The 115343-nt window shown below is 70.0% G+C and carries 83 protein-coding genes, 1 tRNA gene and 10 pseudogenes (2 of these 94 cut by a window edge); 55 read left to right on the top strand and 39 right to left on the bottom strand.

The genetic code is table 11. The features are described 5' to 3' along the window. A protein-coding gene (locus AB0J86_RS05665) for a hypothetical protein (RefSeq protein WP_363853057.1) crosses the window boundary here: on the top strand, nt 1–426 show its 3' portion. The gene continues 756 nt to the left of window position 1, outside the view; only the last 426 of its 1182 coding nucleotides appear in the window; its start codon lies beyond the left edge, outside the window; the stop codon is at nt 424–426. Then, nucleotides 423–1460: an HAD-IIA family hydrolase gene (locus AB0J86_RS05660; RefSeq protein ID WP_363853012.1), complete on the top strand. Its 1038-nt coding sequence runs from the start codon at nt 423–425 to the stop codon at nt 1458–1460. Before AB0J86_RS05665 ends, AB0J86_RS05660 begins: the two co-directional genes overlap by 4 nt. Before the next feature lie 36 nt (nt 1461–1496). On the opposite strand, the gene AB0J86_RS05655 is transcribed toward AB0J86_RS05660, so the two are convergent. Beyond that, a complete protein-coding gene (locus AB0J86_RS05655; protein WP_363853009.1) occupies nt 1497–1835 on the bottom strand; it encodes an SCP2 sterol-binding domain-containing protein in 339 nt (112 codons plus the stop codon). A gap of 115 nt (nt 1836–1950) precedes the next feature. Between AB0J86_RS05655 and AB0J86_RS05650 the strand changes: the two genes are divergently transcribed. The 13 genes and pseudogenes from AB0J86_RS05650 (at nt 1951) to AB0J86_RS05590 (ending at nt 17764) form a co-directional block, all read left to right on the top strand. Then, nucleotides 1951–2541 carry a hypothetical protein gene (locus AB0J86_RS05650; protein WP_363853006.1) on the top strand — a complete coding sequence of 197 codons (591 nt, stop codon included), beginning with the start codon at nt 1951–1953 and terminating at the stop codon, nt 2539–2541. A gap of 19 nt (nt 2542–2560) precedes the next feature. Further along, nucleotides 2561–2827: a hypothetical protein gene (locus AB0J86_RS05645; RefSeq protein ID WP_363853003.1), complete on the top strand. Its 267-nt coding sequence runs from the start codon at nt 2561–2563 to the stop codon at nt 2825–2827. Between the two features lie 22 nt (nt 2828–2849). Beyond that, complete coding sequence (locus tag AB0J86_RS05640) at nt 2850–3704, top strand: TlyA family RNA methyltransferase (RefSeq protein ID WP_363853000.1); 855 nt, start codon at nt 2850–2852, stop codon at nt 3702–3704. Further along, the gene (locus AB0J86_RS05635) at nt 3701–4585 is read left to right on the top strand and encodes an NAD kinase (protein WP_363852997.1); all 885 of its coding nucleotides are present in this window, start codon (nt 3701–3703) and stop codon (nt 4583–4585) included. Before AB0J86_RS05640 ends, AB0J86_RS05635 begins: the two co-directional genes overlap by 4 nt. 157 nt (nt 4586–4742) lie before the next feature. Beyond that, complete coding sequence (recN, locus tag AB0J86_RS05630; RefSeq protein WP_363853055.1) at nt 4743–6500, top strand: DNA repair protein RecN; 1758 nt, start codon at nt 4743–4745, stop codon at nt 6498–6500. A gap of 216 nt (nt 6501–6716) precedes the next feature. Continuing rightward, a complete protein-coding gene (steA, locus tag AB0J86_RS05625) occupies nt 6717–7895 on the top strand; it encodes a putative cytokinetic ring protein SteA (RefSeq protein WP_363852995.1) in 1179 nt (392 codons plus the stop codon). Nucleotides 7896–7922: 27 nt separating this feature from the next. Continuing rightward, on the top strand, nt 7923–8858 hold the full coding sequence (locus AB0J86_RS05620) for a copper transporter (RefSeq protein WP_363852992.1): 936 nt from the start codon (nt 7923–7925) through the stop codon (nt 8856–8858). Nucleotides 8859–9025: 167 nt separating this feature from the next. Next, nucleotides 9026–9928: a hypothetical protein gene (locus AB0J86_RS05615; protein WP_363853052.1), complete on the top strand. Its 903-nt coding sequence runs from the start codon at nt 9026–9028 to the stop codon at nt 9926–9928. Beyond that, on the top strand, nt 9925–11589 hold the full coding sequence (locus tag AB0J86_RS05610; RefSeq protein WP_363852989.1) for a lipid II flippase MurJ: 1665 nt from the start codon (nt 9925–9927) through the stop codon (nt 11587–11589). The genes AB0J86_RS05615 and AB0J86_RS05610 overlap by 4 nt, the downstream gene beginning before the upstream one ends. A 97-nt stretch (nt 11590–11686) precedes the next feature. After that, a pseudogene (locus tag AB0J86_RS05605) lies at nt 11687–12745 on the top strand (glycosyltransferase family 4 protein); the annotation flags it as partial. Nucleotides 12746–12867: 122 nt separating this feature from the next. Continuing rightward, nucleotides 12868–14976: pseudogene (locus AB0J86_RS05600) on the top strand (hypothetical protein); the annotation flags it as partial. A 290-nt stretch (nt 14977–15266) separates the two neighbouring features. Beyond that, nucleotides 15267–16964: pseudogene (locus AB0J86_RS05595) on the top strand (CTP synthase); the annotation flags it as partial. 224 nt (nt 16965–17188) lie between these two features. Continuing rightward, nucleotides 17189–17764, top strand: a complete 576-nt coding sequence (locus AB0J86_RS05590) for an NUDIX hydrolase (RefSeq protein ID WP_363853049.1) — start codon at nt 17189–17191, stop codon at nt 17762–17764. Nucleotides 17765–18000: 236 nt separating this feature from the next. Here AB0J86_RS05590 and AB0J86_RS05585 read toward each other — a convergent pair whose 3' ends face one another. Next, complete coding sequence (locus AB0J86_RS05585; RefSeq protein ID WP_363852986.1) at nt 18001–18252, bottom strand: TM2 domain-containing protein; 252 nt, start codon at nt 18250–18252, stop codon at nt 18001–18003. Between the two features lie 289 nt (nt 18253–18541). Here AB0J86_RS05585 and ald point away from each other — a divergent pair, with 289 nt between their 5' ends. From ald to AB0J86_RS05540, 9 genes are all read left to right on the top strand, one after another. Further along, complete coding sequence (ald, locus tag AB0J86_RS05580) at nt 18542–19657, top strand: alanine dehydrogenase (RefSeq protein ID WP_363852983.1); 1116 nt, start codon at nt 18542–18544, stop codon at nt 19655–19657. A gap of 86 nt (nt 19658–19743) precedes the next feature. Next, complete coding sequence (locus tag AB0J86_RS05575; protein WP_363852980.1) at nt 19744–20727, top strand: site-specific tyrosine recombinase XerD; 984 nt, start codon at nt 19744–19746, stop codon at nt 20725–20727. A 242-nt stretch (nt 20728–20969) separates the two neighbouring features. Further along, the gene (locus tag AB0J86_RS05570) at nt 20970–21899 is read left to right on the top strand and encodes a ParA family protein (protein ID WP_363852977.1); all 930 of its coding nucleotides are present in this window, start codon (nt 20970–20972) and stop codon (nt 21897–21899) included. Between the two features lie 248 nt (nt 21900–22147). Further along, nucleotides 22148–23206 (top strand): ScpA family protein, encoded by a 1059-nt coding sequence (locus AB0J86_RS05565; protein WP_363853046.1) that lies wholly within the window; start codon nt 22148–22150, stop codon nt 23204–23206. After that, a complete protein-coding gene (gene scpB, locus AB0J86_RS05560) occupies nt 23203–24243 on the top strand; it encodes an SMC-Scp complex subunit ScpB (protein ID WP_363852974.1) in 1041 nt (346 codons plus the stop codon). Before AB0J86_RS05565 ends, scpB begins: the two co-directional genes overlap by 4 nt. Further along, nucleotides 24230–25015, top strand: a complete 786-nt coding sequence (locus tag AB0J86_RS05555) for a pseudouridine synthase (RefSeq protein ID WP_363852972.1) — start codon at nt 24230–24232, stop codon at nt 25013–25015. The genes scpB and AB0J86_RS05555 overlap by 14 nt, the downstream gene beginning before the upstream one ends. A gap of 212 nt (nt 25016–25227) precedes the next feature. Beyond that, a complete protein-coding gene (gene cmk / locus AB0J86_RS05550) occupies nt 25228–25908 on the top strand; it encodes a (d)CMP kinase (RefSeq protein WP_363852969.1) in 681 nt (226 codons plus the stop codon). A 14-nt stretch (nt 25909–25922) separates the two neighbouring features. Continuing rightward, the gene (gene der, locus AB0J86_RS05545; RefSeq protein WP_363853043.1) at nt 25923–27320 is read left to right on the top strand and encodes a ribosome biogenesis GTPase Der; all 1398 of its coding nucleotides are present in this window, start codon (nt 25923–25925) and stop codon (nt 27318–27320) included. A gap of 246 nt (nt 27321–27566) precedes the next feature. Next, nucleotides 27567–27640 (top strand) — tRNA-Pro (locus AB0J86_RS05540). A gap of 170 nt (nt 27641–27810) precedes the next feature. Here the strand turns inward: AB0J86_RS05540 and AB0J86_RS05535 are convergent. Together AB0J86_RS05535 and AB0J86_RS05530 are read right to left on the bottom strand one after the other, a co-directional pair. Further along, nucleotides 27811–28158: a hypothetical protein gene (locus tag AB0J86_RS05535; protein ID WP_363852966.1), complete on the bottom strand. Its 348-nt coding sequence runs from the start codon at nt 28156–28158 to the stop codon at nt 27811–27813. Between the two features lie 113 nt (nt 28159–28271). Next, a complete protein-coding gene (locus AB0J86_RS05530) occupies nt 28272–28892 on the bottom strand; it encodes an integrase core domain-containing protein (RefSeq protein WP_363852964.1) in 621 nt (206 codons plus the stop codon). Between AB0J86_RS05530 and AB0J86_RS05525 the strand changes: the two are divergent. Then, nucleotides 28881–29327: pseudogene (locus AB0J86_RS05525) on the top strand (maleylpyruvate isomerase N-terminal domain-containing protein); the annotation flags it as partial. The gene AB0J86_RS05530 and the pseudogene AB0J86_RS05525 sit on opposite strands and share 12 nt — an antisense overlap. An 82-nt stretch (nt 29328–29409) precedes the next feature. On the opposite strand, the pseudogene AB0J86_RS05520 reads toward AB0J86_RS05525, so the two are convergent. Further along, nucleotides 29410–29541: pseudogene (locus tag AB0J86_RS05520) on the bottom strand (MOSC domain-containing protein); the annotation flags it as partial. A gap of 119 nt (nt 29542–29660) precedes the next feature. Between AB0J86_RS05520 and AB0J86_RS05515 the strand changes: the two are divergent. From AB0J86_RS05515 to AB0J86_RS05505, 3 genes are read left to right on the top strand one after another with little or no spacing between them, the layout of a single operon-like run. Next, nucleotides 29661–32198 (top strand): tetratricopeptide repeat protein, encoded by a 2538-nt coding sequence (locus tag AB0J86_RS05515; protein WP_363852961.1) that lies wholly within the window; start codon nt 29661–29663, stop codon nt 32196–32198. Between the two features lie 59 nt (nt 32199–32257). After that, entirely contained in the window at nt 32258–33577 is a 1320-nt protein-coding gene (locus tag AB0J86_RS05510) for a hypothetical protein (protein WP_363852958.1), read from the top strand. A 14-nt stretch (nt 33578–33591) separates the two neighbouring features. After that, on the top strand, nt 33592–35001 hold the full coding sequence (locus AB0J86_RS05505; RefSeq protein ID WP_363852955.1) for a DUF1906 domain-containing protein: 1410 nt from the start codon (nt 33592–33594) through the stop codon (nt 34999–35001). Nucleotides 35002–35049: 48 nt separating this feature from the next. On the opposite strand, the gene AB0J86_RS05500 is transcribed toward AB0J86_RS05505, so the two are convergent. The 4 genes from AB0J86_RS05500 to AB0J86_RS05485 form a co-directional block, all read right to left on the bottom strand. Beyond that, on the bottom strand, nt 35050–36231 hold the full coding sequence (locus AB0J86_RS05500) for a hypothetical protein (RefSeq protein WP_363852953.1): 1182 nt from the start codon (nt 36229–36231) through the stop codon (nt 35050–35052). 589 nt (nt 36232–36820) lie between these two features. Then, nucleotides 36821–37093, bottom strand: coding sequence for a hypothetical protein (locus tag AB0J86_RS05495; protein ID WP_363852950.1), 273 nt, complete (start codon nt 37091–37093; stop codon nt 36821–36823). A gap of 44 nt (nt 37094–37137) precedes the next feature. After that, nucleotides 37138–37557 carry a hypothetical protein gene (locus tag AB0J86_RS05490; RefSeq protein WP_363852947.1) on the bottom strand — a complete coding sequence of 140 codons (420 nt, stop codon included), beginning with the start codon at nt 37555–37557 and terminating at the stop codon, nt 37138–37140. Between the two features lie 68 nt (nt 37558–37625). Beyond that, nucleotides 37626–39146, bottom strand: a complete 1521-nt coding sequence (locus AB0J86_RS05485; protein ID WP_363852944.1) for a carboxylesterase family protein — start codon at nt 39144–39146, stop codon at nt 37626–37628. A gap of 160 nt (nt 39147–39306) precedes the next feature. Between AB0J86_RS05485 and AB0J86_RS05480 the strand changes: the two genes are divergently transcribed. The 3 genes from AB0J86_RS05480 to AB0J86_RS05470 all read left to right on the top strand — a co-directional run bounded on the left by AB0J86_RS05480 (nt 39307) and on the right by AB0J86_RS05470 (nt 42744). After that, a complete protein-coding gene (locus AB0J86_RS05480) occupies nt 39307–39912 on the top strand; it encodes a TetR/AcrR family transcriptional regulator (protein WP_363852941.1) in 606 nt (201 codons plus the stop codon). 121 nt (nt 39913–40033) lie between these two features. Continuing rightward, nucleotides 40034–40687: a hypothetical protein gene (locus AB0J86_RS05475; RefSeq protein WP_363852938.1), complete on the top strand. Its 654-nt coding sequence runs from the start codon at nt 40034–40036 to the stop codon at nt 40685–40687. Nucleotides 40688–41502: 815 nt separating this feature from the next. After that, nucleotides 41503–42744, top strand: a complete 1242-nt coding sequence (locus AB0J86_RS05470) for an ATP-grasp domain-containing protein (protein ID WP_363852935.1) — start codon at nt 41503–41505, stop codon at nt 42742–42744. Here AB0J86_RS05470 and AB0J86_RS05465 read toward each other — a convergent pair. Further along, nucleotides 42713–44140, bottom strand: coding sequence for a PLP-dependent aminotransferase family protein (locus tag AB0J86_RS05465; RefSeq protein ID WP_363852932.1), 1428 nt, complete (start codon nt 44138–44140; stop codon nt 42713–42715). The genes AB0J86_RS05470 and AB0J86_RS05465 overlap by 32 nt on opposite strands. A gap of 83 nt (nt 44141–44223) precedes the next feature. On the opposite strand from AB0J86_RS05465, the gene AB0J86_RS05460 reads away from it, so the two are divergent. Further along, the gene (locus AB0J86_RS05460) at nt 44224–45480 is read left to right on the top strand and encodes an MFS transporter (RefSeq protein WP_363852929.1); all 1257 of its coding nucleotides are present in this window, start codon (nt 44224–44226) and stop codon (nt 45478–45480) included. A gap of 521 nt (nt 45481–46001) precedes the next feature. After that, the gene (locus AB0J86_RS05455; protein ID WP_363852927.1) at nt 46002–46391 is read left to right on the top strand and encodes a hypothetical protein; all 390 of its coding nucleotides are present in this window, start codon (nt 46002–46004) and stop codon (nt 46389–46391) included. 9 nt (nt 46392–46400) lie between these two features. Here the strand turns inward: AB0J86_RS05455 and AB0J86_RS05450 are convergent, their stop codons facing one another. Beyond that, entirely contained in the window at nt 46401–47009 is a 609-nt protein-coding gene (locus AB0J86_RS05450; RefSeq protein WP_363852925.1) for a hypothetical protein, read from the bottom strand. Between the two features lie 31 nt (nt 47010–47040). Beyond that, on the bottom strand, nt 47041–47790 hold the full coding sequence (locus tag AB0J86_RS05445; protein ID WP_363852922.1) for an SDR family oxidoreductase: 750 nt from the start codon (nt 47788–47790) through the stop codon (nt 47041–47043). Between the two features lie 98 nt (nt 47791–47888). Between AB0J86_RS05445 and AB0J86_RS05440 the strand changes: the two are divergent. Then, nucleotides 47889–48563, top strand: a pseudogene (locus AB0J86_RS05440) (IclR family transcriptional regulator); the annotation flags it as partial. A 58-nt stretch (nt 48564–48621) separates the two neighbouring features. Here the strand turns inward: AB0J86_RS05440 and AB0J86_RS05435 are convergent. Then, nucleotides 48622–48765 (bottom strand): annotated as a pseudogene (locus tag AB0J86_RS05435) (IS630 family transposase); the annotation flags it as partial. A gap of 103 nt (nt 48766–48868) precedes the next feature. Here AB0J86_RS05435 and AB0J86_RS05430 point away from each other — a divergent pair. After that, nucleotides 48869–49027: pseudogene (locus AB0J86_RS05430) on the top strand (3-oxoacyl-[acyl-carrier-protein] synthase III C-terminal domain-containing protein); the annotation flags it as partial. Between the two features lie 175 nt (nt 49028–49202). Here the strand turns inward: AB0J86_RS05430 and AB0J86_RS05425 are convergent. Beyond that, nucleotides 49203–49652: an NUDIX domain-containing protein gene (locus tag AB0J86_RS05425; protein ID WP_363852919.1), complete on the bottom strand. Its 450-nt coding sequence runs from the start codon at nt 49650–49652 to the stop codon at nt 49203–49205. Nucleotides 49653–50278: 626 nt separating this feature from the next. Between AB0J86_RS05425 and AB0J86_RS05420 the strand changes: the two genes are divergently transcribed. From AB0J86_RS05420 to AB0J86_RS05410, 3 genes are all read left to right on the top strand, one after another. Further along, complete coding sequence (locus tag AB0J86_RS05420) at nt 50279–54382, top strand: LamG-like jellyroll fold domain-containing protein (protein WP_363852916.1); 4104 nt, start codon at nt 50279–50281, stop codon at nt 54380–54382. 11 nt (nt 54383–54393) lie between these two features. Then, nucleotides 54394–60459: an RHS repeat-associated core domain-containing protein gene (locus tag AB0J86_RS05415; RefSeq protein WP_363852913.1), complete on the top strand. Its 6066-nt coding sequence runs from the start codon at nt 54394–54396 to the stop codon at nt 60457–60459. Between the two features lie 732 nt (nt 60460–61191). Beyond that, a complete protein-coding gene (locus tag AB0J86_RS05410; RefSeq protein ID WP_363852910.1) occupies nt 61192–61791 on the top strand; it encodes an RICIN domain-containing protein in 600 nt (199 codons plus the stop codon). A gap of 144 nt (nt 61792–61935) precedes the next feature. On the opposite strand, the gene AB0J86_RS05405 is transcribed toward AB0J86_RS05410, so the two are convergent. From AB0J86_RS05405 to AB0J86_RS05355, 11 genes are all read right to left on the bottom strand, one after another. Then, nucleotides 61936–65241 carry a BTAD domain-containing putative transcriptional regulator gene (locus AB0J86_RS05405; RefSeq protein ID WP_363852908.1) on the bottom strand — a complete coding sequence of 1102 codons (3306 nt, stop codon included), beginning with the start codon at nt 65239–65241 and terminating at the stop codon, nt 61936–61938. A gap of 17 nt (nt 65242–65258) precedes the next feature. Continuing rightward, nucleotides 65259–65819, bottom strand: a complete 561-nt coding sequence (locus AB0J86_RS05400; RefSeq protein WP_363852905.1) for a hypothetical protein — start codon at nt 65817–65819, stop codon at nt 65259–65261. Nucleotides 65820–65825: 6 nt separating this feature from the next. Beyond that, entirely contained in the window at nt 65826–66014 is a 189-nt protein-coding gene (locus AB0J86_RS05395) for a hypothetical protein (RefSeq protein WP_363852902.1), read from the bottom strand. 13 nt (nt 66015–66027) lie between these two features. After that, nucleotides 66028–66531: a hypothetical protein gene (locus AB0J86_RS05390; RefSeq protein ID WP_363852899.1), complete on the bottom strand. Its 504-nt coding sequence runs from the start codon at nt 66529–66531 to the stop codon at nt 66028–66030. Nucleotides 66532–66626: 95 nt separating this feature from the next. Next, nucleotides 66627–67847, bottom strand: a complete 1221-nt coding sequence (locus AB0J86_RS05385; protein WP_363852896.1) for a low specificity L-threonine aldolase — start codon at nt 67845–67847, stop codon at nt 66627–66629. 13 nt (nt 67848–67860) lie between these two features. Then, nucleotides 67861–68436: an XRE family transcriptional regulator gene (locus AB0J86_RS05380; RefSeq protein WP_363852894.1), complete on the bottom strand. Its 576-nt coding sequence runs from the start codon at nt 68434–68436 to the stop codon at nt 67861–67863. Then, the gene (locus AB0J86_RS05375; protein WP_363852891.1) at nt 68433–69158 is read right to left on the bottom strand and encodes a hypothetical protein; all 726 of its coding nucleotides are present in this window, start codon (nt 69156–69158) and stop codon (nt 68433–68435) included. The genes AB0J86_RS05380 and AB0J86_RS05375 overlap by 4 nt, the downstream gene beginning before the upstream one ends. Nucleotides 69159–69573: 415 nt before the next feature. Next, nucleotides 69574–70095, bottom strand: a complete 522-nt coding sequence (locus tag AB0J86_RS05370; RefSeq protein ID WP_363852888.1) for a hypothetical protein — start codon at nt 70093–70095, stop codon at nt 69574–69576. A gap of 74 nt (nt 70096–70169) precedes the next feature. Then, nucleotides 70170–71450, bottom strand: a complete 1281-nt coding sequence (locus AB0J86_RS05365) for a DUF6596 domain-containing protein (RefSeq protein WP_363852885.1) — start codon at nt 71448–71450, stop codon at nt 70170–70172. Continuing rightward, nucleotides 71447–71836: a YciI family protein gene (locus tag AB0J86_RS05360; protein WP_363852882.1), complete on the bottom strand. Its 390-nt coding sequence runs from the start codon at nt 71834–71836 to the stop codon at nt 71447–71449. Before AB0J86_RS05360 ends, AB0J86_RS05365 begins: the two co-directional genes overlap by 4 nt. A gap of 789 nt (nt 71837–72625) precedes the next feature. Continuing rightward, a complete protein-coding gene (locus tag AB0J86_RS05355; protein WP_363852879.1) occupies nt 72626–74095 on the bottom strand; it encodes an MFS transporter in 1470 nt (489 codons plus the stop codon). An 860-nt stretch (nt 74096–74955) separates the two neighbouring features. Between AB0J86_RS05355 and AB0J86_RS05350 the strand changes: the two genes are divergently transcribed. The 5 genes from AB0J86_RS05350 to AB0J86_RS05330 all read left to right on the top strand — a co-directional run bounded on the left by AB0J86_RS05350 (nt 74956) and on the right by AB0J86_RS05330 (nt 83048). Continuing rightward, nucleotides 74956–75891: a beta-ketoacyl-ACP synthase 3 gene (locus AB0J86_RS05350; protein ID WP_363852876.1), complete on the top strand. Its 936-nt coding sequence runs from the start codon at nt 74956–74958 to the stop codon at nt 75889–75891. Nucleotides 75892–76180: 289 nt separating this feature from the next. Then, complete coding sequence (locus AB0J86_RS05345) at nt 76181–77044, top strand: alpha/beta hydrolase (RefSeq protein ID WP_363852873.1); 864 nt, start codon at nt 76181–76183, stop codon at nt 77042–77044. A gap of 668 nt (nt 77045–77712) precedes the next feature. Next, nucleotides 77713–78468, top strand: a complete 756-nt coding sequence (locus tag AB0J86_RS05340; protein WP_363852871.1) for an SDR family oxidoreductase — start codon at nt 77713–77715, stop codon at nt 78466–78468. 209 nt (nt 78469–78677) lie between these two features. Continuing rightward, nucleotides 78678–79370: a hemerythrin domain-containing protein gene (locus tag AB0J86_RS05335; RefSeq protein WP_363852868.1), complete on the top strand. Its 693-nt coding sequence runs from the start codon at nt 78678–78680 to the stop codon at nt 79368–79370. Between the two features lie 1560 nt (nt 79371–80930). Further along, nucleotides 80931–83048 carry a BTAD domain-containing putative transcriptional regulator gene (locus tag AB0J86_RS05330; RefSeq protein ID WP_363852865.1) on the top strand — a complete coding sequence of 706 codons (2118 nt, stop codon included), beginning with the start codon at nt 80931–80933 and terminating at the stop codon, nt 83046–83048. Between the two features lie 83 nt (nt 83049–83131). On the opposite strand, the gene AB0J86_RS05325 is transcribed toward AB0J86_RS05330, so the two are convergent. Next, nucleotides 83132–83296, bottom strand: a complete 165-nt coding sequence (locus AB0J86_RS05325) for a hypothetical protein (RefSeq protein WP_363852863.1) — start codon at nt 83294–83296, stop codon at nt 83132–83134. 476 nt (nt 83297–83772) lie between these two features. On the opposite strand from AB0J86_RS05325, the gene AB0J86_RS05320 reads away from it, so the two are divergent. The 3 genes from AB0J86_RS05320 to AB0J86_RS05310 all read left to right on the top strand — a co-directional run bounded on the left by AB0J86_RS05320 (nt 83773) and on the right by AB0J86_RS05310 (nt 87335). Beyond that, nucleotides 83773–85032 (top strand): ATP-grasp domain-containing protein, encoded by a 1260-nt coding sequence (locus tag AB0J86_RS05320; protein ID WP_363852861.1) that lies wholly within the window; start codon nt 83773–83775, stop codon nt 85030–85032. Between the two features lie 41 nt (nt 85033–85073). Next, the gene (locus AB0J86_RS05315; RefSeq protein ID WP_363853040.1) at nt 85074–86366 is read left to right on the top strand and encodes an MFS transporter; all 1293 of its coding nucleotides are present in this window, start codon (nt 85074–85076) and stop codon (nt 86364–86366) included. A 210-nt stretch (nt 86367–86576) separates the two neighbouring features. Next, nucleotides 86577–87335 carry an SDR family oxidoreductase gene (locus AB0J86_RS05310; protein WP_363852859.1) on the top strand — a complete coding sequence of 253 codons (759 nt, stop codon included), beginning with the start codon at nt 86577–86579 and terminating at the stop codon, nt 87333–87335. Here the strand turns inward: AB0J86_RS05310 and AB0J86_RS05305 are convergent, their stop codons facing one another. The 6 genes and pseudogenes from AB0J86_RS05305 to AB0J86_RS05280 all read right to left on the bottom strand — a co-directional run bounded on the left by AB0J86_RS05305 (nt 87336) and on the right by AB0J86_RS05280 (nt 93059). Continuing rightward, nucleotides 87336–87761 (bottom strand): helix-turn-helix domain-containing protein, encoded by a 426-nt coding sequence (locus tag AB0J86_RS05305; RefSeq protein WP_363852856.1) that lies wholly within the window; start codon nt 87759–87761, stop codon nt 87336–87338. 391 nt (nt 87762–88152) lie between these two features. Continuing rightward, a pseudogene (locus AB0J86_RS05300) lies at nt 88153–88773 on the bottom strand (response regulator transcription factor); the annotation flags it as partial. 606 nt (nt 88774–89379) lie between these two features. After that, nucleotides 89380–89634, bottom strand: a complete 255-nt coding sequence (locus AB0J86_RS05295) for a hypothetical protein (protein ID WP_363852853.1) — start codon at nt 89632–89634, stop codon at nt 89380–89382. Between the two features lie 83 nt (nt 89635–89717). Then, complete coding sequence (locus AB0J86_RS05290; RefSeq protein WP_363852850.1) at nt 89718–91232, bottom strand: GMC family oxidoreductase N-terminal domain-containing protein; 1515 nt, start codon at nt 91230–91232, stop codon at nt 89718–89720. Between the two features lie 159 nt (nt 91233–91391). After that, a pseudogene (locus AB0J86_RS05285) lies at nt 91392–91601 on the bottom strand (IS630 family transposase); the annotation flags it as partial. A 291-nt stretch (nt 91602–91892) separates the two neighbouring features. Continuing rightward, a complete protein-coding gene (locus AB0J86_RS05280) occupies nt 91893–93059 on the bottom strand; it encodes a low temperature requirement protein A (RefSeq protein ID WP_363852847.1) in 1167 nt (388 codons plus the stop codon). A 293-nt stretch (nt 93060–93352) separates the two neighbouring features. Here AB0J86_RS05280 and AB0J86_RS05275 point away from each other — a divergent pair, with 293 nt between their 5' ends. Beyond that, entirely contained in the window at nt 93353–94528 is a 1176-nt protein-coding gene (locus AB0J86_RS05275) for a low temperature requirement protein A (RefSeq protein WP_363852844.1), read from the top strand. 428 nt (nt 94529–94956) lie between these two features. Here AB0J86_RS05275 and AB0J86_RS05270 read toward each other — a convergent pair whose 3' ends face one another. The 4 genes from AB0J86_RS05270 to AB0J86_RS05255 all read right to left on the bottom strand — a co-directional run bounded on the left by AB0J86_RS05270 (nt 94957) and on the right by AB0J86_RS05255 (nt 101662). Further along, a complete protein-coding gene (locus AB0J86_RS05270) occupies nt 94957–96606 on the bottom strand; it encodes a thiamine pyrophosphate-dependent enzyme (protein ID WP_363852841.1) in 1650 nt (549 codons plus the stop codon). Nucleotides 96607–96887: 281 nt separating this feature from the next. Then, nucleotides 96888–99983 carry an AAA family ATPase gene (locus AB0J86_RS05265; RefSeq protein ID WP_363852838.1) on the bottom strand — a complete coding sequence of 1032 codons (3096 nt, stop codon included), beginning with the start codon at nt 99981–99983 and terminating at the stop codon, nt 96888–96890. Between the two features lie 110 nt (nt 99984–100093). After that, the gene (locus tag AB0J86_RS05260; RefSeq protein ID WP_363852835.1) at nt 100094–100675 is read right to left on the bottom strand and encodes a sigma-70 family RNA polymerase sigma factor; all 582 of its coding nucleotides are present in this window, start codon (nt 100673–100675) and stop codon (nt 100094–100096) included. Between the two features lie 405 nt (nt 100676–101080). Further along, nucleotides 101081–101662, bottom strand: a complete 582-nt coding sequence (locus AB0J86_RS05255) for a helix-turn-helix domain-containing protein (RefSeq protein ID WP_363852832.1) — start codon at nt 101660–101662, stop codon at nt 101081–101083. A 398-nt stretch (nt 101663–102060) separates the two neighbouring features. Here AB0J86_RS05255 and AB0J86_RS05250 point away from each other — a divergent pair, with 398 nt between their 5' ends. Next, nucleotides 102061–103152 carry a Gfo/Idh/MocA family oxidoreductase gene (locus tag AB0J86_RS05250; RefSeq protein WP_363852829.1) on the top strand — a complete coding sequence of 364 codons (1092 nt, stop codon included), beginning with the start codon at nt 102061–102063 and terminating at the stop codon, nt 103150–103152. Between the two features lie 42 nt (nt 103153–103194). After that, the gene (locus AB0J86_RS05245; RefSeq protein WP_363852826.1) at nt 103195–104193 is read left to right on the top strand and encodes an NADP-dependent oxidoreductase; all 999 of its coding nucleotides are present in this window, start codon (nt 103195–103197) and stop codon (nt 104191–104193) included. 527 nt (nt 104194–104720) lie between these two features. Here AB0J86_RS05245 and AB0J86_RS05240 read toward each other — a convergent pair. Further along, nucleotides 104721–104894 (bottom strand): CGNR zinc finger domain-containing protein, encoded by a 174-nt coding sequence (locus AB0J86_RS05240; RefSeq protein WP_363853037.1) that lies wholly within the window; start codon nt 104892–104894, stop codon nt 104721–104723. Between AB0J86_RS05240 and AB0J86_RS05235 the strand changes: the two genes are divergently transcribed. The 3 genes from AB0J86_RS05235 (at nt 104826) to AB0J86_RS05225 (ending at nt 108155) form a co-directional block, all read left to right on the top strand. Continuing rightward, nucleotides 104826–105722, top strand: a complete 897-nt coding sequence (locus AB0J86_RS05235; protein WP_363853034.1) for a zinc-dependent alcohol dehydrogenase family protein — start codon at nt 104826–104828, stop codon at nt 105720–105722. The genes AB0J86_RS05240 and AB0J86_RS05235 overlap by 69 nt on opposite strands. Before the next feature lie 227 nt (nt 105723–105949). Continuing rightward, on the top strand, nt 105950–106804 hold the full coding sequence (locus AB0J86_RS05230; RefSeq protein WP_363852824.1) for an SDR family NAD(P)-dependent oxidoreductase: 855 nt from the start codon (nt 105950–105952) through the stop codon (nt 106802–106804). Nucleotides 106805–107342: 538 nt separating this feature from the next. Continuing rightward, nucleotides 107343–108155 (top strand): LLM class flavin-dependent oxidoreductase, encoded by an 813-nt coding sequence (locus AB0J86_RS05225; RefSeq protein WP_363853031.1) that lies wholly within the window; start codon nt 107343–107345, stop codon nt 108153–108155. 311 nt (nt 108156–108466) lie between these two features. Here the strand turns inward: AB0J86_RS05225 and AB0J86_RS05220 are convergent, their stop codons facing one another. Then, nucleotides 108467–109492 carry an NAD-dependent epimerase/dehydratase family protein gene (locus AB0J86_RS05220; RefSeq protein WP_363852822.1) on the bottom strand — a complete coding sequence of 342 codons (1026 nt, stop codon included), beginning with the start codon at nt 109490–109492 and terminating at the stop codon, nt 108467–108469. 597 nt (nt 109493–110089) lie between these two features. Between AB0J86_RS05220 and AB0J86_RS05215 the strand changes: the two genes are divergently transcribed. Genes AB0J86_RS05215 through AB0J86_RS05205 form a run of 3 tightly spaced genes read left to right on the top strand, consistent with a single transcriptional unit; the run spans nt 110090 to nt 114710 of the window. Then, nucleotides 110090–111247 carry a UDP-galactopyranose mutase gene (locus AB0J86_RS05215; protein WP_363852819.1) on the top strand — a complete coding sequence of 386 codons (1158 nt, stop codon included), beginning with the start codon at nt 110090–110092 and terminating at the stop codon, nt 111245–111247. Then, on the top strand, nt 111247–112962 hold the full coding sequence (locus AB0J86_RS05210) for an ABC transporter ATP-binding protein (protein WP_363852817.1): 1716 nt from the start codon (nt 111247–111249) through the stop codon (nt 112960–112962). The genes AB0J86_RS05215 and AB0J86_RS05210 overlap by 1 nt, the downstream gene beginning before the upstream one ends. Beyond that, nucleotides 112959–114710, top strand: coding sequence for an ABC transporter ATP-binding protein (locus tag AB0J86_RS05205; protein ID WP_363852814.1), 1752 nt, complete (start codon nt 112959–112961; stop codon nt 114708–114710). Before AB0J86_RS05210 ends, AB0J86_RS05205 begins: the two co-directional genes overlap by 4 nt. Nucleotides 114711–114780: 70 nt before the next feature. On the opposite strand, the gene AB0J86_RS05200 is transcribed toward AB0J86_RS05205, so the two are convergent. Beyond that, nucleotides 114781–115343: the 3' portion of a DUF3431 domain-containing protein gene (locus AB0J86_RS05200; protein WP_363852811.1), read on the bottom strand. The gene runs 139 nt beyond the window's last position; 563 of the gene's 702 nt are visible here — the last part of the coding sequence; the start codon falls outside the window, past its right edge; its stop codon occupies nt 114781–114783.

The following is a 115343-nucleotide window of genomic DNA, read 5'->3' as shown; positions in this document are numbered from 1 at the left end:
GACGAGGACGACGACGTCGCCGACGAGGACGCCACCGGTACCGACGAGCACGTCGGCGTGGTGGAGATCGCGACCGGTGCGGCGGCGCGCGAGGCGGAGGGCTTCGCCGGGACGGACGAGGCCGCCGGCCACACCGATGGCGCGGTGAACGCCGCCGGCCGGGAGGACGACGTCGCCGATGAGGACGCGACGGCCGCCGAGGAACAGGCCGGCACCGTCGAGGAGCAGGCCGGCACCGTCGAGCGGGAGACCGTCGCCGACCAGGACGCCGCTGTCCCCGGCTCCGGTGGCGAGGGCACCCGGGCCACCGGGGTGGCCGTACCGGCACCGGTGCTGCCGCCGGACGAGGACGACGGTACGGGCAGCCCGACCACCCGTACCGACGACGCGGCCGAGCCGTCGCGGCCGGAGGCGGACCGGCGGTGACCGACGCCTCGCCCGGCCGGCTGGCCGACGGGTACGACCTCGTCATCTTCGACCTGGACGGCGTGGTCTACCTGATCGACCAGCCGATCGCCGGGGCGCCGGAGACGGTCGGCCGGCTGCACGCCGAGGGCAAGGCGCTGGCGTACGCGACGAACAACGCCTCCCGGCGCTCGTCGGAGGTGGCCGACCTGCTCAACGGTATGGGCGTCGCGGCCCGGCCGGAGGAGGTGTTGACCTCTGCGGCCGCGTCGGCGGAACTGCTCGCCGAGCGGCTGCCGGCCGGGGCGCCGGTGCTGGTCGTCGGCGCGGAGGCGCTGCGGGCCGAGGTACGCGCGGCGGGCCTGCGGCCGGTGGGCCGGGCCGACGAGGCGCCGCTGGCGGTCGTGCAGGGCTACGGCCCGCAGGTCGGCTGGGCCGATCTGGCGGAGGCGTCGGTCGCGATCCGGGCCGGCGCGCTCTGGGTGGCGACCAACACCGACCGGACCCTGCCCAGCGGGCGCGGCCCCCTGCCCGGCAACGGCTCGCTGGTGGCGGTGCTGCGGACCGCGCTGGAGCGCGACCCGGACACCGTCGTCGGCAAGCCCGAACCCGCGCTCTTCGCCACCGCGGCGCACCGCGTCGGGGCACGCCGGCCGCTGGTCGTCGGGGACCGGCTGGACACCGACATCGAGGGCGCCGCTCGGGCCGGCATGGACAGTCTGCTCGTGCTGACCGGGGTCAGCACGGCGGCCGACCTGCTGACGGCCGGCCCGGACCGCCGGCCCACGTACGTGGCGTCGGACCTGACCGGTCTCTTCGCGCCCGGCGCCGCGGTACGCGTACCCGCTCGGGACGCGGCGCCGGCGACCGGCGCGACCGGCGGGTGGCGGGTGACCGACGCCGGCGCCGGCCCGGCCCTGACCGGCACCGGCGGCCCGCTGGACGCGCTCGCCGTCCTCTGCGCCGCCGCCTGGTCGGGCCGGTCGCTGACGGGCCTGCGGCCGGGCTCGGACGAGGCCGGCGCGGCCCTGCGGGCGCTCGGCCTGGCCGGCTGACCCCGCCACGACCGGCGGGGCCGCCGCGAGTCCGGGTCACATCATCTTGCGCAGCTTCATCAGGTCCAGCGGGTTGGCGCTGATCGAGACCCGGCGGGCCGCGAGCGCCCGCGGGAAGTCCAGCTCGCCGCGGACCAGGGCGAGCAGGTCGTCGCTCGCGATGCTGATCGCGATCTTCGCCTTCGGGTCGTCGCCGTCGGCGAGGTCGACCAGCTGCCCGTCGACGAGCCGGCCGTGGAACGCGGTGTCCAGATCCTTGATCCGGCAGGCGAGCGTGCGCTCCAGGTCGACCCGGCTGCGCACCTCGGCGGCGTTCTCCGCCATGCGCGCCGCGAGATCGTTCAACGCCTGCCGGCACTCGTCGACGCTGGCCACTTCCTGCCCCCTCGCAACCCGCCACACCCCGTCCCCGGCACCGTACCGCACGGGAGGCCGACGGGCGCCCGGTAGCGTGACAGCCGAACTGTCGGCACCGCGAGAGGATCGGGGCATGCAGGACGCGTGGCGGGCCTACCTGGAGCTGGCCCTTGGGTTCACGGAGGCGTCGAGGAAGCGGGCGCAGTCGGTGGCCCGCCGGGTGGTGGAGTCCGGCGGCGCGACCGCGGTCCAGCTGCAGGCGCTGGCCGAGGAGCTGCGCTCGACCAGCCTGGCGAACCGGGAAGCGCTGACCAAGATCGTACGTTTCGAGGTGGACCGGGCGCTCGGCGCCGTGGGTCTGGCGACCGCGGACGAGGTCGCCGACCTGACGGCCCGGGTCCGCCAGCTCGAACAGGAGCTGCGGGAGTCCCGCTGGTCCGCACCGGCGGCCGAGGCGGCCGCGGGCGGTACCGCGGCCGGCCCGAGCGAGGCGGGCGTGGCCCGGGGGTTGGGCCCCGACGAGGCGGTGGCGAAGAAGGCGGCGGCCAAGAAGGCCGTCGCCAAGAAGACGGCCGCGAAGAAGGCGCTTGCCCGCGTCGAGCCGGCCAAGAAGGCCGTGGCCAAGCGGACCGAGCCCGCGAAGAAGACGGCGCCCGCCAAGAAGATGGCGAAGAAGACCGCCGCGAGGAAGCCGCCGCCGGCGGCGGGCACGGAGTCGGCGTGAGCGGGCGGGAGAACCGGGCATGAGCAGCGCACCCGTACCGGGCCCGCCGCGCCCCGTACCCGGGCCGCCCCGGCCGGGCGTGCCCGCGCCGTACCCGCCGGCCGCGCGGCCGGCCACCGCGCCCGCCGACCCGGACGCCGAGGGCGGCACCGGACACCCGGCCGTGGACGCCGCGCTGCGGGCCATCGAGAACGCGGCGGGGCTGTCGCCCGCCGACCAGATCGCCCAGTACGAGGCGGCGCACCGCACGCTGCAGGAGACCCTCGCCACCATCGACCAGGCCTGACCGGCCGCCGGAGAGAAGCAGGATGGCACGTCGTACCCGGCTCGACGCCGAACTCGTCCGCCGCGGGCTGGCCCGCTCGCGGGAACAGGCCGCCGCGCTCGTCGAGGCCGGCCGGGTCCAGGTCCGTGGGGTGCCGGCCCGCAAGGTGGCGGCCATGGTCGACCCGGCGGACGCGGTACGGGTGCTCGGCGGCGACCCGGCCGAGGAGTACGTCTCCCGGGGCGGGCACAAGCTCGCCGGCGCGCTGTCCGCGTTCGGCGCGGACGGGCTCGCGGTGACCGGCCGGCGCTGCCTGGACGCCGGGGCCTCCACCGGCGGCTTCACGGACGTGCTGCTGCGCGCCGGGGCCGCCGAGGTGGTGGCCGTCGACGTCGGCTACGGCCAGCTGGCCTGGTCGCTCCGCGGCGACGAGCGGGTACGGGTCTTCGAGCGGACCAACGTGCGCACGCTGACACCCGAGCTGATCGGCGGTACGGTGTCGCTCACCGTCGCGGACCTGTCGTTCATCTCGCTGCGGCTGGTGCTCCCGGCGCTGGCCGGCTGCACCGAGCCCGACGGCGACCTGGCGCTGATGGTCAAGCCGCAGTTCGAGGTCGGCAAGGAGCGGGTCGGCGCGGGCGGGGTGGTCCGCGACCCGGCGCTGCGCGCCGAGGCGGTGCTGGACGTCGCGGCCTCCGCCGCCGGGCTCGGCCTCGGGCTGGCCGGCGTCGCGGCGAGTCCGCTGCCGGGACCCAGCGGGAACGTGGAGTTCTTCGTATGGTTGCGCCGCGGCGCGCCGCCCGCCGATCCGGACCGGGTCCGGGCCGTCGTGGCGGCCGGACCGGCCGCGGTACCGGCACCGGACGGGCCGGCGTCAGGCGAGGAGGAGACGCGATGAGTCGGACGGCCCTGCTGGTGACCCACACCGGCCGGCGGCGCAGCACGGAACACGCCCGTACCGTGGCCGCGGACCTCATCGCCGCCGGCTTCGAGGTACGGGTGGTGGCCGAGGAGGCGGAGGACCTGGACCTGCCCGGGGCGACCCCGGTGGCCGGCCCGGCCGCCGCCGAGGGCGCGGAGATCGTCTTCGCGCTGGGCGGCGACGGTACCTTCCTGCGCGCGGCCGAGCTGGCGCGGCCGGCCAAGGCGCCGCTGCTCGGCATCAACCTCGGCAAGGTCGGCTTCCTCGCCGAGGCCGAGATCGACGATCTGGACCTGGCGGTCCGCGACGTGGTCAGCCGGAACTACACAGTGGACGAGCGGCTGACGCTGGACGTGACGGCGGAGTTCGAGGGCGGCCCGACCATCCGCAGCTGGGCGCTGAACGAGATCAGCGTGGAGAAGGGCGAGCGGGCGCAGATGCTGGAACTGCTCGTCGACGTCGACGGGCGGCCGCTGTCGCGGTACGGCTGCGACGGGGTGGTCTGCGCCACGCCCACCGGCTCGACCGCGTACGCCTTCTCCGGCGGCGGTCCGGTGGTCTGGCCGGAGGTGGAGGCGCTGCTGCTGGTGCCGATCAGCGCGCACGCGCTGTTCAGCCGGCCGTTGGTGACCGCGCCGACCTCCGTCTTCGCCATCACGGTGGATCCGTTCACGACCCTCGCGGTGCTCTCCTGCGACGGCCGGCGGGTCTACGACCTGCCGCCCGGCGCCCGGGTGACGGTCCAGCGCGGCAGCCTGCCGGTGCGCGTGGTACGGCTGCGCGCCCGGCCGTTCACCGACCGGCTGGTGGCCAAGTTCGGCCTGCCGGTGCACGGCTGGCGGGGCAGCCGCCGCTGACGCGCCGCCCGCACGCCGCCGACGCACCGCCGGCCTTCCGCCGCCCGCCGTCGGCGCGCTGCCGGGTCCCGGCGGCGCTCGCGGCCGGGTGGGTTGCCGGATCGGGTGCCCCCGCCGGGTGGTCAAGTGTCGGGCCCCACTACTACTGTCGGTGGCTGTGCTGGAAGAGCTGCGCATCACCGGGCTGGGCGTCATCGAGGACACGACGTTGCCGCTGACCGGCGGCATGAACGTCATCACGGGCGAGACCGGCGCGGGCAAGACGATGGTCGTGACCGGCCTGGGGCTGCTCTTCGGCGGCCGGGCCGACGCGGGCCGGGTCCGCGCGGACCCGGGCCGGGCGGTGGTGGAGGGCCGGCTGCGGCTGACCGAGCCGACGGCGACCGCGGTGCACACCCGGATCGCCGACGCCGGCGGTGAGACCGACGACGACGGCGCCGTGCTGCTCAGCCGGACGGTGACGGTGGAGGGTCGGTCCCGGGCGCACGTGGGCGGCCGGAGCATGCCGGTCGCCATGTTGAGCGAGATCGGCGACCAGGTGCTGGCCGTGCACGGCCAGTCCGACCAGCTGCGGCTGCTGCGCCCCGCGGAGCAGCGGGCGGCGCTGGACCGGTTCGGCGGGCCGGAGCACGAGAAGCTGCTGGAGAGCCTGCGCGAGGCGTACTCGCAGTGGCGGCGGGTCTCCGACGACCTGGCCGACCGGCGCCGCAACGCCCGGGAGCGCAACCAGGAGGCCGACCTGCTGCGGTTGGGCCTCGACGAGATCACCCGGGTCGACCCGCAGCCCGGCGAGGACGACGAGCTGAAGGCCGAGGCGCAGCGGCTGGAGCACGCCGAGGGGCTGCGGGTCGCGGCGCAGACCGCGCAGCAGTGCGTGGCGGGCGGCGCCGAGGCGGCCGACGAGACCCCCGACGCCGCCTCGCTGCTCGGTACCGCCCGGCGGACGCTGGAGGCGCAGGCCGGGGTGGACCGGGTCCTCGGCGACCTGGCCGCCCGCCTGGAGGAGGCGGCCACCCTGGTCACCGACGTGGCCGCCGAGCTGTCGGCGTACCTGGCGAGCCTGGACGCCGACCCGGCCCGGCTGCAGACGGTCTACGAGCGCCGGGCCGCGCTGCGCGGGCTGACCCGCAAGTACGCCGACGACGTCGACGGGGTGATCGCCTGGGCGGAGCGGGCCCGCACCCGGCTGTCCGAGTTGGACACCTCCGACGAGCTGCTCGACGAGCTGGACCGGGAGCGGCAGCGGCTGGCCGGGGAGGTGGCGGAGCTGGCCGGCCGGCTCTCGGCGGCCCGGCGCGAGGCCGCGACCCGCTTCGCCGAGCAGGTCAGCGTCGAGCTGGCCGGGCTGGCCATGCCGCACGCGCGGATCGAGGTGGCGGTGCTGCCGCGCCCGGCGGGCCGGGCCGAGCCGACCCTCACGGTCGGCGGGGTCGAGGTGGGCGTCGGCCCGGACGGGGCCGACGAGGTGGAGCTGCGGCTGCTGGCCCACCCGGGCGCGCCGGCGCTGCCCCTGCAACGGGGCGCCTCGGGCGGCGAGCTCTCCCGGGTGATGCTCGCCATCGAGGTGGTCTTCGCCGGCTCGGGCGGCCCGCCCACGCTGGTCTTCGACGAGGTCGACGCCGGTGTCGGCGGCCAGGCGGCGGTGGAGATCGGCCGGCGGCTCGCCCGGCTGGCCCGTACCCACCAGGTGCTGGTGGTCACCCACCTGCCGCAGGTCGCGGCCTTCGCCGACCGGCACCTGGTGGTGGCCAAGGACACCGGCGGCGCGGTGACCACGAGCGGCGTACGGGTGGTCGAGGACACCGAACGGGCGCGGGAACTCGCCCGGATGCTGGCCGGGCTGCCCGATTCCGACCTGGGGATCGCCCATGCCGAGGAGCTGCTGGCGGTGGCGGCCCGGGAGCGCCGGGGCTGACCGCCGGGAGGGCACCGTCCGCCGCCGGCGGACCTGTCGGGCGCCCACCCGTCCGCACACCGGGTGCGCGATTGCCGGCCCGTCCACAGGGCGGGGGCCCAATAGTGACGGGCGCCACACCTGCGGGGTGGGGCGGTGTGCTTCCCTGGGGTGGCAGGACACGGCCTAAGGCATGTCGTGACGGTAAACGCTGCCCAGCATGCCAGGATGGTGACGATGCGTCTACCCATGTTGCGCCGGACCCGGAGCGCCGAACCGGGCACTGTCGTCGGCGTCGCGCGCCTCGACCGCCGGACCAAGCGTCTGGTCGGTCGGCTGCGCCCGGGCGAGATCGCCGTGATCGACCACGTCGACCTGGACCGGGTCGCCGCCGACTCGCTGGTGGCGGTCGGTGTGGCCGCGGTGCTCAACGCCAAGCCGTCCGTATCCGGCCGGTACCCGAACCTCGGCCCCGAGGTGCTGGTCAACGCCGGCATCCCGCTGCTGGACGACCTCGGTGAGAGCATCTTCCAGCAGATCCACGAGGGCGACATCATCCGGATAGACGGAAACACGGTGCTGCTCGGGGACGAGCCCGTGGCGCACGGCAGCCTGCAGGACCCGGAGAGCGTGGCCAAGTCGATGGCCGACGCCCGCGAGGGGCTGTCGGTGCAGCTGGAGGCGTTCGCCGCGAACACCATGGAGTACCTCAAACAGGAGCGGGACCTGCTGCTCGACGGCGTCGGCGTACCGGAGATCGAGACGCAGATCCAGGGCCGGCACTGCCTGATCGTGGTCCGGGGCTACGACTACAAGGCCGACCTGGACGTGCTGCGCCCGTACATCCAGGAGTTCAAGCCGGTGCTGATCGGCGTGGACGGGGGCGCCGACGCGCTGGTCGAGGCGGGCTACACGCCGGACATGATCATCGGTGACATGGACTCGGTCACCGACGACGTGCTGCGCTGCGGTGCCGAGGTGATCGTGCACGCGTACCCGGACGGTCGGGCGCCCGGGCTGGAGCGGGTCCAGCAGCTCGGGGTGCCGGCCCTGACCTTCCCGGCGGCGGCGACCAGCGAGGACCTGGCGATGCTGCTCGCCGACGGCAAGGGCGCGTCCCTGCTGGTCGCGGTCGGTACGCACGCGACCCTGGTGGAGTTCCTGGACAAGGGGCGCGGCGGCATGGCCTCGACGTTCCTCACCCGGCTGAAGGTCGGTGGGAAGCTGGTGGACGCCAAGGGGGTGAGCCGGCTCTACCGGCAGAGCATCTCCGGCTCGTCCCTGCTGCTGCTCGTCCTGTCGGCGGTGGCGGCCATGGCGTCGGCCATCGCGGTCTCCACGATCGGAAAGGCCTACCTCGGGGTGGTCTCCGAGTGGTGGGACAATCTCGTCTTCCAGCTCGGGCAGCTCTTCTAGACCCCGACCGACCAAGAGGCGCTAGGTGTGATCAATTTCCGGTACCACGTGGTGTCGCTCACCGCGGTCTTTCTCGCCCTGGCGATCGGGCTGGTCGTCGGTACGGCGGCCCTCAACGGCCCGGCGGTGGACAGCCTGGCCGACCGGGTCACCGCCATGAGCAAGAGCAACGACCAACTCCGGGAGACGGTCAACAACCTGGAGGCCGAGGCCAAGCGCGAGGAGGACTTCGCCGCCGAGGCCGCTCCCCGACTGCTGGCCGACACGCTGACCAACCACCGGGTGCTGATGTTGGTCCTGCCGAGCGGGCGCGACCAGGCCGACGGGGTCGCCGAGATGCTGCGAACGACCGGCGCCACGATCACCGGCCGGATCGACGTACAGGACAAGTTCGTCTCGCCGGAGAACAACGACAACCTGCTGGAGCTGGCGGTACGGGCCGCGCAGCCGAGCGTGCCGACCAGCGGGCTGCCCGGCAACAGCGACGGCGTGGAGACCTCCAGCGCCCTGCTGGCCAGCGCCCTGGTCGACCGCCCGGCGGTGGCGCCGGTGACCGACCAGGATCGCACGGCCGTGCTGCGCGCGTACGGCAGCGACGGGTACCTCACGGTCGCCGACAACAAGATCAGCGGCCCGGCGGAGGCGGTGGTGGTGGTCAGCGGCCAGCCCTACGTCGACCGCAACTCCTCGGAGAAGGACGAGTCCGTGGTCAAGCTGGTGGTGCAGTTCGACAAGAACGCCGCCGTGGTGGTGGCGGGGATCGGCTCGACCGGCGGGAACCTGGTCGCCCAGGTCCGTGCCGACCCGACCCTCGCGCAGACCATCTCGACGGTCGACAACTCCAACACCACCATGGGCCAGCTGGTCACGGCGATGGCCACGGTCGAGCAGGTCACGCTCAAGAAGGCCGGCCCGTACGGGGTCGGCGCGGGTGCCTCGCTGATGCCGAAGCGCCCCGAGTAGCCGCCGGCCGCCGGGGCGGGGACAGCCGCGGCGGCGCGCAGTCAGTAGGCTCGGGGGCCGGACGGAGACCGACGGTGCCGGAAGCTCAGGCGGTGGCGCCGACGAAGCGGAGCGGCCCGGCGGGCGCGAGCAAGGCTGCCGGTGGGCGCAGCGAGACGGGCGGTGGCATGAAGCGGGCAGGTCTGGCCGGACGGTTGCTGGTGGCCGGCGCCGGGGCGCTGGCGGCGCGGGCCGCCCTGCGGGCCGTCACGGCCTCGCCGCGCGCGGCGGAGCTGGAGCGGACCAACTTCCGGGGCCGCAACGTCACCCTCGCCGCCGGGCCGGCGCTCGCGGTCGGGGCCGCCACGGCCGCCGCCCTCGGCGCGCCGAGCGTGGCCGCGGCCGGCGCCGCCCTGGTCGCCGGGATCGGCTCCGGCGCCGTCGGCCTCTACGATGACGTCGTCGGCGCCCGCCCGGAGCAGAAGTCCGCCAAGGGCTTCGCCGGACACCTGGCCGCGCTGCGCGAGGGCCGGGTCACCAGCGGACTCGTCAAGATCGCCGGAGTGGGCGCGGCCGGTCTGGTCGCGGCCACGCTGCTCGCCGCCGACCCGGACGTACGGGCCCGCCGGGGCCGGCGCGGTCGCGGATCGGGGCGCGCGGTGGACGTACTGCTCGGCGCCGGCGTCGTCGCGGGCACCGCGAACCTGGTGAACCTGCTCGACCTGCGCCCCGGGCGGGCGCTCAAGGCCGGGCTGCTGCTCGGCGCGCCGCTGTCCGCCGGCCGCTCCGGCGGGCTCGCCGCCGGCCCGGTCGGCGCCGCCGCCGCGCTGCTCCCCGCCGACCTCGGCGAACGGGCGATGCTCGGCGACAGCGGCGCCAACGCGCTCGGCGCGGTGCTCGGCGTGGCGCTCGCCGCCCGTACCGGGCCGGTGGGGCGCGCCGGCATCCTCGCCGGGCTCGCCGCGCTCACCGCCGCCAGCGAGAAGGTCAGCTTCACCCAGGTGATCCAGAAGACGCCGGTCCTGCGCGAGCTGGACGAGCTGGGCCGGCGTCCGGGCGGGCCCGCGGGGACGGCGACCAGCGCGTCGTGAAGACCGCGGCACCCCTCGCCGGCGCCGGGCGGCTCGCCGGAGCCGCCGCGCTCATCGCCGTACTCACCGTGGCCAGCCGGCTCGCGGGCTTCGGCCGTACCGCCGTCTTCCTCTGGGTGATGGGGGACCGCAACGACCTCGGCGACCTGTACCTGCTCGCCAACACCGTTCCCAACGTCGTCTTCGAGATCGTCGCCGGCGGGGCGCTGGCCAGTCTCGTGGTGCCGCTACTGGCCGGCGCCGTGGCGGCCGGCGACCGGGAGGCGGTCTCGGCGACCACCGGCGCGCTGCTGAGCTGGACGCTGGCGCTGCTGGTACCGCTCGCGGCGGCCGTCGCCCTGCTCGCCGGGCCGATCATGTCCCTGATCGCCCACGATCCCACCGCCGCGCAGCTCGCCGCGGGCAGCCGGATGCTGCGGATCTTCGCACCGCAGCTGCCGCTGTACGGGGTCGGCATCGTGCTGACCGGGGTGCTCCAGGCCCACCGGCGGTTCGCCTGGCCGGTGATCGCGCCGCTGCTCTCCAGCGTGACCGTGATCGGGGTCTACCTCACCTTCGCCGCGGTCGACGGGCTGCGCGTCGACCTGGCCCGGGTCAGCCTCGCCGGCCAGTTCATCCTGGCCGGCGGCACCACGCTCGGGGTGGTGGTGCTGACGCTGTCGCTGCTGATCCCGCTGCGCCGGCTGGGGCTGCGCCCCCGCCCCGGCTTCGCCTTCACCGGCGAGGCGAGGAGCCTGATCGGCAGGCTCGCCGGTGCCGGCGCGGCCACCGTCGTCGGCCAGCAGGTCGCGCTGGTGCTGCTGCTGAACCAGGCGGACGGCGGTCCGGCCGGCAGCGTGATCGTTTTCAACTTCGCCCAGACGGTCTACCTGCTGCCCTGGGCGGTGCTCGCGGTGCCGCTGGCGGTCGCCGCCTATCCGGCGCTCGCCGCCGCGCACGCCACCGGCGACCGGGACGGCTACCGCGCCACGCTCGCGCCGACCGTACGGGGCGTGCTGCTGCTGAGCTGCCTCGGCGCGGCGGCCCTGGTCGCCACCGCCGGACCCGTGGCGGCCTTCCTGCCCGGCGTGACCGACCCGGACCCGGTCGCCGCCGGCATCGCCGGCTTCGCCCCGGGCCTGCTCGGCTACGGGCTGTTCGCGGTCCTCTCCCGGGCGCTCTACGCCCGCGCCGACACCCGGGTCGCCGGGGCCGCCACCGCCGCCGGCTGGCTGGTCGTGCCGGTCGCCGCGGTACCGCTCGCCGCCGCCTTCCCGGTCGCCGACCGGGTGCTCGCCGTCACCCTCGCCAACTCGCTCGGCATGCTGGTGCTCGGCGCGCTGCTGCTGGCGGTCGTGGCCCGCCGCGCCGGGCGGCCCGCGCTCGCCGGGCTGAGCCGTACCGGCCTGGTCGGGGTGCTCGCCGGTGCCGTGGCCGCCGCCGTCGGGATGGCCGTCAGCGCGGGCCTGGCCGGGGTCTGGCCGGGCACCCCGACGCGGGCCGGCACGCTGGTGCAGGGCATGCTGTCCGGAGTCGCCGTGGCCGCGGTCTTTGTCGCGGTGGCCTACCCGTTGGACCCGCACGACGTACGACCCCTGGTCGCCGGGGTCCGGACCCGGGTGCGGCGGCTGGCGGGCCGGGGCCGCCCCGACCCCGCCGTAACCCGGGCGGAGCGGCGATGATAGGCAGGACACGGGGCTCCGCGGTCGCGAACGGGAGGCTGGCGCGGTGAACGCGTTCGAGTCCGCTGCGGCGGGCTGGCACGGCCACGTCGTGCTGATGCTCGCCTCCAGCACCGGTGGCGTCGGGCAGCACGTCGCCTCGCTCGCGCGCGGGCTGGCGGCGGGCGGCGCGACGGTCACCGTCTGCGGACCGGCGGCCACCGAGGAGCAGTTCGACTTCACCGGCGCCGGGGCGCGCTTCGTACCGGTCGAGATCCCGGCCAGCCCCACCCCGGCCGACGGGCGGGCCGTACTCGCCGCGCGCCGGGTGTTCGCCGGACCGGTGGACCTGGTGCACGCCCACGGGCTGCGGGCCGGCCTGGTCGCGGCGCTGGCCCGGCCCCGGCAGCCGCTCGTGGTCACCTGGCACAACGCGGTCCTCGCCACCGGGGTGCGCGGCCGGGTCTCCCGGCTGGCCGAGCGGGTCGTCGCGCGCCGCGCCCGGGTGGCCCTCGGCGCCTCCGCCGACCTGGTTGAGCGGGCTGCGCGGGCCGGCGCCGCGGACGCCCGCCCCGGGGCCGTGGCCGCGCCGGAACTGCCCCCGCCGCGCCGCGGCCGGGCGGCGGTACGCGCCGAGTTCGGCGTCGCGCCGCAGCAGCCGCTGGTCCTCTCCGTCGGCCGGCTGCACCCGCAGAAGCGGTACGACGTGCTGGTCGACGCCGCCGCCCGGTGGCGCGACCGGCGCCCGGCGCCCGCCGTGCTGATCGCCGGCAGCGGGCCGAGCTACCTGCAACTGGCCGCCCGGGTCTCGGCGGCCCGTGCCCCGGTCACCCTGCTCGGCCACCGCACCGACGTGGCCGACCTGCTCGCCGCCGCCGACCTCGCCGTGGTCACCAGCGACTGGGAGGCCCGCCAGCTCTTCGCCCAGGAGGCGCTGCGGGCCGGCGTACCGCTGGTGGCGACCGCCGTCGGCGGCCTGCCCGACCTGGTCGGCGACGCGGCGGTGCTGGTGCCGCCCGACGACGTCGACGCGGTCGACCGGGCGGTACGCGAACTGCTCGACGACGACGGGCGCCGCGCCGACCTCGCCGTTCGGGCCCGCGCCCAGGCCGCGACCTGGCCCACCGAGGCGGACACGCTCGCGGCGGTTACCGCCCTCTACACCGAGCTGGCGCCCCCACCGTGGGCCATGCCGCCGAACACCCCGGCGGCGGCGCGGCGGACCGACCCCGCGGGCGCGCCGGGCCCGACGCCGCCGGCACCGGGGCGGGGGAGCGGGTCCTCGGCGGGGCGCGGCTGATGCTGCGTCGGCTCGTGCCCCTCCTGCTGACCGCGCTCGTGGTCGCGGTCGGCGTGGCCGCGCTGGTGGTCCGCCCGGCCACCGGTGCCCCGCCCCGTACCGCCGACTACGTGGTGATCGTCGGGGTGGCGGGGCTGCGCTGGGAGGATGTCGACCCGAAGACCACCCCGACGCTGTGGCGGATGGCCGAGGAGGGCTCGATCGGCTCCCTCTCGGTGCGCTCGGCGCGCCAGCCCACCTGCCCGGTCGACGGCTGGCTGACCCTGGGCGCCGGCAACTACGCGGCCTGGGACGGCGAGCGGATCTCCGGCGGCTGCCCGCGGCGCAACGTACCGGTCGAGGAGCCCGACGACTACGGCGCCAACCTGCCCGACCAGCAGTCCGCGGTGCGGTACAACAAGGAGAAGCTGCCCTGGGGCGCGGTTCCCGGCGCGCTGGCCGAGTCGGTGCGCTGCACCGTCGCGGTCGGTCCGGGCGCGGCCGTGGCCGCCGCCCGCCCGTTCGGCCGGGTCGACCGGTACGAGCCGACGCTGCCGGCGGATCCGGCGGCGCTGCTCTCCTCGTGCGTACTCAGCATCGTCGACCTCGGCACGATCTCCGGGGAGGACCCGGCCCGGCGCGCCGCCGCCGCCCGCCGCGCCGACGCCGGGCTGGCCCGGGTGCTGGCGGCCCGGCCGCAGCGTTCGCTGGTGCTGGTCGCCGGCCTCTCCGACACCGACCAGACCTCCCGGCTGCACGTGGCGGTCGCCGACGGGCCGGGCTGGGAGGGCGGCTGGCTCACCTCGGCCAGCACCGGCCGCGACGGTTACCTCCAGCTCGTCGACCTGGCCCCGACCGCGCTGGCGGCGCTCGGCCGGCCGGAACCCGAGCGCCGGCTCTTCATCGGCAAGGCCGCCTCGGCGGTGCCGGGCCGGCCCGCGGACCTGCCGACCGCGGTGGACGAGCCGGCCGACGCGGACCGCGAGGCCGGCGCCCAGCGGCGCATCGCCGGCTGGTTCTTCACCCTGCTCGCCGTCGTCGAACTCCTGCTGGCGGTGGCCGTGGTGCCGCTGCTGCGCCGGGCCCGCCGCCACGCCGGCCCGGTCGGGCCGACGCCGGTGCCGCGCCGCGTCGTCGAGGTGGTGGAGGTGCTGCTCATCGCCGCCGCCCTGGCCATCCCGGCGGCGCTGGTCGCCGACGCCGTACCGTGGTGGCGCGGCGACCACCCCGGGCTCTACTTCGCCGGGGTGGCGCTGCTGCTGCTCGCGGTCGCGACCGTCGGCGTGCGGCTGGCCCGCGGGTACGGCGGCACGCTGGCCCCGCTGGGCCTGGTCTCCGGGCTGGCGGCGCTGGTGGTGGCGGCCGACGTGGTGACCGGTGCGCGGCTGCAGCTCAACGGGGTGGCCGGCTACTCGGCGCTGGAGGGCGGCCGGTACGCGGGCCTCGGCATCGTCGGCCTCGGCGTCTTCGTGGCGGGCTCGCTGCTGCTGGCGGGCTGGCTGGCGCAGCGGGTCCGGCGCAGCTGGCGGCCGGCCGTGATGGTGCTGGTCGGCGGGCTCGCGGTGATCGTCGTGGGCAGCCCGTACTTCGGCGCCGACGCGGTCGGGGCGATCGCGCTGACCGCCGGGGTCAGCGTGGCGGCCGCGATCAGCACGGGCGGCTGGCTGACCTTCGGGCGGTTCTCCTGGGCCACCATCGCGGGCCTGACCGTGACCGTCTGCTTCGCCCTGCTGGACCTGCGCCGTCCGGCCGGCGAGCAGGGGAGCCTGGGCCGCTTCCTCAGCGCCCTCGGCGACGGTACGAGCGGACCCATGATCCACCGTTCGGCCGCGTCGAACCTCCAGGCGCTGGCGGGCAGCCCGCTGACGGTACTGGCGCTGGTCGGGGCGGTGCTGGTCTGGTTCGCCCTGCTCCAGCCCTGGGGCGGGCTGAAGCGGCTCTTCGGGATCTATCCCGCGATCCGGGCCGCGATGGCCGGCATCGCCGTGGCGTCCCTGCTCGGCGGTCTGCTCGGCGGCTCCGCGCTGAACGTGGCCGGCGCGGCGGCGGCGCTGGCCGTCCCGATCGCCGCGCTGGCCTCGCTGCGGGTGCTGGACCACTCCACCGACCGCACCCGCCCGCTGCCGGTCGAGGGGTTCCCCACCGCCGCGCCCGCGCCGCGCGACGCCCCGGACGAGGGGTCCGAGACGCCCGCCGCGCCGCGCGACACCCCGGACGCGCCGCCGGTCCCGCTCTCCGCGCCGCCCGCGTCCGCCGAGGTCACGGCCCCGTAGCACGCCGCCTCAGGTCCGTGGCCAGCAGGTGCGGCCGGTGGGCGCCCCGGCCGAGGTGTTACCGTGGAATCCCGTGGATCGCGTGATCACTTTTCTGATCGGCAACCGGTCTACACGACCGCAACGGACGACCACGGGAGCAGGCGTTGGCCCTTACAGCACGGACGACCAAGCACATCTTCGTCACCGGGGGCGTGGCCTCCTCGCTCGGTAAGGGCCTGACCGCCTCCAGCCTCGGGAACCTGCTGACCGCGCGTGGCCTGCGGGTGGTGATGCAGAAGCTGGATCCGTACCTCAACGTCGATCCGGGCACGATGAACCCGTTCCAGCACGGCGAGGTATTCGTCACCGACGACGGCGCCGAGACCGACCTGGACGTGGGGCACTACGAGCGCTTCCTCGACCGCGCCCTGTCGGGCAAGGCCAACGTCACCACCGGCCAGATCTACTCGGATGTCATCGCCAAGGAGCGGCGCGGCGAGTACCTGGGCGACACGGTGCAGGTGATCCCGCACATCACCAACGAGATCAAGGCGCGGATCCGGGCGATGGGTGAGATCGACCCGGCCGACCCCGCCGCCGGCCCGCCGGACGTGGTGATCACCGAGGTGGGCGGCACGGTCGGCGACATCGAGTCGCTGCCGTTCCTGGAGGCGATCCGGCAGGTACGCCACGACATCGGTCGGGACAACTGTTTCTACCTGCACGTCTCGCTGGTGCCGTACCTGGCCCCCTCCGGGGAGCTGAAGACCAAGCCGACCCAGCACTCGGTGGCGGCGCTGCGCAACATCGGCATCCAGCCGGACGCGATCGTGTGCCGGTCCGACCGGGAGATCCCGGACAAGCTCAAGCACAAGCTGTCGCTCTACTGCGACGTCGACGCCGAGGCGGTCATCGCCGCCCCGGACGCGCCGAGCATCTACGACATCCCGAAGGTGCTGCACCGCGAGGGGCTCGACGCGTACGTGGTGCGCCGGCTCGGGCTCTCCTTCCGGGACGTGGACTGGGCCAGCTGGGACGACCTGCTCGACCGGGTACACCACCCGCACCACACCGTCCGGGTCGCGCTCGTCGGCAAGTACGTCGACCTGCCCGACGCGTACCTGTCGGTGAGCGAGGCGATCCGCGCCGCCGGCTTCGGCCACCGGGCCCGGGTCGAGCTGCACTGGGTGCCCAGCGACGAGTGCACCACCCCGGCCGGGGCGGCCGCCGCGCTCGCCGGCGTGGACGGCATCGTGATCCCCGGCGGGTTCGGCGTACGCGGGATCGAGGGCAAGATCGGCGCCTCCCGGTACGCCCGGGAGAACGGCATCCCGATCCTCGGGCTCTGCCTCGGCCTGCAGTGCATGACCATCGAGGTGGCCCGTCACCTGGCCCACCTCGACGGGGCCAACTCGCTGGAGTTCGACGAGGCCGCCAGCCACCCGGTCATCGCCACCATGGCCGACCAGGAGGAGATCGTCGCGGGCAAGGGCGACATGGGCGGCACGATGCGGCTGGGCGCCTACCCGGCCCGGCTGGCCGAGGGGTCGCTGGTCGCCGAGGCGTACGGCGAGCTGGAGGTCAGCGAGCGGCACCGGCACCGGTACGAGGTGAACAACGCGTACCGCGACGCGCTGGCCAAGGCGGGTCTGCGCATCTCCGGTACCTCGCCGGACGGGCGGCTGGTCGAGTTCGTCGAGCTGGACCGGGAACTGCACCCGTTCTTCGTGGCCACCCAGGCCCACCCGGAGCTGAAGAGCCGCCCCACCCGCCCGCACCCGCTCTTCGCGGCCTTCGTCGGCGCGGTGGTGGCGTACTCGGCGGCGGACCAGCTGCCGGTCGGGCTCGGCGCCGCGGCGACGGTACGGGACCAGGCGGGCCCCGGTACGCCGGCCGGTACCCCGGCGGGGGCCGACCCGGACCGGCCCGCCGACGGCGGCTCCGGCGACGTCGCCCGCAGCGGCGCGGGCCGCCCGACGCCGGCGAATTCGCCCTCGTGAGCGGCGCGGCGGACCGGCACGACGGGACCGGCGGGCAGAGCACGACGGACGGGCGCGGCGGGGCGGCGCGGCACGTCTACCGGACCGTGTCGCGGGCCGAGCGCTACCGCGGCCGGGTCTTCTCGGTCGTCACCCACGAGGTGACCATGCCGGGCGGCGGGACCGCCGCCCGGGACGTCGTCGAGCACATCGGCGCGGTGGGGGTGGCCGCGGTCGACGAGCGCGACCGGATCGTGCTGATCCGGCAGTACCGCCACCCGCTCGGCCGGGCGATCTGGGAGCTGCCGGCGGGGCTGGTCGACGTGGCCGGCGAGGATCTCGCGGCCACCGCGCTGCGCGAGCTGGCCGAGGAGGTCGACCTCGTCGCGGGCCGGCTGGAGGTGCTCGTCGACATGCACACCTCGCCCGGCTGGACCAACGAGCGGATCCGGCTGTTCCTGGCCCGCGAGCTCGGCGAGGTGCCACCGGAACATCGGCACGAGCGGCGGGACGAGGAGGCCGACCTGGAGGTGGCGTGGTTCGACCTCGACCGGGCCGTCTCGATGGCGCTGGCCGGGGAGATCACCAACGGCCCCTGCGTCGCCGGCGTGCTCGCGGCGGCGCGGGCCCGCGACCAGGGCTGGGCCGGGCTGCGCCCGAGCGACGCGCCCCGGCCCGGGTGACCGGCGCGGACGCCGCTCGCGTCCGGCCGATCTGATCGGCGCGACCTCGCGTCCGTTCGGCGTGGACGCGGACGCGCCCCGCTGAGCGGCGGGGAGAGACGGTACGGGCCCGGCGGTGACGCACCGCCGGGCCCGTCTTCTCGGATGGCGCCTGCCCGGTCCCGTGGTAGGCGCGCTGTCGGTCATGGACCTGTCGGTCACGGATCGCGCCCACCCGCTGCCGGGCGGGCGCGTACTCAGTCGCGCAGGGGCCGACCCTGGCCGTCCACGCCGCCCCGGACGAGGAGCAGGATGCCGTCGATGAAGCCCCAGATGCCGCCGAGACCGCAGGTCACGAGCGACACGACGAGCTGGAGCACACCTGTCTTGGTGTCACCGATGTAAAAACGGCCGGCGCCGAAGCTGCCGAGCACGATACCGAGGATGCCGGCGACGACCTTGCTCTTGTCGGAGACGCCGGCGGCACCAGGATATTGAGGAGTGGTCATGACGCGCCACCATAGCGATCCGGTCAGACGGAGTCCGGCGACGCGCCCAGGATTTGGGACACCGATGCGGGGAAAGTGTCCTAACGGTCAGTAGGTGATCCTGTTCCCGGTGGACCTGCGCGGATTGACACACCGTCAGCGTCGGCCGTCACTGGCTGTCACCCTGCTGGCTGTCCCGGCGCCCGGTCGGTCCTAGACTGCGGCCGCGGGACGGCGAACGGCCGGCGGCAACGGGGCCCCGGTCCGCCGAGCAGCCGGGAGCGGTAGCCCCGGAGAGAGGTGTCTGGACGTGAAGGTCGGAATCCCACGCGAGGTGAAGAACCACGAGTACCGCGTGGCGATCACGCCCGCGGGCGTGCACGAGTTCATCCGCGGCGGCCACCAGGTGTACGTCGAGTCCGGCGCGGGCGCCGGTTCGGCGATCACGGACGCCGAGTTCGCCGCCGCCGGGGCGAAGATCCTGGAGAGCGCCGACGAGGTGTGGGACACCGCCGAGCTGGTGCTGAAGGTGAAGGAGCCGATCGCCGAGGAGTACCACCGGATGCGACCCGGGCAGGTGCTCTTCACGTACCTGCACCTGGCCGCCTCGCGGGAGTGCACCGAGGCGCTGCTCAACCGCAAGATCACCGGGATCGCGTACGAGACGGTGGAGACGCCCGACCGGGCGCTGCCGCTGCTCGCGCCGATGTCCGAGGTGGCCGGGCGGCTGGCGCCGCAGGTCGGCGCGTACCACCTGATGCGCTCCGGCGGCGGCCGCGGCGTGCTGATGGGCGGCGTCTCCGGTGTCTACGCGGCCAAGACCGTCGTGATCGGCGCCGGCGTCTCCGGCATGAACGCCGCCGCCATCGCCCTGGGCCTGCAGGCCGAGGTGCTGCTGCTGGACAAGAACATCAACCGGCTGCGCCAGGCCGACGCGATCTACCGCGGGCACCTGCAGACGGTGGCCTCCAACACGTACGAGATCGAGCGCGCGGTCCTCGACGCCGACCTGGTGATCGGGGCGGTGCTGGTACCGGGCGCCAAGGCCCCCACGCTGATCTCGAACGAGCTGGTCTCCCGGATGAAGCCCGGCAGCGTGCTGGTCGACATCTCGATCGACCAGGGCGGCTGCTTCGAGGACTCCCGCCCGACCACCCACGCCGACCCGGTCTACCAGGTGCACCGGTCGCTCTTCTACTGCGTGGCGAACATGCCCGGGGCGGTCCCGCACACCAGCACCTACGCGCTGACCAACGTCACCCTGCCGTACGCGCTCGAACTGGCCAACCACGGCTGGCGCGAGGCGCTGCGCCGGGACCCCGCGCTGGCGCTGGGCCTCAACACCCACGACGGGCAGGTCACCTACGGCCCGGTCGCCGAGGCGCACGGGATGTCCAGCATTCCGCTGGAGGAAGCCCTCAGCTGACCGTGGACGCCGCCACTGCCGGCCCCGCCGAGGCCGGTCCCGCCGGGGAGGGTTCCGACGCCGCTGGTCCCGTTGGGAAGGGTCCCGTGTCGGACGACGCCGGGGACGGTCCCGTACCGGCCCCGGCGCTGGCGCGCGCCGTGCGCGGGTACCTCGACCACCTGACCGTGGAGCGGGGGCTCTCGGCGAACACCCTCTCCTCGTACCGCCGGGACCTGGACCGGTACCTGCGCACGCTCGCCGCGGCCGGCGTCGAGGAGCTGGCGGCCGTGGCCGCGACGGACATCAGCGCCCACGTGGCGCGGCTGCGGGAGGGCGACGAGCGGCATCCGCCGCTGTCGGCCGCCTCGGCCGCCCGGGCCGCCAGCGCGGTACGCGGGTTGCACCGGTTCGCGCTGCGCGAGGGGCTGGTCGCCCACGACGCCAGCCGCGACGTCCGCCCGCCGGCGCCGGCACGCCGGCTGCCCCGCGCCCTGGACGTCACCGAGGTGGTCCGCCTGCTGGAGACCGCCGGTCCGGTCGAGGCCACCGGGCCGGCCGCCCCGCTGGCGCTGCGGGACCGGGCGCTGCTGGAATTCCTGTACGGCACCGGCGCGCGCATCTCCGAGGCGGTCGGCGCGGCCGTCGACGACCTGGACGTCGAGGAGGGGACCGCGCTGCTGCACGGCAAGGGCGGGCGGACCCGGGCCGTGCCGATCGGCGGGTACGCCCTCGCGGCGCTGCGCGCCTACCTGGTCCGCGCCCGACCCGTGCTGGCCGCCGCCGGCCGGGGTACGCCGGTGGTCTTCCTCAACGCCCGGGGCGGCCCGCTGTCCCGGCAGAGCGCCTGGAGCATCCTGCGCCGGGCGGCCGAGCGGGCCGGCCTGCCCGTCGACGGCGACCGGGCGGTCTCGCCGCACACGCTGCGCCACTCGTACGCCACGCACCTGCTCGACGGCGGCGCCGACGTACGGGTGGTGCAGGAACTGCTCGGACATGCCTCGGTCACCACGACCCAGGTCTACACGCTGGTGACCGTGGAAAGGCTGCGGGAGATCTACGCCACGTCGCATCCCCGGGCCCGGGGCTGACCGGCGCCCCGCCTATGCTTCCGCGTACCGCCGCGCCGGCAGGCGCTCGCACCACCGGCGGCGCGGGTGGCCCCGCGCGGCCACGTCGACACGCCGAGACGGTGCCCGCAGGGGCAGCGGGACGTGGCGTACAGTCGGGACCGGCGCGGCCTCGCGGGACGCTTCGAGGTTCGCAGCGGCGCCGCGCAGGACGCCGGTAGGCTCCGACGCCGAGTAGCCGTCGGAAGGGGGGCGTACAGGACATGGCTGGCAACGGTGACCGCGCTGAGGCATGGACGACGACGCTCCGTGAGCAACAGGCGGGGCTGGACGTCGGGGCCGAGCTGGGTCCCTCGGACCCCGCCGCCTACACCGTCCGCAAGCCGATCCCCGAACCGATGCCGACCGACCAGCACGGGCCGGCCCGGATCATCGCGATGGCCAACCAGAAGGGTGGCGTCGGCAAGACCACGACGACCATCAACCTGGGCGCCGCCCTGGCCGAGTACGGCCGCCGGGTGCTGCTGGTCGACTTCGACCCGCAGGGTGCGCTCTCGGTCGGCCTCGGGGTCAACCCGCACAACCTCGACCTGTCCGTCTACAACCTGCTGATGCAGGACGACGTGACTCCCGAGGACGTGCTGATCAAGACGGACGTGGCGGGGCTGCACCTGCTGCCCGCCAACATCGACCTCTCGGCCGCCGAGATCCAGCTGGTCAACGAGGTCGCCCGCGAGATGGCGCTGGCCCGCGTGCTGCGCTCGGTCCGCAAGGACTACGACTACATCCTGATCGACTGCCAGCCCTCGCTGGGCCTGCTCGCGATCAACGCGTTGACCGTCGCCCACGGGGTGCTGATCCCGCTGGAGTGCGAGTTCTTCAGCCTGCGCGGCGTCGCGCTGCTGCTCGACACGATCGACAAGGTACGCGAGCGGCTCAACTTCGACCTGGAGCTCGAGGGCATCCTCGCCACCATGTACGACAGCCGGACCACCCACTGCCGGCAGGTGCTCCAGCGGGTGGTGGAGGCGTTCGGCGACAAGGTCTACCAGACGGTCATCACCAAGACCGTGAAGTTCCCGGAGTCTACGGTCGCGGGCGCGCCCATCACCACCCTCGACCCGGCCTCCTCCGGAGCGCGCAACTACCGCCAGTTGGCCCGTGAGGTGATCGCGGCACAGGCCGAGCGGTAGCCCGGGTGCAGCAACCCCCGCAGCCCGTCGACTACGGTCGTCGGGTGACCGCACCGCCCACCGAGCCGCAGCAGCGCGCCGACGAGCCCCCGGCCGTACCGCCGGTCGCGCCCCGGCCCGCCGCGCCCGGGGACGAATCGGGCGGCGAGGTCTCGGCACGCGAGACCGGTACCGATCCGGCCGGGACCGCGCCGCCTGGCGCGGCGGCGGCGCCCGAGGCCGGCGCCGATCCGGCCGAGGCCAAGGGCGTGTCGGGCGAGACGACGGCGGCCGGCGACGACGAGCAGGGCAGCGGGTTCACCGTTCGGTTGGAGAACTTCACCGGCCCGTTCGACCTGCTCCTGCAGCTCATCGGCAAGCACAAGCTCGACGTGACCGAGGTCGCCCTGCACCAGGTCACCGACGAGTTCATCGCCTACATCCGCGCGATGGGGGACGACTGGGACCTCGACGAGGCCAGCGAATTCCTCGTGATCGCCGCCACGCTGCTCGACCTCAAGGCGGCGCGGCTCCTACCGGCGGCCGAGGTCGAGGACGAGGAGGACCTGGCGCTGCTGGAGGCGCGGGACCTGCTCTTCGCCCGGCTGCTGCAGTACAAGGCGTTCAAGGAGGCGGCGGCCCACATCGCCGCGCTCGAGTCGGTCGGGTCGCGGCGCTACCCGCGCGCGGTCACGCTGGAGCCGCGGTACGCCGAGGCCCTGCCCGACCTCGTGCTCGGCATCGGACCGGAGCGGCTGCTCAAGCTCGCCATCAAGGCGATGACGCCCAAGCAGCCGCCGGTGGTCTCCATCGCCCACGTGCACCAGGTGCGGGTGAGCGTCCGGGAGCACGCCGCGATCCTGCGCGACCGGCTGCGCCGCATCGGCACCGCCACCTTCAGCGTTCTCTGCGCCGACTGCGAGTCGACCCTGGAGGTGGTGGCCCGCTTCCTCGCCCTGCTGGAGCTCTACCGGGAGGGGCTGGTCGGCTTCGCGCAGGAACAGGCGCTGGGCGAGCTGACCGTACGCTGGACCGGGCCGGCCGACGGCGGCGCCGAACTCGAGATCGACGAGTACGCCGGCTCCCCGGCCCCGGCCGAGGGGACGGCCCCGCGCGACGGGTCGCCGGGCGACGGGTCGTCGGACGATCGGGCGTCAGGCCACGGGTCGTCCGGCGACGAGCCGCCGGACGACCGGGCATCGCGGGACGGATCGGCACTGCCGGACGCCCAGTCGGAGGCGGCGACCGCCGAGCCGGCGGAGCCGGACGATCCGGAACCGCCCGCCGCCGAGCCGGCCGGTACGACGACGGAGGAGCAGCCGAGGTGACCAGCGACGAGCAGCGGGATTCCCTTGCCGAGCAGGCGGCGGCCTGGGTACCGCCGTGGGCGCGCGAGCGTCCCGCCGAGCCGGCCGACCCGGAGGCATCCGTCGAACCGGTTGAGCCGTCCGTCGAGTCGGCCGAGCCGCCGGTCGAGCGGGCCGACTCGCCCGTCGAGCCCGTCGAGCCCGTCGAGCCCGTCGAGCGGGCGTCCGGGGCTCCGGACGAGGCGCCCAGCCCGCCCGGCCCGGCCGGGGCGGTTACGGGATCCGTCGCGACACCGGAGCCGGAGTGGGAGCCGGCGACAGCGACCGCCGACGTCGATCCGGGACCGCTCGACGGCATGGCAGAGGCGGTCGAAGCCACGCCGGGGCGGCTCGACGCCGAGCCAGAGCAGGGAGAGGCCGAGCCGGCCGGGCCAGAGCCCGCCGACCCAGGGCCGGGAGCGGCCGAACCGGCCGCGCCCGTACGCGGCCGGGGCGACGCGCTCGCGCTGCTCGACGACGACGAACTGCGGGGCGCTCTGGAGGCGATCCTGCTGGTCGTCGACGAGCCGGTGGCGGAGATCGTGCTGGCCCAGATCCTCGAACAGCCGACCGAGCGGGTGGCGGCGGCCCTGCGGCAGCTCTCCGCCGACTACACGGCCGCCGGACACGGGTTCGACCTGCGCCGGGCGGCCGGCGGCTGGCGGCTCTACACGCGCCCGGAGTACGCCGGCTACGTGGAGCGGTTCATCCTCGACGGGCAGTCGGTACGGCTCACCCAGGCGGCGCTGGAGACGCTGGCCGTGATCGCCTACAAACAGCCGGTCACCCGCGGGCGGATCTCGGCCATCCGGGGCGTGAACTGCGACGGTGTGGTCCGTACCCTGCTCTCCCGTAACCTGATCGAGGAGTGCGGCACCGAACCGGACAGCGGTGCCTTCCTCTACCGGACGACCACCCTGTTCCTGGAGAAGCTCGGGCTCGACCGGCTCGAGGAACTCCCGCCGCTGGCGCCGTTCCTGCCCGACAACGTGGAAGAGTTGACAGATGCCCCGCAGTGACCGCAGCGCCCCCGCCACGGTACCCGGCGACGCCGCCGCCGAGAGCGACGCCCGCACCGAGCGCCTCCAGAAGGTGCTGGCCGCCGCCGGCGTCGGTTCCCGACGGGCCTGTGAGGACCTGATCTTCCGTCGGCGGGTGACCGTCGACGGGCGGGTCGCGCAGCTCGGCGACAAGGTCGACCCGAACGTCGCCGTGATCTACGTCGACGGCGAGCGGCTGGTGACCAACACCCGGTTGGTGTACCTGGCCATGAACAAGCCGCGCGGCGTGGTCTCGACCATGGCCGACGAGAAGGGACGGGCGGCGCTCGCCGACTTCCTGGACCGGGTGGAGGAGCGGGTCTACCACGTCGGGCGGCTCGACGCGGACAGCGAGGGGCTGCTCCTGCTCACCAACGACGGCACCCTGGCGCACCGGCTGATGCACCCGTCGTACGGCGTGCCGAAGACGTACCTCTGCGAGGTCGCCGGACCGCTGCCGCGCGCCGTCGGCCGGCGACTGCTCGCCGGGGTGGAGCTGGAGGACGGGCCCGCGAAGGTCGACTCGTTCCGGCTGGTGGACACCTTCGGACGTACCGCCCAGATCGAGCTGACCCTGCACGAAGGGCGCAAGCACATCGTGCGGCGGCTGCTCGACGAGGTCGGGCACCCCGTCTCCCGGCTGGTGCGTACCGCCATCGGCCCGATCCGCCTCGGCGACCTGCGCCCCGGCCGCACCCGCCGGCTCACCAACGCCGAGGTCGCCGCGCTCTTCAAGGCCGTCGAGGAGTGACCGCCCCGGCGCCCGCCCGCCGGCCCCGGGCCGCGTACCGCTCGCGGCCGGTGGAGCACTGATCCTCACCCGGCGCAGGCCGATCCGGCCCGAGGGGCAGAATAGACAACGGCAACCCGGCCGGGGACTCCCCGGCCTCGGGTGTACCGGTACCCCGGTCACCCGGCGCGATGCGGGTATGCGCAACAGAGCTGTTTGTTGGAGGAGGAGCGGTGGCGGATATGGTGCGGGCCGGGCGATGTGTGGTGGCCGTGGACGGCCCGTCCGGTTCCGGCAAGTCCACCGTCTCCCGACGGCTGGCGGGCCTGCTCGGCGCCCGGTACCTGGACACCGGCGCGATGTACCGGGCGATCACCTGGGCGGTGCTGCGCGCCGGGGTCGACCCCACCGACATCGAGGCGGTCGTCAAGGTGGCGCGGGAGATCGACCTGGAGGTCGGCGTGGATCCGGAGACGTCGCGGGTGGCGGTCGACGGTACCCGGGTGGACCAGGAGATCCGCGGACCGGAGGTGACCGCGGCCGTCTCCGCCGTCTCGGCCGTGCCCGAGGTACGACGGCTGATGCTGGAGATGCAGCGGGAGAGCATCGCCGCCGCGGGACGGATCGTCGTCGAGGGGCGCGACATCGGCACGGTCGTGGCACCGGACGCCGACCTGAAGGTCTTCCTGACCGCGTCGGCCGACGCGCGCGCCCAGCGGCGCAGCGCCGAGCAGGCCGCCGACGTCGCGATGACCGCGGCCGACCTGGCGCGCCGGGACCGGCTCGACTCGACCCGGGCCACCTCGCCGTTGCAGCAGGCGCCCGACGCGGTCGTACTGGACACCACCGAACTGGGCATCGACGAGGTCGTCGCCCGGCTGCGCGGCATGCTCGACGAGCGGGTGGTCGCGTGAGTGAGCGGGAGGCGCTGAGCGACGACGGCTGGGTGCAGCTCGACGAGCCGGACCTGGAGTCGGAGCAGACCGGCCCGGTGCCGGTGGTGGCCGTCGTGGGCCGGCCCAACGTCGGCAAGTCCACACTGGTCAACCGCATAATCGGTCGCCGGCAGGCGGTCGTCGAGGACGTGCCCGGGGTGACCCGCGACCGGATCCCGTACGACGCGCAGTGGTCCGGGCGGCAGTTCACCGTCGTGGACACCGGCGGCTGGGAGCCCGACGCGCGGGACCGGGCCGCCGCCATCGCCGCCCAGGCGGAGGCGGCCGTCGCCACGGCCGACGTGGTGCTCTTCGTCGTCGACGCGACCGTCGGCGCCACCGACGTCGACGAGGCGGCGGTACGGATGCTGCGCCGCAGCGCGAAACCGGTGCTGCTGGTGGCGAACAAGGCGGACAACTCGGCGGTCGAGATCGAGGCCACCTCGCTCTGGTCCCTCGGGCTCGGCGAGCCGTACCCGGTCTCCGCGCTGCACGGACGGGGCTCCGGCGACCTGCTGGACGCCATCCTCGACGCCCTGCCCGAGGCGCCGGCGGCGGCCGAGCCGGGGCCGCGCGGACCGCGCCGGGTGGCGCTGGTCGGCCGCCCCAACGTGGGCAAGTCGAGCCTGCTCAACCGGCTCGCCCGGGAGGACCGGGCCGTGGTCGACTCGGTCGCCGGCACCACCGTGGACCCGGTCGACAGCCTGGTGGAACTCGGCGGCGAGGTCTGGCGCCTGGTCGACACCGCGGGCCTGCGCAAGCGGGTCGGCAAGGCCAGCGGTACGGAGTACTACGCGAGCCTGCGCACCGCGGGCGCGATCGAGGCGGCCGAGGTCGCGATCGTGCTGCTCGACTCCAGCGAGCCGATCAGCGAGCAGGACCAGCGGATCCTCTCGATGGTCATCGAGGCCGGGCGGGCGCTGGTGATCGCCTTCAACAAGTGGGACCTGGTCGACGCCGACCGGCGCTACTACCTGAACAAGGAGATCGAGCGCGAACTGCGGCGGGTGCCGTGGGCGATCAAGGTGAACGTCTCGGCGAAGACCGGCCGGGCGGTGGACCGGCTGGCCCCGGCGCTGCGTACCGCGCTGGAGGGCTGGGAGACCCGCATCCCGACGGGCCAGCTCAACCAGTGGCTCACCGCGTTGGTGCAGGCCACCCCGCACCCCGTACGCGGGGGACGGGCGCCCCGCATCCTCTTCGCCACCCAGGCGGGCGTCGCGCCGCCGCGCTTCGTCCTTTTCACCACCGGCCCGCTCGACGCCGGCTACCAGCGCTTCGTCGAGCGCAAGCTGCGCGAGGAGTTCGGCTTCGAGGGCAGCCCGATCGAGGTTTCGGTGCGCCCCCGCAAGAAGGTCGGTCCGGGCGGTCGGGGCAAGGCCCACGGCTGACTGAGACACCCCGAGAAGGGCCGCACCGGGCTGCCGGTGCGGCCCTTCTCCACGCCATCCCTATGCCATCTCGTCGCCATCCCCCCGCCTCCGCAATCACCTATCCTCCTAGGACGCTGTAGAGGGTGTATGGGGCGACACGACACGAACGGCCCGCCGCGGCACGGGGGAGGGCCTGTGTGCGCCGCGAGATCGGTCTGCGCTACGCTGTACCGGCTGTCGCACCGGGAACCACACGGGCGACAACGGGACGTGGCGCAGTTTGGTAGCGCACTTGACTGGGGGTCAAGGGGTCGTCGGTTCGAATCCGGCCGTCCCGACAGCCATCAGAAAGGCCACTGACAGGGATATTTCCCCTGCTCAGTGGCCTTTCTCATGTCTTCAGCAAGGCGGCTGGCGGCCAGGTAGGCGGAACGAGTCTGGGGACCAGTGGGGGACCAGAAAGCGTCTTCAGGTAGGCGCCGACCCGTGCTGTGGGACTGATCTGCGGCTAGGGCTGATTGCTGCGGAACGGCATGACCGGGTCAGAGCCGAGGCAGTCGCCGCCGGTGCGGCTCGTGTCGCGGAGTCGTGGCTCGGTACCCGCGAACCGGTACGTCCACGGATGCTCGGCACCTTCACCGCCCGTGGCCGACAGGATGTAGACGGACCACGTATCGCCGTTGAAGGCACCCGTCCGTAGCCCTGGCGGGGGCTGGCCATCCGCGCCCAACTCTACGATTTTGAATCGGCCGTGACGAGGCCCACCCAACATCCGGATTCCAGTAGTGCGGTTGACGATTTCTCCCTTTAGCCACCGACGGATGTTCTGCATGGCCGGCGTCTCGATGTCGTCCACAACCGAACTACACCACGCCCCGGCAGTGGCGACAAGGCGGCGAACGCAGGGCGGGCGGGCCTGTGGGGCTCGAAAAGTCGGTTCAGGCTACGCGGCCTGCGAGTATTCATTGATCAGCCCGCCGAGGATGGGGCGTCGTTGGACCCTCCTGTGGCTCGCTTGATGGCTGGTCGAGTCGAGGTCGGTGGTCGCTGCGCTAGGGCTCGGTGCGGTCGGTGCTGGTTGTAGTGGCTGTTGTACTCGTCCAGCACCGCGGTGAGGTGCCGTTCGCTGATGATGACGATCTGGTCGGTGCATTCGCGGCGGACGGTGCCGATCCATCGTTCGGCGAAGGCGTTTGCCTGTGGTGCCTGTGGTGGGGTGCGGATCACGTCGATACCGGCAGCGGTGAACACCGTGTCGAAGGCCGCGGTGAACTTGCGGTCGCGGTCGCGTAGCAGGAACCGGAGCTGGTCCGCACGGTGGTCAAGGTGCATCAGCAGGTTACGGGCCTGCTGGGTAACCCAGGCGCCGGTGGGGTGGGCGGTGAGCCCGACGATGTGTACCTGTCGGGTGGCAAGCTCGAGGAAGAACAGGACGTAGATCCGTTTCAGGAACACGGTGTCGACGGTGAAGAAATCACAGGCAAGGATGGTGTGCGCCTGAGTGGTGAGGAACTGCTTCCAGCTGGGTCCGCTGCGTCGTGGTACGGGGTCGAGCCCGGCCTGGTTGAGGATCTTCCAATGTCGCGGCATGGATCGCACGACTCCCGGCCTCGGGTGTACGTCGACCTGCCCGACGCCGCCGCCGGCATGGCCGCCGACCTCGTGTGGGCCTGCGAGGCCCGCGCACGCCGCAGGAGGACTGGAGCCTCGGCCTCGTCCTGCGGCGATACGCACCCGCTGACGCGCCGGTCAAATTTGACCTCGGGCGAACCGCTCGGCGAAGTGCGCAGGCCGCCGATTCCTTTCCGGCGGATGCGAGGTCTACCTTTTGACCCTGCGGATCGGCTGCGGGGAGAGGAGCGTGGACTAATGCCGGACAACCGACTCGCCCGGGCCTTCGCCAGCACCCAGGCGGTCCTGTCGAAGGCCGGGCCCGACCAACTCGACCGGCCGACCCCGTGCGCGTCCTGGGACGTGCGCGCCCTGATTGAGCACTTCGTCAGCTCGGCCCGCTGGGCGGCGGACACCATCGCCGGCACCTCTGGCGGTTTCCTCCTCCTCAGCAGGATGCCAATTCAGGAGGTGCCCGGTCTCAAGGGGTCACTTCAGTCGTCTTCGGCCCCGGCGCGCGGACGGTCACCAGATGGTCGACCGGCCGCTTGTCGATGCCCGTGACGCCGACGCCCTTGGTCGGGTTGGGCGCCGGCACAGCCAGGTTGACCGACACGATCCGACTCACGCGGGGAAACCTAACCGCCCACGTCCGCGCCCGTCGACCATTATCGACGGTCCCCGCTGAGCGGCGCCGGGTCGATACGATGAGCCGCGTGACGTCGTGGGGTTGAGGGGTGACAGCTCGTGGTGCACTCGTTCGGTGCTCTGCTTCGCGAAAGCCGCAGGAACGCGGGCCTCACCCAGGAGCAGCTCGCGGCACGGGCGTCGATCAGCAGCCAGGCCGTCGGCGCGTTGGAGCGGGGCACCCGCCGTTTCCCGCACCAGCACACGATCACCCGCCTCGCCGACGCGTTGGGCCTCGACGGTGAGCGCAGAGACGCGTTCACCGCCGCCGCGGTCCGGCCCTCGTCGCCCCCGGCCGCGCCGACCGGCGAACCGCATCGCGGCGCGCTGCCCCGCCAGCTGCCTCCGCCGGCGGCGTTGACCGGTCGCGACCAGCTGGTCGACGAGATCGCCGCGCGGCTGCGGCAGACCGGTGCCGTCGACCGGCACACGGTGCTGCTGGTGGGCGCGGGCGGGATCGGCAAGACCGCCCTCGCGCTGGCGGTCGGTCACCGGCTCGCGGAGGAGTTCTCCGACGGGCAGCTCTTCGCCGACCTGCGCGGTGCGCACGAGCAGCCGGTCGACCCGCACGTCGTGGTCGGCCGGTTCCTCCGGGCGCTCGGCGTGCGACCGGCGGAGGTGCCCGCCGACCCCGACGAGCGGCTCGCGTCGTACCGCAGCCTGCTCGCCGGCCGGCGGATGCTGCTGGTCCTCGACGACGCCACCGCCGAGGAGCAGGTCCGGCCGCTGCTGCCGCCGGCCGAGGGCTGCGCGACCATCGTCACGTCCCGGCGGCATCTGGGCGCGCTGCTGGGCGCGGCCCGGTGGACGGTGCCCGCGCTCAGCACCGAGGACGCGCCGCGCCTGCTGGCCCGCATCGCGGGCGCCGCCCGGATCGCGGACGAACCGGCCGCCGCCGCGGTGGTCGCCGCGTGCGGCTACTCGCCGCTGGCGATCTGCGTGGCCGCCGGACGGCTGGCCGTGCGACCGCACTGGTCGGTCGCGGAGTTGGGCCGCCGGCTCACCGCCGAGCATGGCCGGCTCGACGCGCTGTCCGTCGGCGATCTCGACGTCCGGGCCAGCATCGGCCTCAGCTACCAGGCCCTGAGTGCCCCGCAGCGGCGGCTGTTCCGCCGGCTCGCGCTGCACTGGGCGCCGGACTGGCCGGCCTGGGTCGCCGACCAGCTTTGCGGTGGCCGGGCCGAGCCGATGCTGGACGAGCTGGTCAACGTTCATCTCGTCGAGCCGGTGGGCGTCGACGCGGTCGGCCAGCAGCGGTTTCGCCTGCACGACCTCATCGCCGAGTTCGCCCGCGAGCGGGCCCGGGCCGAGGAGCGCTCCGCCGACCTCGACCGGATCACGGAGGGGCTGCTGCGGGCCTGGCTGGCGCTGGCCGGCGTGGCCGACGACGCGTTCGGGCACGGCTACGACTACGGCGCCGGACTGCCGGCCGACCCGGCCCCGCCCCGCGCCGCCCCGGCGGTCGGGGTCGCGCCGGCGGCCTGGTTCGAGACCGAGCGCGGCACGCTGGTGGCCGCGGTGGGTCGCGCGTCCCGGCTCGGTCACGCGGAGATCGCGGGCGCGCTCGCCCTGCGGCTCGCCGGCTTTCTCCGGGTACGCGGTCACCGCGACGACTGCCTCGGCACCCTGCGCGAGGCGCTGGGCGTCCGGCGGTCGGGGGAACCCGACCGCCTGCGGCTGCGGCTCGCGCAGACGCTCTTCTCGACCCTCCTGGACCACGACCTGGACGCCGAGATGCCTCATCTCACCCGGGACGCGCTCGCGTCGGCTCGCGCGCTCGGCGAGCCCGACCTGCTGATCCGGGCCCTGACGCAGGCCGGCCTGTACGCGAAACGGCGCGGCCGGCTCGGCGAGGCGGCCGACTTCTACGAGCGGTCCCTGGCGGCCTGCGACGGCTCGACCCCGCTGCTGACCTCCACAGCGCTGTCGTCCGTCGCGGCCATCTACGCCGAGGCGGGCCGGCCGCGGGACGCCCTGCCGTTGTCGGAGCGGGCCGTCGCCATCCAGCGCGCCGCGGGTGCTCCGGTCATGACGGCGCTGCGGCTGCTCACCCACGCCGACGTGCTCGCCGACCTCGAGCGCACCGCGGAGGCGGAGGTCGCGCTCGCGGAGGCAGTGGAGCTCTGCCGGGCGGCGGGCCACCAGGCGGCCCTGGCCTACGCCGAGCTGCGGCTCGGTGAGCTGGCGACCCGCCAGGGCCGGTGGGACATCGCGAGCACGCTGGTCGGCCGGGCGCTCGCGATGTTCGACGAGCTCGGCGACGCCGGCAGCACCGCGTACGCGGCCCGGTCGCTGGGCGACCTCGCGCTCGCCCGCGGGCACCTCCACGCGGCCCTGGCGCCGTTCTACCGGGCCCTGCGCACCTGGCAGCGGCTGCGACTGCCGTTGGAGGCCGCCCGCGTGCACGCGCGCCTCGACGTGACGTTGCGTGCGTTGGGCGAGCCCACCGCCGCCCAGCACCGCTCTACATGCGACGAGATCCTGCGCGACCTCGGCCTCGATGAGCGGGCGCTGCGACTGCGCAGCGAGCGCGACCCCGGCCCTTCGCCCACAGCGCACCACCGCGGCCCCTCGCTCACCGCTACGTCGAATGTGTAGGTCGACTGTGCAGGTTGTCGCTGTTGCCCGGGTGGACGGCCGCGCCAGACTCTGCGCCCATGACGCTGAAGACAGCGCTCCGCCGGCTGACAGCCACGGCGATGAGCGCCTCGGTCGCCGCCACCCTCGGAGTGGTGGCCGCGACCCTAACCTCGATGAGCGCACCGGCACCCGCACACGCCGCGTCGTCGCTCGGCGGCCAAATCACCCGCGCTGAGGTGATCAGCCGCGCGACCGACTGGTACAACCGCCGGTACGACTCCGACCTGACCTACAACCAGTCGGCCTACACGTGGGACGGCATTCGGTCGCGCCAGTACCGGCGCGACTGCTCGGGCTTCGTCGGCATGGCCTGGCACCTCAACGCCGATCCGAACACGCAGGGCTTGGACGACTCCACGTACACGTTCGCGATCAGCCGGAGCGAGCTCAAGCCGGGCGACCTTCTCGACGACGTCTACGACACCGAGTCCGGCTACCCGTACCACGCCATCCTCTTCGGCGGCTGGGAGGACACGGCGAAAACCCGGTTCTGGTACTACAGCTTCGGCTCGACGCCGTTGGTGAAGCGGACCGGGGCCTCGTTCAGCAGCGCGACCCTGGAGGGGCACCCGACGTCGTCCTACAAGTCGCTGCGCTACAAGAACATCGTTGACGACGTCTCCGGCAACGCCTCCATCTACGGTGTGCTGGCGGATGGTCGGTTGACGTATTCGGTGGTGGATGTGGCCGCCGGTGCGCGTACGCATGGTGCGGTGGTGTCGGGGGCGTCGTTGGGGTTCGTGCCGCGGGCGATGGCGACGTTGAACTTCAACACGATTTTGGTGACGTCGCCGACGGGTGGGTTGTATCGGGTGGATGTGGTTACGAACGACACGTCGTTGACGTTCGGTGCTCCGGTGTATTTGGGCGGGGGGTGGACGCATGATCTGTTGGCGTACGACGGGAATGGTCATTTGTTTGGGATCGCGGATGGGGTGTTGCAGCGGTATACGGTGACGGCGGCGAAGCCGGCGGCGGGCAACATCACGAGCCGGGTGGTGATTGATGCGGGGTTCACGTTGCGGACGTTGACGACGACGGGTCCGGATTGGATCGCGGGGACGGTGGCTGACGGGCGGTTGATGTCGTACCGGGTTCGTGGTGCGGGGGATTGGACGAGTGCCGTGTTGAAGGCGTCCACGTGGCAGGTGTTCGACAGTTTGATGTCGCCGGGTGGGGGTGTCTACTTCGGGCACAAGTCGGACGGCTCGTTGTATCGGTACGTCGATGAGAATCCTTATGACCTGAACGGGTCGGATCTGACCGGGCTCGGTGCCGTGGATGACAGCGGCTGGAGCCAGGTCCGACTCTCCACCCAACCCCGCACCGTCGCCTAGGAGTGAAGCACGCCATGAAGCAGCTCTCCCGCCGTACGGTGCTGGGCGCGCTCGGCACCGCCGCACTGGGCTCGGCGACCGGGCTCACCCTCGGCAGCGGCCCGGCCTCGGCCGACACCACCGCGCTGCGCCTGGGCATCGACTACGCCTGGGGTCGGCCACGGCCCAGCGTGATCGTCTCCTCCGGGTACTCGTTCGTGTGCCGCTATCTGAGCCGGAGCACCTCCGGCAAGAACCTCACCAAGGCCGAGGCGGACGCCCTCCGCGCCGCCGGCCTCGACCTCGTCTGCGTCTGGGAGACCTCGGCCGGCGAGGCGCTGGACGGTTACGCGGCCGGCGCGGCGAACGCCACCGAAGCCAATCGCCAGGCGGTCGCCTGCGGAATGCCGGCGACCAGACCGATCTACTTCGCTGTCGACTTCGACGCCACGTCGGCACAGCAGAGCGTGATCAACTCCTACTTCGACGGCATCGCGTCGGTGATCGGGCGCGGCCGCACCGGCGTCTACGGCGGGTACGGAGTGACGAGCCGGCTGTTCAACGCGGCCAAGGTCACCTGGGGATGGCAGACCTACGCCTGGTCCGGTGGCAGCTGGGACTCCCGGGCGCAGCTGCGCCAGGTGCTGAACGGCATCACCGTCGACGGCGTCGACTGTGACCGCGACGAGGCGCACGCCGCCGACTTCGGCCAGTGGGGCGGCGGTCCCCAGGGCACGGCGTCGATCTACGGTGTGCTGGCGGATGGTCGGTTGACGTATTCGGTGGTGGATGTGGCCGCCGGTGCGCGTACGCATGGTGCGGTGGTGTCGGGGGCGTCGTTGGGGTTCGTGCCGCGGGCGATGGCGACGTTGAACTTCAACACGATTTTGGTGACGTCGCCGACGGGTGGGTTGTATCGGGTGGATGTGGTTACGAACGACACGTCGTTGACGTTCGGTGCTCCGGTGTATTTGGGCGGGGGGTGGACGCATGATCTGTTGGCGTACGACGGGAATGGTCATTTGTTTGGGATCGCGGATGGGGTGTTGCAGCGGTATACGGTGACGGCGGCGAAGCCGGCGGCGGGCAACATCACGAGCCGGGTGGTGATTGATGCGGGGTTCACGTTGCGGACGTTGACGACGACGGGTCCGGATTGGATCGCGGGGACGGTGGCTGACGGGCGGTTGATGTCGTACCGGGTTCGTGGTGCGGGGGATTGGACGAGTGCCGTGTTGAAGGCGTCCACGTGGCAGGTGTTCGACAGTTTGATGTCGCCGGGTGGGGGTGTCTACTTCGGGCACAAGTCGGACGGCTCGTTGTATCGGTACGTCGATGAGAATCCTTATGACCTGAACGGGTCGGATCTGACCGGGCTCGGTGCCGTGGATGACAGCGGCTGGAGCCAGGTCCGACTCTCCACCCAACCCCGCACCGTCGCCTGACCGGATCGGACGGCCGCCCTCATCCTCGATGGGGGCGGCTTGCCGGCCTCAGTACACGCGCGTCCGGGTGGGCTCGATGCGGATCACGGTGGAGTACGACGCGAGGAAGTCGGCCGCGCTGAGCCCGGCGGCGCGCGGCGTGTCCGCGTACTTGGCGAGATACGCCGCCGTTTCGTCGGCGGACAGCGGTCGCGGGTCGATCCGGGCGACGCCTTCGACCGTCACGACGCCGCCGTCCCGCTCGGCGCCCCGGTCAAGCTCGAGGTGGACGGAGACCCGCGGGTTGGCGCCGATGTTGCGGACCTTCGGGTGGGCTGCGCCACGAGCTGGATTCGGACGTTCGCTCCTGATCCGGGTGGGGCGTACCGGGCGGCGGAGTCGTCGAGGTGCCAGTGGTCGCGTCCCTGCACGGCGTCGGCCAGTTCCTCCGCCATGGTCACCGGTGAACCGTACCTCTACTTTTCGCTGGTCGAGGATCTGGTCGAGCTCAGCGGTGTTGCCCTCGGCGGCGGCCACCCGCAGCAGATCCCGCCAGGTGATGTCGCTGGTCCGGTCCGGGTCGGCCAGCCACGCCTGCTCAACTGCCCACCGCGCGCCGGCGATGTCGCCGGCGTCCAGGCACAGCTCGACCAGGCGGTACACGGTGTCGACCATCCCGGAAGTCAGGTGGCGCGGCTCGATGTCAAAGGTGGGCAGCCAGGTGTAGGGGTTGCGGGCCACGGCCGAGTAGGCCACGTCGGCGCCGGCCAGGGGCGCACCGCGGACCAGGGCGAGGGCCTGGCGCAGGTCTCCCGTGCCGGCCGGGCCCCGGCTCTCGCCTCGGCTGCGCAGGCGCCGGAACAGGTCCCAGTCGAGCAAGTAGCCCTCGCGCAGGCGGTACCGGCGGTCGCTGGTGGCGTCCGGAAGCCATGGCTCGCCGTCAGCGGTCTGGCCGAGCCAGCGCCGCGCGCGGGACACGTCAACCCGCCGGCTGGCGGGCTTGACCTGCTGGCCCGGCCACAGCGCCTCGTCGAACTGGTCGGTTGTGGCGCCGCGCTCTCCACGCGCGGCCAGGTAGGTGATGATCTCGGCGTAGAAGCGGACCCGTTCGGAAGGCACCCGGCCGGGCGCCTCGACGGTGACCGGTCCGAGGATCGCGACGCGGGGACTGGCCGGGTCATCGTCGAACCACCGTCGCACGTCGGCGTCCAGGGCCGGGTCGTTGTGCCGGCGGCGGATCGGCGAGGTCACGCGCCGCCGAGTCTGCAAGGGCAGGGAAGGCAGTGCGACGATGGCCGGTACGGGTCTCGTCGGCGCTCGCGGCGTCGCCGTCGTCGTTGGGTTCCGGCGACGCGCCGAGTTCAGTGGATAGAGCCCTGGCGGCGGCATCGGCGAGGGCCTGCTCCTCGAGTTCGACGGGATCGCCCGCGACAGGCTCTTCGGGCTCCTTGGCTTCGGCGGTCGTAGCGGCGTACGGGGCGGCGAGCAGCCCGCCGGCGGCGTCGGTACCCTCGGCCCACCTCTCGGGCTCCGGCGCGGCCGGCACCACCGGCCAGTCATCGTCAGCCGGGCCATCTGACGGGTCGGCGCCGGTTGTGCCCTTCCGGGCGGTGGCCAGCAGGTCGGCCAGGTCGCTGAGTTCCGCGCGGGGCAGCCGCGCGGCGGTCAGGCTGGCGTCGTCGCCGGTCAGGCCAAGGTGTTGTCTGTGCGATCGGGTCCGGTTCCGGATAGTCCATGCTGGCGCCCGACGCGGCGAGCCGCCGCAGCTTGGCGGCGCCCCGGGCGCCCGCCGTCAGCGCCAGCCGCACCAGCAGCACGCCGAGCCCGCCGCCGGCCGCCGTCACGAGGACCCGATCGCCCGGCTCGATGCGTACCACGTCAGCCAGGCCCGGGGCGGTGACCCGTCGTGCAGCAGCGCCGCCGTGCCGGTCAGCTCCACCGCGTTGGGCACCGGGACCAGGCCGTTGGCCGGTACGAGCGTCCGCTGTGCGTACCCGCCGTGCGTTCCGGTGCGGCTGGCCACCCGGCGGCCGACCCGCTCGGGGTCGACGTCCGCGCCGACGCCCCCGGCCCCGGCTGCTGTGGGGCTCGACCGGGAAGTACGCACCGCCACGGGCCTGACCGGGAGGCTCGCGGCGGTGCGGATGCAGGGCTGTGTCAGCGGAGTTGGCTGGCGCGCCAGTCGTTGATCCGCTTCTCCCATTTCCTGTCGTCGGTTGTCTCCATGAACTCGTGGCGGTTGATGAGCAGGTAGATCTCGCCGGCAAAGGGGTTGGTGGTGGTGAGGATGAGGGGCTTGCCGGCGTTGAGGAGGCCGCCGATGAAGCGGCCGTAGAGCTTGGTGAAGCGGGTTTGGGCTGCGGTGATGTCGGTGCGGGTGAGGGTGAGGTCGCCGGTGTCGGACCAGTCGGTGAGGACGAGCCGGTCGGGGTACAAGGCGATGCGCCCGCGGCGCCGGAAGAGGACCTTTTGGCTGACTCCGGCTGCGGCCTTGTCCGCTCCCGTCGTGCGGGCGAGTTCGTCGGCGGTGGCCGCGATGTAGCCGGCCTCGGCGAGAGGGGTGTCGTCGGTGTTCATGAGTGTTCCTCCATAGGGGTTTCGGTGATGGGCTTCTGGCGGGCGTGTCTCTGTCGGTGCCGTCCGGGTCATGGCTGCGTCGTCCAGAACGCGCACTGGTGTTCGGCCGCTGCGTTGATGGCGGTGTCGGCGGCCGGGGTCAGTCGCATGGTGTACGGATAGCGCTGCCAGCCGTGGCCGGGCGTGCCGGACCTGGCGAACGTGGTCCATGCGGTGATCATGCGGTCGGACAGCTTGGTCTGCTCGGCGTTCAGGCGCACGTCGCCCATGCCGAACAGGTAGGGCAGCTCTGAGCTGTGGTAGGCGCCCAGTGGGAAGTCGGGCCGCAGGTCGGGGAGCGGGTTGTCGCTGGCGGCGAACTCGAAACTGTAGACGGGCACGTGCCGGGCGAGCAGGCGGTCCGCGGTGAGGGTGGGGCACACCCAGCTGCGGTCGGTGCTGACCGCGGCCCAGGCCAGGGCGGGCGAGGCGCCGGGCGGGTACTGCCTCGCGATGCGGGCCGCGTCCTGCTCGCCGAAAGTCTCGGTGAGCAGGGCGTGGTAGCGGGCGGTGGTGATGGGTTCGTCCAGGGTGAACAGGGCGGCGAACAGGCGGTGCTCGTCGCGGGTGTTGCCTTGCAGGACGGGCACGCGGTGGAACGAGCCGGCGGCCAGTGCTCGGGAGGGGGATGTGGGCAGGACGGCCGTGCCGTAGGCGGGCTGGTGGAACTGGCCGTTGAGGGTGAGCACCTCCTGGACTGGCTTGGCGCGTAGGCAGGCGAGGGTGTGGCAGCCCAGCGCGGTTCGGCCCTTCGCGGCGAGTTCCTGGACCGGGGCCCAGTAGACCGAGGCCGGGTCGCCGGGCGCGATCGTGTTCTTGGGCCAGTTCTGCAGGCAGGAGCCGCTTTGGATGACCGCCCGCTGGAACAGGCCGGTGGCCGTGGGTGAGGTGAGCTGGGCGCACACGCTCGCGCCGCCGGAGGACTCGCCCATCAGGGTGACGTTGCCTGCGTCGCCGCCGAAGGCTGCGGCGTTGGCGCGCACCCAGCGCAGCGCGGCCTGCTGGTCCTGCAGGCCATAGTCCCCGGAGTCGGGCAGGTCGGGGTGGGCGAAGAAGCCGAGGGCACCCAGGCGTGAATTGACGGTGATGACCGTGACATCGCCCTGCTTCGCCATTCGGGTCGCGTCGTACTGGGCGCCGTAGCCGGAGCTGAACGCCCCTCCGTGCAGCCACACCACGACCGGCCGTCTACCGGTAGTGGAGGGGGTGGTGACGTTGAGGTACAGGCAGTCCTCGGAGGAGCCCTCGACCTCGGGCTGGGCGCAGGCCGGACCGGGCTTGGCCGCGTTCCTGACGCCATTCCAGGCGGTCGGGGCGGCCGGGGGCTGCCAGCGCAGTTCGCCCACCGGCGGCGCCGCGTAGGGGATGCCCTGGAAGGTGGTGACGCCGTGGGTGATGACGCCCTCGAGGCGGCCCTGATCGGTGGTCACCGTGCTCGGGCCGGTCTCGGCCTGGGCGCCTTGCGGCCCGAACGCCAAGCCGGCCAGGACGACGGCCACCGCTGCACACACGGCTGCGACACCGCCCGGAAAGCCCGTCGTGAGCCGCATGAATCCACCGTTACGACGGGGGTTGGGTGGTGCCTGGGGGCAGGGTTTCCGCATGATCCGACTTCCGTTCCTTCGAGTACGAGGACGTTACAATATGATCGTATTGCTACCTGAACCGTAAGGTGATCCGGCCAGAAGCGCAAACCGCGAGGAAGGGAAGGTGACGATCAGGGTGCCGCGACAGGTCGACCACAAGGCCCGCCGGGATCACATCACCGAGGCACTCCTGGACATCGTTGCGCAGCGGGGACTGGAAGCGATCTCCCTGCGCACGGTGGCCGAACAGGCAGGTGTCTCGATCGGGCGCATCCAGCACTACTTCGCCAGCAAGGACGACCTGCTCGCCTACGCGATCGAGTACCAGGACTGGCTGATCCAGCAGCGCTGGAACCAGCAGTCATGGCCGGAAGGTGACCCCACACCCCGGCAAGCGCTGCGCTGGCTGATGCTCCAGATGATCCCCGACAGCAGCCAGCGCCGCCGGGAGTGGCTGGTCGGGGTGGCCTACCTCATCCGGATGATCGACAGCCCCAAGCTGCGGGCCCTCTACATCGAGGGCCTGCCCCGCCTGCTCGACCTGCTCGCGGGCCTCATCCGTACCGCTCAGGAAACCGGCGACATCGCACCGGAACGCGACCCCGCCCGGGAGGCGGAGCTGCTGTTCGGCATCGCGGACTCCCAGGGCCCACCCGTCGTCCTCGGCCTGCGCACCCCCCAGCAGGCAACCGAGACCATCGACTACTACCTCGACCACCTGTTCCGCTGAGCCCTTCCAACTGGCCGTTCCGGTACGGTGCGGGCGTGTGCGTGTCGCTCGACCTCGCCGAGTTTTCCGGAACGGTCCTGTACGGCGCTCGCCGCCGGCACCGCGGTGCGGCCCGATCGAGGTGCTCGGCTACCAGAACACGGCGACGAACCGGGCCGCTGGGCCCAACGCGATGCTGCTGCACCTGCCGGCGCGCCGGCTCGACCCGCGGCACTTCGTCCCGGCGGGATCGCACGCCGGCGTGCTGCCCAGCATGCTCGACGCCGTCCGTCCGCTCCCGGTCGACTCCGGTATCGACTGGATGGGGTGGAAGCCCGACGAGGTCGAGGTCTTCGAGCGTCTACCCGGTGGTGCTCGCCGTCGATCCGACGCTGATCACCGACGCGCTGTCCGGGTGCCCCGGCACAAGCGACCCCGGGTCGACCCGGCCCTGCTGGCGTTCTACCGGGAGGCGTTGCCCGGGCACGCGTTCACGCTCTGCTGCTTCGACAACGCGCGGGCCGAGGGCGCGAAGCCGGCTACAGACTCGGCCACGACCTCGCGCATAGCGACAACACGCTCTCAGCCGGCTGCGTGGGCTCGCCCACCGGTACCCGCGGCTCACGGTGGCTCACGTGCCCGAACCGGACCCAAAAGTTTTGATCTTCGACGTCATGTGGGTGAACGCCGCTTCGACCGGCTGTCGTTCCGTGACCCGCGCGGCCGGGACCCGGACGCCGCCCAGGCGCGCTCGATCATCCGCCGGTCGCACGGCTTGGCGGTCTACGCATCGTAGATCGCTAGCCGTCACGAGAGGAAACGGTCAGTCAGCGGTCATCGTCTCCGGCTTCACTCTTAGTCCGGGAACCCGAGCCGGGAACGAGCGCAACGCAGGGCACGAGTCTGGGCTATGCCAGGCCGGGAAAGGAACCTAGCCGTTCAGGAGTGGAAAAGCGTGTCAGGATCGAGCATCATCAGGCGGGGCAGACGACTCGCCGCACTGTCGGCAGCGTTGACCGTTTTGGCCTCCGGGTGAGCCGGCCGGCGGCGTGGGCGGGTCAGTCTAGTAGGTGGATGCCGTCGTGGAAGCGAAGCGGACGCCCTTGTCGGGTGCGAGGGCGTCGATGATCCGGATGGCGAATGCTTCGCCTATCTCCGCCTTGACCCGGTTTGGAAACCACCATTCGACTGCGGACGCTTCGCTGGTGGGTGCGGGCTGACCGCCTCTGTGCCGGCCGCGAAACACGAGTGCGAAGACTCCGAGCTTCATGCTCTTGTAGAGGCGGGTGAATCGCTCTACGCTCGGCAACCTTGAGCGCGAGGCTGACGAGGGGTTCACCCATCCAGATCGGCGCGCCGGGCAGAGCCAGGCTCACCCGGCCGTCGCGGGACTACCACCGGTCCGCGCCGGTCGGTGCGATGTTGCACATCAGTACGAGTTGCACGTCGTGCACGGGAGAAAGATCTATGCGGAGGCGGTCGCCCGGCCGGGTGACGATGGCGTTGCCCGCGCCGCCGCCCGCTACGTCGTGGTGTCCGACTCAACTGGTCCACCGGCGGCGCCGGCCACTGGCGCATGAGCCCTGGGCCGTCCATGCCTAGCCTGGCTCTATGGCATCTCCGAAGCTTCTCGTCATCGGCAACACGGTGCTCACGTCCTGGGGCAGGGACCAGATCCGGCGGTTGAGCGAGCAGGCCAGGCGGCGCGGCATCACGCTGATCGGCGCGGACACGCCCGCGAACCTGGAGCACGCCTCGGCCGAGGAACTGGCCCGGGTCGACGAGATCGTGCCACTCGAGGTGCACGACCCGGCGGCCTGCGCGGTATGGGCGGCGACGAGGACCGACATCGACGCCGTGCTCACGATTCGCGAACTCGCCGTGTTCTCCACCGCCGTCCTGGCACGTGAACTCGGCCTGGCCGGCAACAGTCCCGAGGCCGTCAACCTGATCCGCAACAAGGACCTGTGCCGGGAACGCCTGCGGGCCGCGGGATTCCGGCAGCCGGCGGTCGCCCTCTGCGAGTCGGCCGAGGACGCGGAGCGGTTCATGCGGGACAACGCGCCCGGCCCGTGGATCGTCAAACCGCGGAACGGACTGGCCAGCATCGGCGTCTCGCGGCTCGACAGCGTCGCGGACCTGCCCGCCGCGCTGGCGAGGTTCGGCGCGCCGCCGTCGGCGATGGGCTCGCTGCCGGCGCGGACGGAGTTCCTGATCGAGACGTTCGTGTCCGGCGAGGAGTTCTCCGCCGAGGGCGTCATGGTCGGTGGCGTGCCGCAGGTGCTGGCGTTGACCAGCAAGTCCGTGGCGGACGGGTTCGTCGAGGTCGGCCACCGGGTGCCCGCCGGGCTGGACCACGCCACGACCGTCGAGGTGGTCGATGCCGTCCAGCGCGCGCTGCTCGCCGCGGGCATCGCCAGGGGCATTTTCCACGTCGAGTTCTGGACCACCGACGAGGGAGTCGTGCTCGGCGAACTACACGACCGGCCCGGTGGCGACTTCATCCATGCGCTCGTCGAGCACACCCGCCCGGGACTGGAGCTCTACGGCACGCTTGTCGACGACCTACTCGGCGCGACGCCGGCACTCGTCCCGGCATCGCGGGGCGCCGCGGGTGCCGAGTTCCTGTTCTGCCCGCCGGGGAATCTGCGTGCCGTCCACGGCTGGGCGGAGCTGACCGCTCATCCGAACGTGCTGGCTGCCGATCTCACGATCGCGCCTGGGGATGTGGTCCACCCGGTAGCGGACGCGTTCGGCCGGCACGGCGCGTTCGTGGTTGGTGCGGACACGGCTGAGGAGGTCGACAAGTTGATCGCGGAGCTCAAGGCGCAGGTCGTATTCGACGTGGAGTGACCATCGCGGCGCTTACGGCTGACGCGAGCGCCTGCAGCGCGGGCCGGAAGGCGTGTCCCGCCGGGGTTCCGTAGCCGACAATCACTGCCTGCGGCCGGTCGCCGTCCGGCTCGTGCCAGTACTCGGTGAGCGAGTGCAGCAGCAACGAGTTCCGCTCCGCCTCGGCCAGCACCTGCTCCTCGCTGGTCATGCCGGGCAGGACGGCGACCAGATGCAGACCGGCGGCGATGCCCCTGACCTGCAGCTCCGGCACTCGTTCCGCCAGCACATCGAGCACTTGATCGCGGCGCTGCCGATACACGACCCGCATCCGGCGGACGTGCCGGTCGAACTCGCCGGAGCCGATCAGCTCGGCCAGCGCGAACTGGTCCAGCACGCTGTTGCCCCGGTCCAGCCGGTCCTTCTCGGCGATGACAGCCTCCCGGATGGCGGGCGGCAGCGTGACCCAGCCGAGCCGGATGCCGGGCGCCAGCGTCTTGCTCGCCGTGCCCGCGTAGACCACGTGATCGGGATCCATCTGCTGGAGCGCGGCCACCGGATGCCGGTCGAAGCGGAACTCGCCGTCGTAGTCGTCCTCGATAATCAGCGCGTCGTTGTCCCGCGCCCACTCGACCAGCGCGGCGCGGCGTGCTGCGGACAATGTCCCGCCCAGCGGGTACTGGTGGGCCGGCGTCACCAGCACGGCATCTGCCGACCGATGAGCCAGGTGGTCCACCCGCAGGCCGTCCTCGTCACACGGTACGGGCACCACGTCCAGACCCATCTGTCGGACGATCTCGCGGAACCGGGGCGCGTTCGGATTCTCCGTGGCCAGGGTCGTGGCGCCCATCGCCCGGAGCGCGCCACAGACGACGGTCAACGCCTGCGTGAAACCGCTGCACACCAGCAGTCGGCCCGGGTCGGTCCGCACGCCTCGCGCCCGACCAAGATACGTGGTCAGGGCGTCACGCAACGCGAACGTGCCCTGGCTGTCGCCGTAGCCGAGTGCCTCGTCCGGGATGTCTCGCAGCACGCGGCGGACGGCCTTCGCCCAGACCTGGCGCGGAAAGCTGGCGCTGTACGCCCGGCCTGGCCGCAGATCCCAGTGGCGTGTCTCCTCGGTCGCGGGCACGGTCGATTCCTCGGCAGGCGGCGGCACCCAGACCACCCGGCAAGCGGCCCCCTGCCGGGCGAGCAGGTATCCCTCGGCCGCGAGCTGGCTGTATGCCTCGTTGACCGTGCCGCGCGCGACGCCGAGGTCGCGGGCCAGCGCGCGGGTGGACGGCAATGTCGTGCCCAACCGCAGCCTGCCATCCCGAATCGCGTCGCGAACGGCGGTCTCGATGCCCTGCCGGATCCCCTGGCTGGGGTTCAGGTCGATGATGAGATCCAGCGAACTGGTCCACTCGACAGCCACAAAACTGGAGCATAGTGTACGGCCACCTGCTCGATATGCTGCTTGTTCCGTGCCGGCAAAACAGGCGATTAGGGGCGAGTCGGGTGGCGAGTAACACGTACAAGGTCATCGAGCCAGTCGAGCGTGGTGAGGTCAGAAAAGTCAGTACCGCTGTCTTTCTGAACTATCTGGTAGCCAATCTTGGCTACTACACCCTGCTGCCCACGCTTCCGCTGCTGTTCGCGGAGGCGCGGCACTCGTCCGCCTGGTTCGTCGGCACCGCGCTGTTCACGTTGGCGTTCTCCGTCCGGGTGGCCTGCCTGCTGCTCGGCGGCATTCTGCGCACGCTGACCATCCGCGCGGCCACAGCGGGCGGACTGCTCATCCCGGCCATCGGGTTCGGCCTGCTGGCGGTCGCGTCCGGTCCGGTGCCCACGCTGGTCTGCCTCGCGCTCGCGGGCACCGGGATCAGTGTGAACACGCTGATGGCGCGCACGTACATCGCGCTGGCACTGCCCTCGGCCGCGGCTCGCAACACGGCGTTCTCCGCGGTGCAGGTCGCCGTCAACGTCGCCGCGGCCGTCGGCCCGATCGCGGCGAACCTGCTGTTCAGCAGCGACCGACACGGCCTGACCGTACTGGTGCCGGCGGCGCTGTACGCGATCGGCGCCGTCGCCGTCGCGTTCGCCGTACCGGCCGGTGTGCGCGCGGGCGACAACGACGAGCGGAAGGCGACGGTGCTGGGTGCCATCCGCTCCATCGTCACCGAACCGCAGGTGCGCACAGTGATGGCGATCACCGTTGCCGGGTGGTTCCTCTATGGACAGTTATTCTCGGCGCTGACATTGCACATCAGCTCGATCACCACGTCGCCGTTGTTGCGTTCGTCGTTCTTCACCGCCAACGCGGTACTCGTCGTGCTGGTACAGATTCCGGTTTCCGCACACGCCAATCGCCGATTGGACACCGGAATGCCGCCGACGCGATTCCTGTTGATCGGCGTCGGCATCTTCGCGGCCGCGTTCGCGTCCATGGCCGGTCTTGGTGCCTTGATTGCGGGCTGTTTCGTGGCCGTCGTGGTGTTCTCGATCGCGGAAACGTTCTTCACGCCGTTCGTCAGCACCGCGTTCGCCGAAATCTCGGGCAGCCGTCCCGTGATCGAGGCGTTTGTCCTGTTGCAGATCGCGATGGCCGTCGGCGAACCGTTAGGCTCGTTCTCCGGCGGCACGTTGTTCACGGCGTTGTCCCGGCACGGCTTGGAGCCGTTGTACTGGGCCATGCTGGCCGCGGTCGCGATGCTCGTCGTCGTGGCGTGTGCCCGGCGTGGCCGTGTCGCCACCTCCGTACCGACGGCACGATGAACAGCGCCAGCGCCAGGCGGCGGCGGTGCTGGGGGGCATCTCCGGTGGTGTGCCAGCCGATTCCGGCGAATGTGAGCGGGCCGACGACGAGGGTGGCGCCGTCGGGGGGTCGACAACGCGGATTTCGGATTGCCTGGCGGCCTGGTCCTCGTCGCGGCGGATGGTGACGCGGGCGTCCCGCAGGAATTGGAAGGTGATGCAGTAGCGGCGGGCCTTGGTGCGGAAGTGGCCTGTCGCGGAAGATCGTTTGCTCCAATACTCCAACGTCCCTTGATCTTTCGCTTGGTGTGGTGGCCGAGTCTGCGTTGGTGGTGGGATCGTCGGGCTCGGGCTCGGGCTCGGGGTGCTCGCCGCCTAGGTTGACCAGCACAGGGCGGGGACTTCTCCCAATCCGGCCGCTCGGAGCGGGCATCGACGAACCGCCCACTGTCGCGCGGCCGTGCCACGTACCGGTCACCCCGAAGATCCACACACATTTATGCTGGCCGAAGGTCAGGTCACGGTGTACGAGGGAGGCGATCGTGGGGGTCTGCATCTACATCGACGTCGTCAGGGACGGAAAGAAGCTTGGTAGCTACGACCTCGACGAGAGCGCGTACTACCTCCGCGTAGGGCTGGAGGCACTGGGGCTCGACGGCGACGAGATCGTTCACGGGGTGGGGGGTCCGGACGGCGTCGACGCCGAGGGGGCGGAGGAAGGATGCGTGGGCCGGCTCACCCCCGAGCAGGTCAGGGCCTTTTGGGGGCGCCTTTCGTCCGTCACTGTCGAGCAGTTCATGACGGGCCTACGAACGACCGAGAACGTCAATGGCGACGACGAGGAGTACTTCAGGCTGTATTTCGCCGACCTCAAGGAGACGTACAACGCGGCCGTTCGCGCGGACGCGGGTATGACGATGTCCTGGTACTGACGGCCCGTGCTAGCTAAGCGATAGCGCTGGTGACAGCGGTGGTCCTCGGCGGCGGGCGAGTCGGATCCGGATCGCGACGAGGACGCTGGTGGGCAGGATCAGGGCGTGGGTCAGGTAGACGGTCGGGTTCGCGGTAAGAAGCCCGTAGCTGAGCCAGATGGCGCTCGCGGTGGCGGCCAAGGCGTACGTGTGCCCTGACACGCCCGCGGCGGCGCCTGGGGTGAATGGCCCGAACAGTTGCGGCACGGCGGTCACGGCGGCGGTGGCGATCGCTATGGTGGCCAGCAGCGGTGGGTACCACGCCGCGGCGAGGGTCGCGGCGCTGCCCAGGGCGAGTGCGGTCACCACGCGGGTTCTGCGGGCGGGCTGGCGGACGATCACCAAGACGGCGAGGGTGAGGAAGGCCAGCGCCGGTGGCGTCTGCCCGGCCAACAGTCCCGGGTCGTGCTGGATGACTGCGTAACAGGTCCAGGCGAGCCGGGCCGTGCAGCCGAGCAGTACGGTACCGGTGGCCAGTCCCGCCGTGGTCCGGGCTGCCCGGGTGACCTGGGGCCAAACGTAGACCGCGTTCAGCGCCGTGCCGGTGGCGCTGGCCAGAATCACTATCTCCCGTGTCATGACCGGTCCCTGGGGCGGGTGCGGTAGCTGGTCAGCGTCCGCCGGTGACGTCGAGGGTGGTACCGGTGACGAAGCCGGCGTTGGACGACAGCAGCCAGGCCACGGCCCTCGCGACGTCGTCGACAGTACCGGCCCGACCAAGCGGCTGCTGAGGTCCCAGCCGGTGAGCACGCTCGGGGTCGCCGCCGGTGGCATGGATCTCGGTGTCGATGATTCCGGGGCGCACGCTGGTCACCCGGATGCCGTAGCGAGCCACCTCAAGCGCCAAGCCCCGGGTCAGGGTGTCCACGGCTGCCTTGCTGGCGGCGTAGTCCACGTACTCGCCCGCCGCGCCCAGGTCCGCGGCCTTGGAGGAGATGTTGACGATCGCCCGGTCCGGTAGCGGGCTGTCGCGCATCCGCACCACCGCCTCGCGGCAGCAGGTGGCGAGGCCGATGACGTTGACGCTGAGGATCCGGGCCCACCGGTCCGGGGTGATCTGGTCGAAGGTGCACTGCTGTTCGAGGATGCCGGCGCTGTTGACCAGTCCGGCCAGCGGGCCTATCGCGTCGGCGGACGTGAACAGGTCTTTCACCTGAGCCGGATCGCTGACGTCGCAGGGCAGTGCCCGCACCGGGCTGTCCGGCCGGTCGAGGTCGGCGACGACCTGGCGGGCGCGGTCGTGGTTGCCGCGATAGCCGAGCAGCAACGCGCGTCCGGGAACGCCGGCCAGCTGCCGGGCAACGCCCGCGCCGATCCCGCGGGTGCCACCGGTGATGACGTACACGGCCGAGGTGCTCATTCGTGGGTCCTTTCGTGGTCGCCCGGGTGACCGTACGGGTCGTGGCAGCGGCCCTACGAGTGCAGAATCACTGAGTGAGTCGCGAGTCGCCTACCTCGATGATCGGCCGGGTAATGGCCCTGCTGGACGCCGTCGCCCAGGACGGTGCCATCAGTCGTCGGGACCTGGCCCGAGCGACCGGTCTGCCCCAGGCGACGGTCAACCGGATCGTCGCTACGCTGCATGCCCAGCGGCTGCTCACCGAGGGGCCCGAGGGCCTGCGGCTGGGGTTGCGGCTGTTCGAGCTCGGTACCCTGGCCGGGCAAGCCGGCATCACTCTGCTGGACGCCGCCGGCCCGTACCTGGCCGACCTGCACGGCGCCCTGGGCTGCACGGCGCAACTCGCCGTGCTGGACGGCGACGCGGTGACCTACCTGGCCAAGGTCGCCTCCCACCGCCGGCCCCGGCTGGACACGCAGGTCGCCGGTCGGTTCCCGCCGCACTGCACCGGGGCGGGCAAGGCGCTCCTCGCGTTCTGCCCGCCCGAGCGGGTCGACACCATCCTCGACCGAGTGCCGCTGACCGCGCGCACCCCGGCGACGATCACCGATCGGCCGCGCCTGTACGCGGAGTTGCGGGCGACCCGACGCCGCGGGTATGCCGTGGACCGGGGTGAGTTCCAGACCGGGATGACCGGCGTCGCCGCACCCGTGCGTACCGCCGGACATCCCGTAGCCGCGGTGACCCTGACCGGCCCCGCCGACACATTCGACGTGCCCCGCGCAGCCCACGCCACGCGGCTCGTCACGCAGATGATCGAAGCGAGATTGACCGAATCTGGGACTTCTCGTCAACCTGGGACTTCTCGTCAACACAGGGCACCAGAGCCCGCTCAGGCGGATCGAGGTACAGGCCCATCACATCGCGGACCCTGTCCACGCACGACGGGTCGGCCGACGGCTTGAACGACTCGGCCCGCCACGGCTGCAACCCGAACGTGTGGTGAATCCGCACCACCGGCGACTGCGACAGCCCCCGTCGCCGCCAGTGCCGAGGACGCGCTCTTCCAGACCATCCGGGACCGTCAGGGCCGGGCGACGTCGCCCGCGACGTCACCGAATCGGGCAACACCTCGGCGGCCAGTATCCCGGTCGCGCTGTCAAAACTGCTGGAGCGCGGCGAGTTGCAGCCCGGTGCACCGGTGCTGCTGCTGGGCTTCGGCGGAGGACTGTCGTACGCCGGGAAAACGACACCGTAGACACCGTCCGCAGGGACAGGTTGGTCGGCGTCAACGAGCTTATGGAGAACCATGGTGATTACCAGACGCTGTGCCTGAGAGTTCGGCGTCGAAGGGCGTGGCACGCGCAACCGACGACGATCCTTCGGTACCGAACGGCCGAGAGCCTGGCACGGCGTGAGCGGGACGAGGCCGGTCACAGACCGATCGAGTGCAGTTCGCGGAAGCCGTCCTCGGCGATCCGTCGGATCAGCCCGTGATTGATTTCGCGGTGTTCGTCAAGCAACCCGATTTCGTTCTCGGCGAGCCACCGGAACTCGGTGTGCTTGCCCGGCTCCAGCCGCGGCCGGGAAAGGTCGCCATCGACGCGAACGAGGAAGTCAGTTTCGATTCGCTCAATGTCGTCGTCTCCGGTGTAGCGATATTCGCCGACTGGGGCCAGCACCGAGGAGACAGTCCAGCCGGTCTCCTCGGTGACCTCCCGACACAACGCTTCCTCGATGGTCTCGCCCGGTTCGAGGTGGCCACCGACGATGTCCCACACACTAGGGAAGAGCTTCCGGTGCGGAGACCGTCGCTGGAAGAAGATCCTGCTCTCGCCGTCTACGACGAGGGCTCCGGCGCAGCGTAGAGGTTCTGTGGACATGCGCCGAGCGTAGCCACCCGGCATTGACCCCCCCATAGGTGCCGGCTTGGACTCCCCGGGCGAGCGTCCAGCCGCTGTCCCTACCGGTACCGCCGTCCGAAGTTGATATGCGATGAGGTCAGTGGACGGCTATCAGGCCATGCTCGCCCTCAGCCGGCAGGTGCTCGGATCGCCGGTGCTTCATTGGGGCTGCAACGGTATCAGCCGGCACGTCACCCAGCGCCTGGTCATCGATAGTGAGACTCATCGACCTGCCCGCGAAACTCCGCCGGGTCCGGGGTTCGCCACCGGCCAGGGCCGCAAGACCGACTCGGGCCGACACGCACAGTGTGACGTGCCCGAGCTGCGCACCGAGGGTTTGCGGCAGGTTCACCGTCGATAACGCCCTCGTCGCGCGCTGCCGCTGCTGGTCGGTTGCCGCGACCACCTCGGCCGGCCCCGCACCGAGACCGTCAGCCGGCTGTATCACCTGCCCCCTGGAACGCGGTTCCGGGGCAGCGCCGGAGCGGGCCCAGTCGGCCGCACGGTGAGCGAACGGATATCCATCGGATAGTGCCCTCTGATTTCCTACTGGCCGGCGTCGGGTGGTCCGGTGTCTGAGCGTTGGTACGGTCGGGGGTGGGCTCGTGGCGGGCCGTCGTGTTGGCAGGGTGCTGGTCATCGCGGCACTGACAACCCAGTTGGGCGCGGGTCAGGTTGTGGTCGGGACCCCGCAGGCGCTGGCCGCGGCGTCCGGCCGGCCAGTCACGACCGGGCCGGGCGCGGCGATCGGCTCGCAGGACGCGGGCGGGCGGGGATCACCAGCGGCCCAGGCGCGGGCGAGTGGCCAACGGATCGAGGTCGCCGAGCTGGCCACGCCGACCACGCAGGTCTTCGCCAACCCGGACGGGACGTACACGATGGAGCAGCACGCCCAGCCGGTACGGGCGCGCAAGGGCTCCTCGTGGGTGCCGATCGACACAACGTTGCGGTTCGGTGTCGACGGTATGGTGGCCCCGGCGGCCGGCGCCGTGGCGGTGAGCTTCTCGGGCGGTGGCGACGCCCCGCTGGTCCGCCTCGCCGACGGCGACAACCAGCTCGCGCTCGACTGGCCCGGCGCGCTGCCCCGACCGGAGTTGGACCGGGACACCGCCACATACCGCGAGGTGCTGCCCGGTGTCGACCTGCGGATGCGGGCGACATCGCAGGGCTACCGGCAGGTACTCGTGGTGAAGAACCGGGCGGCGGCCCGTGATCCGAGGCTGGCGAGGCTGTCCTTCGGGCTGAAGACGGCCGGGGTCTCGGTGCGGCGTACGGGCCCGGGGTTGGTCGCGGTCGACCGCGCGGGGCGGGAGGTCTTCCAGGCCGGGCAGCCCCGCATGTGGGATGCCGGCTCGCGGCAGGCCGGGATGACGGTCGAGCTGGACGCCGACAGCCTCACGGTTATCCCGGACCGGAAGCTGCTCACGGCCGAGGACGCGAAGTTCCCGCTGGAAATCGACCCCGACTTCAATGCCGGTCGCACCGCGTGGGCCCTGGTGTACGGGATCCCGGGCGACTACGCCGGCCAGTCGTACTGGTTCGGCGACGGCGACAACGCCGCGAAGGTGGGCTACAGCAGCTGGGACGTCCCGGTCGTGCTGGCCCGCAGCTACTTCCAGTTCGACGTGGCGCCTCTGTTCGGCAAACACATCCTCGGCGCCGAGTTCAACGCGTTCGAATGGTGGTCGCCGTCCTGCGAGGCCCGAGACGTGGAACTCTATGAGACCGGGGCGATCAACCCGGGCACGACCTGGAACAGCCAGCCGTGGATCGGGCAGAAACTGGGTTCGCAACTGGTGGCCGCCGGCTACGACGGCGTGCGCTGCCCGGGCAGGTCGTTGGGGTTTCCCGCCGGGTCCGCCGTCACGAATTCGGTGAACAACCGCTGGACCACCACGACCCTGATGTTGCGGGCGGGCGGCGACGAACGCGACCCGAAGGCGTGGAAGAAGTTCGACCCTAACAGCGCGACGCTGATCGTGCACTTCAACAGCTATCCAAACGTGCCGGCGGGGTTGTCGGCGGAGGGGCAGGCGTGCGGCACCACGCCGAACCAGGCGTACCTGGGCGTCACCGGGCCGAACCTGCGGACGACCGCGTCCGACCCGGACGGCGGCAACGTCGCGGTGAAGTTTGAGTGGTTTCTGCGTAACGGCGCAAAGCGCGGCGAGACCACCACGCTGAACCAGCCCTCTGGCACCCAGTTCCAGATCAAGGTTCCGGATTCGGCGTACAAGGACGGCGAGACGCTGGCCTGGCACGCGCAGACCTTCGACGGCCTGGACTGGAGCGCGTGGTCGAACTGGTGCGAGGCCACCGTCGACCGGACCTCGCCGGACAAGGCGCCGATGGTCAAGTCCACCGACTACCCGGAGCGCGACCTCGGCGGCGGGATCGGTCGCACCGGGACGTTCACATTCAGCGCCAACGGGGTGGGCGACGTGCAGGGCTACCTCTACGACCTGCACGACCAGCCAAAACGGTACGTGGCCGCGAACGCCGTCGGCGGCAGCGCCACCGTCCTGATCACCCCGCCCAGTGACGGGTCCAAGGCGCTGTGGGTCCGCAGCCAGGACAAGGCCGGCAACCTAGGGCCGATCTACCGGTACGAGTTCTTCGTCGGCGCGGGCACCCCGCCCGTCGGCTACTGGCGGTTGGACGGCTACCAGAGCGCCGCCGAGGCGCCGGACGGGTCGGGTCGGGGGCACGATGGCACGGTCACCGGCATCGGCGGGAATCCGGCCGGGGCGCGGTGGACCGCCGGCCGACAGGACGACGCCCTCGCCTTCGACGGCGGGTACGTCGCCACCACGGGTGGGCCGGCGGTGCGTACCGACGGCACCTTCGCCGTCGTCGCCTGGGCGCGTACGGACGTCGTCGACGACAAGTGGCGCACCCTGGTGAGCGAGGACGGCGAGCAGGTGAGCGGGTTCTACTTGCAGGTGGACCCGGTCGAACACAAGTGGAACTTCACGATGCTGGACAGCGACTCGTCGGGCGCGCCGCGCCGGTCCGCCGTCTCCAACCTGAGCGCCATAACTGGCCGCTGGACCCACCTCGTCGGCACCTACGAGCGGTCGACCGGCGAGTTGGCGCTCTACGTCGACGGGGTCAAGCAGGGGCGGACCGCGACCCAGTCCACGCCGTGGCCGGCCATCGGCCCGGTGCAGATCGGCCGGGCCAAGTTCGACGGCGGATCGGCGGACTCCTTCAAGGGCGCGGTGGACGACGTCCGGCTCTACGATCGGTTGCTGTCCGCAGAGGAGATCCGAGAGCTGGCCAACGCGGTCACCGATGAGGGGTTCTGGCCGCTGGACGAGGGGACCGGCACTACCGCGGGCGACGTGTCGGGCAACCGCCGGGATGTCACGCTGCACGGGGGCGCCACCTGGACCCCGGTCGCCGCGGTCGGCGACTCGGCCGTGCGCCTCGACGGCCGCACCGGAACCCTGGACACCGGTGTGGCGGCCATACGCGCCGGCGGTAGCCTTACCGTGTCGGCGTACGCGCTGTTGGACAGCGCCAACGACAGATCCCAGGCGCTGGTGAGCCAGGACGGCGGCGACAGCTCCGGCTTCGCGCTCGGCTACGACGGGCCCAGCAAACACTGGATTTTCGCACTGGCGCTGCAGGACCGGGACAATCCGCCCCTGTTGATCGTGACCTCGGCCGAGGCCGCTCAGCCGGGCGAGTGGACCGAGCTGACCGGGGTGTACGACGCGGCGGCCCAGAAGCTGCTGCTCTACGTCAACGGCGCGATCGCCGGCAGCACGCCGGTCGCGCCCGGCACCCTGTTCCTGTGGCCGATGGGTGGTGACGTGGTCGTCGGCCGGGGAAAGCTGAACGGCGTACCGGTGTCGTACTGGGGCGGTGGTGTCGACCACGTCCGTCTCTACACCGGCGCCCGGTCGGTCGACGAGATCCGTGCCGACTACCGCACTCCGCCGACCGACACCCCGAGCGCCTACACGGGACAGTTCAGCCGGTGGGTCGACCACTTCGGCGACCACCTGGTGAGCAACGGCGAGATACCCCGCGGGTACCACTACGAGAGCCCGCTCGGCTATCCGGCGCCGGCGGACGCCCCGAACACCCGGATGCTCTACTCCTGCCTAGCCGGCACCGACGAGTTCGAGTCCGCGCAGGCGGACTGCGAGGGGCAGCACGTGCTCGGCGAACTCGGCCCGGTTTACGTGTCCGCGCCGGCGGACGTGCCGACCACCCCGCTGTACCGGTGCCGGATGTCCGGTGACCACTTCGTCTCCCTCGCCAGCAACTGCGAGCGAGAGCAGGTGGAGGGGCTGCTCGGGTACGCCCGCATCTACAGCAGTCTCATCCGCTACCGGCAGCGAGACGGGCTGGGTGAACACCGGTCGAGCGCGCAGCGGATGCCGGCCACGTACGAGCCGGAGGGGTCACTCGGCATCATCTCGCGGGTCGGCCTGCCCGGCACGGTCGCGCTACGGGTGTGCCAGGACGGGACGGACACGTTCTCGTCCACCGATCCGGGCTGCGAGGGCAAGGCGGTCGTCGAGACGACCGGCTCCATCTGGACGGCCCCGCCGTCCGGGATGGAAAGCGTGCCGCTGCTCCGCTGCCAGGTGATCGGCTCCACCGGCAACGTCGTGGAGCGGTTCGACTCGACCGACGCGGGCTGCGAGGGCCAGCGGGTCGAAAAGGTTCTCGGTTACGTGGTGGTCCGGCTATGAAGGGAATCCCGATGAGACGCGCTGCTGCCCTGTCCGTCGCGCTGGTGGCGTCGGCCGCCGTGGTGCTCCCGGCGGAGGCGGTCGCCGCGGCGGTCACGCCGATGGCACCGCAGAAACTGCCGTCGGTGCCGGTCACCGCGGTACCGCTGCGGCCCTATTCGCCCCCGGCTCCGCGCGCGTTCTCGGCGTCGGCCGTGAGCTGGCCGGCCGCGAGCACCGCCGACGTGGCCGTGGCCCGTACGTCGACCCGGGCGGGCAAGCTGCCGGTCTGGGTGTCCGGGGCACAGCCCGGCACAGTACGGGTGGAGATGCTGGGCAAGGACGCCGCCGCGAAGGCCGGCGTCGAGGGCGTACTCCTGCGGATCGCGCGTACCGGCGGGGCGCCCGCTGCCAACAGCGGCACGGCGTCGACCACGGCGACCGTCCCGGCCGGCGACCCGGTGTCGGTGACGGTGAGCTACGACGGCTTCCGCCACGCGTACGGCGGCGACTGGGCGTCCCGGCTCCGTCTCGTACGGATGCCCGCCTGCGCGGCGACCACGCCGGACGCGACCGCCTGCCGGACCGGTACGGTCGACTTCCCGTCCCGCAACAATCTCGGCAGCGGTCAGGTGACCGCCCAGGTCCGGGCGGACTCCGGCGGGACCGTGTACGCGCTGGCCGCCGCCCCGGAGGGTTCGACCGGCGACTACAAGGCCACCTCGCTCGCCCCGTCCGGGCAGTGGCAGGTCTCCGCGCAGAACGGCAGCTTCACCTGGTCGTACCCGATGCGGGTGCCGCCGGTGCCCGGTCAGCTCGCGCCGGAGTTGTCCGCCGACTACAACTCCGGCTCAGTGGACGGGCGGGTGGCCACCACCAACAACCAGACCTCCTGGCTCGGCGAGGGCTGGAACCTCGCGGCCGGCTTCGTCGAGCGGCGCTACCGGGGCTGCGCCGAGGACCTGGGCGGCAACCAGGGACAGACGGTGACCGGCGACCTGTGCTGGATCCAGGACAACGCGGTCCTCTCCTTCGGTGACCGGTCGGGCCAGCTCGTCCGGATCGGCGAGTCGAACAGCTGGCGCCTGACGGACGACGACGGCACCCGGGTCGACCACCTCTACGGCACCGACAACGGGGACGACAACGGCGAACACTGGCGGCTGACCACTACCGACGGCACCCAGTACTACTTCGGGCTGAACCGGATGCCCGACGGCCGGCCGGTCACGAACGCCGCCTGGTCGGTGCCGGTCGCGGGAAACAACCCCAACGAGCCGTGCTACGTGGCCGGCAACTTCGGCGCGTCGTTCTGCCAGCAGGCGTACCGCTGGAACCTCGACTACGTGGTGGACGGCCACGGCAACACGATCACTTACACGTACGCGCCGGAGAGCAACAAGTACGCGCAGAACCTGGGCCAGGCGACCACGGCGTACACCCGGGGCGGGACGCTGGCGCGGATCGACTACGGCACCCGGGTGGGCGACGGGAGCACGGCCCCGGCGCGGGTGGTGTTCGATGCCGCCGACCGCTGCGTCCCCGGTGCGAACTGCGCGAGCCGCACGGCGGCGAGTTGGCCGGACGTGCCGTGGGACCAGAACTGCGACACCGCGACCTGTCCGGAGAAGTGGGCGCCGACGTTCTGGTCCACCAAGCGGCTCGCCTCGGTGACCACCCAGGTCTGGGGCGGCTCCGCCTACCGCGACGTGGAGCGGTGGACCTTCGACCAGACGTACCCCGCGCCGGGCGACGGGACCAGCCCGGCGATGTGGCTTCGCGGGATCGGGCACAGCGGGCTCGTCGGCAGCGCCGTGAGCACCCAGCCGGTCACGTTCGACCCTGATCCGAACGCCCAGGCGAACCGGGTGGACTGGGCACCGGACGGCCTGCCGCCGACGAACAAGAACCGCATCAACGCCATCCACACCGAGTCCGGTGGCGTCATCGGCGTCACGTACGCCCCGACGAACTGCTCGCCGACCACGCTGCCGGCCCCGGACACCAACACCGCACGCTGCTTCCCGGTCCGCTGGGCGCCCGACCGGTCCGTGCCGATCAACGACTGGTTCCACAAGTACGTGGTGGCGACGGTGTCACTGGTCGATCGCGTCGGCGGCAACCCGACCCAGTTCACCAACTACGACTACGAGGGCGGCGCGGCCTGGGCGTACGACGACGACCCGCTGACCCCGGAGAAGTACCGCTCGTGGTCCCAGTGGCGCGGCTACGAGAAGGTGCTCGTCCGCAAGGGCGACCCGAAGGACCCGGGCAACCCGATCCAGTCCGCGACCCGCTACCAGTACTTCCGCGGCATGAACGGTGACCGGCTCGCGGCCGGCGGCACCAAGGCGGTACGCATCACCGACTCGCAGGGGGCGGCCCTCGACGACGCCCGGCAGCTCGCCGGCTTCCTCCGTGAGGAGATCACCTACAACGGCGTGGGCGGCGCCGAGGTCACCGGCACCGTCAACGATCCGTGGCAGAAGGGGCCGACCGCGGCGCAGGGCCCGTACCAGGCGTACGTGGTGAACGTCGGCGCGACGCACACCCGCACCACGCGCTCCTCCGGTACGCCGCGCAAGACCGAGACGTACACGGCGTACACCGACGAGGGGTTGCCGACCAGCGTCGACGACCGGGGCGACGTCGGCGATCCCGGCGACGACCGGTGCACCCGGACCACGTACGCCCGTAACGACACGAGCTGGCTGATCGACCTGCCCAGCCGGGTGGAGACCGTTGGCGTGTCCTGCTCGGCCACCGCCGCCTTCCCGCAGGACACCATCTCCGACGTGCGTACCTACTACGACGGCGGCGCCCTGGGGGCCGCGCCGGGTGCCGGGAACGCCACGAAGGTCGAGGAGTTGAAGGCACCCCGGGGCGAAGTCGGATACGTCACCACCGCCCAGCTCACCTACGACCCGTACGGCCGGGTGAAGGACAGCTACGACGCCCTGGCGCACAAGACGAGCACCACGTACGCTCCGGCGACCGGCCTGCCGACCGCGATGACGGTGACGAACCCGCTGGGGCACGTGACCACGACCACGCTGGAGCCCGCGTGGAACCAGTCGACCGCCGTGGTCGACGCGAACCTCCAGCGCACCGACACCACGTACGACGGGCTCGGCCGGGTGACCGCCGTGTGGGGGCCGCTGCGGTCCAAAGCCCGTGGACAGGGTCCGAGCGTCCGTTACGCGTACGGGTTCCCCGCCGACGCCTCGGCGTGGATCAGCACGCAGACGTTGAAGCCGAACGGGAACTACGTCACCAGCTACACGCTGTACGACGGTTTCCTGCGCGAGCGGCAGTCCCAGGCGCCGAGCCCGCAGGGCGGCCGGGTGCTCGCCGACACGATCTACGACGCACGAGGGCTGGTGTCGAAGCGGAACGCCGCGTACTACAACGAGCAGATTCCGGGTACGGTGCTGGTCGCACCCCAGGAGAACCAGCTGCCGACGCAGACGGTGAACGTCTACGACGGCGCGGAGCGGCTCGTCCGGGAGACCTACGAGAAGCTCGACCAGCCGCAGTGGTCGACCGTGACGGACCACAACGGGGACAGCGCCACCGTCACCCCGCCGCCCGGCGGCACTCCGACCACCACCCTCTTCGACGCCCGTGGGCAGGTGACGGAGATTCGGGAGTACGCCGGCGGCACCGCTGGCACGTACAGCACCCGGCGGTGGTACACCAAGGCCGGCAAGCTCGCGAAGATCGTCGATGCGGTGGGCAACCAGTGGCTGTACTCGTACGACGTGGCCGGCAACAACACCCGCGTCGATGACCCGGACAACGGGGTCAGCACGATGACGTACGACGCCGCCGACCAACTAGTCAGCAGCACCGACGCCAGGTCACGCACGGTCGAGTACAAGTACGACGATCTCGGCCGCAAGTACGAGACCCGCTCGGACGGCGTCACGGCCGCGACGTGGACCTACGACACGCTCGCCAAGGGCCAGTTGACGAGGACCACCCGGTACGTCGGCACCACCGCGTACGTGAACGAGGTCATCGGCTACAACGGCCTGTACCAGCCGACCGGCCAGCAGACGATCATTCCCGCGACGAAGGGCAAGCTCGCGGGCACCTACACCACCACGACCCAGTACCTGTCCGACGGCAGCGTCGGGTCGGTCGGCCTGCCGAAGCTCAGCGACCAGGTCGGCGCCGAGACGATCGTGTACGACTACGACGACCTCGGCCTGCCGTACGCCACGAAGGGCAAGAACGAGTACGTCACGGCCACCACGTACACGGCCCTCGGCGAGCTGACCCAGCTCCAGCTCGGGGTCGCCGCCAAGCGGTCCTGGCAGACCTCGTACTTCGAGGAGGGCACCCGCCGGCTGGCTCAGTCGGTGATCCAGCGCGAGGTCACCAACGGCCTGTACGTCGATGAGGTGGCGTACGCGTACGACCCGATGGGCAACAACACCCGGATCGAGACCACCACCTCGGGAAGCGCCCTGGAGCGGCAGTGCTTCGCGTACGACGGGCTGCGCCGACTGACCGAGGCCTGGACCACCACGGCCCAGACCTGCGGCGCGGCCGGAAGCGCGGTCGGCGGGCCCGCGCCGTACTGGAACTCCTACGGCACGGACGCGATCGGCCGACGACTGACGCAGACTCGGCACGGTGTCAGCGGCGCGGCCGACACCAAGATCACCATGACCTATCCGGCCGTCGGGCAGCCCCGTCCGCACGCCCCGGCGACCGTCGCCACGAGCGGCCCGTCGTCGCCGGCCACGGCCAACGGCAGCTACGCGTACGACGCGATGGGCAACACCACCAGCCGGCCCACCGCCGTCGGTGACCAGAAGTACACCTGGGACGCGGATGGCCAGCTCACCGCCGTCACCACCGCCGGGGTCACCACCACGTACGTGAACACGCCGGACAACGAACGGCTGCTCGCCGAGCAGGGCGACAAGGCGGCCACGCTGTATCTGGTTAGCGGCGAGGTGCGGCTGGACAAGACGACCGGGACGGTGAGCGGCGTCCGCTACTACACCCAGGGCGACCGGACGGTGGCCGTACGGACCGCCGAGGGGCTCGCCTACCTCTCGGCCAGCCAGCAGGGCACCCCCGACCTCATGGTCGACGCGGCCACGTTGCAGTTCACCAAACGCCGATTCGACCCGTTCGGCGTGCCGCGTGGCGCCGCACCGGCGAGCTGGCCCGGCGAGCGGGGCTTCGTGGGTGGCACCAGCGACGCGGCGAGCGGGCTGACTCGGCTCGGGGTACGCGACTACGATGCGGCTGCCGGGAAGTTCCTCTCTGTCGACCCGATCCTCCAGCAGGACAAACCGCAGCAGTTCAACGCCTACTCGTACGCCGTCAACAACCCCACGACGTTCAGCGACCCGACGGGCAAGGCGCCGGAGGACAAGCCCGGCTACTGCGTGGTCTGGCGCGGGGACTGCGGCTTCGATCCGGTGGCCGATCAGGGCACCCCGAGCGGCTTCTACACGCCCGAGCAGGTGCAGAAGGCGAAGGCCAAGAACAACGCCCCGCAGCCGTCCTGCAACAAGTACGGCGACTGCATAGCCGGCAAGAATGGCCCGAGCAAGGCGGCGAAGGCGAAGCAGCGCGCGCGGGAACAGGCGGAGCAGGCGCGGAAGGCCGCGGCCATCCGAAAGGCGGCCAACAAGCACCTGGGTCGGGACGTCAAGGTCGACTCGCAGCAGTTGGCGTACCGCGGTTCCGTGTCGATCTGCGTCAGCGGCAGCGGCGGGGTGATCGTCGTGGTCGGCGTCGAGGTCTGCGTGAACTTCGACAGCACGGGACTCTCGGTCAGCCGGGGGCGGAAGATCGGCGCGGAACTCGGCGCCGGCGTCGAGGCGCAGGTCGCGGTCAAGTTCAGCAGCGAGCGGGCCGACAAGATCAGCGCCTCGCCGTCCTGGTCGTTCGAGGGCGGTCCGGAGCTGAAGGTTCTCGGGGGCGGCGAGATCAAGGGCGGCATCGAGATCAGCAATGCGGACGGCTCCCCGGCTTCCTACATCGAGCTCGGGATTGGTGGCGGAGCCAAGGCATCGGCCGGTGGGGCCTACTACAACGAGGGAGAGAACACCGGATATCTCGCCAAGTGGTGATCGCGCCCGTCCCGGCAGCCGGGTGAGCGGTGACCGCCGCCAACTCGATCAGCCGGGCGAGGTAGAGCGTGCCGACGGCCTTGAGGGTATGGTGCCGCCGCGGCCGTACCCTCAGGCCTGCCCTGCCTCGCCGGTGCTGCCCGGCGCAGAGCTCGACCGGACGGCACCGCAACGCTACGCCGACCACCGCGGCGGCCACGCCCTCATCATCGAGAACCAGCGACGGCCCACCGGGTCCGGCTCGTCGACCAACCAGGTTCGGCGGGCCGGACCCGTCCGACAGACAAGGCCCTACCAGCCGCGCCGCGCCTGGTAGGGCGGCAACGGGTCCCGCAGCGGCCCCGCGAACTCCGTCCGCAGGGCCGCCAGACCGGCCGTCCGACCATCGTTCGCCCGGCTCGGCGAGGGGCCACGCCGCGAGGTAGCCGCACCGCACCGCATACACCCCGACCGGTGTGGGCCGTACCGGTCCGAGCGGCCCACCAAGGCGTACCGGAGCGGCTCGTCCAGGTCCGGCCATCTGCACGTCGGTGGCCAGCGCGTTGCGGTGGACCTGCTCGCGTCGGCCACCGATGACGGCTCGTCCCGCGTGTCAGGGCGGGAAAGTGCTTGGTAAGCGTTCGGAAATCCCTCGCAGGCAGGATGACCAGGACAACCGAAGCAAACCTGGGCATGGGATTGGTCACCGGTGGATCGTGAGGCTGGCGATCATGCCCAAGGGAAAGGATCTCGATGAAAAAGATGCTGTTCACGCCAGCGGTCGAGCGGTTGGGGTCGGCTCTTGCCGCGCTCCTGGTGCTAGGGATCGCCGCGCCTGGACACGTCGCTCACGCGGCGCCCGCGCACCGCGCCGGCTCGGAGGCCGTACTGACGAATCCGCCGCAGGGGTCGGTGGTCCGGATCACGAGCGCGGTAAGCGGCCGGTGCCTGGAAGCTGATATGAACACGATCAACCAACTTGGGACCAAGGTCCAGCTCTGGGGCTGCCTCCCCAACGCGTACAACCAGATGTGGCGGGTGGTGCTCGCCAACGGCGGAGTTGAGTTGGTCAACCTCCAGTCCAACCGGTGCCTCGACGCGGACATCAACTCGGACGTCAACGGCACGAGGGTCCAGCTCTGGGACTGCAACGGCACGTACCAGCAGGGGTGGACCTTTAGCGGCGCCGGAAACAGGGGCGGGATCAGCAACAACGCTTTCTTCAACCGTCACCCCAACGGTCCGTGCATGCTGGACGCCGACCTCAACAGCCTGCCGTGGGACGGAACCTGGGTGCAGTTGTGGAGCCCCAACGGTCAGCCACAGCAGGAGTGGATCTGGACGAACGCCTGACCCACTGAGCCGTGCTGTTGCCGTGGTTGACCTGTCAGCCCTGCCGGAGGGTGGCAGGTCAACCACGCCGCAGCCGCCGGAGGTCGGTCCTTGAGGTAGGCCGCGAGGGGATGAGTGCTTGCTTGTCTGGAAGCTGGTCGGGAGTCACTGGTCGAGCAGCGCTCGGACCTGGTGGGCTTCGGGGGCGCCGACGGCGGTGAAGATGTGTTCGGCGGACTGCCAGTACGGCCGTGCGGCCGGCGCGCCGTGCAGTGTCTGCTGTGCCCGGCCGTACACGTGTAGTGCTCGGGCCTCGGCGAGGCGTAGGCCGTTGTTTCGAGCCAGTTCCAACGCGTGGTGCAGTGTTTCGATGGCCAGCTCGGCCTGGCCGCCGGCCAGCCGGGCGTGGGCGAGTTCGATGTGGGCGCGGGCGGTCAGGATCTGGTTGCCGGTCGCCGCAATCTTGTCCAGGGCGCGTTCGGCGTGTTCCGTGGCCCGTGCGGGGTCGCCCATCTCGCGGTACGCACCGGCCAGGGCGACGAGGATCGAAATCTGACCGTACCCGAAGTCGATCTCCCTGGCCTCGGCCAGTGCCCGCCGGTAGTCGTCGATGACGCCGGCCCGGCCACCGGTGCGCAGGCGGACGGTGGCGAGGAGTTCGGACCCGCCCACCCGATGGCGCCGTTCGCCGGTTTCCAGCCCGATCGCGATGGCCTGCCGCGCGTCGGCCGCTGCCTGCTCGTAGTCTCCGGCGTCGCAGCGCGCCTCGGCGAGGCAGACGAGGGTGGACGCTTCTCCGTGCCGGTTGCCCAGGCGGATGGTGAGTTCGCGGCAGTCGCGGTAGATGTCGATGGCTTCCCGCAGCTCGCCGCGGGCCCAGGCGGCCAGGCCCAGTCCGTTGAGCGCACGGCAGACGATCGACTGGTTGCCGATCCGGCGGCCGAGTTCCAGTGCCTGCTGGTGGGAGTCGGTGGCCGCGTTCGGTTGTCCGGCGGCGGACTGGGCCACCCCGAGATAGTTGATGTTCAACGCCTGGGCGTGCAGGTTGCCGGTCTGTTGGGCGATCTCCAGCGCTTGCGCGTGGTAGCCGGCGATCCGCTCCGTGTGCCCAAGCTGCGAGCACACCCGGCCCAGGTTGTGCAGGCTGTCGGCCTGCCCGTCCAGGTCGCCGATCTGTCGGCTGATATCGAGCGCGCGGGTGTGATGCGACTCGGCCTTCCGATACTGGCTGGAGGTGTAGTGGATCAGACCAGTGAGGTCCAGCACGGTAGCCTCGGCTCGCCGGTCGCCCGCCCGCCGGGCGGCAGCCAGCGCCGCGTCGCACACGGCGAGGCCCTCCACCGCGTGCCCGGCGCCCCAGAAGTAGCCGCGCAGCGCGTCGGCGAGCAGCCAGGTGTACCGCGGCAGCCCGTAGTCGCCGGCCCGTACGACGGCGGCCACCAGATTCGGGCGTTCGGTGTCCAGCCAGGTCAGCGCGGCGTCCTCGGTGTGCAGCGGGAGCGCGGTGATTCCGGCCGCGGGCGGTGGCGGCTCCAGCCGCGCCATGTCCGGATAGAGCAGTCCGGTGGCCGCGTACGCGGTGTGCAGGTAGAAGTCGAACAGGCGCACGGCGGCGGCGCGGGCGGACTGGTCGTCACCGGCCCGGGCGGCGGCGTACTCGCGCAGTAGATCATGCAACTGGTAGCGACCGGCGGCGGTCGGGAAGACCAGATTCGCCGCGGCGAGCCCGTCCAACAGTTGCTCGGCCTCGAACGGATCGCACCCGCTGAGCGCGGCGGTGGCGGGCGCGCCGAAATCGGCGCCCGGTACGGTGCCCAGCAACCGGAACAGCGTCGCCGCCGCCGGGTCCAGCCGCAGGTAGGACAGGTCGAACGCCGCCCGGACCGCGGCCTGTGCGTCGCCCTGGATTCTCAGTTGCGCCAACCGCCCGCGTGCCTGCAACGCCTCGGCGTAGGCGGCCACACTCAGATGCGGGTTGGCCCGGAGGTTCGCCGCCGCGATCCGCAGCGCCAGCGGCAGTTGGCCGCACTGCCGCGCCACCGCGTCCACAGCGTCCGGCTCGGCGGCCACCCGTGCCGGTCCCAGCACACTTCCGAGCACCGCTCGTGACTCCGGCACGTCCAGCGCGGTCAGCATGACCTGCTGCCCGCCGTCCAGCGCGACCAGCCCCCGCAGATGGTCCCGGCTGGTAACCAGCACCGCGGAGCCGGGCTGGCCCGGCAGCAGCGGCCGGACCTGGCCCGGATCGCTCGCGTTGTCGAGCACGACGAGAATGCGCCGATCCGCCATCAGGCTGCGGTACAGGCTCGCCTGGGACGCCTCATCGGTGGGAATCTGGGCGGCCGGCACCCCGAGCACGGCCAGGAAACGGGCCAGCACCACCGCCGGGGCCAGTGGTGGGTCGGGAGAGTAACCCTGGAGGTTGACGTACAGCTGCCCATCCGGGTACACCGACTTGAGGCGGTGCGCGACATGCAGCGCCACGGCTGTCTTACCAACCCCGGGCGGCCCCGTCACGATCACCAGCGGTATCGCATGGGCACCCTCGTCCGGGGTCAACTGCGCCACCAACTCCCGGACCGGTCCGACCCGACCGACGAAGGTGCGCAGGTCCGGCGGAAGCTGCACCGGCGTGACCCGCGCCTGCTCGCGTACCGTCACCGACTCCGGCGCCAACCCCAGCTCCCGTGGCAGCGCTATCGTCTCAAGGTCCTGATCACCGGACAGGATCGCCTGATGTAACCGTTGAAGCGGCTCGCCCGGCTCGATACCAAGATCGTCCCGGAGTCGTTGCCATAGCCGCCGGTACGCGGCCAACGCCTCGGCCTGGCGATCCGACCGGGCCAGCGCGAGCATGAACAACAGCCACAACCGCTCCCGCAGCGGGTGCTCCCGGGTCAAGTCGGACAGCTCTCCGATCACCTCGCCGTACCGGCCCAGGTACAGGTCCACCTCCACCTTGTGCTCGGCGGCCCGTACCCGCTCCTCGGACAGTCGCGCGACCCACTCCAGCTGCAACGACTCCGACGGCACGTCCGTCAGCGCGGGGCCCCGCCACAGTCGTAGGGCCCCGGTCAGCAGACTCGACTCGGCCGCCAGATCGCCGTCGGTGCCCGCTTGCCGGGCGCGGGAGAGCAGGTCACGAAACGCGAACACGTCAACCCGCTCCGGGTCGACCTCTACGGCATAGCCATTGGGCCGGGTACGCAGCACCCCGTCGTCACCGGGCTCCTGACCGAGCAACCGGCGCAGCCGCATGGCGTACACGTGCAGCGTGCTCCGCGCCGACGGTGGTGGCTGCTCACCCCACAACCTCTCGACAATCTGGTCGAAGGGCACCACCCGGTTCGCGTCGAGCAACAGCGTGGCCAGCAACACCCGCAGCTTGCCCCGACCCACCGGCACCATCGCGGTGTCCCGGACCACCTCGAGCGGGCCGAGTAACCGGAACCACAACTGTTCCCCTGCCAACGAATGCCTCCATCAAGTCACGCGGCCACGAAGCGCATTTCATGGCCGCTCATCCGCCGGCCTGCGGCAAATCCGCGCCGCGCAGGCCCAGGGCAACCGCCGAGGCGGCGGGAAATACTACGCTCGGGTCTCCATCCACCGAGTGATGGCGAAAAGCTCGTATCTGCCGGGCTTCTATCGTTACGTTGATCGTCTCGTGGTAACCCGGCGTACGCGAGCCTGTCGCTGGGCACGGCCTCCCCGGCCGCCTGGATGGATCCGCCGCGCCGCGCGTGCTCGCCCAGGTATATCGGTTGGCCGCCGGTCACGAAGGCCAGCTCGACCCGCTCCGGCACCGCTTCGACGTCGGCCCGCGCCGCGCCTCCCAGATCCAGCCGCTCGATCTCCAGCCTGCACAGATGGGTGAGGTACGCCGCCGTTTCGTCGACCCAGGGCGTGGCGGGAAGCGGGTTACCAGCCGTCTTCATCAGGGCTACGCGGTCGGTAGGCCGCGGTAGTTCGTCGATCCATCCCGGTAGGTCGCCGAGCCCTTGACTATCCAGAAATACCTGTACACCGCTTTTGATCATTTTCGCCACTCGAATCTAGTCCATGGTGGGAACTGGCGCGGACGCTGACGTGATCCGCTCGTGGCGGTGGCTGGCCAGCCAGCCAAGCAGCGCGAGCGCGCAGAAGCCGGCGGCGACCGAGCAGGCGCCGCTCCAGCGGTAACGGTCATAGGCGGTCGTCCCGGCCGTGGTGCCGAGCGCCCCGCCGAGTGAGTAGAAGGTCATGTAGACGCGGCCATCAGCCCGGCGGCCACGGCGTAGACGCCGCGCCAGCCTGCCACGCTGGCGACGACGCCGGCGAAGGTACGGGACAGCAGGACCCCGAGCAGGACGGAGCCCACCAGGGTTCCGATGATGCCGGCCCGCTGCTCGCGCGGGCCAGCGTGGCGGCGTACGGGATAACTATCTGCACCACGACGGAGGAGGTGCCGACCAGCACGGCCAGGGCGGCCAGGACATGCAGCCCGGGTGCGACGGCACTGGCCACGAACGCCACCGCGTCGACCGCGAGCAGAGTACTGATGAGCGGACGTCGAGCGACGATATCGCCGAGCGGCACCACGAACAGCAGCCCGACGGCGAACCCGAGCTGGGTTGCGGTGACCACGATCCCGGCCGCCGACTCGCTGGAGCCTAGGCCGTGCCCGATCGTGGGCAGCAGCGGCTGTGCGTAGTAGACGTTGGCAATTGTGGCGGCGCACGTGATCGCCAGCAGCCGCAGCAGGCCGTGCGGCAGCGCCATGGGTACTCCAATGCGGTAGATCCGAACCAGGCGGGATGCCTGCGACATCGATCGCCGGGCCCGATGAGCAACGACGGTATAGACCCGTGGCTGCCTCAACAGGGTTCTTGGGCTGACGGGGACGCCCCTTCCTCGACTTGAGGTTGAGGCCGAACGCCGGAGCTGCCCGTGGCTGAAGGACCAACCGACGGTGACCGTCGAACGTGTCGAGCCGTGGGACGCTCGGCCCGGTTCGATGAGTAACTCGAGTTCCGCTCGGCGAGCTGACGGACCGTGTCGAGCAGTTCGTCGACATCCTGTGCTGTCGTGGAGAAGGACGTGACGAACCGAGCGACTCCAGGCTCCCATCGGTCGTGGTAGAAGGTGTAGCCGGCGGCGAGAAGACCCTGGATGACGCGCTGGGGCAGGCGGCAGAACAGGATGTTCGCCTCGACGGTACCCAGCAGGTCGACCGACTGAACTGCTTCGAGTCCCGCGCGCAGTCGGATCGCCATCATGTTGGCGTGGCGGGCGTTATCCAACCAAAGGCCCTCGGCGAGGTAGGCGTCGATCTGGGCTGCCTGGAAACGCATCTTCGCGGCGAGCTGGCCCGCGCGCTTGGTTCGGTAGGCCAGCTCGGTGCTGAAGGCGGAGTCGAAGAGCACGATGACATCGGCGGTCATCGTCCCGTTCTTGCTGGCTCCGAGGGACAGCACGTCCACACCCGCTTTCCAGGTCGCCGCCGCAGGGCTGCAGTCGAGTGCGACCAGAGCGTTGGCCAGGCGGGCGCCGTCCATATGGACGCGCAGTCCCGCTTCCCTGGCTATCGCGGTGAGCCGACGAATCTCCTCCAGGGAGTAGACGCTTCCGGTCTCGGTGGCCTGCGTGATACTCAGTACCGCGGGTTGGACGCTGTGCACGTCGCCGGCCTTGCGGCGGGCGGATCTGCGTAGCTGCTCGGGGTCGATTTTGGTGTTGTTTCCATCGAGCGGAACGAGCTTGGCCCCGCCGGTGAAAAACTCTGGAGCACCGCACTCGTCGTTGTTGATGTGGCTGTCGCGGTGACACAGCACGCTGCCCCAGGGTGGGGTCATAGCGGCCAGGCTGAGCGCGTTCGCGGCCGAACCGGTGGAGACCAACATGATATCGACGTCTCGCTCGAAAATCTCGCTGAGCCGGTGCTTGGCACCGTGCGTCCAGTGGTCAGCGCCATACGACGGAGCATCGCCGGTCGCAGCTGCGGCCAAGGCGTCGACGACCGGTGCGGAGGCACCGACGTTATTGTCGCTGGCAAACGCTCGGCTCACGTCTTGCGGGGGCGTGGCGGTCCTGTTCAAGGGGATCCTTCTTCTAACGGGCGACGGGAGAGGCGATGACGACGGTGACGTCGGCGTGCGTGTCGTCGGTTCGGTAGCTGTGCGGGGCGTCGCCAGCGAAGGCGAGCATGTCGCCGGGGCCCAGCTGACGCGGATCGTCGGTCGGCCCGGCGATGAGCTGGCCGGTCGCGATCAGCAGATGCTCGGTCGTGCCGGGCGCGTGCGGCACGCCATCGACCGTGGTGTTCGGGGGGAGGCGTAGCCGCCAGATCTCCAGGCTGTTGCCGCCGCTGATCCGACGTAGTAACTCCCGTGTGGGGCCCTGCTCTGTGGCGATGGTCGATGGGCGGTGCAGGATGCCTGTCTCGCCTGCTGGCGTCAGCAGGTCGGTGAGCGGGATAGCCAAGGCGACGGCGATAGCGTCCAGGGTGTCGATGGTGGGGTTGGCCACGCCGGCTTCCAGCTGGGACAGTGTCGCCTTGCTCAGCCCGGTCCGGCGGGCCAACTCGGCCTGACTCATCCCGCGCTGCTGGCGGCGACGCTGAACCTGAGCGCCGGCGGCAGCGGCCGCGCTGCTGGTGGGCCGGCGCTCACGGTACGGGGCGTTCACTGCGCCGGCCTGTGGGAGGCGGTGTAGGAGACGCGGACGCGGCCCTTCTTTTGTTTCACGGCAGAGATCGTCACCTGCGCCAGGTCGGCGAGGCTGCGCACGTGGGTGCCGCCACACGGCGCGGCATGCAGGTCGCCGAGCCGCACGATGCGGCGTCCCTCGTCGTCGTAATCAGCGGTAACCAGAACGTCGGCGGCGATGGCCCTGTCCACGAAACCGCGCAGCCGGTCGGCGGCTTGCTCTCTCGCCTCGCCATCAACCAGATCCGTGTCGATCTCCCTGGCGGTGAACTCGATACGGGCCTGGCCGGGGAAGTGGTTGTTGCCGGCCAGTGTCCAGCCTTCGGTCCGGCCCGCCGCTTCTACCAGATGGCCCGCGGTGTGCAGCGCGGCATGCAGATTGCGCGCGCCGGGGTCGACGCTTGCGTGAACGGCCGCACCTTCGGTCAGGGCGTCCAGCCCGGTGCCCTCCCAGGCGTGGAGCACCACCAGGCCGGTCGCGGCGTGGCGCACCGGGAGAACCTCGCATCCGACCAGCCAGCCGCGGTCGGCGGGCTGGCCGCCTCCCTGGGGATGAAAGATGTTGTGCCGCAGGGCAATCCAGGTGGTGCCCGTGTCGTCCCGCCCGGTGGCGGCCACCGTCGTGGCGACATCGGTGAGGTAGGTGTCCTGGAGGTAGAGATCGTCCTGACAGGCGCTCTTCGTCGCAAAATAGTGAACCACACGTTCATCCTAACGAACGGCCGCAGGTCGGCGTCCCAGGGACAGGGGCCTGAGGGTCGTGCTCTGGTCACCGGCCCGGCTGCTACGTCCGGCCGGGCCGCCAACGATGACCGGCGTGGGGGCCAGCGGGTTCGGCCCGGGGGTGTGTGAGGTCGCCGACCTGCCATGCGGGGTACGCATCGTCGGACACCCCGGCGGCCCAGGCTTCGTGGGATCCGCGTTCACCGGCGCGGATGGTGCGCGCCAGCTCAGCTCACCTCCGCAGTGTGGGCCCGACCGGAACACGCTCACCGCTCGTGTGATCAGGCCCGTGTACTGCTCGCCGCTTGTGCCCATGAACCGCCAGGGTCCGCCGGCAGCCTGGCGGACCCTGTCCTGGCGACCCCGACCGGCGCCGCCAACATCCGCTTATCGGCTACGTCTGCGGCGGAAACGAGTCTCGCTCATTCAGCACGGTGTTGGCGGAGCTTGGGCGCAAAATGCCGATTGCCTTGGCATAGTAGAGCGAACCCTCTAGATGGAAAGCGATCTGCCGAACCGACCAGGCATCGCCTTGTCGGTGGTCGAGTGCGGCGTCTGAGAACTGCTGGAGCCGGATTTCGAAAATCTGGGCGAGTCGGGTGAGGCGGCTGCGTGCCTCGTCAAGATCCTCGGGGGTGAACGGCGCCAGGTCAGCGGGGGTGGTGATGGCGGAGGCGTGCCAGCGGTCCGGGATCGTCGGTACGCCGGCGATCCGCGCTTCGATCTCTGCCAGGTGGTCGACGAGATGGTCGGCGACGCGTCGGATGGCCTTGTGGGGGCTGTACAAGCGGTCGTCCGCCGACCGCGGTTCACCGTCCCAATGCGTCCATGTCTGGGCCAGTTCTAGGACCTGATGAACCATGCCGGTAACCACGTCGGCGGGGTTGCGGGCGTCAGTCGAGGGAGTGTCGGACATCGCGGGCTCCATGGTCATGGGTTTGGCGCCGGGGTGGTACCGGTGCGGGCTGATATTTCCGGGCGCTGTCGAGCTCAGCCAGCCGCCCGCGGGGATCCGTCACAGTCCGCCGTTTCTCGTGTGAGCCTGGCTATTTCGGCGTCCAGGTATCGTTGCTCGGGGACGCTGGTGGTGGCTTGCGCGGCCTTCCGGTAACACTTCACCGCGCCGCAGCGGTCGCCGGCCATGTCGAGGAGATGGCCGCGAACTGCGTGGTACCGGTGGTGATCGCGGATCCGACTGTCGTCTTCGAGGGATTCGAGGACCTCCAATCCGGCCAGCGCGCTCTGCGCCATCGCGACAGCCACGGCGTAGTTGAGGGTGACAACCGGGCTCGGCGAAATCCGGTTCAGCAGTTTGTAGAGCTCCACGATCTGCGGCCAGTCGGTGTCTTCGGCCTTCTTCGCCTCGTCGTGCACTGCCGCTATCGCGGCCTGGATCTGGTAGGGCCCGATTGGCGCGTTGTCCAGTGCGCTCTCGATGAGGGCCGTTCCCTCACGGATGTACGCGCCGTTCCACCGGCTTCGGTCCTGCTGCGCCAGCGGGATCAGTTCCCCGTCGGGCCCACCACGCGCCGCGCGTCGGGCGTCGGTCAACAGCATGAGCGCGAGCAGGCCGGTTACCTCGCCGTGGTCGGGCCGGAGCGCGTACACCTGTCTGGTCAACCGGACGGCCTCGTCCGCCAGCTCGATCCGTTGCAGGTCGGTTCCGACGCTCGCCGTATAGCCCTCGTTGAAAATGAGGTAGAGCACCCGGAGTACCGCCCGCAGCCGATCTTCGATCTGGTCGGGCGGCGGCATCGTGAACGTCAGCCCGGCCCCCCTGATCCGTTGCTTCGCGCGGCTGATGCGTTGTGCCATGGTGGCCTCGGGGACGAGGAACGCCCGGGCGATCTGGGCGGTGGTCAGCCCGCCGACCGCGCGCAGGGTGAGCGCGATCCCTGAGGCCGGAGGCAGGTCGGGATGGCAGCAGAGGAAGAGCAGGGCGAGCGTGTCGTCCCGCCCGCTGTCCGGCCTGGTGTCGGCCCCGGTCACGACCAGTTGGTCCGCGGGCTCCAGCTCAGCGACCCGGAGCTCTCGATGCCGCCGGGCCTGCTCGCTGCGCCGCTGGTCGATCAGCCGACGGTTGGCGACCCTGACCAACCAGCCCTCGGGATCGTCCGGTACGCCGTCGGTAGCCCACTGCACGCTCGCGGCGAACAGCGCTTCCTGGACGCAGTCCTCGGCCAGGTCGAAGTAGCCATGGCGGCGCACCAACGCGGAGAGCACCTTGGGCGCCGCGTGGCGAAGCAGTTGTTCGACCGATGGCTCGGTCACATCTCGGCCCCGGCGGACAGGTCCATGATCGGTCGAACCTCGACCGCGGCGAACCGGGCATCGGGGAACCGGGCGGCGAGAGCGGCGGCCCGTTCGATGCTCTCGCAGTCGACGATGAAGTAACCGGCCAGTTGCTCCTTCATCTCGGCGAACGGCCCGTCCGTGGTCTCGACGCCCTGATCACCGACCCGGACCGTCCTCGTCAGGCCCGGAGGCGCCAGCGGGGTCCCACTTACCAGCTCGCCCGAGTCGGTGATCTCCTCAAGCAACCTGTCGAACTGCTCCTGCATCATCGCGCGTTCCGTATCCGAGACTCCCGCCTGGTGCCGGAAGGTCGGGTGCGCCCAGTTGAGCGGGTTGCTGTAGATGGCCAGCATGTACTTCATTGTGCTCCTTCGGGTCTTTTGCGGCGTTGGCGTGACCTTCTTCGAAGGTCCTTCCGAGCACAGGTCGGAGCCGCCGCGCCCCGGTCGACCGGTGGGGCGAATATTCCCATGATATGAGACGCTCGGATTGCCGAAATCCTTATCCGCCCAGGTCCGACGTTGGTCCCAGATCAGCTTGAGCGCTGTGGCGATCCTGATCGCCTCCCTGCCTGCCACGCAGGCACGGCCAGCCGACGCGCAGGACCGGGCTCGCCAGGAGTGGGGGTATCGAGAATCAGGTCCATCACGTGCGCGTGACGTTTCGTGAAGACCAGCACCAAGCCCACCGCGGCAACCGGACCCCTGCCATCGCCACATTCATCTGACGGGACGCCAGGGTAACCGGCTGCGACGAGAACCAACACGCAACCACCACCACCTTCTCGATCGAGAACTACGGACTGCCCGACGAGGAAGTGTTTGGTGACCCTGCCAGGGTGCGCGCTCGTCGTCACTCCACAACCCCGGTGGCTTGGGCAGCGCGAATGCGCTCACAATCGCCAACGCCAGAGTGTCGGCGAGCCGGACCAGCCGGCTGGGCCGTAGCGCGCACACCTTCACCTTGTCGGCCTTTCATGAATTGACAACACGAGGGTGCAGGCCAGCCCGCACCGCAAACACGACCAGTCGCAACTATTCCGCCCGACTACATCAGATGCCGCTATCCGGGCGCTGACGACTGCCTGACCGACCTCTGGCCGGCTATGGCCACCGGGCAGCCCGTGTCGAGGTGCCCAGTGGCCCAGCGAATCATCTCGCGTCGAGCTGTCCCAGGCCGGTCACGTCGGCCCGCGGGGAGCGAAGCAGCAGGAGCGCGAGGACGAGGCCGACGACGGCGAAGCCCACACAGGCCGCGAAGCCCGCCCGTACGGCGCTGTTGAGGGAGAGCAGGGAATCGGATGGGGCGAGCACCTCGGTGGCCGCCACGCTGGAGACGATCGCCACGCCGAACGCGCCACCCAGTTGGAAGGCCGCGGAGTTGATCCCCGAGGCCAACCCGGCGTCTCGCTCGCGGACGCCGGCAAGTGCGGCCGCGGCTGCGGACACGGTGGCGCCCATCCCGGGACCGAAGACAAACAGGCCCGGGAAGATGTCCCCGAAGTAGCTGCCGCCCACCGACACTTCCGTCAGCAGCAGGCTGCCGGCGCCGAGCAGGACCAAGCCGGCGGCGGTGACCCACCGATATCCGACCGTGGCGATGAAGCGCTGTGCGGCATAGGAGCCGACCAGGGTCATCACCGTCATCGCCGTGGTGCCGAGGCCGAACACGATCGGGGAATAGTCGAGCACCTGCTGGGCGTAGATGGACAGCATCAGGCTCATGCCGAAGGCCAGCATGCTGATGACCAGCATCGACAGGTTCCCGCCGACGAACGCGGCCGAACGGAAGATCCGCAGCGGCACCAGCGGTGCAGCCGAGCGACGCTCGATCAGGAGGAAGGCGGCGATCAGGACGACCGCCCCGGCCAGGAACGCGAGCGTATGCATAGTGGCCCAGCCCACCTCCGGCGCTCGCACGACGGCGTACAGGAGCAGGACGAGTGCGCCGGTGATCGCGGTGGCGCCGGCCGGGTCGTACGCGCGGGCGCGCGCCCGGTCGCGGCCCTCGGTCAGCAGAATCGGGGCGGCCAGGAGCAGGACAGCGGCGACCGGCACGTTGAGGAAAAAGACCCATTCCCAGCCGAGCAGGTCGGTGAGCAGCCCGCCGATCAGCAGCGCGGCTGTGGCGCCCAGGCCGCCGATGCCCGACCAGAACGCCAGCGCCCGGTTGCGCGCCGCACCTTCGGGGAATGCGTTCATCAGAATGGAGAGCGCGGTCGGCGCCATGATCGCCGCCGAGATGCCCTGCCCGACCCGCGCCCCGATCAGCACCGCAGGCGCCCAGGCAAACCCGCAGAGCAGCGAGGACAGCAGGAACAGCGCGGTGCCGACCACGTACATCCGACGACGCCCGAGCACGTCGGCCATGCGCCCGCCGAGCAGCAGCAGGCCGCCGAAGCTGAGTAGGTACGCACTGAGCACCCATTGACCTTCCGACAGAGAAAGACCGACGGACTTCTCGATCGAAGGAAGGGCCAGGATGACGATCTGGGAATCGAGAATAACCATGAAGTTCGTGGTGCAGAGCAACGCCAATATCCCGCCGCGAGCGATGGTCCGTGGTGCTCCCGGTCGAGCGCCAGCGGACACGGAAGGTTCAACACCCACCTTCTCGGTCATCGGATCCTCCTCATCTACAAAACGGTCCATAGCGGCGGCTCCCATACCGCCGGGAGGCGCCTAATACCGAGGTCGGAGCCGGATGGCCGCCATCGACAGGCCGATGGCAAGTTTCGGTTCCACGCGATGCCGGCGATCACCTGCCGGTAGTCAACCCGGTCGCGGTAGTGACCAGCGATGGTGGCTGGTTGCTTGGACGTGTGGCGACGTCGGCGGCAGGGCATGGCTTGGTGAACGGGACCGCCGCAGAGGTCGGCGGCACGGACGAGGGTGTTTCCGTCGTTGACGTACCCCCGCTGGTCCCAGCCAGGCGAACCCCGACGTTGCCTGGGACGGTGGCGGCGGTGCGCCGGTCGGGACGGCGACTTCGAAGCGCGCTCGTGATCCGGATCACCGAGCCCGGCAGCGGGTTCGCCGGGCGGCCTGTGGGTCCGCGGTGTGCGCGGTCTCGGCGTAGGCGGCCTGACCACGCGCGGCGACCCCCAACGCAAGTACCGGGGAGAACACCGGCGCCCAACCTCTTGACCGCCGACTCGGAGTGCCTTCAAGGATTCCTTCCTGCCGCGCGGAGCGCCAGCTTCGGCGGATTCACCGGAGACGAGAGCGCCGCGCCCAGTGTTGCTGCGGTTGTCCCGGACATTCTCCGTTCGACGAATTGCCGATCGCTGACCGACGGCTTTATCGGAGCTGACCCGGCCGGACGATCTGGCTGCCATCCCTGGTCACGCGGTGATCGTTGGGCTGCCGGTGCTCGGCAGTTGTGATGTTCGAGCTGCCAACCCGAGTGGCATGGACACGCCTATGCGGAAATGGTAGAAACGTCTACCTACTGATCATGGTCGACTCGGGAGGAGGCGCTGATGCGCGGTTCGAAGGTCGTCGGCGCAGGCCATTATCAGCCTGCGAAAGTGCTGTCTAATCATGACCTCGCCGCGATGGTGGATACCAGTGACGAGTGGATCCGCAGTCGGGTCGGCATCCGGGAACGGCGCATCGCCGGGCCCGCCGACTCGCTCGACTTGATGGCGGCCGAGGCGGCGGACGCGGCCCTGCGTCATGCCGGCGTGGCCGCCGAGGCGGTCGACCTGGTGGTGGTGGCGACCTGTACGGCGGTCGATCGCAGTCCCAACATCGCCGCTCGGGTCGCGCGTCGACTCGGCCTGCGGTCACCCGCGGCGATCGATGTCAACGTTGCCTGTTCCGGGTTCACCCACGCGTTGGCCACGGCTGACGGCGCCGTTCGGCTCGGCTCGGCGACGAACGCGGTGGTGATCGGCGTGGAGCGACTGACTGACTTTACCGACTGGACCGACCGGAAGACGTGCGTGCTGGTCGGTGACGGAGCCGGTGCGGTGGTGCTGGCCGCCGCCGAGCAGCCCGAGATCAGTCCGGTGGTGTGGGGCTCCTACCCAGATATGGGCGAGGCTGTGGTGATTGAGGGCGATCGCAAGTTCACCCAGGCTGGACAGACGGTCTATCGGTGGGCCACCACGACGCTGCCCGACATCGCCCGCCAGATCTGCGCCACCGCCGGCATTACGCCGGACGATCTGGGTGGCATCGTTCTACACCAGGCGAACCTGCGCATCATCGAACCGGTGGCTCAGCGTATCGGGGCGACGAAGGCCGTCGTCGCCCGTGATGTCATCGAATCGGGCAACACCTCGGCGGCAAGCATCCCGATCGCGCTGTCGAAACTGCTTCAACGCGGCGAGCTCCAGCCCGGGGCACCGGTGCTATTGCTGGGCTTCGGCGGAGGACTGTCGTACGCCGGGCAGATCGTCCGCTGTCCGTGACTCGCGATTGTGAGCATCCTCGAAGGCTCGGCGGTTGAGTGCAGGTGCAGCGCCAAGCCGGTCGTCTTCACCGAGGCGCCTCGGGCCGTCGTCGCTCGCGCGGGATCTGCCACCTATGGCGCCGCGGCGCACCGAGGCTCTCCCCGCACGGCGGACGGCCGGGCGTACGGACCCTGCCTGGACCTGAAATCAGGTGAAAATCCGTCGGCTTCCGCGCCCCGTTGGTACGGTCGGCTGGACGATCACCCATGGAGGATCACCGAGGGGACCAGCAGGTAGGAGCGACACCGTGACCTCTGCGGCCAACCAGACCATTCGTCCGCAATTCCGCGACATCGACGGTCTGGCTATCCGGTTTGCCGAGAGCGAGGACCGGTCCGAGCACGCCCTGCTGCTCAACCCGTGGCCGGAGAGTCTGTTCGCCTTCGCGCCGATCTGGGCGCGACTCGCCGAACGGGTCCGCCTGGTGGCGATCGATCTGCCGGGGTTCGGCCACTCCGAGCGTCGCGACGAACTGCTGTCGCCCCGGGCGATGGGCGACTTCGTGGTACGCGTCGCCGACGCCTTCGGGCTGGACAACCCGCATGTCGTCGGCCCCGACGTGAGCACCGGGGCGGCGCTGTTCGCCGCCGCCCGCAATCCGGGCAGGTTGCGCAGCCTCGTCGTCGGTAGCGGGGGCGCCTCCGTCCCCATTCAGTTGGGCGGGGCGCTCAAGGACTGGGTCGAGAACCCGGATCTCGGCCATTTCCGCGCCATGGACCCAAGGCAGATCGTCGCCGCGGCGCTGGCGGCCCTGGAGCGGTACCAAATACCCGACCCGATCCGCGAGGACTACCTCTCGTCGTACGAGGGCGATCGCTTCGTCGAGTCGATGCGCTACGTCCGCGCGTACCCGACCGACCTGCCGATCCTGCGCGACCTCCTGCCGGACCTCCGGACGCCGGTCCAGATCATCGCCGGCGAGCACGATTCCGCGGTGCCACCGACCAACGCCGAGTTCCTCCACCAACGGCTGCCCAACAGCAAGCTCGACTGCCTCGACGCAGGGCACTTCACGTGGGAAGACGCCGCAGACGAGTACGCAGCGCTCGTCCTGGACTGGTGGGACGGCTACTCTTCCCTGGCCGAACGGCAGGGCCAGTCGACGTCGTAGACCGCGACGTCGATGTCACCTTGACGATCAACGGATCGGCCCTGTCCTACCAGCAGCCGATCAACCCTGTCACTCACGTGGGCGCCTCTGGGCACTGGTCGTTGCTATGTGCCAGCAGCGGTTCAGTCGGGTACCGGCGTCCCGGTAAGGCCAGGCCGGGACACCGGTACCGCGCCGTAGATCGGCGCCGGCTTTTACGGTGGTGATCAGAAGGAAGGACGCGGTTGCTGGACTGAACGACCGGTCCGCCACGACTGGTCTCCGCCGGCGGGTCCACGGAGAGGGCCTGGAGGATTTTGGTGGGGACGAACCCGTACCCCCGATCCGACCGTGCAGCCGTGCCAGCCGCGTCTGGAGCGATCAGATGCTGCCACCTACCCGGATGCCTCGCCCGCCGCTGGGCCGCCGGTTGGCGGGATTCGGGTCACGGCACCCGAACGACCTGATTCTCTCGATTCGGCCAGCCTCGCCGAGTCGCCGGCGCACGATGGGTGGATCCCGTGCGCATCGGCGTAATCCAAACGTCAATCGGACGTAGGCCACATCCCACTAGATTCTGTTCTCAGGGCTCTGCGTCCTGCGCCGACTCTGTGCCTTGGATGCTCGAAGCAAGACCGACGGGGCTTCAGGCTACGTGGTCTACAAAATAATGGAAGAAAGTGGCAGGGATGTCTGGTCGACTGCAGTCTAAGGTGATTGTCGTTACGGGGGGCAGCAGTGGAATGGGCAAGGCGTTTGCCCAGCGAGCTGCCTCGGAGGGCGCGAAGGTTGTCATCGGAGCCCGCGACGAGACGAATGGTAACCGGGCCGTTGCTGAGATCAGGGCCGGTGGCGGAGAGGCTCTGTTCGTGCCCACCGATGTCACCATCGAGGAGCAGGTCGCCGTATTGGTCAATAAGGCGGTGACGGAATTCGGCCGGTTGGATGGCGCGTTCAACAATGTGGGTGGCACGAGTCTTGGGAAGATTCGGGAAATAGGTGAAGTGTTTTGGCGGGATACGATCGACCGAAATTTGACGAGCGTGTTCTTCAGCCTGAAGCACGAGATTCCCGCGATCGTGGCGTCGGGGGGCGGTAGCATCGTCAACAACGCCTCCACAATGGGGGTGATCGCCGACCCGAACATCGCGGCCTACGTGGCCGCCAAGCACGGTGTTATCGGCCTCACCCGTTCAGCGGCGCTGGACGCCGCTCGTGAGGGCGTACGAGTTAACGCCCTGGTGACCGGATTGGTGGATACCCCGTTGTTCCGCGAGTCCGCGCGCAACCCCGAGATCCAGCAGTACTTCCTGGACATGCAGCCAAGCGGACAAATTGGGAAGGTGGAGGACGTTGCGGCCTTCACCGCTTTCTTGCTCAGTGACGATGCTACGTACATCACCGGAGCCGCTTTGAACATTGATGGCGGGGTTACCGCGAAGTAACCGCGTGCCGCGCAGGTGGAATGTTGGTTTGTCGGGTGTGCCGCCCGGCCGTCGTGATCCGGGATGGTAAGTCTCGGTGGCCATGCGGGATGCACTGGAAGGGGGACTCGGGTACCTGTTCCTGTCTGATTGAATCCCAAAACGTCAAATTCACCACTCGCTTCGATCAAGTAAAAGCAATTTAATACGAGATGGTTATAGGAGATGTAATGACGTCTGTTGGCGAGCCGATGGCTGATACTCGCGATATGTTTTTGTCGCACACCATGTTCCGGCGGGAGTTCGCCTTGCTGCCGGGACTGGTTCGCGGCGTCACGCCCGGCGACAAGGAACGCGCACAGATTGTTGCCGAACACATCGAGCTTGTGGACGGCTCACTGCACAGCCACCACACGAGCGAGGACAAGCACTTGTGGCCGAGGCTGCTGGAGCGCGGCCCCGAGGAGATCGCGCCGATCGTCCACGTGATGGAAGACCAGCACCAGATGATCGCGGACATCATCGACGAGGTGAAAGCAACGCTGGGAACCTGGCGCGACAGTGCCGCTTCCAAGTCCGGCGATGCCTTGGCCGCAGCTCTCGACCGAATGGTCCCGCTGCTTGTCGAGCACCTGAAGTTGGAGGAGGATCGCGTAATTCCGCTCATCGAGAAGTACATCACCGCGGCCGAGTGGGGTGCCATGGTCAACGAGGGTGCGGCCGCGGCTTCCCCGGAGACGCTTCCGCTGATGTTCGGCATGGTGACGTACGAGGGAGATCCTGAGGTCATCCAGGAAATCGTCTCCCACATGCCGGCAGATGTGCGTCCGGTCATCGAGGATCTGGCCGCGCGGGCGTTCGCGTCCTATTCCGAGCGTGTCCACGGGACCGCTACCCCACCCCGCAGCGACAGCGGAGCTTAGCCAGGTCCCGGTCCGCCTGCCGTTGCATTCGGAGGGAGGTGCTACCCCGGTCGGTGCCCGCTACGGGCGGGCGCCGACCGGATAGCACCCTGACGCTGTGCTCGACGGGCGCTGGGGAAGAGACGGCGCTGATGGGCGATGCCGTTTCTAGATCGACGCCGGCCAGGTGTCCACGATCGGTATCCGTCGGCGGGGTGGGTCGTGGCAGGCAACCAATGCATGGAAGGCCGCGCTGCGGGCTTTGCCTGCACCCGGGACCAGGGAGTACGGCCATGGTTGCCGCTGTTGGCCTAGCTATTGGATGGTGCATTTTCGCATCCGCGACCGAGTCGGTGCCGGGGTTTCTCGCCGTCCTGGAGACTCTGCGCCTTCCTCGAGACCCTGCGGCGCAGGGGTCGAGAAGCTGTGTGTGATCCTGGTGACCTCTCGCCCTGCAAGCACCCCGACGTCCCGTGCGTGGTGCGCTGTCGACCGGCCAGTCACGGACGCCTCCTGCGCACTACCGCACCACATCTTTGAGAATTCGCTCCGGGTGTGGGCGGACCGTCCTTTGGCGCCCTTGCTGTAGCACCGTATTTCATACCCCGGGGCCTTTGAGCGGCATTTCCGCCCAAGGCGTGGCCCACCAACCCCAGGGGCCGGTCGCCGGTCGCTTCCTCGTAAAGGCAACCTGGTCATCCCTGGCCACGCCGCCGTTCAGGTCGCGCGATGGTCGTTGCCCGATGCGTTGCGCCAGGGCCTACCGGGAGGGTCGGTCCACGGCGCCATCGTGAGAATTGATCGCGGTGTAAGCCGAAACTGCGGTCGTTGTGATGAATCAACCGCCCGTCACGCACATCGCGAGACCAGATCCTGTACCCGAGTGTGCCCAGGACGAGGTCGTGGCTGCCCGGTAGGAAGTCTTCCACCTGGTGATCCGGCTCGAGAACGCGTCGCGGACCGTGGCCAGCCACAGCAACCCTGCCCAGTGACGGTCTCGGCCGCATCCGCCACCCGCACCCGGTTCGGGGCGTCGGTGGTGAAGTTTCTTGACCAGGTCCGGCGCCGGATCCGCCTTCGGGTCCTGCTTCGTGGGCGCACCGCGCCAGCCTTTTGCGCAGGACCGCGCCCCGCAGGTGGTGTTCCCGCTCGACCCGCTTGCGGCCGACGCGGGTTCCCCGCCGTTGCGGCGTCGCGTGAATCCACTGGCTGCCACATGGCGGTCCGGACCGGTCGTGGATGTCGACGATCTCCGACAGCAGCCCGTGGTCCTCGACCTCCGTGGGCCGGGGGTAGCCTCGCTGGCGATCCAGCCGTAGTAGGGCGGCCCAGGGCCAGCCAGTGCGGCAGTGGGCTCACGGCACCCCTGACCTAGGCGTATGGCACATCGTTGCCGGTGTCACATCAAGGGGGACATTCGCGGACTATTCTGGGCCGCTGCGGGGGCGGAGCGGAGCAAGACTGCGGTGCGGTGCTTGATTGGTTTGAGCGGCGCGGCCGAAGAGGGGGTGGTCCGAATTGACCGAATCATTGGGCTTTGGGGTGCTCGGTCCGGTACGGGCGTGGCGGGGCGGGCGGGAGTTGGAACTGGGCACGCCCCAACAACGGGCAGTCCTCGCGGCGTTGCTGCTGAACGAGGGAGCGCACGTCTCGGTCGACGAACTCGTCGACGTCGTCTGGGGGCCGGAGGCGCCGGCAACGGCCGTACGCGTCGCGCGTACGTACATTTCCCGGCTGCGCCGCGTCCTCGAATTCGGCACCGGGGACACACCCGTCATCGCCTCGGTGGCGGGCGGATACGTATTGCCGGTGACTGCGGAAACTCTCGATCTGGTTCGCTTCCGCCGGTTGACCGAACAGGCGGAGGTGGCGCACCGCAATTCTGATCCAGCGGGCGCGGCCGCAATGCTGCACGAGGCGGACGCGCTGTTCCGGGGCGGCCCGCTGGCCGGCGTACCGGGCGGCTGGGCCGAGGCACAGCGCGCCCGGTTGACCCAGGTCCGGTTGGCCGCGCTCGAACGGCGACTCGCCCTCGATCTCGAACTGGGTCGGCACGTCGAGGTTGCGTCCGAGATCGGTCCCCTGGTCGCCGAGCATCCGCTCCGCGAACGGCTACGTATGCTGCAGATGCTCGCGCTCTACTGGGCAGGCCTGCAGGCGCAGGCCTTTGCCGTGTTCCACGATGTCCGTCGGACTCTCGACGCGGAGTTGGGGGTCGAGCCAGGGCCCGCGTTACAGGAGATTCACCAGCGCGTCCTCCGATCGGATCCGACCCTCCGGCCCGAAACGGCCCTACTGCTGCCGTCCGGGCCGCAGGCCGCACCACCACCGCCGCGCCCGCCGGCCCAGCCGCCTCGCCCTTCCATCCAGAACCTGTCCGCCGTACCGGCGCAGCTGCCACCGGACCTGATCGACTTCACCGGCCGGGAGGAGAGCGTACGGGCGTTGACCAAGCTGCTTACACGCGCCGGCGAGGTACCTGTCGCGGGCATCGTCGGGCTCGGCGGCGTGGGCAAGAGCGCCCTGGCGATCCGGGTGGCCACGCTGCTGCGAGAGCAGTTCCCCGACGGTCAGCTCTACGCCGACCTGGGCGGGATGGACGAACAGCCGGCGGATACCAGCGAGGTGCTCGCCCGTTTCCTACGTGCGTTCGGCATCGGCAGTGACGCTATACCCGAATCGTTGCCGGAACGCGCCACGATGTGGCGCACGATCATGGCAGGTCGGCGGGTCCTTGTCGTCCTCGACGACCCGCACGACAGTGAGCAACTGCGCCATCTGTTGCCGGCCACGGTCGGTAGTGCCGCCATCGTCACCAACTGGCGACGCTTGCTGGACGTGTCGGGGATATCTTGGACCACCCTCGGGGTGTTCGAGCCGGCCGAGTCGGTGACCCTGCTGGAGCGGATAGCCGGCGCGAAACGGCTGCGCATCGCGCCGGAGGACACCCGACGGTTGGTTGACCTCTGCTCCCACCATCCGGCAGCATTGCGGATCGCCGGTGCCAGGCTGGCCGCCAGGCCGGACTGGAGCGTGGCGCTCGTTGAGCGACGGCTGCTCGGCGAAATGGACGGGCTGGTCGCGCCGCACGAGGACTGCATTCCGTTCTATACCTCGATCATGCGGGTGGTATGGCGGTTGGACGCCGCTCACTCCTCCGCGTTCCGCCTGCTGGCCGCGCCGGACGTGGCGGACATCTCACCCGCCACCGCGGCGGTCATCCTGGACCGTCCGCTCGCCGAGACCGAGCGGATACTGGACTCGCTGACCGACGTACATCTGTTGAAGCCGGACCTGTCCGGTCGATACCGGTACGTCGGTGTGGTAAAGGCGCTTGCTCGGGCTCAAATGCTCATCGAGGGTAGTACCGCTTCCGGAGCGGCAGCGGTCCGACGTTTGGCGCGGTTCTATCTCGGCAGCGCTCGCAACGCCCTCCAGATTGTCGGTCTACCGCCCGAGCCGGCCGCCCCGACGGAGACCATGGGGGCTGCGGCGGGCCTGGCCTTCGGTGACGCCGACGAGGCCGATTCGTGGCTACTGCTGGAGCGAGGCAACATCCTCGGGGTCGCGGCGCAGGTCGCCGAGGGCGCGGAATCGTCTGCGGACGCCATGGCTGGCTGGTGGCCCATCCAGCAGCGCCTCGCTGGCCTCGACAAGGGCCAGCGACCAAGAGGGCAGTTGGCCGGCCAGGCGGCGTAGCCGGGGTGGGGATCAGGGCACGGCGATAGATGCCAAATCCGCCATGGCTGTTGTCCGGGGCGGTGCGCGTTGGGCGTCGTCCCTCAGCGTTCCCTGCTCACGTGGCTGACCTGCCGACCACCACTGACAATCTGTTCGCCGACCCGGCTGACCAGTAGGACGAGGGTTGCCACGATCATGATGCCGAGTGGTGGCGGCAGCGGCATCGCGCCGGCGGTCGCGACCGGTACAAGCCGACGTGGGAGCACAGGATCCTGCTGGTCACCACGTGGCCGAACAGGCAGGCACCGAGAAGGAGAAGCCCGGGGCGGCCAAGGAGAGTGAGGACTCAGGCCACCCGGGCCTCCTCGCCGAGGCCTCGGTCAGGCCGCAACCGCCGTACGTGGCTGCACAGCGACTCGATCAACTTGTCCTTCGAGTAGACCCGCATGGCGGAGCACGGCGCGAACGGCAGTCCGTCGCCGCCGGCCTCGACACAGCCGCCGCTCGCTGTGACCGCTAGCCGGTGCCGAGCGTGTGTGCAGCTCCTCAAGAAGTCGCGTTCTGCAGACGGTCGACCTCACGTTACTGAGGGTGGCTGGGAAATGGGTCAAGGGTCGCCCGTCAGGTGCGTCTAGGGATTTGTTCCGAGGCCGCTCGGCCGTTGACGAACGATCTCGGCGTTTGGGGCCCGGATATGCGGAATCTTCCTGATGTGGATGCCGGAACGTGCCGGTGAACCTGGATGCCGGACATCAAGCCACTTGACGCAGACGAGGGTTCACCAGTGACAATCGCTGTACTCGAAACGATTAACTTTGGCCTGGAGTATCTGGTCGACGCCGCCCGTGAGCGCGGTCACGAACTAATCCTGCTCACCGGGGATCGGTCCCGGTACACCCACGAGCTGTCGAAGGGTCTGGTCGACTCGCTCAGGATCGTCGGTGTGGATACCGGCAGGGTTGACGAAGTGGTCAGTGTCCTGCGCGCAGTTCCCGATCTCGCCGGGGTGGTCCGAATGGCGGACCCGTGGAGCCTGCAGGCGCTCGCCGTCGCAGATCAGCTTGGCCTGCCGCATGAGAATACCGAGGCGGTATCGCTGTTGCGGGACAAAGGACGGCTGCGTCGGCACCTCTACGACAATGGTTTCTCGCGTGCCCCGAGCATCGTTTTCGACCCGCAGACCGCCACCGTGACGGAGCTGACCCGCCAGCTTGCGTTTCCATGCATCGTGAAGGACGTCGCGGGGAGCTTGAGCCAGAACGTATGGCTGGTCCGCAGACCGGAGGAGTTGGCGAGCGTACTGGTCGCCGCCCAGCACGCCAAGGATTTGTACGGTGGCGCGCTCACCGCCGAGCCCTACTTTCTCGGACCCATGTACAGCGCGGAGACGGTGAGCTGGGCCGGCGAGACGAAAGTCATCGGTGTATCGAGCCGCGGGCTGTCACCGGAGCCGTACTTCCGGGAGGAACTGGCCACCTTCCCGGTGGTCCTGCCAGAGAAGGCGCGGAGCGAACTCGCGGAGTGGATCTCCGGAATCCTCTTCTCGGTCGGCTACCACGAGGGCGTGACCCACACCGAGTTCATCATCACCACCGCCGGCTTCGAGATCGTGGAGATTAACACGAGAATGGGCGGCGCGCTGGTCGGCGAGTCGATCAACCGCTCGCTCGGTATCAACTTCCACAGCGCTTTCATCGACCTGGCGCTGGGCCGGCGCCCGCTGGTGATGGATCTCGAACCCGAGGTCCGGCAGGGCGTGACACAGATTGCCATCTACGCCCCGAGGATTGGGGTCTTCGAGCGGATCGGCGGGGCTGAACAACTTCTGGATCATCCCGGGGCGCCGACGCTCTACCCCATTCATAGGCCGGGTGACGTCATTCCCGCCACTACCGACCAGCGCGGGGTGCTGGCAATGCTCCTCGCCGATGGCGAGACGGCTGAGCTGTCGTTGCACAATGCCCTGTCGGCGGCGGGGAAACTCGTCGTACAAATGCGCTGACGGCAGCCGAAGACCCGGATTTATGCAGAAGAGCGGTGGAAATGGGCAAGATAACCGGTAACCTCGCCCGGAGCCTGACCGGGTTTCCAAACGGTTTCTGGTGGCTATGGACCAGTACACTGATCAACCGGCTCGGCACCTTCGTCTTTCCGTTCCTGGCTTTGTACCTCACCTCGGCGCTCGGCTACACGGCGACCCACGCCGGCCTCGTGCTGGCTATCTACGGAGTTGGCGCCTCCCTCGGTGCGCTCGTCGGCGGCGAGTTGAGCGACCGGGTCGGGCGCCGCGCGACGATGGGCGGCGCGCAGGTTGTCACTGCCGTCACCACCGCGGCGATGGGGTTCGTCACCGCACCCGCCGCCATTGCCGTGCTGGCGTTCATCGTGGGTGCGTCAGCCAGTGCCTCGCGCCCCGCGATCTCGGCGATGATCGTGGATGTCGTACCGCCCGAGGACGTGGGGCGGGCGTTCTCCGTCAACTACTGGGCCATCAACATCGGCTTCGGTTTCTCAGCTGCCGTGGCGGGCTTCCTGGCGCACCAGGGGTACGTCTGGCTTTTCCTCGGCGATGCCATCACGACGTTGGTCTGCGCGGTGGTGATGTGGGTGAAGCTGCCGGAGACCCGACCGGAGGGAGCCGAGCAGTCATCGCCGGTTCCGGTAGCCGGGGTCGGCCTCAGGAAGGTGCCCGGGGATTTCCGGTTCCTGGGGCTCTGCCTGCTCGCATTCGCCATGTGGATGATGTTCTACCAGGGAGCCAGCAGCCTTCCGGTGGCCATGGCCGAACGCGGGATGGCTACCCAGACGTACGGGCTGATCATCGCGTTGAACGGCATGCTGATCGTCGTGCTGCAGATTCCCGTCACCTCCCTGCTCAAGCAGCGGAAGCGCGGAATGGTGCTCGCGCTGAGCGCGGTGTTCGCGGGTGCGGGGTTCGGGCTGAACGGTTTCGCCGGCACATCGGTAATGGTGTACTCGCTTTCGGTCCTGGTGTGGACGCTGGGTGAGATCGCGTATGCGCCAGCCTCGGAGGCCGCGGTGGCCGAGCTGTCTGGCCAACGAGCTCGTGGCCGCTATCAGGGCCTGTTCGGCTCGAGCGTCTCGGTCGCGTCGTTCCTCGCCCCGCTCGCCGGTGGGCTGGCGCTGGATCGCTGGGGCGGACCCGCACTGTGGTTCGCCTGCGCTGTGGTCGGCGCGGCCGCCGCGGTGGGGTTCTGGGCACTGTTCACCGTCCCGCGCCGAGCCGCGGGCCACCCCGAGGTGGTCCTGGAGGGCGAGCCGTCCCTTCTCGGGCGGGAGCGGGAGCCGGTCCCGAGCACCGCTTCAGGAGGCTGAAGTCCCTGGGCGGGTTCTCGGCGTCGCTCGGCTCGGCGTACCGATTCTGTGTGGGGCAGTTGAGCGGAGGGCAGTTCCCTTCAGGGAACCTGAGCACTTAAAACTGCCTTCTTGTCGATCCCGGCGTCTGGGGAGAGCCTTGGTCGCGGACTGCTGAAAGCGGGCTCTGGTCAAGACATATAAACGGAATTCTGAAGGGATAAAGGGAAGATGTCTGCACGACTGCAATCGAAGGTCATCGTTGTGACGGGCGGCACCATGGGAATGGGGCGGGCGTTTGCCCGGCGAGCTGCCGGAGAGGGAGCGAAGGTCGTCATCGGCGCGCGGGACAAGGAGCGTGGCGAGGGGGTCGTTGCCGAAATCGCGGCGGCCGGTGGCCAGGCGCTGTTCGTGCCGACCGACGTGACGGTGGAGGAGCAGGTCGCCGAGCTGGTACGGGTCGCCGTCGCCGAGTTTGGCCGGCTCGACGGTGCGTTCAATAACGCCGGTGGGGGCAACGCCGTCGGTGCCGTACGCGACATCGACGATGCGTTCTGGCGCAGCACGATCGACCGGAACTTGACCAGCGTGTTCTACAGCTTGAAGTACGAGATCCCGGCGATCGTGGCGTCCGGCGGCGGTTCCATCGTCAACAACGCCTCGACGGTGGGAATCGTCGGTGATGCGAAGTTGGCAGCCTACTCGGCGGCAAAGCACGGCGTCATCGGACTCACCCGCTCGTCCGCCCTGGACGTGGCCGCCGAGGGTGTGCGGGTAAACGCCCTGGTGACCGGACTGGTCGACACTCCGCTGTGGCGCGAGGTGTCGGCGAATCCGGAGATCGAGCGGCATTTCCTGGGCATGCAGCCGAACGGTCGGGCCGGCCGGGAGGACGAGATTGCCGCATTCACGTCGTTCCTGCTCAGCGACGACGCCGCCTACATCACCGGCGCGGCTCTCGCGATCGACGGCGGCCTGACCGCGAAGTAGTCAGAGCTCCGCGCCGGCCGAATCCTCACGGCGGCGGTCGTACGCGGCCCGGCTGGCGCGGATGCCGTCGAGGTTCTGCTCGGTCCAGCCCGCGAGGTCCTGAACGATGGTGAGCAGGGTCTGCCCGGCGGGGGCGAGGGCGTACTCGACCTGGGGTGGGACGGTGGGGTGCACCGTACGGGTGACCACGCCGTCACGCTCCAGGCCCCGCAGGGTGGTGCTGAGCATCCGCTGGGTAATGGGGCGCGCCAGTCGTCGCAGCTCGTTGAAGCGGCGGGCCCCGCGGCCCAGCTCGCAGATCACGACAACGGACCACTTGTCCCCGACCCTGGCCAACACGCTGCGCATGAGCTCGGCGTCACACGTGACCACAGCCTCCGCCGCCTCCGTTGACGGGACGATCTTGTCGACGAGCATGGCTGTCATGGCGCTTCCTCCACGGGACGTAGACATTTCGCAGTGCTTCTTCGCAGCTCACCAGCAGTGCGGCTGGTAGCCCTGGTATTCAAAACGTACCGGCTGGATAACCGATAGGCTCCGGGCGCTGTTCCCGGCGACGGGTGGATGGGCACCGGACGGGTGAGCCCTGCCGGGATAGCCCCTGGCCCCCCGGGTGGAGCGCGGAGGCATACCGCATCGATGGCCCGCTGTTCTTCGCCGCGGCGCACCGGACTCTTCGGCTCACATCCCGGGCGTCGCCCCCGCGTACGACGACAGCCGCCAGGGTGGGAACAACGCACCGGGTACCGACCCGCGTCGGGTGAGCGCGATCACAATTCAGCGTCGGGCGACCACTCGGCGATGGGCTACCTCTGCAGATCAAACCGGAACGCAGCGCGTAGGCGACCGCATGGGAGCGGTTGCGTAGATTGAGCCGGTGCAGGACGCTGTAGATGATGTTCTTGATGGTCCGCTCCGAGTAGGCCAGCTTGCTGGCGATCTCGTTGGTGTCGAGCCCGTCGGCCATCAGCCGGAGCACGTCGACCTCGCGTGGGGTCAGGCCGGCGGCGTTCAGACCGTTTGGGGCAAGCACATCGCGCTGCATGCGCTCGATGTGCCTGAGTAGTCCGCCCACCAACTTCGGGGGCATCACCCCATCGCCCTTGGCCGCGGCCAGCACGGTGTACGCGAAGCGGTCCGCAGTCACCGCGGGCCGGGGCAGGATCGCGACGACCCGGCATTCGACGGCTATGAGCAGTTCGGCTTCATTGATTTCGTTGGTGATGAGTACGACGGGGACGCCGACCTCGGTCACGGCCCGGCGAAGCATGGCCACGGCGTCGGTGGTGAGGCGCTCGACGGACACGATGAGGACTTCCGCCTCGGTGTGCTCGACAGCGCGCAGCAGGATCATCTCCGGCCGCGATCGCACATAGCTGGCCAGGCCCTCGTGGGTGAGCGGGTCGGTCGCCTGCAGGGCTACCCGAAGCTTTTCCACGGCTTCCTCCGGATTGGGATCGACCCGATCTGACGGACAAGGGTGTGATGGGCTGGCTGAGCCACCCCTGCGGTTGGACAACTCCGCCTTCGCGGCGGAGCGGGGCGACCCAACCAGGGCGTTGTGCCAACAACGGGCCCGTAAGATCTACCGACGGACGGACACCCGGCGCCGGCCAGCCGACTGGGTATGCCGACGACGGTGTCACGGAGGCCCCGGTGTGGCTGAGTCGCCACCGTCCCGGCAGGACGACGTCCGGCCGGAGTTGGCGAGGTTCTCGGTCGGTCGCCCGTCCGGGCCGCCAGCGATCGGGCCCGGCGGGCGACCGACCGAGAACCTGTCCCTCCTGGACGCCTTCGGGGTCGTTGGTCCAGGGTGGAACGGTCGTCACCTCGTCGGACAGGGGTGGACTCCTGCATCAGCGCCGATTGGCTGTCGAAAACCAGGCCCGCCCGGCAGGTCGACGAAGATCCGGGTCTCCGCCGCGTCGTCGTCGCCTTGGACCGGATTGGCCAAAGACCACCTGCTTCTTGGTACCGACAACAGGCGGCCGATGCGTAGCGCGGTGTGCATCCGGGCGCTGGTCGAGCTGATGTCACAGAGCTACTACAGTTCGGTCACCTCGGTGAGTTCGAAAGTCAGCAGGCCTTCCCGGACCAGGGGAAGGCGTTCGAGCTGCTCGACGGCCTCCTCCACGGTGGCCGCCTCCACGACGCTGATGACGCCGCCGCCGGAAACCCGCTTGAAGACTGCCTTGACGGTACCCCCGGCGCGAAGCTGCTCCAACACCTCAGCCTCTTCGGCCATGAACGGACCGAATTCGTTCGGGCGCAGGTCGGTTCCTGATGCGATGAAGATCATGGTTGCTCCCACGATTAGCGGCGTGGTCGTTTGATGTGAACCGGGAAACTCTCTGGTCGAGCCGTTCTCAACAGCGTGCCCGCTTAGGTCGTGGCCAGGAGAGACGCCGCTCGTTCGGCAATTGCCAGCACGGATGCGTTGGTGTTTGCCGACACGATGGAGGGCATGACCGAAGCGTCTGCGACGCGCAGTCCATCAATGCCGCATACTCGCAACTCAGGATCGACCACCGCGAACCGGTCGGTGCCGATCCGGCACGTCCCCACCGGGTGAAAATAGGTTCCCGCGCTCTTCCTGACGTAGGTGCGAAGTGCCTCGTCGTCCTGTGCCTCCGTGCCGGGATGCGACTCGGCAAGCCTCCAGGGTGCCAGGGCGTCTCCCTCGCCTATCTGGCGAGCCAGCCGCACGCCCTCGACCATCCGATCAAGATCACGCTCGTCGGTGAAGTAGGCGGGGTCGATGAGCGGCTGGCCGGCGGGGTCCGCCCTGTTCAGCCGTACCGAGCCGCGACTCTCGGGGCGCATCAGTGCGACCACGATGGAATAGGCCTCATCGATGTTGTCGCTGATCGACCAGCGAGGTCCCCACGCCGCGGGGCTCAGAATCACCTGCAGGTCCGGGTCCGCTCCCTTGGCGCTCCGGCACAGAAGACGCGGCGGATTGGCGAACGGCCCACCGGTTAGTAGGGGCTGCTTCGCGGTGTAGTTCACCCAGCTCACCACGTGGTCCTGGAGGTTCTCGCCAACACCGGGCAGGTCGACATTGACATTGATCCCGAGCATCCTCAGGTGCGAGGCCGGACCGACTCCGGAGAGCAGCAGCAGTTGAGGTGATGCGATGGCTCCCGCCGCCAGCACGACCTCACGATCGGCGACGGCCGTGTGCACCTCGTTGCCGACGACGTACTCGGCGCCGCCGCAGCGTCGCCCGTCGAGCAGCAGCCGACGGACGGACGCGCCGCTTACCACTGTGAGGTTCTGGCGGTCCAGCACGGGGAGCAGATAGGCGTCGGCAGCGCTCTGGCGTTTTCCGCCGACGATGTTCATCTCGCTCCAGGCGACTCCTTCGGCTTGAAAACCATTGCCGTCCCCGGCGTCCGGGTAGCCAAGGCTCAGTGCCGCCTGATACCAGGCGCGCGGCAACGGCCCGGGCTCGGGACCGCGCTCAAGGCGCATCGGCCCGCCCGTGCCGCGTACCCGGGGGTCTCCATCGAGGGCCCGCTCGGTACGTCTAAGGAACGGCAAAATCGAATCGTAGTTCCAACCGACTGCCCCCGAGGTCTCCCATGCGTCATAGCTGGCCCGGTCGCCACGCGTGTGCAGCATGGCGTTGATGCTGCTCGATCCGCCCAGCACCTTGCCCCGAGGCCAGGCATGTACCGCGCCCTCGGTGCCGGCCTGGGGTACCGTCGTGTAGGCCCAGTCGACGGGCGACCCCCATAAACTGAACGCGCTCGCTGGATCAGCCATGGTGTCCGGGCCAGTATGCGGGCCGGCCTCGAGAAGTAGCACCCGCGAGCCCGGGTCTTCGGAGAGGCGTGCGGCCAGCACGCAGCCGGCGGTGCCGCCGCCGACGATGATGAAGTCGAAGTTGCTCATGCTCTCTTCCTGCATGTTCGTTTGCGGTCAGGGCCACGCCGCCGTTGGAAAGTCGCCGCGGCGTCACAGCGCGTATTCCCTCGTATTTCTCCCGGCGATTTTTCGCTGCGCGAAGGTCGGTACACGGGTAAATCGTAAGAGCCGTAGATACATGTCCGATTAACGTGTGGTCGACGTTCTCGCAGGCAGTGTCCGGGCGGTCGTGGTCCACACAAATGGTTTGGGGTCTTGTCCAGGCTTCGATCCAGGACTTCACGTCGGCTTCCAGGACTCTGACACCGCGTGGGCGCTGCGTCGTAGTTCGCGGTTGGTCAGGTCGGCGAACCAGCGGTCGACGAGGTTGAGCCATGAGGAGTACGTCGGGGTGAAGCGAGGGGGTAGTAGGTGACACCGCCCGCGGTGACCTTGCAGATCTCCGAGTGCTTCGATCCCGCCGGTGCCGCGGCGGTCGTTGCCCGCAGTCTTGGGCTGGGCTGCTTCGCCGGCTGCGTCAGGCTGGGCTTGGCCCGGCTCCGGCTGGGCCGGTGCCGGGCTCGCCTGGCTGGGTGCGGGCGCAGCGGCGTAGCTACCTCCGGGTCGGCGACGACGCGGACCGGTACGCGGCGCTGCATGGGGGTTGCCGCGGCGAGTCGTCGGTCGTCTTTTACCGGCGTTGGTTGATCAGGTGGCGACCGGCCGGCGACGACTGACAATCTCGCTGACCAGGGTGATCAGTAGGACCAGGTTGGTCACGATCATGATGCCGAGTGGTGGCAGTAGGGGCATCGCGGGGGCGATCACGGCCAGCACGAGCAAGGCGATGGATCGGGACCAGAGGATCCGGCTGGTCACCAGGTAGTCGAACATGCAGGTGCCGAGGAGGAAAAGCCCGGGGCCGCCGAGAAGGGTGAGGATCCAGGCCACCGGCACGTCACCGAACGGTCGGTTGAACGTGAGCGAGGTGCTGGTCGAGATGACTACGATGCCGGCCACCATCACCAGATGGGTGTAGGAGGTGGAGGTGGCTGGACGGACCCGCTCCACGGAGGAGACCTCGCTGGGAGCCAGCAGTTGCTGGACCCGCTGGAAATACAGCTGGAAGAGGAGCATCGCGTTGGCGAACGCCACTGCGGCAACGGCTACCCGGCCGCCATCACGGTGGGAGAATGCGAGCCCGGAACCAGCGGTGAGAATCAGCTCGCCGATCCCGATGATGAAGATCTGCCGGTGGCGCTCGGTCAGGTGGATGCCGGTGAAGATCTGGCTGGCGAGTTCGGTGCGGCCGAGCCTCGGCGTCGGCCAGCCGATTCGGGCCGACCAGAGATCCACTGCCGCCGCGATTCCCCAGAGCGCCAGCCGGATGTTCCCCTCGGTGAACACTCCGGCGACCCACAGCGGGGCGGAGACGAGGAACCAGAAGAAGACCCGAATGCTTCGGGCCTGGATGTACGGGTTTACGCGGGTGCCGGGAATAAGGACCGCGTCGCGGGCGACATGGATGCCGAAGTACGCTGCGACGAAGACGAATCCATGCGCTCCGAAGGCGCTCGGCACCGTGACGGCCATCGCCAGCGTGCCGAACATGACCACAAGAACCAGGCCCTGGATCACCGGCAGCTGGGGGTCGAACAGGTCAGTCAGCCAGGCGGTCAACACCCAGACCCACCAGGCGGCGAGCAGCAGTACAGCGGTCTGAGCCACGTTACGTGTGGTGAGTTCACCGGCAAGGCCTTGCGACAGTCGGGAGAGCATGAAGATGTAGACCAGGTCGAAGAAGAGTTCCAGAAAGATCGGCTGCTCATGCTCGCCCCGCCGGCGAAGGATCCGGGGCTGATCGCCAATGGCCACCGTTGCGACCTCCTACGGCCCCTTCAACGCCGGATTCCTTGGCTTGTGGGTCCGGCTTCGACCGCAGCGGAGTGCGGGGACGCAGGCGAGGAGACACCACATCCAGGTGGATTTGCCCGGTCAAGCCTATAAAGCTCGTCGTAGGCGGGCAGCGAAACGGCCCGGCTTGACCAGCCTGCTCGGCGGAGGGCGCTGGCCGGATGCCCATCATTCCCATCGCCTCTGACGTGGAACCCGTAGTGTGGTGGAGGCAACCACGGTGCGGCGGCAGACCAGGCTAGATGGGCTGATCGATGGCAATGCGCGGCGACGCTGGGGTGGCGGTTCCAGCCCGGCCTGATCCGGCCCGCCCCGCGATCCTCGAACTCTTTTTCGACCTCGCCTTCGTCTTTGTGCTGATCGCTCTCTCGGAAAAGTTGCTCAGCGAGCTGACCTGGGTGGGCGCGTGGCAGACCCTGATACTGCTGTTGGCGTTCTCGTTGCTCTGGGCGCTGACCGCCTGGGCGGGTGACGTGGTGGATCTGAGCGAGCCCTTGATCGGGCCGCAGATCGTCGTGGTCATGGCGGGCAGCCTGCTGTTGGCGAGTGCCGTGGTCGACGCGTACGGCAACAGTGGCCTGCTGTTCGCGATTGTCTATGTGACGACCAGTCTCACCAAGGGCGTCTACTATCTGCTGATCGTCCCGAACCCGGCGTTGAAGCTCAGGGTTCGCCGGATCCTTTTCTGGCAGGCCGCCGCAGCGGCACCGTGGATCTTGGGCGGGCTGCTGGCTGGGACCACCCGTGGCGTGCTCTGGGCGGCGGCGGTAGCGGTGGAATACACCGGGGTTGTGCTCGGCTGGCCCACGCCGTGGTCGTGGTGCCGACTGCCTTCGGCAGCAGAGGTGGTCGGCGAGCGGATTGCCGAGCGCTATCGGCAGTTCATCATCGTCGCGCTCGGCGTGTCGATCTTTTTGACCGGCCGGTCGTTCAGCCTGAGCGGATTCACGACTGATCAGGCCTGGGCACTCGCCGTGGTCTTCACGATCACGGTAATGATCTGGCGCATCTACATCTACCGTGCCGGAGATCAACTGACCTCCGTCATCGCCACGTCCGCCAATCCGGCCCGACTCAGAGAGATCATCGCGTTTGTTCATCTGATCATGGTGGCGGGCATCCTGTGCACGGCGGTGACTAGTCAACTCGTCATCGAACGGCCGTTCGGCGACACCCCGACGTCCTGGGCGGCGGTTATCCACGGCGGCCCGGGCCTGTTCCTGATCGGCCGCGTCCTGCTCGACTACACCCTGTTCGGGCGGGTCGACCTGGTCCGGCTGAGCGGGCTGCTCCTGCTGGCCGGTCTGGCACCGGCCGCGCCCCTGCTGCCACCGGTGATGGCCGCGCTTGTCGTGATGGTCATCTTGATCGCTGTCGCGACAGGGAACCTGGTCGGGGACCGGATCCGTCCGCCGACGCCCGCACCGTAACCGGGATGGTCAGCCGATCAGAAGACCCGAGCCGGTCGGCCATCGCGGCGGCCTCGGTGCGTCCGGAGAGCGGCGCGTAGAGCATGGTCGCCGGGTGGTAGCGGAGCGGCGTGGCAGCCATCACCATTCGCGGCGGTCGCGGATCACCGCACGCAGCGCGTTGACCTGCCCGGCCCTGGCCGTGCGGGGTACGCGGCACCAGCCCATTCGCCGCTGGGCGATACGGCCGCCACGCGCCCCGGCATACCGGCATCGTCCCGTGGCCCGTGGGGGACCGCGCAAGACTGCGATCTTCGGCGTATTCCGTACCTCATCCAGCTCACCCTCAACAACGAGTTCGAACGCTGTGGAGGGTGAGGCCGGATGACGCCCTCCGAGCACATCACGACCGGCGTGCCATCAACCCAGTGAACCTCCTGGTCGGCGCACTAGGGATTCGGAGTGGTCGCCGCGGTTCGGGACGGTGGCAGGAGGAACGGCCAGGGCGAGCTGTCGGTGTCGAGTGGCATGGGAACCTCGATCACCGCTGGCCGCCCGGCACCGAGGGCCTTGTCCAGGGTCGCCCGCAACTGCTCGGGGTTCTCCGCTCGGTGGCCGTCGGCGCCGAAGGATCGGGCGAGCGCGACGAAGTCGGGGTTGTGCAGTTCCGCGGCGAGAGCCCGTCCGTTGAAGAGACGTTGCTGGTCGGCCAGGACGTTGCCGTAAGCGTTGTTGGTGAAGACGATGGTGACCACGTCGAGGTTGTACTGCACCGCGGTGGCCAGTTCGGTCGCCGCGAAGAGGAAGCCTCCGTCACCGGTGATCGACACGACCGGCGAGCTGGGATGGGCCGCCTTCACTCCCAGCGCGGTGGGGAACCCGAACCCGAGCGTCGCCTGCGAGCCGCTGGAAATGAAGGTACGAGGGTTGCGTACCGGGAACGCGACAAGCGACGCGAAGCCAACCTGTGATATCTCGTCGACGAAGAAGCCGTCGTCGGGCAGCACGGCGCGGATCGCGGCCAAATACTCGGTGTGCGGCTGCAGGGAGGCGGTCAACCGGTCACGGACGCTTTGGCGCGCCGCGTCGAACTCGGCCCTGCGGGAAGGCCGCGGCTGGTCGGTGCGAAGCCGTTCGAGTAGCGCCGCCACACCGTCGCTGGCGTCACCGGTCAGTCCCACCGTCGGTTGTAGCCGCGCATGCTGCTCGGGGTCGATGTCCAGGTTGATCGTCTTGAGGCCCTTGGGCCGGTCCGGCCACCTGAACCAGACGAGCTCCTGCCGCGTGCCCACGGCCAGCAGTACGTCGGTATCCGACCAGCGTTCAAAGCCTTCCGCGCTGTTCATGGCGGATGGATGCTCGGCGGACACCACCCCGCGGCCGCCACGCAGCGAGACCACGGGGGCCGCCAGCAGTTCGGCCAGCTCCGCGACCGCTGCCGAGGCATCCTGAGCCCCACTGCCAACCATGATCATCGGGTTGCGGGCGGAGCGCAGCAGGGCCACAGCCTCGTCGAGGTCAGCCGGGTCGATCTCGGGTGCGACCACCTCCCGCGGTGCCGGCTCGAGAACCGGGGCCGACTGGGCCATGACGTCCCACGGTACCGAGACGGCCGCCGGCCGTGGCCGGCCGGATGTGGCCTGCCAGAAAGCCTCGGACAGGACGCCGGGCGCGTGTGCGGGGTGAGTGACGGCGCCCGCCCACTTGGTGAAGGAACGAAGGGTGGCGAGCTGGTCGGGTAGCTCGTGAACGTGCCCGAGACCGCGGTGCAGCGCCGAGGAGGGAATGTCACCCGCTATGCAGACCATCGGCGTGCTGCTGCCGTAGCCGGTCAGCATGGCCGCGCTCGCGTTGAGGACGCCCGGGCCGGGTACCACGGCCAGCACCCCGGGGCGGCCGGTGGAGCGGGCGTATCCGTAGGCCATATACCCGCAAGTCTGTTCGTGACGCGCCCCGATGACGGTGATCCGGTCCTGGACTTTGGCCAAAGCGTCGAATAGAGCGTAGGCCTGAACACCCGGAAGCCCGAACACCATATCGACCCCGTGCGCCATCAGTCCCTCGACCAACGCATCGCCGGTAGTACGTTGTCTCGTCATTAACGTCCAACTTTCACATCGGCTTCGGGCCCAACAACGGCGGACCCTCAGCGATAACGGATTCGCCGCCGGCTGCAGTTCAGGCGGAGGCCGTATAGTGAGCCAACCCACCCAGCCGAGTCCTCGCAGCTCCCAAAATCACGGGCGGCCTGTTCCATGTCGGAAAGGTCGGCGAGGGAGAACGGCGCAAACGTTGCGGGAAAGTCCTCTGACGATTTCGGACACGTCGCATCAAAGGGCAGAAGGCTCGTGGGCGGGCGTACCCGACCTGAGGCTCACCCTCATCGGGCGGCGCGTCCGCCGATCAGCAGACCGAGCCGGTGCGCGATCGCCGCCGCTTCGGTGCGACCGGAAGCACCGAGCTTGGTGAGGATGTTGGAGACATGGGTGCTGGCGGTCTTCTGCGAGATGTAGAGATCCTCGGCGATCCGGCGGTTGCTGTGTCCCGCCGCGACCAGCCGTAGCACCTCTGATTCGCGAGGGGTGAGCCCGAGGGAGCTGACCGCGTCGGTGGGGGGATGGGCCGCCGGTTTGCTGGTCGGTGTGAGGCCCGCCCGTTGAGTCAGCGTTTCGATGTCCAGACCCAGCAGGCGGGCACCGAGCCGGTCGACGATTTCGCGGGCCCGGGCGAGTTGCTCGGCCGCATTGACGCGCTGGTGGGCACCGAGCAGCGCGCGGGCGTGGCCCAGGTGGGCGATCGCCAGCTCGTAGGGGCGCTGCAGCGGCTCGAAGGCGGCGACCACCCCCGCCCACCGATCGGGGTCGTCGGCGCCTTCCGCCCGGTGCACCTCCGCCTGCAGCAGGTCGTGGAAGGCCCGGGAGACGGGGAATACCACGTGTAGTCGCGCGGCGGCCTCGCGGATAGCGGCGAGTATCGCCGGTGTATCGCCGGTCGCGCCCGAGGCCCGCGCGCCGGCCTCGATCGCCGCGGCGGCGCACAGCATCGGAAGCGAATAGCGCACCGGACCGGTGGTCAGGCCCGCGGCATGTGCGCGAAGGAACTCGGCTCGCGCATCGGCGAGCCTGCCCTGCCGCGCCGCGATCTCCATGGCGTAGTGGACCAGGGACACGAGCAACTGCGGCTGGAGGTCCTCGGTGCCGAGCAACCGACGGCTCAGGGCGAGCTGGGTTGCGGCCGTGTCGATGTCCCCCCGGGCCAGCAGAGTGTACGAGCGGCGCATCGCGATGACCGCTCGGGCCTTGTACGACTGCGCGACCGCTGCCGCCTGGTCGAGGGCGGCATCGGACTCCGACCAGCGCCCCAGGGAGAAGAGCGAGAGCGAGCGGTTGGCATGCACCCAGGCCTCGGTCTCGGTCAGGCCGAGCGAGCGGCACACCTCGACGCCGTGCTCGGCCGCAGCCACCGCCTCCTCCGACCGGCCCACCCCCTCGAGGGACGACGGCAGGTTGTGGTTGGCCCGGCCGATGATTCCGACCGCGCCCAGTTCCTCGGCCCGTCGGCGTACCTCGTACAGTTCGACGAGAAGCTTGCCGTCGACGTCGGTCTCGGCGCCGAGCCAGCACCGGGTGATACGGGCGTGCAGTTCAAGGTCCTCGGCTCCGACGAGGCTGGCATAGTCCACGGCGCGCTCGGCCGCGAGCTGGCTCTCCGGCCCCGGCCGGTGCTTCGCGCCCCAGCTGGCGAGCTGAATGAGAACGTCAGCGTGTACGGCCGACGGAGGGAGTCCGCGTACCAGATCGTGGGCATTGCGCAGCTCCTGCCACCCGTCGCCGCGATTCAGTTCCTGCACCAGCGCGGCGCGTTGCAGCCAGAACCAGGCCCGGTACAGCCGGTCGCCGTCCGGCGCGAGGAGTTCCAGTGCCTGGCGTGCCAGGTTGAGTGCCCGGTCGCATTCCCCGCTCTGCCGGCCGGCGACGGTCGCCGCGGCGAGTAGATCTATGTAGCGCGCGGCTCCGTCGGCCCCATGACCACGCAGCGGGTACGTCTCCGAGTGGCTCAGCGGACGCAATGCGCCGCGTTCCGACTCCGGCACCCGGCCCCAGAGTTCCATCGCGCGTTCGAGCAACCGCAGCTGCTCCGCGTACGCGTAGCGGTTGCGCGCCTCGACCGAGGCGGACACGCTCATCCGTAGGGCTTTGACGTCGTCGTGCGCGTTGTACCAGTGGTGGGCGAGACGCGTGGCCAGTTCCTCGTCGCGGACAAGCGACGGGTCCGCCTCCAGCGCCTCCGCGTACTTCTGATTGATCAAAGACCGCTCGCCCGGCAGGAGGCTGCCGCTCACTGCCTCACGGACCAGCGAGTGCCGGAATCGGTAACCGGATTCGTCCGCGGCCGGGATGAGGATGTGCGCGAGTACGGCGACGCGCAGTGCCTCGATCAGCTCTTCTTCCGGCAGGCCGACTACGGCCTTCAACAGCGGGTAAGTGACTGCCACGCCACCTTCCGCCGCGATGCGGATGATTTGTTGACTGCTGTCCGGCAACGCATCCAGTCGGACCAGTAGCAGGTCACGGAGGTCATCCAGGCGCACCCGCGCATGGTCGACGTACGAGCGGGCGAGTTCCTCGACGAAGAACGGGTTGCCGTCCGACCGTTCGAAGATCTCGTTGAGCAGGGCCGGGTTCGGCGGGACACCGAGGATGCCGGTGAGCTGCTTCAGGACCTCGACCCGATCGAACCGGCGGATCTCGATGCGCTGCACCGAGCGTAGCCGGTCAGCCTCCGCGAGCAGCGGGCGTAGTGGATGTCGGCGATGGATGTCGTCGGAGCGGTAGCTGGCGATGATCAAGAGTCGACCATTGCGTCTGGTACGGAACAGGTAGCCGAGGAGGTGGCGGGTGGACGGATCGGCCCAGTGCAGATCCTCGATGACCAACACGACCAGACGGCTCGACGCGAGCCGTTCCAGGATCCGGGCGGTGAGCTCGAAGAGGCGGGCGCTGTCGTCGTCGCCCTGCCCTATTGGTCCCGATGGGCCCAGGTCCGGCAGGATCCGGGCGAGTAGCTCCTCGTGTCCCGCGCTCGCCGCTCGGACCTCCTCAGGCAGCTGCTGCCACAGGGCACGCAGGACCGCGGAGAACGGGGCGAACGGAAGGCCTTCGCCGCCGATCTCCACACAGCCGCCGGCCGCCGTTGTCGCGGACCGGGCCTCAAGGGTACGGAGCAGCTCCTCGATCAGCCTGGTCTTGCCGACGCCCGCCTCGCCGCGCAGGAGCACCGCCTGGGGTGCCCCACCATCGGCCAGTTCGACCGCGCGGCCGAGTGCTTCGAGCTCCGGACCCCGTCCCACGAAGACGGAGCTGACGGGTCTGACCTCCACGGGGGCAATCATGGCACGACCGGCGGCGCGGGCCGCCAGCGCGCGGGCCGCCAGCGCGCGGGGCGCTTCGTGACCGCGGCGCGTGATCGCGGTCACGAAGTGGTTCTCCCAACCCGGGACCGTTCCCGTATGACCACGAACTACCGCCGCGGCGGCCGAGGAATCGACGCTTGGACCCCGCCAGCCGACGACGCCCGGTATGCCGGTCATCCCGCAACGGCACCGATCGCCGCGGACAACGACCGCAGCGCGTAGTGGGTACGCGACTTGACCGTACCGACCGGGACACCCAACCGGGCTGCGGCCTCCGCCGCGGACGCATCCCGATAGAACATCTCAACGAGCACGGAGCGCTGCTCGGATGTGAGCGCCCGCATCGCCTGGCGCACCAGATGCGCGGTGGTGATCCGCTCGATCGGGTCGTCCGAAGCGGGCAGCCTCGCGACGTCGGCGGTACCGACCTCGCTCGGTCGGGCGTTCCGGGCGCGTGCCGCGTCAATCGCGATCCGCCTGCTCACGGTGAACAGCCAGGGGCGTACCCGATCCCCGCCGGTGCCCAGCCCGTCCAGGTTACGCCAGGCTTTCAGCATCGTCTCCTGCAGGAAATCCTCCGCGGCCTGGGAGTCGTTGTACGTGATGCCAAGCAGGAACCGGTACAGCGGTCCAGCGTGGTCGCGATAGAGCGTGCGCATCCACTCGTCCGCCGCCATCGGCGGCTCGGTGTGGTCGCGGTCGCTCGGGTCGGCATCGACCGCTGCGCCCTTCTCGGACGCGGAAACGCTGGTCATGGAAGGAACTCCCTTCGTGTGCCGATTTCGGCACGTCCCGTCACTCGTGCGCCAGCGGTGCGGAACACAGCTTCACCACCTGCTGATCCGCCGCCTGTCAGAACGCGATGGGAATCCGGGCGTCCGCTGACCGGTCTTGGGCGTTACGCGTGCCTTCGAAGGTCGCAGTCAAAGCGTCGTCCCGCATCGGTAGGATTCCGCATATGCCAAGCCGGCACGCTGTGATCACTCGCCATTGAGCACACACGCCTCGGGATAAATCCTTAGCCTCGGTGATTCGCGGGACGTGAGTTCCCCGTTTTGAGCGTGCGGCGGTTACCTGCCGGATACGGCGGGCCTGTCGTACCTGTCGCCGTACGCCGACAGACGTACGCTGTCCCTGTATCACCCAGGGGTTGTGTCGGCTCAGGTCAGGCAGCGCAGCGCGACCTCGGCGGAGCGCATCAAGGTGGCTCGGTCGGGGTTGATGGCGCCCATCACGCGCAAGCCTTGCAGGCTGGTGACGAGGAACACGGCTAGGTCGCTCGCGCTGCGGTCGGCCGGAATATCGCCACGCAGCTGTCCCTCGGCGAGCAGGTCGAAGAGGGTGAGTTCGAGTGACTGGGTGGTTGACCGGAGTCGCTCGGCGACCCGGAGGTCGCTGTGGGCCCGCTCCATCGCGGCACCGACGATCAAGCACGCCTGCCGCCGACCGTCCCGCACGATGTCGTCGACAACGCCCACGAACACCTCGCGGATGACGTCGCGGGCGTCGTTGCCAGAGCGCAGCATCTCGGCCAGCGGGGTCGCGTACCGCTGCCGGTAGAGGTCGAGCGCGGCCAGGTAGAGGCCGTCCTTGCTGCCGAACGCGGCGTAGAGCGATCCGCTGCCCAATCCGGTCGCCTGGGCGAGATCGCGCATGGAGGTGCCCTCGTAGCCCTTGTGACGGAACACGTCCATTGCCGCCGCCACCGCGACCTCAAGGTCGAACTCTCGAGTGCGAGCCATCCTCCCACGATATACGCCTTTTTGGAACGGGCGTCAAAGTTCCGGTCGGGTCACCCGGTGTCCCGCCGCCTGCAACGGCCCGTACCGGGGCTGCGTGACGGTCCGGGGCGATCTCGACCAGCCCGCAGGGCGACCTGTCGTCGGAGCTGCGAGCGGCAACCTAACTTTGTCGTTCGTTCCAGATAGCCGTACCATGGCGCTCGCCGCACATCCCGAGTTCGATCGTGCGGCGCCGGCCGGTTGCGGGGGTGCCCTGCCTTCGCCGACCAACTGTGGCCACGCTGGTCGCGCCGCTGGGACAGGGGCGGGCCCGGGCGCCGGAGTCGTCCAGGCTATAGCCCGCTTTGGGTGTTTTATGGGGAAAGATAACGAGTCGAGCACTCAGCGGAGGGAGCAGCATGGCGCCCATAGGCGTAGGCATCATCGGACCTGGTGCGTGGGCGTCCAGAACCCACGTCCCGGTGGTCTCGGCGTCGCCCGCGTTCGAGCTGCGCGCGGTGAGCACGTCGCGGCGCGCGTCGGCGCAGGCCGCCGCGGCCAAGTACGGGGTGCCCGGATACGACAACCACCGCGACCTCCTCGCCCATCCCGGTGTCGACCTGGTGGTCGTCGCGGTGCGGGTCAGGCAGCATTTTGAGCTGATCTCGGCGGCGCTGGAGGCGGGCAAGATGGTGTACAGCGAGTGGCCCCTGGCCAGTGGTCTGGCCGAGGCCGAGCGCCTCGCCGAACTGGCCCACACGGCCGGTGTCCGTACCGTGGTGGGGCTCCAGGGGCGCTACGCCCCGGAGGTCCAGCACGCCCGCGACCTCGTCCGCGACGGGTACGTCGGTGAGGTGCTCGGCACCACGCTGGTCGGCTCCGGCATGGCCTGGGGCGGCGAGGTGGCCAGCCACGGCGAAGGGTACCGGTTCGACAACAGTCAGGGTGCGACCACGCTCACCTCGGCCACGCTGCACGCCCTCGACCCGCTGCACTTCGTGCTCGGCGAGTTCGACAAGGTCACGGCGAACCTCGTCCTCGGGCGCAAGAAGACGACGGTGGTCGAGGACGGCAGCGCGATCCCGGTTACGGCGGCCGACCAGGTTGCCCTGATCGGCACGCTCTGCTCCGGCGCGGCCGTCTCGGTCTTCTACCGTGGCGGCGCGTCGCGCGGCGACAACTTCCGTTGGGAGATCAACGGCACCGACGGGGATCTGATCCTGACCGCGGACTGGGGGAACATCCAGGTCGCGCAGCTTGCCCTCGAGGGCGGACGCGGGGCGGACAGCAGGGCCGCACGCGTCGAGGTCCCCGCGTCCCCGGACGGCATCCCGGCCGAACTGGCGCAGGGCCCCGCCGGCAATGTCGCGCGGCTCTACGCGCGGTTCGCCCGCGACCTGGCCGAGGGGACCCGCACCGTGCCCGACTTCGACCTCGCCCTGGCCCGGCATCGCCTCATCGAGGCCGTCGAGCGCTCCTCGGCCACCGGCACTGCCCAACCCCAGAAGTGATAGCGGCCCTCCACTGGAGTGACGAGTCCTCAGCCGGAGCCCGTGGGCGCCGGCGACCCGGATGATCGGAGCCAACGCGACGTGAAAGCGATAGGGCTGCTGAGGTACGGCGGACCCGAGGTGCTGCGGGTTGTCGAGCTGCCGACCCCGCACGCGGGACCGGGCGAGGTTCGGATCCGGGTACGGGCCGCCGCGATCAACCCCGCAGACACGCTGATCCGGACCGGCGTGTCAGCCGTACGCAACCGCGGAAGGGAACCCGTCATCCCCGGCCTCGACATCGCTGGCACCATCGACGAGGTCGGCCCAGGAACCGAAACCGAGCTGGCCGTCGGCGTTGACGTGATGGCGATGGCCGATCCGATACGGCCGGCTGGCGGCGGATACGCCGAGTGGGTCGTGCTGCCCGAGTCGTGGGTGGCGCAGATACCAGCCGGGGTGAGCCACGCCGAAGCGGCCACGCTCCCGATGAACGGGCTCACCGCCCTGCAGGCACTCGACCGGCTCAACCTCCGGCCCGGCAGCACCGTCGCGGTCACCGGCGCGGCCGGCGCGGTCGGCGGCTACGCCGTACAACTGGCCAAGGCCGCAGGGCATCGTGTGCTCGCCGACGCCGCACCGCGCGATGCCGACCTGGTCGCAGACCTCGGCGTGGACGCCACGGTCGCCCGGGGGCCAGGCGTCGCCGACCGCCTCCGCGCGCTCACCGAAGAGGGCGTCGACGCGATCGTCGATGCCGCGGTCATCGGCTCCCCGCTGCTACCGGCCATCCGCCGCGGCGGCGCCCTGGCGTACGTACGCGGCTTGCCGGACCAGGCGGCGTTCGAGCGGGCGGCCACAGAACGCGGCATCAGACTCGTCATGACCTTCGTGCCCGCCTACGGCGGACGGCGCGACAAGCTCGCCCTGCTCCGCCAACTCGCCGGCGAGGGGCGCCTCGCCCTCCGCGTCGCCGACACCATTCGGCCGGAGCAGGCGGCGCACGCCCATCGGCGCCTGGAAGCCGGCGGCGTGCGCGGCCGACTCGTCATCGCATTCTGATCCGGCCGTTTCGCGTACGGCCGAGGAACACCTCGCCCACCCCGGACAACACATCTTACTTTCCACAAGGGAATATCCCGTGTCCTTACATCAACCACGCATCCAGGTCCGGGCGGCGAGTTGCTTGTCAGCGGTGGTAGGGGATTGGTGTCGGTCGGTGCGAGTTCCGCTCGGTCCGGCGACGGCTACGTGCATCGGATCGCCCCTGCAGGTGCGTTGGTGGCGGCGTCGTGTGTGGCCGGTGAGGGAACCGCGTAAGACCAGGCAATCTTTTGCGGACTTTCGTGCATCGTGACGGTTTCGTGTGGCTGTTAGGGGTGGTCTTCCTCAAGACTTTTCCGGCGAGCCCCGAGCCGCCGGGGGCCGACGTCGCCGTCGAGGGCATTGCGATGCGAGGAGTACCGCCCGTGACCATGCCAAAGGTATCGACCAGCCGGGCCGGCATGCAGCAGGCCGCCCGGGAGCTCTCCGACGTCTTCTTGACCGGACCGTGCGGGTCGATGCCGGGGGAGGGGCGAATGTCGGAGTCAGTCGACGGTGCGCGGCTGCTTCTTGCGGGCGCGGAAGGCGGCAACGTTGACTCGGTTGCCGCAGGTTTCGTACGAGTCCCAGCGCTGGGTACGCTCGTCGCGATCGAGGCCGCGCCCGTCAACCCCGCGGACTTCCTGTTCGCGGCCGGCTGGTTCGGGATGTACCCGCAGGTCCCGAACGTCATGGGCTCCGAAGGCGTCGGACGGGTGCTGCGAGCCGGATCCCAGGCGGAGCAGGCGCTCGTCGGCCAGCGGGTGCTCATCCTGCCGACGTTCACGCACGCCACCTGGGCGGACCGGACCGTCGTACCGGCCCGCTACGCCATCCCGGTGACCGGCGACATCGACGTACGGCAACTCGCCATGCTCGCGCTCAACCCTGTGACCGCGCGCGCCCTGCTCAACGACTACGTGTCACTCAACCCAGGCGACTGGATCGGCCTGACCCTGGCCAACTCCGCCGTCGGGCAGATCGTCATCGCCCTCGCCAAGTGGGCCGGCCTCAACGTCCTCGCCGTAGTACGCCGTGAAGAGGCTGCTCAGCGAGTCCGCGAACTCGGCGCTGATCTCGTAATCGTCGACGGGGACAACTTCGGCGGCCGGGCCGCCCAGGCTCTCGCCGGCGCGCGACTGCGCCTCCTGCTCGACGGCACCGGCGGCCCCCAGGTTGCCGAGTTGGTGCCCTCGATTTCGGACGGCGGCGCCGTGGTCTCCTACACCTCCATGACCGGCCAGGCACCCACCTTGCCGCTCGCGGACTTCATCTTCCGGGGGATCTCGCTGGCCAGCTTCTTCATGCCCATCTGGATCCGGGACACGCCGCGGCCGGAAAAGGAGCGGATCTACGCCGAACTCACCGAACTCGCCGAAAAGGGTGTGATCAGCGTCCCGGTGGAGGCGACCTACCCGCTGCACCAGTACCGCGAAGCCTTCGCCCACGCGGCCCGGGAGGGACGTTCCGGCAAGATTCTCTTCACCTTCGAACAGCCGGCTGCCTAAACAGCGGTCGCACCGTCGAGAATTCCTCACGGATGGCCCTGGCTGCCCGGCTGCCTAACAGGGGTCCGGGCCGGCAGCCAGGCCGCCCACGCCGCAGCGGCCAGCAGGACCGACGCGAAGTGCCCAAGCTACCGGCGGCCGCCACCACCACCCCCGCTCCCGGCGCTGACGGTGACCGTCACCTGTCGGGAAGGCCGTCCTTCCAACAGAGAGAGAATGTGAGATCGATGAGTGTTTGGTTTATCACTGGCGCGTCTCGAGGGCTCGGAGCGCAGATCACCGGCGAGGCACTGCGCCGAGGACACCACGTCGTCGCCGCCGCCCGCGACCCGCAGGCGGTGACCGCCGCGTTCCCGCAGGCGGCCGACAACCTCCTCCCGGTGGCCCTGGACGTCACCAACGAACGCCAGGCCATCGACGCCGCGCAGGCGGCCGTCGACCGGTTCGGCCGGATCGACGTGCTCGTCAACAACGCCGGACGGGGCCTGCTCGGCGCAGTCGAGGAGTCCAGCGACGCCGAGGTCCGCGCCCAGTACGACACGAACGTGTTCGGCCTGCTCGCCGTGACCCGCGCGGTCGCACCGGTGATGCGGCGCCAAAGAGCCGGACAGATCTTGAACATCAGCTCCCTCTTCGGCATCTCTGCGTTGCAGGGCTTCGGCGTGTACAGCTCGACGAAGTTCGCCGTGGAGGGCATATCCGAGGCGCTGCACAAGGAACTCGCCCCGCTCGGCGTCTCGGTCACGGCCGTGGAACTCGGCCTCTTCCGTACCGACTTCGTCGACAGCAGCAGCCTGCACATCGCCACCAACCGGCTGGACGACTACGCCGACGGGCCGGTGGGGCGGGAGCGGATGATCCAGACGATGGCCCAGGTCAACCACACTCAGCCCGGCGATCCGGCCAAGGCCGCCACCGCGATCGTCGACGTGGTCGAGTCGGGCCGCGCCCCGCGACAGCTGCCACTGGGCCCGGACACGATCCAGATCATCGAAGCCAAGATCGCAAGCCTGCAGCGAGATCTCGCCGAATGGCGCCAGCTGGCCGAGTCGACGAACCACGACGAGGTCGTGGTCTCCTGAGCCAGGAGACGTACGACACGCTGGACCTGACCCAACAACTCGACGCGGTGCCAGTGCCCTGACCGTCGGTCGACGGGGCCTGGTCCGATGGGAGCCACCCTGTCATGGTTTGACTTGACAGGGTGGCCGGTCGGTGCGGCCAATCATTCGAGATCGTTTCCGGAGCGCGCGAAACCCGCGACTGGTGAGCAGGCGCTGAAACCACGGCACCAGACCGGCCGAGCCCTCGTGAGCCTTTCCTTCCAATTCCAGGCCGGAGATCAACCAGCGACGACTTGTCCTGGCAGTTTCTCCGGGCCCCAAGCGATTCGCGCCGCCACGGAACTCGCCGCACGTTACGACGCCGCGGTCCTGCCACCGGAGACGAGTAAGAGCCGTGGCTCGGGTCCGTCACGGGCCAGCGGCGGCGCCACTTCACAACCGGAGTAAATGTCTCCCGTTCTGGTCGTCAAGGCTCAACCGGGTCAGGTTCTCGTCCCGTCTGTCGCCGACCGCGTTGGCTACAGTCGTTGACAAAGTACAAGATCAGGAGAGCCACATGAGTGTCGGTCATAACATTTCGTCTTTGCGGGGAGCATCCAACCGGCCGGCGACGACGGGTACCACCGGGTATCCACCGCCTGGGCGCTCGCGGCCGACCTGCGTCCTGCTAGGTTCGCGTCTTCGCGGGACCCTGTGGAGCGGTCGCGCTGGCGCCACGGTCGCGTGGCCGGCAGTACCTCGACCTCCGAGCGGACCGGGCGACCGGGTTCGACCCGAAGTCCCGCGTGCGGCCGCGCCGCGGCCGCAGGGCTGCCGACCCCGGTGGCGCGTTCCGGACCAACCACAGGTTCCCGCTCGGTCTCGAGACCCCGGCCGCCCCGAACGGGACGGTCGGCCGGTGACCGGCTACGGGCACGGGCTGTTGTTCGGGGTCTTGCTGGAGCCGCCGGAGCCCAGGGCCGCGACCACGCTGACGTACGCGGAACTCGTCGAGCGGGTCGGTCTCGACCTGGTCAGCCTCTCCGACCATCCGTACTGGACGGACCGGCTCGACACGATGTCCCTGCTCGCCGCGATTGCGGCCCGCACCAGCCGCGTACGGATCATGTCGAACTGCGCGAACCTGCCGCTGCGCCCGCCGGTGACACTCGCCCGCACCGCGGCGACGCTGGACCTGATTAGCGGCGGCCGGTTCGAGTTGGGTCTCGGGACTGGGCCGCAGCGGCTCTGGGACTCGATTGTGGCCGACGGAGGACCGCGCCGATCGCAACACCAACCGCCGCAACACCGCCGACCTGCGCATCCAGTAGCTGCGCCCGGCCTCCGGACCGGGCGAGGATCGCAACCAGCACACGAGCCGGGACCTTGATCCTCAGTGTCACACTGACTGGCCTGGTCGTCGACCAGGCCAGTGGCGCGATGCCCCGAGTCGAGGTGGATGCTCGGCGAACCATCGCAGAGCAGCTCTGACCGTCGGCCCGGCGCTGCCTCTGACCTTGACAGCTCGACGGGCAGTCGGAAGATCCAACATCCCTCGACGCTGTGGACCACGAGTACCTAGAGTCGCGCCTCCACCGGTCGGGTTCCGCCAAGCAACGACAGCATGTCGGCAGGTCACCCGCCCGCGGTTGCCGCCAGCGCCGTTTGTTCCGGCCTCTCGACCGCAGCAAACCTTAACGATTATTGCTGCCGGTCGAGCCGGCCCACGACGTGGCGTAACCAGTCGGGCAGCCGGTCCGTTCCCAACTCGAGGTCTATCCAGGTGGACAGCTCTTGGGGACCCATCCCTGCGGCCCACTTGACGGTGCGGGCCAGCCCCTCCGCCAGGGGAGTGTCCGCCCAGTTGCCGAATACCTCCCGGGCCAACGTCGTGTCGGTGTACACCACCGAGACCTCGTCGCGGGCCGGTATGTGCGCGATGGGCTGGTCCGGTACGCCCATCGCGATTCGTACAGCTTCGGCGAGCTGATTCAGACTGGAAAGCTGGTTGGAGCCGACGTTGAAGATCCGTCCGGTCGTGCCCGGCACCTCCGGGGCGTCCGCCAGCACCGGAATGATGTCGGATACGTAGGTGAACGCGCGGACCTGCTCACCGCTGCCATACACGGACAGCGGCTCGCCGCGCATGACCTGGTTGACGAAGATGCCCACGGCGTTGCGGTACGGGTCGGCCAGCAGTTGCCGCTCGCCGTATACGTTGAAGATTCGAAAGGCCACGTAGTCGAGGCCGAAGTGCCGGCGAGTGATCTCCAGCTCACGCTCGACGGTTAGCTTGCCGAGCCCATAGCTGTCGACCGGTGTGGCCAGATCGACCTCCCGCAACGGGCTCGGCAGATCGCCGTAGACCGCTACGGACGACGCAAAGACGACCGTGGACACCCGATGCTGGATGGCCGCGTTGATGACGTTCACGCTCCCGCGCACGTTCGCGTCGTAGTTGAGGCGCTTGGCGAAGTGGCTGACCACCTGCGCGGTGAAGGCCGCGAAGTGGTAGACCCGGTCCACCTTGTGTGCGGCGAACACCGCGTCGACATCGGATGGCTCGGCCACCGACCCGACAACCAGTTCGGCCCGCGGGTCCACGTTGGCCCGAGAGCCGCCGCTGAGGTCGTCCAGCACGACGACGGCGTGACCCCGGTCGAGCAGGTAGGTCGCCAGGTGCGAACCGATGAAACCAGCGCCACCGGTTACCAGACAGGTAGTCACCAGATCACCGCCCGGTCCATGCGGCTGCCCGCTCCGGCCGGATCGTCCCCAACAAGGGTGGCCGGGTCCCGGAAGGACTGGGTGGGACTCCCACCGCATGTTGCACGTGTGCGTCGCGCGGCAACGATGGCTCGACGTACTTCGGATGGACTCGATTCGCCAGCCGACGGCCGGCAATGCACTTCCGCTGAATGTCCACAGTCTCCTCCGGGGGTCGGAGTTCCTGCTTGTGCACCCTACAGCACCGCGCCGGCTGTCTCGATATCCCAGGCGATATTTCCTCCGATCCTTTTGCACGTCGGCAAATGGCTCTTCCCCCTTTGAACCATTCGGCTACATCGATAGACTGATCGACGGCGGCAAACCCCAGGCGGGCGGTGCAGCCAGCCAGGGTTCCGTCCGGGTGAACGGTCGAGGGTTGTGTTGCCCAGGGCTGCGCACAAGCTGACAACGGGCACGATTCGCGCGGTCGTCCAACGACGGCCGTCGCTCGCACTTGACTGTTCGCTCGGCGGGCAGACGGTGATTGTCAGGCGATCGGGCGTGCTCTTTGCGGGCTCCGCGGGGAGAGCACGCCATGCGAACGGGAGGGCGCGCATGTCGCAAGAAGTGGTGAGGGCAGGTGCTTTGCCGGCGGTGGCTGTCGTGGGAGCCGGCTGGTCCGGCGTCGTGGCCGCGCGCACACTTTACGACGCGGGGTGCCGGGTTCACGTATTCGAACGCGATACCGCCATTGGCGGCCACAGTCGGGCCGGCTTCCTCAATGGTGTGCTGTTCGAGCCCGAAGGGCCGCATATCTTTCACACGTCAAACGCCGACGTCGCGGCCTTCGTGCGGCGGTTCGGCATGACTGATGAATACATGCACCGAGGCCTGACCGAAATCTTCCTGAGTGATTCCGACGAAGACCCGCAACTGCTTTCCTGGCCGCCGCAGGTGGACGAGTTGAAGCTTCTGCCCATCTGGCCGGACATAGAGCTCGAATTGTCTCGACTGCCGGTCGAGCCGTCGACAGCCGACCTGGAATCCTACTGCCTGAGCATCATGGGCAGAACCCTGTACCGCCTCTTCATCGAGGGCTACAGCATCAAGCAGTGGGGGAAGCATCCGGCTGAACTTTCGCAGAAATTCGCTCCCGGCCGATTGGACCTGCGTACCGACGGCAACCGTCGCTTGTTCCGCGACCGTTGGGAGTATTTTCCGGCTCGCGGCGCCCAGGAAATCATTGAGAACATCGCCCGGCCCCTGCCCGCCACGTTCGGCGAGTCCATCACCGTGCGCCACCTGGAAGCGCTGGAGGTCGAGTTCGACGCCATCGTCATCACCGGTGCGCTCGACGAGTTCGTGGGCCGACCGGATGAACTTGAGTGGCGCGGCATCCGTACGGTCAACCGCTACATTCCGCTCGAGGATCCGAGCGGGACGGTGACCGCCGGGTACATCGTGAATCAGCCGTCTCTGCGGCGTCCCTACACCCGTACGGTCGAGAGCAAGCACGCCACCGGCCAGTCGATCCGGGGCACCGTCGTGACGGAGGAGTACCCGGGCCATCCCGCCCGGCACTACCCGGTGCTGACCGTCGACGGCCGCAACGAACTCGCCAACGAACGGATCCAGGCGGAGATCCGCGAAAGCACTCGGATGGCGGTCCACTTCTGCGGTCGGCTGGCCAATTACACCTACATCAACCAGGACGTCGCCATCGAGCAGGGATTTAGCACCGCCAGGGAGTGCCTCGACGGAATGCGGCGTTGATGGCAGCCACACCGTCTGCGTCACTGCCAGAGTTCCACCCGGATCATCGTCCAACGCGTGAGGTTTTTGGCTGGCTCTTGGGCGGGCAGCGGCTCCGGATCACCTTACTTGTATTGTTGTACTGTTGCTTCTTCGGTTTCCAGATCCTCGTCCCCTATCTCGTCGGACGGGCAGTGCAGGATGGTATCGAGAACGGTGGTGGAATCGCTCGTTGGGCTCTGCTGCTTGCCGGCGTAATCGCGGTGGTGACGGTCAGCGGGTACGCCGCGTGGGCGGTCCTTGAGATGGCTCGCCTGGATGGAATTGTCCGCACCGAGCGAGCCGTGTTGCAGCAGATAAATCGACTCGGCGGCGAGATCGGCCACCGGTTCTCCGCCGGTGACATCGTATCCATAACTTCGTCGGACGCTGCAAGCTTCGGTACTCTCATCGCCACCATTGGTCACGTCGGCGGCAGCCTCTTCTCCTTCTTTTTGGCGGTAGCGCTGCTGGCCGCTCAGTCGGTTGATCTGGCCCTCGCCGTATTGTTCGGCATCCCTTTTATGCTGCTTTGCTTGCGGCCCACATTCACCTCCCTGGAAACGCGTAATGCCGCGCAGCGCAGCAAGCTTGCCACTGTCAATTCCTTAGCGGGCGATACCGCCATCGGACTAAGGGTCCTGCGAGGGCTCGGCGGTGAGGACTACTTTGCAAACCGTTATCAAACCGCGTGCCACAACCTTCAGCGCGCAGGTGAGGCAACGGCCCGCTCGCGTGCCGTGCTGGAAGGTGCCCAGGTTCTGCTGCCGGGTATCCTCCTGCTCGCGGTGGTCTGGTGGGGCGCCCGCAAAGCGGTTGCGGGACAGCTCGCCCCAGGAGCGGTCGTCGCTTTCTATGGCTACCTGACCCTGCTTGTACGCCCGCTACGCTTCACCATCCTGGGTATCAGCGCCGTCGCTCGTGCTCGGGTCGCCGCCCGCCGAATCCACAGCCTCCTGGCCGCTCAACCGTCCGTGCGTCCGGCCGGCACGGAAACCTTTCCGCAGGAGGTAGAACTGCGCGATCCCGAAACCGGAATCTCCATCAGCGCGGGGCGCTTCACCGCGCTCGTCGACGAATCTCCGACGCGCGCTACCGCCGTACTTGAGCGCCTCGCCGGCTATGCCGAACCAACGGGCGAGGTCACCGGAGTTCCCCTTTCCGACGTTCCGATCGAGCAGGTGCGCGCCCGTATCCACATGCTGCACCACGACGCCCACCTCTTCAGTGGGGACCTTCATGACCAGCTCAACGTGGATGGCGAACGCAGTCGGGACGACATCATTCGCGCCCTTCACACCGCCGCTGCCCTCGACATCGTCGGTCTCGATCCGGCCGATGTCGAACTCGACCCGCCGCGCGACCAGCCGTACGCCACCCACCTCGCGTTGCGCGAGCGCGGTCGCGGTCTCTCCGGTGGCCAGCTTCAGCGTCTCGTTCTCGCGCGTGCCCTGCTGGCCGAGAGTGATGCCCTCCTACTCGATCGCCCCACGAGTGCGGTTGACGCGCGCACCGAGCGGCGCATCGCCGCCCGCCTCGCCCGTCACCGTGCTGGTCGGACCACCGTTGTCGCCACGTCTTCTCCCCACCTACTGGCGGTCGTCGACGAGGTCGTCTTTCACGGAAAGCAAGTGTGGCGGGGCACGCACGCAGAGTTCCGGAAACACCCTGCCTACCGCAGGTCGGTGCGGCAGTGAAGGCGACTGCCGAGCCCAGCCGAGTACGCACCTATGCCTACGCTCTTCTACGAGGTGAGTCCCGGTTCGTCGTCGCGGCCGCCGCCCTGAACATCGCCGCCGCTCTCGCCGCTTTGGGAATGCCTAGTGTCCTCGGCGGAATCACCGAGCTGATCGCGGCCGAGGTGCAGGGCCAAGGGTCGCCCGACCTCTTGCGCCAGCTGAACCTGCGCGCACTCGCCGGCGGCGTCATTCTGATCGCCCAGACCCTTCTTGCCTGGTGGGCCTCGCGCTGCGTCCTCCTGCTGGGCGAGCGTCTCCTCAGGCGCCTGCGTGAAGATTTTCTCGATGGCTTGCTCACTATGCCTCCCGCGACGGTGGAGGACATCGGCACCGGAGACCTGCTCTCCCGAGTGACGGGCGATTCCGATCAGGTGGGACGGGCATTTCTCCAGGCGTTTCCAAGTCTGTTCGTCAACGCCACCACCGCTATGGTCCTCCTGATAGGTTCATGCTCGGTGTCGCCCGTGCTGACGAGCACCGTACTGGTTGTGTTTCCTGTCCTCATCACCTCCCTACGCTGGTATCTCGCGCGTTACCCGAAATCGTTCGGCGTACTCATGGCTCGGCTCGCCGCCATGAACGCGGTGGTCGCCGAAAGTGCCGACGGTGCGAGGACCATCGATGCGTTTCGTTGGCAGGATCGCAGGGTCAACACCCTCGAAGAAGAGGTGACTTGTACCCGTTCAGCACTTCGCCGTACGATGCTGCTGCGGGGCGTGCTCTTTCCTACCCTTGATTTTTGTTCGTTGCTGCCCACGCTGACCACCCTCGTCTTCGGCGTGATCCTCGTTCGTCAAGGACGGATTGACATCGGCGCTCTCACCACAGTGGCGCTACTGATGCAGACGCTCTCTTCTCACCTGATCAGCGTTGTCGACAGCATCGACCAGTTGCAGATGGGAAGTGCCTCCCTCGCTCGGCTGATCGGGATCATGCCGACCGGCGAATCGAAGAGAACAATACGGCACCTGCCAGCCGAACCCTTCCTCGAAGCCAGCGGGGTTCGCTACTCCTATGACAGCGCGCTCCCTGAGGTCCTGCACGGCATCGATCTCGAGCTTCGCCCCGGCGAACACCTCGCGCTGGTTGGCCCTACGGGAGCGGGCAAGACCACTCTCGCCCGCCTCCTCGCCGGGATAGACGTGGCTACTGCGGGAAGCGTCACACTCGGCGGCGTCCCGCTGAGCGAACTGGATCTCCCCGTACTGCGCCGCCAGGTGTTGCTCATTACCCAGGAGAGTCATGTCTTCGTGGGTTCTCTCGCCGATAACCTGCGCATCGCCGCACCGAGCGCCACGGACGCCGAACTGGCAGCAGCTCTCGCCGCAGTAGGGGCGGCCGACTGGGCCGCACAACTCCCGAACGGTTTCGAGACTCGACTCGGGGGACACCGAAGTCCTCTTGCCCCCGAGCACGCTCAACAACTCGCCCTTGCCCGCGTCGTTCTGGCCGCTCCCAGGATCCTCGTGCTGGACGAGGCGACTTCGATGCTGAGTCCAGCGGCGGCGCGTGGGACAGAGCAAACCCTGGCACGTTTCCTGGCGGGCCGCACGGTCGTCTCCGTCGTACACCATCTCAACGCGGCGCGCGAGGCGGACCGCATCGCGGTCCTGGTGAACGGCCGCCTCGCCGAAATCGGTACACATTCCCGGCTCATGGCCCAGCAGGGGGAATACTTTCGGCTGTGGAGTGCCTGGCGAGCCTGAACACATCAGGCGAAGCAACTGCCACCGGACGCCTCGCACGGAAGTCGTCGCGCAGCGGCCTGGTCTGGCCTCACCTTCGAACGGATATGGCGCGCTCCACCCAGCCCGGATCGAAGACTGCTACCCAAAACCGTTCCATGTAGTGCGCCTCTTCCGGGTTGGAATGCCCGAGTCTCTCAAAGTGCTCAAGGAGCCGGCCATAGAACGATTTTCTCCGCGCCAAAATGGCGTGGCGGTGAACCCCGAGGATCGCGCCGGGGTAAAACGGAATGTAGGGCGGCGGCTTCTCGCCGAAGGCCCACTGATAGAACTGCCCGGGTGTGAGCGCGGCCCGTCGCATACCGCCAGCCTCAAGCTGCTGCGCCCACTTCGGATAGTATCGAATTCCCTCCCAGTGTCGGAAAGACCTGCCCTGCAGACCGAACCCCACCATGCCGGGCGAGCGGGCGGCGGCAGCCTGACGGACGAGCGACGCAACGCGGACATCTTCGACGTGGTCTGCAAGACCAGCTTGGGAGAAGATTGTTATGTCTGCCAGGTTGTCATAGTTGGTAACTATGTGATGTAGATATGTGTGGGCTTCACGCCCGATATTCGGTAGCTGACTTTTGGGGTAATCGCTGTCGGTGGCCG

The organism is Micromonospora sp. NPDC049559, from assembly GCF_040676675.1.
Classification (GTDB): Bacteria; Actinomycetota; Actinomycetes; order Mycobacteriales; family Micromonosporaceae; genus JBFAPK01.
The sequence above is the reverse complement of the archived record's forward strand: the minus strand, read 5'-3'. Positions and strand labels throughout refer to the sequence as shown.

Bases quoted from the DNA above. Each gene is read 5' to 3' on its own strand.
- AB0J86_RS05650 (WP_363853006.1), top strand. From the start codon at position 1,951: ATGCAGGACGCGTGGCGGGCCTACCTGGAGCTGGCCCTTGGGTTCACG.
- AB0J86_RS05645 (WP_363853003.1), top strand. From the start codon at position 2,561: ATGAGCAGCGCACCCGTACCGGGCCCGCCGCGCCCCGTACCCGGGCCG.
- AB0J86_RS05640 (WP_363853000.1), top strand. From the start codon at position 2,850: ATGGCACGTCGTACCCGGCTCGACGCCGAACTCGTCCGCCGCGGGCTG.
- AB0J86_RS05635 (WP_363852997.1), top strand. From the start codon at position 3,701: ATGAGTCGGACGGCCCTGCTGGTGACCCACACCGGCCGGCGGCGCAGC.
- steA (WP_363852995.1), top strand. From the start codon at position 6,717: ATGCGTCTACCCATGTTGCGCCGGACCCGGAGCGCCGAACCGGGCACT.
- AB0J86_RS05615 (WP_363853052.1), top strand. From the start codon at position 9,026: ATGAAGCGGGCAGGTCTGGCCGGACGGTTGCTGGTGGCCGGCGCCGGG.
- AB0J86_RS05585 (WP_363852986.1), bottom strand. From the start codon at position 18,252: ATGACCACTCCTCAATATCCTGGTGCCGCCGGCGTCTCCGACAAGAGC.
- AB0J86_RS05570 (WP_363852977.1), top strand. From the start codon at position 20,970: ATGGCTGGCAACGGTGACCGCGCTGAGGCATGGACGACGACGCTCCGT.
- AB0J86_RS05555 (WP_363852972.1), top strand. From the start codon at position 24,230: ATGCCCCGCAGTGACCGCAGCGCCCCCGCCACGGTACCCGGCGACGCC.
- AB0J86_RS05530 (WP_363852964.1), bottom strand. From the start codon at position 28,892: ATGCCGCGACATTGGAAGATCCTCAACCAGGCCGGGCTCGACCCCGTA.
- AB0J86_RS05510 (WP_363852958.1), top strand. From the start codon at position 32,258: ATGACGCTGAAGACAGCGCTCCGCCGGCTGACAGCCACGGCGATGAGC.
- AB0J86_RS05505 (WP_363852955.1), top strand. From the start codon at position 33,592: ATGAAGCAGCTCTCCCGCCGTACGGTGCTGGGCGCGCTCGGCACCGCC.
- AB0J86_RS05490 (WP_363852947.1), bottom strand. From the start codon at position 37,557: ATGAACACCGACGACACCCCTCTCGCCGAGGCCGGCTACATCGCGGCC.
- AB0J86_RS05485 (WP_363852944.1), bottom strand. From the start codon at position 39,146: ATGCGGCTCACGACGGGCTTTCCGGGCGGTGTCGCAGCCGTGTGTGCA.
- AB0J86_RS05470 (WP_363852935.1), top strand. From the start codon at position 41,503: ATGGCATCTCCGAAGCTTCTCGTCATCGGCAACACGGTGCTCACGTCC.
- AB0J86_RS05450 (WP_363852925.1), bottom strand. From the start codon at position 47,009: ATGACACGGGAGATAGTGATTCTGGCCAGCGCCACCGGCACGGCGCTG.
- AB0J86_RS05445 (WP_363852922.1), bottom strand. From the start codon at position 47,790: ATGAGCACCTCGGCCGTGTACGTCATCACCGGTGGCACCCGCGGGATC.
- AB0J86_RS05425 (WP_363852919.1), bottom strand. From the start codon at position 49,652: ATGTCCACAGAACCTCTACGCTGCGCCGGAGCCCTCGTCGTAGACGGC.
- AB0J86_RS05415 (WP_363852913.1), top strand. From the start codon at position 54,394: ATGAGACGCGCTGCTGCCCTGTCCGTCGCGCTGGTGGCGTCGGCCGCC.
- AB0J86_RS05410 (WP_363852910.1), top strand. From the start codon at position 61,192: ATGAAAAAGATGCTGTTCACGCCAGCGGTCGAGCGGTTGGGGTCGGCT.
- AB0J86_RS05395 (WP_363852902.1), bottom strand. From the start codon at position 66,014: ATGACCTTCTACTCACTCGGCGGGGCGCTCGGCACCACGGCCGGGACG.
- AB0J86_RS05390 (WP_363852899.1), bottom strand. From the start codon at position 66,531: ATGGCGCTGCCGCACGGCCTGCTGCGGCTGCTGGCGATCACGTGCGCC.
- AB0J86_RS05370 (WP_363852888.1), bottom strand. From the start codon at position 70,095: ATGTCCGACACTCCCTCGACTGACGCCCGCAACCCCGCCGACGTGGTT.
- AB0J86_RS05360 (WP_363852882.1), bottom strand. From the start codon at position 71,836: ATGAAGTACATGCTGGCCATCTACAGCAACCCGCTCAACTGGGCGCAC.
- AB0J86_RS05355 (WP_363852879.1), bottom strand. From the start codon at position 74,095: ATGACCGAGAAGGTGGGTGTTGAACCTTCCGTGTCCGCTGGCGCTCGA.
- AB0J86_RS05350 (WP_363852876.1), top strand. From the start codon at position 74,956: ATGCGCGGTTCGAAGGTCGTCGGCGCAGGCCATTATCAGCCTGCGAAA.
- AB0J86_RS05340 (WP_363852871.1), top strand. From the start codon at position 77,713: ATGTCTGGTCGACTGCAGTCTAAGGTGATTGTCGTTACGGGGGGCAGC.
- AB0J86_RS05335 (WP_363852868.1), top strand. From the start codon at position 78,678: ATGACGTCTGTTGGCGAGCCGATGGCTGATACTCGCGATATGTTTTTG.
- AB0J86_RS05320 (WP_363852861.1), top strand. From the start codon at position 83,773: ATGCCGGACATCAAGCCACTTGACGCAGACGAGGGTTCACCAGTGACA.
- AB0J86_RS05315 (WP_363853040.1), top strand. From the start codon at position 85,074: ATGGGCAAGATAACCGGTAACCTCGCCCGGAGCCTGACCGGGTTTCCA.
- AB0J86_RS05310 (WP_363852859.1), top strand. From the start codon at position 86,577: ATGTCTGCACGACTGCAATCGAAGGTCATCGTTGTGACGGGCGGCACC.
- AB0J86_RS05305 (WP_363852856.1), bottom strand. From the start codon at position 87,761: ATGACAGCCATGCTCGTCGACAAGATCGTCCCGTCAACGGAGGCGGCG.
- AB0J86_RS05295 (WP_363852853.1), bottom strand. From the start codon at position 89,634: ATGATCTTCATCGCATCAGGAACCGACCTGCGCCCGAACGAATTCGGT.
- AB0J86_RS05290 (WP_363852850.1), bottom strand. From the start codon at position 91,232: ATGAGCAACTTCGACTTCATCATCGTCGGCGGCGGCACCGCCGGCTGC.
- AB0J86_RS05275 (WP_363852844.1), top strand. From the start codon at position 93,353: ATGGCAATGCGCGGCGACGCTGGGGTGGCGGTTCCAGCCCGGCCTGAT.
- AB0J86_RS05270 (WP_363852841.1), bottom strand. From the start codon at position 96,606: ATGACGAGACAACGTACTACCGGCGATGCGTTGGTCGAGGGACTGATG.
- AB0J86_RS05260 (WP_363852835.1), bottom strand. From the start codon at position 100,675: ATGACCAGCGTTTCCGCGTCCGAGAAGGGCGCAGCGGTCGATGCCGAC.
- AB0J86_RS05255 (WP_363852832.1), bottom strand. From the start codon at position 101,662: ATGGCTCGCACTCGAGAGTTCGACCTTGAGGTCGCGGTGGCGGCGGCA.
- AB0J86_RS05250 (WP_363852829.1), top strand. From the start codon at position 102,061: ATGGCGCCCATAGGCGTAGGCATCATCGGACCTGGTGCGTGGGCGTCC.
- AB0J86_RS05230 (WP_363852824.1), top strand. From the start codon at position 105,950: ATGAGTGTTTGGTTTATCACTGGCGCGTCTCGAGGGCTCGGAGCGCAG.
- AB0J86_RS05225 (WP_363853031.1), top strand. From the start codon at position 107,343: ATGAGTGTCGGTCATAACATTTCGTCTTTGCGGGGAGCATCCAACCGG.
- AB0J86_RS05215 (WP_363852819.1), top strand. From the start codon at position 110,090: ATGTCGCAAGAAGTGGTGAGGGCAGGTGCTTTGCCGGCGGTGGCTGTC.
- AB0J86_RS05210 (WP_363852817.1), top strand. From the start codon at position 111,247: ATGGCAGCCACACCGTCTGCGTCACTGCCAGAGTTCCACCCGGATCAT.